This window comes from Enterococcus sp. DIV2453a (assembly GCF_050533535.1).
GTDB lineage: Bacteria > Bacillota > Bacilli > Lactobacillales > Enterococcaceae > Enterococcus > Enterococcus faecalis.
In genome coordinates, this window is record NZ_CP172899.1 from 1,717,401 (window position 1) to 1,832,743 (window position 115,343).

Genomic DNA, 115,343 nt, shown 5'->3' on the forward strand with positions numbered 1-115,343 from the left:
GGATTAAGAATAAGCCAAACCCTGCTGGCTTCACGTATTTCATAGCTTGCTCCATTAATAAATGATGCGCATAACTATGGCCTTCCTCCGCAGCAGCAGCAAATCCCTTTGCTCGCTCATCATTTGGATAATAGCCAATCGGCAAGTCACTTAATGCTAAATCAACTGGATCCAATAACAAATCTTGCAATCCGTCTTGATGGAACAACTGAATATTGGCTTGTGACCAAGCATTGTTCACAGAAGATACCGCCAAAAGTGTTTCATCGATATCCACACCATAACCAGAAACTTTGTAACCAGCTGTTTCAAGGTTCAGCAGAACCGTTAACAGTAAATTTCCCATTCCTGAAGCAGGATCTAAAATTTTTAATGGCTCTGATTTATTTGTTAATTGTTCTACTAAATAAACAAACAAAAAGCCAATACCGTCTGGTGTCAATTGATGATTTGCTTGAAGCTGCTCTTTTCTCGTTCCTTTTAACAAAAGTAATTGGGACAAGCGTCGCACATCTTCAGGAGCTAAATCAATTTTTTTAATCGTATGATACAGCGTTTCTAATTGTTTCACTGTCTCTGGATTAGGTACTCCGTCAAGTACTCGTACTTGAAAATCATCTAAAATATTTTCACCATTTTCAATATACGCATCTAAAAAAGAAGTATCCAATGACTGTTGCAATAACTGGATTGCTTGTTCCATTGGCTCGAAAGCCTCTTCAATTTTTTCTGGGAACAAATTAGCACCTCTATTCTATTCAAAATGTAACAACTTCCATACCTGTTTTATTTTAACGAAAAAAGAAAGAATAATCAATGCCTTTACTGTCTTTCTTCTAAAATCTAATAATTTGTAGAAAAACAACGCTATTCCAGTATTGTTTCCGCTTTTTTTTGATGAGAAACTCTCTCTTGATATTGGTATTTTCGACCAGATTTGTTTAATAAAACAGTTATTCTTAATTGTTCATTTTTGTATGTATAATCGAGGGTCACTTGCGCGTATACGAGCCTTTCTTCTGTTTTTAACTTTCGTCTATTTTGTTTAACATCTGCAAGAAATAAATGAAGGATACTTTTCCCTGCATAGTATTCCTGGGTAGCTTGCGTAAATTTTTGTGTTAACTGACGTTCTTCTAGTAACTGAAGGGTGAGAAAACTCATCAAATAAACAAAGGCCATGGCCGTGAACAATAAGTTTCCTGAATATTTTTGCCTCATTAAAATTCTCCCTTTATTGGAAAAAAACTATCAAATGTTTTTCCAGAAGTAAAAGTAATTTCCAAAGTAAACGATTGTCCTTCATTTTTAAACTGTCCATTTTTGATACCAATTAACAGCGGTTGGTAGCCTTTACCATTGATTCGCTTAATAATTTTATCTTCTTTGATTTGAATTGAAATAGTCTTGTTTGTTTCTGAGTCGAGGAAAGAAATCTCTTGAGCAGAGCCTGTTTGGAAAACGAGCTTTTGACATTCTTTTTCTAATTGAATTAAAAAAATATGCCAGGATTTCGAATCATTGTTTTTCAAATATTGATTTCCGATAAAACTTTGTTGAATCATCAACTGAAACAATTGACACATACAACTTAAAACGACTAGTGCCACTAAACACTCTAACATCGTAAAACCCGCATATTTTTTATTGACCAATCAAAATCGCTCCTCTTGAATCTGTGACTTTTAGTATCCTTCTTCCCTCGTTCTCCATCAAAGAAAATCGGTAAGTTTCTCCTTGATATATCCGCTCTTTGAAACGTAAATCACCCGTCTGCTCTAAAAATAAAATTGCTTCGTATCCTAGACGAGTGCGCGTTAATTCTTGCTCCCGTTGATAATTTTGCTGAATTAATTGTGTAATAGTCAGGGAGAATATCCCTGCTACCACACATACAATACTAAAACTAACGAGACTCTCTAATAAAATAAAACCGCTATAAATAGTTAATTTTCTTCGTATATTTGCCACTCCCCATCTGAAATTCCATAACAATTTAAGGAACAAAAAAATCATACAATACGCATTAAATAGCTGTTTTGTCATTTTTAATAATCTAAGATATGTAAATAATACCGCAAATCTGTGGTAAATTTTGTGGTAAAAATACACCTATGAGTATTTGACATTTTATTGAGTTTAGAATACGGCTAACTGAATTAGTTTGCCTAGAAGGCGACTACGAAAAAAAAGACCTTATTCTTAAAAGAATGGAGGTCTTTTTTGTATTATAATAATAATCACACCAACTGACTTTTAGACTTTTATTTCAATTTTGTAAGTCAATCGTTAGATATATCAATGGATAAGTAGAATATTTCATTCTATTCTCTTTTTGAGGTGAATACAATGAAAAAAATAATTAAACATTTTATGAAACCTGTTGAAGTTTTTGAAACATTAGATGATGATATTGGGATGTTTTTAATCATTTCTATTTGCACAGCTCTGATCTTTACTTTCTTTAGTAAATAAAAAATGTGTTAAATAAATTCTCAGATACTTTCCGCAGTATATCAAATTGGGAAGTCAAAAATATCTAAAAAGAATTGACTTTTCATACAACGTATTTTTATGGACCATACAGGACTCGAACTGCAGTGCAAAAAAATCAAGCTTTTTTAAGCGGCTTATTTCCTAAACTGAACTGGAGATAAGCCGTTTAATTTTTGCTTAATTCTACTATATGCTATACCAGTAAATATATTCGTGCAAACCCTGAATAAATTGTTTAACAAATTCAAACTAAAATAAAAAACTAAAACAAATTACTACAAAGAAATAATGTCCTTTACTAATTTTGCAAATTCAATATCTCCATTAAATGGATGAACATATTTGTAGACTTCCCCGCCATTTTCTAAAAAATAGTTTCTGTTTTCGTGTTCCAATTCTTCTATTGTTTCTAGACAGTCTACAACAAAACCTGGTGCAACAATTAATATATTTTTAATACCTTTTGATGGTAATTTTTTCAAGGTATCATCAGTTGCTGGTTTTAACCATTCAGATGGCCCAAATTTCGATTGATAGGTTTGATAATAACGAATATCTCCTAATTTATCCATTATTAATTTTGTTGTTTTAGTACATTCCTTCGGGTAGTTATCCCCATCTTTTACATAAGACATAGGAATTCCGTGGTATGAAAAAACGATAGCATCTATTGGACTTTCATTCAAAGCTTCATTTATTTTTTTTGAAAAGTAATCTATATACTGTGGATTATTGTAAAATGATCGAATAAATTTAATATCCACTATCCTATCACTTTTTATAAAATAATTCATAACGGAATCAAACACTGATCCTACCGTTGTCCCAGAGTATTGCGGATACATTGGTATGACATTGAGTTCTTCAATCTCTTTTGATAATAATGTATCTAGAGCAGTTTCTATACTCGGTTCACTATATGACATTCCGATTGTAACTTCCACTTCTGGACATATATTTTTCAAATTTTCCATTTGTTTCTCAGTATATTCCAAAAGAGGAAATCCATTTTCAGTACAAATTTTTTGATAGAGTTTTGCTGATTTTTTTGGACGTATATTCAAGATAATACCGTTCAAAATCGGTTTCCAAATTATAGGATGTATTTTTATTACTCTTCTATCTGATAAAAAAGTTTTTAAATACTTCCTTACTTCCGTCTTGGAAGAATCTTTTGGTGTTCCTAAATTCACTAAGAGAATTCCTGTTCTTTTCAAAATAATTCACTACCTGTCTAATTCTATTATCGACCATGATGAATTCGAACCATCGACCGAATAGTCATGAGCCATTTGCTCTAACCAGCTGAGCTAATGGTCCAAGTAATAACTAGCTTATTGGGGATAAAATAGTTCTTACTAGTTATAGCTTAATATATAACAATTTTACTTTACTGATTTTCAATTTTCAACAAAAAAACGACCACCTTATTGAGAAAAGGCGGTCTGCGTGAAAAAATAAGAGTTTAAATATGTATAGATATTTTACAATATCTATTTTTTGAGTTCAATATTTTTATGTAAAAAAAGCCGCCTCATTGGGGTAAGGCGACAAGAGGTAGTAATAAAATGAAAAATAAAATTGTTTGGTAAAGATATTTTACCTCTTTCTTTTTTTAATTTCAAGTTTTCATTTTACAAAACAATTGTATTTTATTTATAATTCAAATATACAACTGTATTAAAAACACCTACTAAACATACACAACTTGGGGAAGTATTGTGCGTCTTAAGTAGGTGTTTTCTATATACACAAGATAATTTCGTTTTAACTACTATGATAAATTCGAACCATCAACCTAATGGTCATGAGCCGTATGCTCTAACTAGCTAAGCTAACAATTTTTAAATAAAAAATAACAGATCCTTTAACATGTAAAGAATCTGTTTAGAAAAAAGAGTATGCCATAAATCCTTGTCTTAAGTTTAACACAAAGACCCTAATCTAAACTAGGGTCTTTTTATTGGTACATCGATAATAGTTTCTCATAACTAATTACTGTTTTTTCTTTTTTGTTTTTTGGCTTAGAACTGTCTATAATATTAATTACTGCTGAATTAATTAATAAAACAGCTATTATACCACTTCTAATTTCTTTTCTGTAAATAAATGATACTTTCTGTCCTTCTTCAAACTGTTTACTTTTATCTGATGGTATAACTTCTTTCCATGTTCCAAATCCCATATGATGATCTCCTTTCGTTTTCAACATTCAGAGCCTATCAATTTAATCTTATAAAAAAAACGTTCCAATTAAATTGGAACGTTTTACCAAAACCTTTATTATGCTTTAAAAATATTAACAGCTTGCATACCGCGCTGTCCTTCTTCAATATCAAAAGTTACTGCTTGTCCTTCTTCTAATGACTTAAAACCATCCGCTTGAATTGCTGAAAAATGAGCAAATACATCATTGCCATCTTCACCTGTAATAAATCCAAAACCTTTGTCTGAGTTAAACCACTTTACTGTACCGTTGTTCATATATGTTTCCTCCTTGTGCATACCCTGTATGCGATTTGTTGCAAAAAATGTTTGATAAGCAAAAGGAGAATTATAGTCTTATGTATAGCGCTCTCGTTACATGTCAAAATTGATTACTTATTTATAATACCATACTATTTCCTATAAAGCAAATGAGTGTATTAAAACATGATGGACCAATACTATAAAAAGGTTATAATCCATCTACTCTAGACATGAAATATAAATATACGATACAAAAACCCCCTTGCACAATTATGATACAAGGGGCCTGTAGTCTTTTACTACAAGTAATTGCTTTATTATTCTAGCAAATTAGTTTTGTTAATTCAACCAATAAAATCATTCACGACTTATTAACAAAATTGTGTTTGGCTTTAAATTAGAACTGGGATATTAAGGAATATCGCTAAAGTAGCTATACTACACTTTTCCACTTATTTAAAAGGAAACTGTTCTCAAGTAATAGTAGCTTAGAAATAGTCTAATTCTATTTTTATTAGGATAAATTCCGTACACATTATCCTTTTCATAAATTCAAGCTTAACCTTGTTATAAAAAAAGAAAATCGGTTATGATTAACAAGTAAAATCTAAAAAAAACACCTACCGCACAGTCAACTGCTTGGGGAAGTACGTGCATCTGTGGTAGGTGTTTTCTTATGTAATACAATAGCTTTAAACTAAGCTACTTATTAGTAAAATTAAAATGCTCCTACCTAAGAACTTGTCATAAGATAGGAGCACCTCTTTTCTAAATCGAAAAGAGTCATAATATGAAAAGGTAACTCTATTGTAAATGAGCTACCTCTAAATTTCAACTGATTTTGCAAAAAATCAATGGCTCAATGTTTGACCAGGATAAATCAAGTTAGGATTTGCTAATCCGTTTAATGCAGCTAAGGTTTGATAAGTCGTACCAAGCTTAGCTGCAATACTTGATAAATTATCACCGTATTGAACTGTGTAAATGTTGCTTACTACTGATCCATTTACTTTCAAAATTTGGCCAGGGTAAATAAGATTTGGATTTGTCAATCCATTTAATGCAGCCAATGTTTGATAGTTTGTTCCGTATTGATAAGCAATGCTTGATAATGTTTCGCCATATTGTACCACATGAGTCGCTTCTGGTTGTTTATCAGGAACAGTTGCCGCATCTGGCAATAATTCAATATCGCCTTTGCTAATCCATGACAAGATACCTTCTAGCAATACTCTGCTTCCAGTTACTTCTTGCACTTTATAGCTGTTTCCTTTTACCCAATCTGGAATAGCTTCGCCAGTTGCCCAAGCATCTACATTAAATTTTACTTTGACGGTATCACCAACTTTTACTGCAGAAGTAGGTGTTTTTTCAACTTCTTTACCTTCTTCAATAGCTGGTGTGTTTGTTTCTGGTTGGTTATTTTTTGTATAACCATTATCGGTAATACCTGTTAAATCAACGTTACCATCTAGCCCTCCTGCAACGTAGGTTGACGTGAACTGAAAAATACCGATATTTTCAAATGAAGGAAAATAATTGTAATTTGGATAAGGTGTCACTTCATAATCTGGATATTCTGCCATCCATAATTGATACTTCTTTGCAATTCGTGATAGATCATAAGCTGAAGTAAGATACCCTTTGTATCCGTAAAGCATCGGTGTATATCCAGCCTCTTTGATGTAGTCTAACGCCCATAGCGTTACATCCGTCGATTGAACGCCGTCTTCCGCATCTAAGGCGACAATTGATCCCTTTGGTGTTTGAACTTTAGGTAAAAAGTAATCTAATACTTGCTTTGCATTTTCATAGGTAAGAACATTTTGCCACCATACATACGTATGCGCTCGTTTACCTTGAGCAATCGTACTAGCTACTTGACTAGAATAAGTAACTTGATCATAAATCCCATAGTTGTTTTGCCCACCAATTTGTGAAATTGAGAATTTATCATGTGCATAACCAAATGTTGCTTGATACCCATTCCAAATAGACAAATCAACGCCTTGGTCTCCTTTTGCAGCAAATGTGCTAACTGGTGATACAAAAAATAAGACTACCAGTAATGTTGCCAATAGTTTCTTTTTCATTTATTTATCTCCTTTCCTATCTGATAATCCAGGTGTTGTGGGATCTGTCACAATACCTAGAATAGTTAGCACAACAAATAATGCATTAACAACATCTAGCAGTTGCTTATTAATCATTTCAATTTGAAATTTATATCCAAAAGGAACGGCTACTACTTGAATTAATAATAGAACTGCTGGAATAATCGAAAGCCAAAATTGTTTGTTCTTTATTCTTGATTTCCAATTAATCATTTTTATTTCCTCCAATCCCTCTAAAGAGGGTTTTATTTTGCTCTTCCAATCGGCTAATGCGTATTTCATGGTTATTTAAACGTTCAACAGCTTCCTTTAGTTCTTTCATGCTATCTTCTAATTGAGAAAAGACATGATAAAATTTCATTAATGCGAAAATAATTCCGCCTAAGAATGTAATCACTGCTAACCATTGTTCTACTGTTAAGTTCATCCTGCACCTACTTTCTACTTACAAGAAAAACCGCTTAGCTTTCGCTAAACGGTTCCCCACAAATTTTTGTGTATTCTTCTTTTGTTAAGCAATTCATATTCACGTAATCTACTAAATCTTGTTTTGTATAACAATTCCAATCATACAACTGTTTAATATTATCGAAACCTGGAAAAGCATTCGTTTTCATCTTATTCCGCTCCTTTCGTAAGTTCAGCGACTTGTTTCATCAATTCGCCAGTCATTCTTTGTGTTTGTTGAATAACTTGATTCTGCTGAGAAACTTGCTTCATTAATTCCGCATTTTGCTTTTGTAAAAGTTCCAATTCCGTAGGTAGCGTTGGCTCTGGTTCTGGCACATTATCAGGATCGTATATTAAGCTTGTTCCGTCCCAGCGATAATTAAAAAAATCTGTTGGCTCTTTTTCTACTTCAAGTTCAATTTTATTCGGTTGTTCCATTGTGGAATATCCGTCTAAATAACCTTGAATATCATCAATCCAAATTTTCATGTTCTCTTTCCTCCTAGTATTCATAAATCGCACTTAACGCAAACATTTTACTGCCTGAACCAGCCGTATCACTAGAAGAGGCATTTAAGTCGTTTCCAGTAATTTTAGTATCCTTAATATATAAATATTTCCGTACTAAATTAGTATAGTATCCATGTAAAAGGAAAATAACTCCCCCAGAACCTGGATTCTGCGCATGCTGTTTAGGCACTAAGAAAAAGTGATAACACGCACCGTTCAAAGCTCCTTCTTTGGTATATTCTTGCCATTGTAAAATCCAACCATTCTCACACTGTGAAAGAGACTTAGAAGGTACTTGCCCATTTCCTGCAGCTCCGCCATACCATGCACCTGTCCACAACGGTTCTTTTTTGGTAATTTTTTGATATGCTTTGTCCGCATCTATTTTTTTTATATAAGATTCAAGCCCATCAATTGCGGCAGTATGTGTTTTAAGATAGACTGGTTTTCCTTTTTCTTTTAATTGAACAATATCTGTTGTCATTACACTTCCCCTACCTTTTCAAACGTAATTGCTGGCAATCCATCTAGCTTTGTTTTATCTTCTTTAGACATCAAGCCATTTTTTATTGAGGTTGCAACGTCTGTCGTTGTTGCATTTTGCCCTGCTGGACCTTGCGGACCAACGTCTCCTTTATCTCCTTTTGGACCTTGTGGACCTGGGTCTCCCTTTTCACCTTTCAATACTTCTGGTTTCCCTTCCACAGCATTCCAATGTGTTTGAGGAAATACCTGTGTTCCTCCTTGTTTTACTTTAACAATATCTGTCATTCAACTTCCCCTACTCTCTCAAACGTAATATCAGGTATTCTGTCAATGGCTTCTTGAACTTTTTGGTCAACATATTGTTGATTCACTCCGCCGCCATCGCCACCACCAGTTGCTGAAATAACACCATCTTCTGAAATAGAAATATTCGCTCCAGCAGTATAACCTTTCAACTCTTCCAGTTTCGATTTTAGTTCAGTGGTGAAATTTTGATCTGTTTGCTTTACCGCAGACAACGTTCCGTCTTCTGTAATTTCTAACAGTTGGCCAACCTTTATTCCGCCCAGTTCATCTGCGGTAGCGATTGGAAGAATGTACACGCCTCCCTCGCCATTTGACAACCGTTGAAACATTTCAGCAGTGATAATACCGTCTGTTTCTTCTGTCGCATAAGGAAGTTCTGTCAGTGCATTTTCTAAGCCTAGATCTGCTTTAGTGATAATTACTGCCCCAGTATATCCATTAACAGATAATACTTTTGATTGACCCGCAATAATTTTTTCTAATCCTCGAACAGCGGATGCATGTGTAATAGGATAAAACTGACGTTCCACGCCATTTTCATCGGTTTCCATCATTCGTTTTGCTTTAACCACTTATTTCACCCACTTTTTCAAACACATAAGCGTTCTGTTTTGTATCATCAACTGTTGCGATAACCAATGCCCCATCGATCGCAGGATAATCAACTGTTCCAACAATTTCTGTTTCATGATTCAGTGAAAAAGCATCATCTTGTAAAATAATCAAGTCACTTATTTCGCCATATTCTAACGTATATAAGCGTTTCTCTAATTTCTGATACAAATATTCCATATCTGCCAATAAACGTTCAGAAATTGAATTATGGCGCACTCCTTGAATGTCTACACGTGCATCCATTAGCTCGGCTAACATCGTACCGCCAGGATCAATCGTTTTTAAAATATCTTTGATTGATTCGAACCATGAAGTGAAATCTGTTTTTTGCGCATCTCGCCACGCTTCGAACTCTTCTTTTCTAGCATTCATCCAATCAGTAAAATCACCCTTATTTTCGTTGATAAAAGCGTTCATGTCCGCGATTAAATCTTCAATGGACTGCCAATAAGAACCCATTTCACCTTCTGTTTTCGAAGCAGCATTCACTACAAAGTAAGAAAAGTTTTGCGTTGCACCAATCAGGTTATCACCTTTATGAATACTGAAATATGCTTCTTGTCTGTGTAACGACTGCATAGAATATTCATCAAAGGTATACTGAATAATCCCTTTTTTGGCATTCACAATTTTTGCTGAACGTTGAATCGGATATTTATTATCAATAACCGATTCAAAAAAAACTTCGCAACCTGTTAAATCAAGTGGCCAAGCATTTTCAACTAGTATGGCTTCTAAGACTTCTGTGTTTCGATTTCCTTGTCGTACATTCTGAATCCCAATGTAATTGTAAGGTTCAGTTGTACTTAGCGTTGCTTGCCATTTAACCATTGAAAAATCCTCCTTTCGTTATTTTGGTGGAATAACAATCGATTGAATAGAATTAGCAAAATATAATCGGTCATATTTTGCGACAATTTGCCCTTGCTCGGCGTTCTGTTCTATGGTTTGGATACGTCCGTTATTTAAGCCGTAAATCACGCCCGTGTGACCATATGTTGGGTCTACTGTCCAACCTGTTCCCCATTGGCCACCTCGTCTAATATTGACGATTGCTCCTACCACTAAATCTTGATACGTTGGATTTTGGATTACTCGCCAACCTACCGCATTCCAATCATATGCTTCACCAATATCTGCAGCAGATGATGTATCACCAATTACATGTGAAAAGCCATAAATTGTTCCTGCACCTAAACCACAGCCGCCCATAAAACCAGAATATTCGGCTGGAACGGCATAACATTGCCCATTACCAAGCCATTTGCCCATTAAGGTCTCCAAATGTTCTATGCCAGCTTTTCCTGTTGCAGTAGAAGCTTTCAAATCTTTGAATTTGTCATACCATACTTGTGCATAGGTTTGTCTTTCTGGATGTGCTGCAGCTGGACGTTCAAAGTTTAATTCAAACGCATAAGCAGCTGTTTTAGGCGAGCTGACAACTTTAAATTCATCAACTGTTAATGGACTTACTTGTCCTAACCATTGCCCATTGAACATACACCAATTAATTAATTGAGCTTGGGCTAATGACGTCCTATAGTCTTGTTTGATACCTGCAGCTGCGATTAAGCGTTGTACATATTCTCGGCCATTCCAAGTTGGTGCACCTACCAATGGATATGCTGAACCGTCCCATTGAACCCATCCGTAAGCTGGACCGCCTATTTGTTCGGTATCTGGGTTCATACTTGGACCAACTTCTCCTTGTACATTTCCAAGGATACCTGCAGCAGCTGCTTTGCTGTATCCGTTAGCTAATAGGTAACTCCATAAGTCCCAAGCAAATTTATCTGCATCGCTTGTAACTTCTGATGGATAACCACCTGTTCCAGCTCCAGAACCGCCACCACCATTTTGACCAGGTATAACTTCTTTGCCGCCCACAATCAATCGATCAACTGTCAGAATTGCTTTACTTCCATTTGGACCAAAAAAGTTAAAATTATTTCCAACAAAAAACTGTGTAGGACCAGTAATTAAATGTCCTGTGCCTGATTGGTTAGACAAACCAATAATTTTTTGGGGATTATCTGCGACTAATAGTAATGAATTCCCATCAGAAACTACAGGATTTCCATTTTTATCTGCTAACCCTGGAAAAGGATTTCCCTTTGTTCCCATCGTGCCAACGTGACTATTACCATTCCAAAACTCCATCCCTTTTTTAGTTAATTCCATGATTTTTTTCTTATTATTCCAAGCTTGTAAAGTACCGTTTACCATACGTAAAATATCTCCACAGCTATTAAATGATGTTTCAAAAATATTAGATTTTATTTTGCCAGCTCCTATAAAGTCCGCATTCAATACTCCATTAATTCCCCACGCATTTTTAAATGTACCTTTCCAGCCAGTTCTTGAGAATCCAATTCCTTTGTTATTAATTGCAATCACATCTTTTGCAGTATCCGTGGATTCCGTATCTAAGTAATAATGGGTATTAGGTCGATTTTTAGGATATTGAAGTATACTTCCACCTTCAACACCGTTAATCAAATTAGTAATATAATCTACAAAATCACTCATATACTCTTTTTTTGTCAATGTTTTTATAGCTTCTTGAAAGTCTTGGCTTTGCTGTTTATAAAAAGCAACTTGGATATCTCCCGCAGTGATTTTTATTGTTTTTTCTGCTAAAGCATCATAGACAATTCCTGTAACTTTCGTTTGAATGTCAATATCATAAAGCTTGTGGTATACAGTGAATGTATCGAATAAATTATAGTTACGCATCTTAGCAAATTCTTTTGCTTCTTCTGAATCTGTAAGTTTCTCAATTTCTAATTCAATAGAAACTTTAGGCTTATCACTTCCTGGATATAATGTAGTGAAGTATTTACTTGCCACTTTATTTAAGCTAGCTATATCTTTTACTCCTTGATCTTCAGTAAACTGAATGTATTGAGCGTAAACATCAGGATACTTACTGATATATTCGCTTTTAACTGCATTTCCATAAATCCGTTGAGAAGTTCCGTCTGCTCCACTTTGAAGCTCTGCAAATGGCAAAACTTTAGTAACAATTGATTGCCAATCAAATTTAATGGTTAATCCTTTTAAATCTTTACCATAACGAACAGTTCCAACGTTATCTCGTCCTCTACGCCTTAGCAAAGATAATTTAAAAGGCTCTCGTTTTATTTCTCCGCCCCAGTATTGAAGTAGAGAACCTTGTTCCCCTGCAATACAATTCAATACATTTCTAGCTTCAAATGTAGTGCTAGAAGCTGTATTTATATCAGAATATAGTTTGATATCACAAGGTTCGTCCATGTTCTGTTCGATTAATTTCATTGCTTCTGCACCATTACGATTATCAACTGTTACTAGCCTCACTTGTCTGTTTCCTAGCTTATAAGTACGAGATTGGGCATAAATAACAATGCTATTAGTAAAAGTATCTTTAAACGTTTGTTTGATCTCAAAAATGTGGTATTCTTCTAAGTCATTTGGCTTTGCTTTAATTTGATAGCCATTTTCGAAATAATCACTAAATCTGCTAATCGCTGGATAGTCCATTTCTAGTTCATATTTTCCGTTTGCTTCTTCAGTGATTTCGCAACGTGTCGCATCAACAAGACGTCCTAATCCATTTGTTGAAAAATCTTTTTCTCCAGGTTTAAAAATAACTGGAATCAAACCTTTCGCCTCCAATTCGGCTGAACCTTAAACTCTGTTACTTTACCAGTCCAGCGAAAATTATTCTCTCCACATTTTAAAATCGGATAATCTTTAAAAAGTGTTTTATGATCCAAGATTTCAAATGCTCCACCTGATTTTCTATAAGCTTCTTGTTTTTCTGAATCTATAATGATGTCACCGTTAATTGCTTTTAATGAATATGATTGATTATTGATAAAAAAAGAAATATCCCCAGACCCCAAAATATGAATAATGGGTTCTGAAGGATATTTTTCTGTATTGATTAACTGATTAGGATTACTTATCCAATATTGGCCAATACGATTTTTCTTAAAAGGTCGGATACTTACAGTAAATTCAAAAGGAATTAAAACCCCGCTTTTTCTTGTTCCTGTAAATTTTGGTGGACTCGTTACAATCGCCTGATAAATATAATGCTCATCAAAATAGACAATAAAATCAGAATAGTTTCCCATATCGAGCCAAAAGGAAATTTCATCTTCTAAAAAAGAAACTTCTTGTAAAGTATTTGCTTTCGCATAGCATGTAATGGTACGTTCTACATTTTTATAATATGCAAAATCAACGGCTATTGAATCATTACCCATTCGCTCCCTAAGCTCTACCACACGTCCTGCAGAAAGTCGTTCAGGTCTTTCTCTCATAAATACATTGAATTCAGAACTATGTTTTCCATTAAGAAAAAACTGTCCTCTTTTAAATTCCACCAAAAGCACCCCCCGTTGCATCACTATCTCTATTTTTAACAATTTGAATATACTTAACGAGGTCTTTAGCCATATCCATTAATTGTTTTTCATTTAATTTTCCCATAGCTTGTATATTGATATTGAAAGTATCACCGCCAATATTAGTCGTAGCATTACCTTTATTTTTAGCTAAGCTTTCTGTTTGAGCTCCTTGTTGGTTGATATATCTGCCAGTAGTAGAAAAATTTGGTAACTCTGTTGGTAAATCAGTCATTTTTTTCACTGATTTGTCAAGCGTTCCTTTTTCTTGGTCAATACCAGCTACAACACCTAATACAATATTTTTACCAATCATATCCCGCATCCATCTTGAAGGTGAATGAATGCCTAAAGCACCTTTGATTTTTTCTTTAATATTACCAGCAACTTCTTTAATTTTTTTATTCACAGCACCAATCATTGAACCAATACCGTTAACTAATCCTTGGATAATATTTTTACCAATTTCAAATAAATCGATATGGCGCATATCATTAAAGGTTTGCTTCACATTTTCAACTGTATCACTAACGCTTCTTTTAAGATTATTCCACGCATTTTTAGCACCTTGTACCAAATTGTTGAAAATATTAACTGTTCCCTGTTTTAAGTTTTCCCAACCGTTAATGATGCCGTCTTTTATACCTGTCACAAGATCAACAATCCACTGTTTAAAATTATTCCAGGTATCTTTTGACCATTGAACAGTTGCGTTAAATGTATCAACTGTGCCTTGTTTTAAGCTATTCCAACCATCAATTACACCATTTTTAATGTTTTCTACTGTTTCAAAGAACCAAGTTTTCAAACTTTCCCATATTCTAATTGCTTCAAATTTAATATTTATCCACGTTTCGATGATAGAATATTTAATTTCAATCCAAACGTTGATTGCTCCATATTTAATGTCAATCCAGAGTAAGGTGAAAAATAACTTCACATCAATCCAAATCTTTTTAATTGTCAACATCAATCCATTGAAAATAGAAGTGACTGAATAGGAAATAGCTGTAACAGTGTTATAAAAGATATTTTTAATCCCGAACCAAATAGTCTGAGCAGCTTCAGCAATATTATCCCAAACGGCAATCATGTTTTCTTTTGCCTCTTCCCATCCACCTGTGATCATTGATGTAATGAAAAGAATTGGAGCTAATAGAACATTTTTTAGAATGGTGACGACATTTTCAGCGATCATTTTGACATTTTCAATGTTCGCTTTCATAGCGTTAACAACCATTTTAAACGCATTTTTGATTCCTGTTACATATGGACCAATATATTTCCAAACAAAATCAAATGCTGTTGTGAAAACATCTGATATTGATTTTCCAACACCCTTAAACCAATCTTTCACATTATCAAAGCCATTTTTAAAACTTTCTCCAACACTTTTAGCACTGTCAGCAGCACTTTGTTTAATATTTTCCCATGTATTTTTTGAGCCTTCTTTTGTTGAATTCCAAAGTCCACTGAAAAATTCCTTGGTACCGTTCCACTTATTTTTAACCCAGTCGGCTGCATTTCCAGGTGCTTCTTTCATCCATGTGCCAGCATTCGAAAAAGCCTCTTTTGTGCCATCCCACATGTTGCTGAAAAATTCCATTGTGGAATTCCAGGCTTTTACAACTACATCAGCAGCGCTTGAGATGACCTCCTGTATATTTTTCCAAATGTTTTTGACAACATCTCTAAAGCCTTCATTAGTTTTCCATAGATAAATAAACGCTGTGACTAACCCTACTACAGCAGTTAAGATTGCGACAAAAGGATTTGATAGCATTGTCTTATTTAAAATTGCTTGAGCTATCGAAAGTGCTTCTGTACCTTCCCTCCAAGCTTTAAATGCTGCATTCACTTTATTCACAAGCATCAACGTTCCAATGCTGCCAGCTAAACCTGCAAGCAATGGTGCATAAGGTTTTAACGTATCATACAATGTTTTGGCTGTTTTTATCATTGGCGGAATCATCTCGGCAAATTTAGATAAAGCTGCTTCCATTTTTGCCCCTTTGTCAGCAATGATTTCACTTATACTTCCAAAACCCGCACTTTTTAAACCTTCGTCAATTTTAGTTACAACGTTGGCCACACCACGGACGATTGCAGTCTTCATGTTAGCTAAACCTGTTTTAATACCAGCGGTAGAATCTTTAGCAATCTGTTCTAATGATTTAAGACCGCCACCGCCTTCTTTATTTAATTTGATTAAAGCATCTTGGAATTCTTCAACTGAAATTGAGCCATCGGAAAGACCTTCTTTCATCTGACCAGCTGTTAATCCCATTTGTTTCGCCAAAGCATTCAACGCTGGACCCAAACCACTGTTAATCATTGAGTTCCAAGTTTGCGCATCTACTTTACCATTAGAAAATGACTGTGAAAGCTGAATAATAGCATTTTCTACCATTTCAGCAGAACCACCAAAACCGAGGATACCGTTATTTAAAGCTGCGAAAATCTGTTCTGACTTCCCTAAATCATTTGTTGATGAAGCGATTAATTGAACACCTTTAATAGCGCTATCTAACGGCGTAGGCAGCCCTTGGATACTTTTCTTTAAGCTATCCATTGTTTTAGATGTTTCACCAGCTGAAAAGCCCATATTTTCAAACACACGATTTGCGTTATTTAACGTATCTACACGATTAATGGCCCCGTCGATGTTGCTGGTAATCAATCCAATACCTTTAGAGATAATTTTAGTTGCTCCGCTAGCTAAAAAGTTACCAACAAAAGACGTCCATATGCTCCCAAGAGATCGGCCGCCTTTTTGTCCTGTTCTATCAACTTCAACATCAAAGCCTTGTAACTTTTTTACTGCTGAATTTAATCCTTGTGAAAAGCCAGATTCATCCAGTATCATTTTTAAGACTAAGTCTTCATTGTTCAAAAAGTACCCCCTCCCTCTTAGAACATAGTATTTTCATCAAGATATTTGATATTTTCAAATTCGTCTACAGCATCTTTAAATGCATAAATTTTCAAAAGCTCGTTTAAATCTGTGTTTTCGATCTCATTTAAAGTCCACCCATTCTCAAGAAGCGAACTTTTTAGTTCTGCTTCTCGATATTGTGGCGTGTACTTAAAATGAGGATGATATAAAAGTTCCGTTACTTTTTTTTCTGTTCAGAATAAATTGCATCATAACCAGAAGTAACAGAACCTAACAATTGAGCTGTAATTTTCAATAATTCACGAGCATCCATACCGTCAATATATTCTTGTCCAGTAAACTGTTTTTCAAAAATAACGTCAGCAATAAAGTCATAGCATTCTCTTAAAATAGGACGAATTGCTTCCATATCATTTGTTTTTGTTGCTTCTTCTAACCTGATTTGTAAATCCGTACCTGTATCCATGACTGAACCTGGTAAAAATTCTGCCGACGTGAATTGTTTTGTAGTATATTTGCTTCCATCTTTAATCATTAATTTAATTTTTTGTTGAAATTTACTTGCCATTTTAATTCCTCCATATAAAATAGGACGACAAGGTCGTCCTAAACTGTTATTTTTAATCTGCTGTTGTTACATTTAATGTACATTTTGCGGTAAAGTTACCATCTTCTGTTGTGACTACGATTTCCGTTGTCCCTTCTCCTACAGCAGTAACCTTCCCTTGAATTGGTGTTACAGTTCCAATAGCCTCACTTTCTGAACGGAACTGATATTTTTTATTTGAGGCGTTATCTGGTGTAATTGTCGGTGTTAAGGTTGCTGTTTGGCCAACTTTTAAATTTAACTCTGTTTGGTCTAAAGTTACACCAGTAACAGCAGTAGTATTTTCTTTACGTGGATCCATTACCTCAGTAAACCAGTTTTTAATCATCTCTAAGTCGACACCTTCATCGTCTTCATCCACGGAATACATATAACCCAACCCTGGAACATCAACGAAAGACCCCGTCCATTCTGGATGAGTATAAGATACTGAACTTCCTTCTAATGTAGATGTTTCATCAGATGTTAAAGCAAATTTTCCTTTATAGAAAATCGTATAGCGATATTTACCGTTCGATTTTCGGCGACGGTAAGCAAATGCTCCATCTGATGCAATATCATCCGCAGACCGCAATACGCCACCCTTTAATTTTTTTCCCCCTGTAATTTCAGCTAAAACTTCATTTTGGTAGCCGTTTGTTTCTAAAGTAACTTCTGCACCACCAAATGCAACATACTGATCTTGAACTACACTATCGCCATAGTCAGGCGTTGTTTCTGTTGTAACATCTGGTTTGATACTGACAGCAGTACCGATTGTAATTGGCGTTCCGTAAACTGGAAAAGCGCCCGTTTCGTCTTTTAGTGGGAACCACGTTGGCTTCTCTACAGAAATGACACTTACATTTTTCATTTTTGCCATCTATTTTTCACTCCATTCAATTAATTGTGGGAACGCAACATTAAAATTGATATGTTGAATTCCGTCTGTTTTAAACGTTTGATAATCTTCTGGAAACAATTCATTTCCGTCCAAATTCAACACATTAAAAAAAGCCCCACAGCTTTCTGTTAGGCTTGTTACTAATTGTTTATCTTTCTTACTATCAACCAGTGCAATATCAACATTGTATGCTTTATTTTGAACGTTTTGACCTACATTATCAGTCAGACTCTCTTCAAGACTTAACACAAAATAAAACGGTTCTGACGATTGCATTACATCATCAAGATAGATAGGCGCATTCGAGAACTGTTTTATTGTGTCAGTAAGCATTTTTAAAATTTTATCGTACATATCTAACCTTTCTTAACAATGATAATCGCCATTTGTTTAAATCGTTTCGGAATATATGTTGCATTAGCTAATTTATTAGATTTTTGCAACATAAATCTGCCTTTAACAAATCCGCCATTTTTTGTTCGGTGGCCATCGTTTACATATCTAAAGTATTTTTCATTATTAATCAATGCTCCCACGATACGACCACTAGACAACTTTCTAGCTTTAATGATTCGATAGCCTCGTCTTAAATCACCCGATTTAATTGGTGTCATAGGTACAATTAACTGATAAATTTTAGCTAACGAATCATTCACCATTGCAGCACCTTCTTTTTCAGCAATGGGTGTCATTTTCTTTAAATTTGCAATAACTTTATCAGCATTTGATTTCATTCTAAGATCGCTTTTACTCATCAATTGAACTTCCTGATAGCACTACTTCTATATGGCTTGGATAATAAAAAGGTTTTTTTGAAAATAACACATGTTTTTGACCTGTACCTTGAGTAATAGTTATTCTATCTCCTTTTTTAACTTTTATATTAGGTTCTAAAAAAAGTTTTTGTTCTTCATAAGAGATATTAAACGCTTCTTTGTTTTCTATTACAGGTAAGTTCCCCATACTTCCTTGAGAGAAAGCACAGGGTAACTTGCCAACATGAATTGGAAAATAAACTTGTTCAGTAATCCCACTTTCCGTATTTTCAATATCGCTCATTCTCTCAATAACACAGGTATCAAAATAAGTAGCTGCTAAAATTTCTGCTTCATTCAATAGAAAAACACCCCGCTATCACAGCCTAAAATACGTTTAATAGCACTGCTATAGTTCTTCATGAGTGATTGTATGTCTTTTGATTCAACTACATAACTAATTGATGTATCACCACGTTTTACACTAGCTACAGACTTATCTATTTCGTTTTTTAAAGCTTTGTAGATAACCTCAATTATAAGTTGTTCAAACTCGTCCCAAGCAATATCAATTTTGCAAGTATTGTAAGAATTGATTTCAAAGATAACAAGGTTTAAAACAGACAAAATCCTATCTTCAGAAGCGTTAGGTAGCATCAATTGAATTTTCTCAACGATTTCTTCTTTTTTTTCATCAACCATAAAGCATCATTACCTAAACTTTAAAAGTATCTGCAGCACGTTCTAATATCTCAATAGCTTCTTTGTCATCTTCTGAAACTACAAATTCATTATTTTCGTTTGCTGTGATAAATTTTTTTGTTTTAGGATGCATAAAGCCCACAAAGTTTTTCTTGTCAAGCACACGATAGGTTACTTCTTTTTTTGCTGTTGCCATTTTTAATTTCCTCCTTCGTTATTATATTTTAGGCTTTCAAGTTCAAGATTGCTCCAGAATTAGAAGCTTTGTATTCAATTGAATACTCACCAACTAATCCAATCCGTCTTGAATCTGTTGTTTTTGCTAATTCTTCCGCACGCCATTCACGTAGTGGACGTAATTTTACATAATTAGTATCAATAGCTGCGATTGTTCCATTAGGTAAATTAGGTTCAATTAACGCAATTCCTGAGCCGTAATTTGAGACAATATTTCCAAGTTGCAATCCAAAAGTAAGTTTATCGCCAAATTGCACAATTTTTGTTGATTTTTCATCCAACTGATCAGTCATTAATTCTTGCATATCAGGTGCTACTAAACATAATTTTTCGCCCATGTATCCTTTTTGGAACATTGTTTTAAATAAGGCATCAATATCTTTTCTTGTTACTGCCCCCGCAGCTGCTGTTTCGACTTTATTCGTTGAGCTAATCAAATTTAAAATTCCGTTCATCTGACGACCTTTAGAACCAGATTCATCAGCCTTTACACCAACAATCAATTTACGATTTAAGTCAATTTTCATTTCTGTAGCACGAAGAGCTACTTGGCTATTCAATTCATTTCCTACACCATCTACATTAATAGCATCTAATGTGCCAGATACAGAAGTTGATTTTCTGAAAATTTCAGTATAGTTGTTAAACCATGTACGATCAGATTCCGCATCTGCGTATTCTCCGCCTTCTAATTGAGCAGATGAATCATCATTATTCATGCCGTATTCTCGCCATTTAATCTCAGTTGACTTGGCAGCTTCAACTTTGCCTGCGCCTAACAAATAGCTTAAAAATGGTGTATTTGGAACTTGTAATGCATTAACTTCCTGTGAAATATCTAAATACTCAAGATTATTTAATGAACTTTTTTTCATTTGTAGTTTCCTCCTAATCGATAAATGCTTGTAATTTTTGTCCTAATGCTGCCTCTGGATTTTCAAACGATTTTGTTTGATTACCAGTTACCATGTTGGTTTGTTGCGATTTATTACCAAAAGCTTTAGTCATTTCTACATTTTTAATAGCTTCTGCATGCTTATCATTTATTGCTTCTAAAAGCTCTGTAAAGCCTTCTACAGCCTTCTTAGTAAATTCAGTATCTGAACTAACAAGATTATTTAACATAAATTGAGAAATAGAATCTTTCAAATCCCCGTCCCAATCTAAGCCAGCAATTTTTTCTGCAACAAAAGCCTTATTATCACTAGTCACACGTAATGCCTTTTCAGCTTCAAATTCAGCCTGTAATTCTTCTAATTTAATTTGTTCAGGAGTTTTATTTTTCTTAGATTCTTCATACTCCTTGATTGTTGTTTCCTTGATTTTTTCAAGATTATTTTGTTTCCAAGCTTCTAATTGTTTATCTGCAGCTGATTGTGACTGTGATTGTACAAATTTTTGTGCTTCCTCATTTGATTCTACAAATGCCTTAAAATCATCGAAAGTGAAGTTTGTACCACCGTCTTCTTCAGCAAACATTTGTAAATTCATTGGTAATAGGTTTGGTTTCATTTTGTTTCTCCTTTCGCTCCACGATTCGACTAATCGCCCCGCATTGCTTTAGATTTATTTATTGCGCCCCACCATTCAATTAAGCCCAGCATTGCGCTAGTTTAACGTCATTTCGGACAAAATAAAAAGCCTAACTTTCGTCAGACTTTAATTGCTTTTCTTCTCTTAGTAAATGCTCTTCATAATCTGCATCTAAGTAATCATAGGGATCCATCTAATCACTTCCAATTCTTATGGACCAGTTCAGCACCTAACATTTGATAATCAGTGACAGCATCTTTTACGTTTTGCAGAGTCCTAGACACAATCGAAATAGTTAATTTACTTTTTTTACCTGGTAACGAATACAAAATATCAACGTGACAATAATTACCACCCCAAACTGATTTAAGCTCATCTTTGACGATATTACCGTTGCCATCTCTCAAAGTGTGTTTGGTTAAGTATCGTTCGTTTTCTTGTTCAAAAGCTTTTTTATAGGCTTTTTCTGTACCATTGGTAACTTCTAGATTTAATACTGCTTCGAATAATCCTTTCATGATCTCACCTCCAATTTAGGGTATAAAAATAGCACTCAAAGTTATCCTTTAAGTGCTTAGTAAAGTCTGCTATGGTAATCTGACGGGACGTGGACCGATTTATTTTCTTTAATATGCTCATCAATGAATTTCGCTAATTTTTTTGCACCTAGAATAGAAAAATCGAAGTCATCACTCTTTGTTACATCGATATATTCATATATTGGAAACTCATCATGGAAATGTTGTTCATACTTTTTAACTGCATCATCAATAATAGACCATGCGCCATCTTCGCAACTAAACACTTATTTCACCGCCTTTAAAATATCATCTACTAATTTTTCCCATTGGCTTACTGCTGTCGGAAAAATCTCTTTCATTAATTCTCTTGACTTATCGTTAGCAACCACTTCTGTCATATGTGCAAAAAATTCCGTTTCTGTGCTACCTGTTGTTTGCCAATAGCGCTTGCCGTGACCAAAACCTAACGGATAGTCTCCTAGAGAACCTATAGATTCAATCATATCTGAAATAGCGGATACTGAGTTAGGATTTTCCCTAACTATTTTTGATAATCGTTCTCTAGTTTTTTGTAAGTTCTCTGTATTTTTTTTATAAATTTCCGCCCTTAAGTCATCATAAGCCTTTTTCTTATCCGCATTTCTAGGTCTATTACCTAAATCATTATAGGATGGCAAATCTCCGTTTACATATTTCCAAAAATCGCGTTCTAGCGCTTCTTTAATGTTATACTCAGAAAGTGACGATGCGTGTGTTATATGCACTTCTATAAAAGTGGTTCGTCTTCCTAGCTTTCTTTTTATCAGTTTTCCTGTCGGCATCGTATTTTTTCCTGTTAATACTTCAAGCCCAAGATGATCCAAAGCATGTCCTATCTCATGATAAACTGTTTGATAAGGATTAACACCCCTATCCCCATCAAATGATTTTTGACTAAGTTGAATTGATTTTCCTTGTGCAAATGCTCTTACTTCTTTGATGTCTTTAAACTCCAACTTATGCCCTATCACATTTATTAAGTTTAGCACCCTTTGGTCAGTTATCCCATCTAAATGATCTAAAAAATTAGAATAATTTTCTTTTCCTAAAGCTTCTTGCATGTTTGTTTTGTCTAATACGGATTTTAAATCGAGTTTAGTTGCACTAACTTTTGGATGATTTAATTTAATACCCCACTGCTTACTTGCGAATTCATCCAATAAATCACCAAACATCTCTTCATACAATTTATCTATGTCATCGCTAATTTCAGGAACAATTGGTATTTCAGTACAACGGCAACGTCCATGATACGGTGGATGCCAATCATCTTTAATCTCTTTTCCATGACGTCCACCACAAATAGAACAAACACGCTCATCTTCTGCCGACCAGCTTTGTGTTTGCTTAACACCTATATCCTTTAGCGATTTTCTTACACCTTCTACCGCAAAATGTGAATATTCCGTTCTAACAAGATTTTCAATCGAACGATTAAACTTTCCTTGTTCCAACTTAAACATACCGCTAATAACACCATCGTTTTTCATCGTTCTAAGAGCTTCCACAACTCCTTCACCACTTGCCAATGAATTAATAATGGAATTGCTCAAACGTTGCTCTAAGGTTGATATATTGCCCCATAAACGAGATGAAAATGTTTTTCCGCTCCACGGATAGTTCATGATGTTTTCTAGTTCATTCTTAGTTAAACCAGGTGCTGAACCGCCTAATAATTGTATCAACGCATTAGAATTAGAATTGTAGATTCGTTTTGTGATATTCTCTAAGTCGTTATTAAATTTACCGTTAACATCACTAGTTATTGCTTCACCTGCAAGGGTAGAAAAAATGTCTGCTCGTAATTGTAACAAGCGATTAACTTTCGCATAGTCAAAGGATGGAAAATATTCATCAATGAATTGTTTATAAGCTTCATCTGATTCCATCAACTTTTCATAGTTTTTTTCGATATACTTGCGGTACTTCTCTTGATCTTGTTTGCTAAAGTCTTCTAGCATTTCACTTTGAGTGATATCGTGTAAATCTGCTTGTGACAACAGCTGTCTTTGAATTTTAACTAAAGCACGTTCGAAAACAGATTCTAGCTCATTAAGAGTTTTCTTTTCCAGTTTCAAACGTGCTTTATCTTCTAATTCACGACGTTTTTCCCAATAACGTTCACTAGCCGTTGTTTTCTTCTTCGTCATTACCTGCACCACCTAGTTCATCATATTCACCGCTAGGATAATCTTGACCTTGTTCTAAATTCATCAAGTCCATTTCATAATCTGGGTCTTTAACAAATGGAATCTGATTAATAATTGTTCGTTTGGATACAAACGGTGAAAGTTTAGGCAATGCATCAGCAAGATAACCGATGTCTGTTGGCAAGCTACGACTGAATGTGAATACAATTTTTGACACATCAACATCTAATTTATCCCTAAATTTAATAAAGGCAGACATCGTCTCAGCTGCTTCTTTCAATCCTTCTTTAAAATACTGTTCTTTAGTATTTGTTTTAGCTTCTAGTGCAATAATTTGCCATTTGCGAGCTTCGCCAGAGCTATTAGACTTAAATACTTCATCATTGAAATCGATTGACTTAGTTACCGTGTAATAAAGCTTTTTCAGCTTATCAAGATGATACTCGTTGAAATCTTTATTAATGTCTTTCGTTACATACCCAACCTTAGCTTGTGGATCTGGCAAATTAATAATACCTAATTGTTCCATCATTCTTTGTGCTTCTTTTTCATCTAATCGTGAGCCACTAATGGCCATATAAGCAAGTTTAAACTGTTCAACTTCGTTTTGTTGGTCTGATAAGCTTCTATCAAATGCATCAGAAAGTTCTTCCGCCACTTCAAAATCGCAATAACGATTCGTGTTATTTTTAAATTCTGATAAGTAAAACGTTTCTAGCGGGTTTTCTACTTCCTCAATCAATTTAAATGTTCCAGATGCACTGACTAAATTAGATTCAACATATCTGCTATATATACATATTCTTTTTTTAGTAATGACTTTCATTTCTTCGAAAAATTTTTTTTGATGTGTATCGTATTTTTCACGAATAAAGATATCTGCATTTTCGTATTTTTCAGCTTTCCATGGTTCGATATTGCTCGCCCATAATTGCCAACCTTCCACGGTTTCAACAGGTTCTAACAAACGAAAAGCAACACCACAAGCTCCTTGAAACCGAGCTGTATCAGAATCAAGCATGGCAAACCGCATATCGTTTACTAACTCTGCTAATTTGTCGAATTCTTCAGGAGTTTTTGTCTCATTTCTGACATTCCCTGAAAACAAGTCTTTTACCTTTGAACCCATTTTTTGCAATATAGATTTGCGTTGTTCGGTAATATCATAATCCCACTTAATTGGAATGCCTGTGAAATGGTCAGCTGCTTGGTCGACAATAGTATTGTATAAACCAGCATGAAGTTTATTATTCACTTTTATAATCTCTGTGTTTGGTTTAGGTCTTCTATCGATCTCATTTTGTTCGCTTGTATAGGCTTTGTACTTACGCTCTCTATCATCAAAAAATGGCTTCATTTCAGTAATAAAATCATTAGGATCGAAAACTTCTTCATTAATTTGTGTAGAATATTTTGTTCGCACTCTTTTATACCGCTTCAAACTTAAATTGTTTTGAAACATTTTCCCACCTCCTAATATTGGATAAATCTCACATTATTTTTATCCATATCTTCACTGAAAGCATATCTTGTCGCATCAATTGTATGGTTGTCTTTATCTTCTAACCTAGGTTTAGGATTACCGTCTTTATCAGTTTGATAATCAATATTCTCAAATTCTTTAGCAATGTTAGGAGTTCTTAATGGATCAATACAAATAAAATCCAAATCGCCTAACCATTCTTCGCCATACTCAACAGAATCAGGACCTTTTTTTACTCCGAAAACTCGTGGCATACCATGTTCACTGTTTAGCTCTGCTATTGATTTAGGCTCTGCTGAATCAGCTGCAATTCTATCTGATATATATCCTTTAGACTTAGCTTTATTAGCAAATTCCCTATTACTAATTTTCACACCATAAATTTCATCAATAGCATAGATGCCATTTTTCTTTTTGTCATAATGCCATCTAACAAATGCTAATGGATCAGTAGCATAACCAAAGTCAAGACCATTTCTGATATTGTCAAAGTTAGCAGCCATTTCATCAGTAATACATCCTTTTATTACTCGTAGATTATCAAAAGGAACAACTCCTGAACCAATAGCTTTGCCGTCATACTCCCACTCAGCACGTTTCGGATTCTTAGCCCTCGTAGCATTAACTTCTTCAATAAATGCTTGAGCTATGAATGGATTATCCTTATATGTTGAATGATGAACGAAAGTATTCTCAGGTTGAAAGCTAGATTCATATTTCTTATTAACCCATGATTGTCGTCGCTTAGGAGGATTGTACGAATAAAAGAATTTATAAAAAAGACCATCTGCTAATTCACCACGTAGCAATGAGTTAGTTATGGTTTTTACATCATCTTCTGTTTTAAACTCGGCTAATTCCTCAATCCAAGCTATAGCAAATGGAAATCTTGAATCCTTTAATGACTTAATTCTTTCTGGATTCTGTGCGCCACGAAAAACAATATAATTCCCCCTAGGCTTATAGGTGATTTTCATAGGACTTTTATTTACTTTAAAATACTTAGACACACCTTGTTCTTCAATTGCCCACTTAATCTGTTCAAAAATAGATAGCTCAATCGTATTATCAACGTATCTAATGGCCACAGCATTTACAGGATATCTCATAATCAATTGAACGATTATGTGCGCTATGCCAGATGATTTACCTGACCCACGGCCACCTTTTTCAACAACATGTAATATATTTGAGTTTAATGCTACCTTCCAAGTAGTATGAAATGCTTTAGGAAGAAATTCAGATAGTTTTTTACTCATATCCATCACCTGATATATCATCAATAAAAACTGGCATATCCATGTCTCCACTTGTAGCACCTAAACTAGCTTTAGCTTTTTCAGTTTGAACTTTCAACAATTGTAATTTGGCATCATTTGCTAGCAAGGCATTCTGTTGCTTAACAGCCTTTGTTAACTGATTGCTAATTCTAGTCAACGCATCTTCAATAGCTAAGATGTCATCTAACTTTCTAAATGTTTTACGAGTTACTTGAACGTCTTGCATAACTTCACGTTTTATTTCTAGCTTTCTACCGTCTTTTTCAATCGGTGTTTTAATTTTCCTTAGCTGTTGTAACCGTTCAACTTCTTCATCATTTAGTCCTTTTTCAGCTTCTTTGATACGTTTCATCATTCTAAACTGCCGTACCTTTAATAAGCGAATCTCATCATTCAAAATAAAAAAAGGATCATCATTCAGATTAGAATAGATGTCCTTTTCTTCATCAGATAACATATCGGCAAATATTATTTCGTATTCGCCAGTTTTAATAGCGTTCTTATTACCAAGTGGTGGCGAGGCTCGGCTATTACCTTTGTTGCCTACTGCGTTCTGATTACCAAAAGGAGCGCCTCCTCGATTAGTAACGTTACCTTTTGCATTGGTAACATTACCTTTCAATTCAGCACTCCATTTATCAATCGATTTCCATTTTCTAATTTGAGAATCTGAAACATTTAACTCAGAAGCAATTTCCTTTAATTGCTTCTCTCCGTTGGATTCTAGCCAAATCTTTTTAGCTTTGTCACGTCTAGGATCACGTTTCCTTGCCATTCAATACACACCACCTCGCATTCTTTTTAAGTTAAGTTTTGTTTTGTTAAATTAGTCTTTTCAGACAATTGAACACAGTTTTTATATAGTATCCATACTCCTTTTCATTGTCGTAAAAATGTTCTATCAATTCAATAAAAACTAAGCTAATTCCCTCCAGTAATAGAATAATAATAAATAATATACAAAATGCTACATATAATGGGTTAAAATCAGCCTTGCTAAGTTCCGATAAAAATTCTTTCTTAACTTCAGCATCAATAAACATATTAATTACTGAAGTTACTGATACTAGAATGCTAAGTAATCCCAATGGAAACATAGTAGCTTTTATAAATTTTTTATGTGCTTTAGTCGTCTTTTTAATTTCTTTTTTCTTATTTTCAAAAGAAAAAACCAAATAGACACTTCCCCAAAATATAGCTAACACAATTACACACTCCACAAACATTCGTAAACTTGAACCTCCCCCATAATTATGTTTAAAAAAATACGTAGTTATTATTTCTTCCAAAATTGCACCTGTCATTGGTAAACTAAAATAAAAAATTAACGGTGTTCGAAATAAACTATAATATCTTTCCAAAACTATTTTTGGAGGGGTCCACTCTTCACTAACTAATTTTTTGATAATTTTACAAAACAAACGAATGTAATAATAAGTCATTATTATTACAAAATAAATTGGCCAACACACAATAAACAAAAGACTACACAATAAAAACATTAATGGTAAAAGTAGAATTAGAGTAAGAATATCCATTATAATACTCCCCTTTTTTAGAAAAAGAATATCTTACTTTGAAATATATTTCAATATTAAATCAGTAACATCTTACAACGTTTATTTGTAATTTAAATATACCTCTCTACATTCTCTTGTATATGCTTATCTTTCCAACTACCATGCCCACAATAAACAAGCTTGCACGCATCAATTTCCTTTGGTGTGGCTTCTCTCGTCATTTCGACAATAGATACATTCTTTTTTATCTGCACAGACATTACAACACGCATTGAACCAGTTGAGCGGTTCGGCTGTGGATATTTATGTGTTAACGATACATACCAATAACTTTTCATGTTCTCTCTCCTAATTGTTTTTATGTATATTTGTTTATTGTAAGACAAACGCTTCAATTCCTGTTATACTCACTGCAAGACAGCAACTCCTTTTTGCTTCATGTAACACTTCCAGTTATTTCAAAACATAATCTGCTGTCTGGCCACTAGATATTTTATCTGGTGGTTTTTCATGCGAAAACAATCCAAATATCCGACAAAACTTGACAGCTGTGTTACACTTGTTTTAGGTAGCACTCTTTCATAATAGCTAAAGTTCATAAACTACAAATGACACGAGATTTTCACTAACGCTACCTAGCCACTAGATCCCATTTCTAGTGGTTTTTTATATAAAAATAAGTTTTGGTGTGAATAAGCACTCTTTTATTCTCTATTCTTATTTGATATAATTCTTTTAGGTAGCAACTCCTTTTTGTAAATAGCAACCAACTAATTTTTCACGAATGCTACCTAGCCACTAGAACCCATAGTCTAGTGGTTTTTTTATGTACGAAAAAAAGACCACTCATTTACGTTGAGTAGCCTGCTTTAATTCTTTTTTCAAACGATTTAGTTTTTTTGCATCTTCTTGCTTAATGATTTCAAATAACTTAAACATAACAATACCTCCAAACAAAAAGAGGCACTTTTAAGCTAGTGCCTCACGTGAATGTAGCAGAAACATCTATTGACGATTCTTTTATTTAAGTAGCAAAGCTACCTATTGGCGTGGCAGGAATCGAACCTGCCTCTTATCTCACAATATGCTCGTTGCATCCCAGATGCTACACGCCAACCGAAAGGATTTTCCCACTATGCCATTTTTGAGATTGTCTACCGTAATCTCAATATCGCTGGCAAGGATTTGCACCTTGCATGAATAATCTTTACCGTTTATCTCCCTTTAGATTTACATCGGATATCACCGAATAATGTTTAAAGCCTCCGCACCAAATGATCACAAGATTATATATTTTATGGAGTATAGGAGGTTCTCTCAAACCGCATTACTCAGCTGTTTACAGGCTCTTGTGATTGTCCTCTTATACTCTTACAGACTAACGCCTATATAAACACCGAACACCAAAGCCGATTATTCTACGTAGTAACGTCTACCTATTCCGCCACAGCAATGATTAAAAACTCAAAAATCAACAGATTTAGGCTTTTCTTCCTGCTTCCTTTGTTTACAGTGTTATTCAGTCACATACCCAAAGAGGCTGAACTATCGGGCGCTACCCAATAGCTTCTCTTTGCTTTTTCTGTATGATCTAGCTCTACTGGCTAATAACTTTCACTTGAACATTCAGCATTTACATAAGAGTCCCATTTTTATTATTTGTCATCTGTAAATAAATTGCTGCATTAAGCTACTCGTACCGACTTCTTTCGTTAAACACTGATTTCTCAGTTTCTCTGCAAAGCGCTTGGTTTGAGTTTTCTAAGGTCTGCCAAGCTTCTCACACTTCCACCTAACTTAGATTATTCTCCACTGGAGCGTCTATTGTCACACTCGAAAGTTTCGTACCTTACACCTGCACAAATTCCACGTAGTACTTTGCGATTAATAGCTTTTACTATTAGTCCTTTTTACATTGCTGTAAAATCCACCACTAAAATCAATCAGTATCCCAATTCATTTTAGTTATCGACTTATCCCATACTACCCTAGCACATTGTTCAAATGCTCTTCACTAGGTTTAAATCTATTGATTTTTCAATTTTTAATAGTAATCACTCACAAACCTGTAGAAAAAAGAGAGAGGAATTACACCCCATTTCTTTTAGTTTGAGAACGTCTGATTTGTGAGTGATCATTGCAACTTAAACTTACATAGCGCTATCTTGACAAGTGCTTTCAGCGTACGTCTACGTGTAAGCTTAATGCCAAGTTTATTGCAATATTTGCTACCTAGACTAAACGAGACAGAAAGAACTGGACTTTCCACATCCTTATTCTTTATTTTTTTGTAGGTAGCCTCCAAAGATAAGCGAAACGGAGCTAAGATAGGTAATGCATGCCTTACCTCGTTTCCTTATCTTTCGACACTACCATAGTAACATCTAAATATTGATAAAAACCGCCAACTTTCCGCCAAAAAACCGCCAAAAATTTTATTTATATGCAATTATTTTTCCATTTCGATACGCTTCGGCAAATTCAATTAAAGCCTCTGATTTCATTCGTTGAATACTTCTTTCGGAATATCCAACTTCCCTAGCTATCTTGTAATTAGAGTAATGATCCTGCACACAGAAACTATAATGCAAAATTTGTCTGCTAGTTAGGCTCAATGCCATAAGCGCAGATAAAATTGCGTCTCTTTCTGCTTCTGCATCTGCTAGTTGTACTAGCGCATCTTCTGCTTTATTCCCGTGACTTTGGCTTTTAGGCATATCTGTAATAATTGGTGATTTTAAATCTATCAAAGAGCGACCAGCTATTCGCTCTAAACGTCTAAAGTTCTTCAACACATTTCTGGCATTCGCTTTTGTTTGTCGAAAATCTACTTCTCTTAGCAATTTAATCAAGTGAAATCGCTCCTTTTGTGGTATAATAATTTATAATAAACATATCATCATTTAAGAGTTGCTTAGCGGAAACTAAGTAGCTTTTTTTATTTATCCAAATATATATAAGTAATGCTTATCCTTTGCTCATCAGCGACTCTATATGATATAAATTATACTAAGAATACTATTCCAATAGCTATTCACTTCTCAGCCAGTCGGCGGAAACCGACTGGCTATTTATTTATCAAAATATTCATCACTCATACATGTTTGTAGTCAACAAATTATTGGTTGACTATAAAGAAAACAATAATAATTCTACAGTATTTTACAATCTTCCATTCGTCATCTTTCACATCATCTTTATTCATTTGATATTTTCCATCTAATAAATATTTTTGGCATAGAAAGTATTTTCAAATCTATTTTTCAATGGTATAATCACTTTAACTTTCTTGGGGATTTTATTTATGAAATAAATTTCCTCCTTTTCTACATTAACTTCTGGTAAACAGTTAATAGTAGTACACGTCTCTACAAGAGATTTATTGTCGATTTTTAATCGGCTATTTAATAGCACTTTATTTGGGGAAAGTGCTAACTCACACCTAAAGAACAACTGGCGGAAAACAGTTGTTTCTACCACATAAGTCAGCTAGTGGTCAGCTGGCTTTTTTTGTTGCCTTAAATTTCATAGTAATGTATTATTAATTGTCTCTATCTGAGATGAAAATGTATCTATAACTAGCTAGCGGAAACTAGTTAGTTTTTTTATACTATTTTTGTTGGTTTTAAAACTACTTAGCCTTTTTATATAAATGTGAACGTCGAATAATTGAATATTAAATTCTTTAAATTTAATCATCTTCTTTACTCGCTTTCTAACCGAATAATTCTCTTTGATCTGTTTACCCGTTTTACCCACTACACTTGTTCCTCCAAACTTGTAATTTCTAGTTCTGTTCGTGGTCGCATACTGTACAACTTTTGGCAAACCATCACAGCAATTTGACCATCGTTTTTATATAAAATACCTTCGGCAGCATCAGTGACTGCTTTGAAATAGTTGTCCAAGTCAGGTTTCTTATCGCAATATTTTCGCTCTAATTCCACTTCTAAGCGTTTCTGTTTATTACTTAAGGCAGATTTAGGCGGATGGATGTAAAACGTCACATGTGCGGAAATTGGCCCTTTTTCAATCAACTTTGCTCTTGATTTACGAAAATAATTCTTTACTTGATTTTTGTATTCTTTCATCGCTCGATCTTCGTAAGTTTTAACATAATTTCCACGCCTTGCAAATCTCGGGCGACTTTGTGGCTTGGGCTCAATCGGTAGAATAATTCGCATCTCTTCCACCTCGAACCTTACAAATCGGCTTCTTTGACGAATACTCCGTTTACCATTTTTCCTTGGCGGTTTTTAATTTCGCTATATGCTTGATTTAAGCATTCGTATAAATCCATGTTATTTTGCATAGCGAGAATAATTAACGTCACAACCATATCCCCGATACCATCTCTTAAGTCGTTTTCGTTGTTTCTTGCCAATGCAGCGCCAACTTCTCCGACTTCCTCAATCACTTTTAGCATTTGCTTTTCAGGTTCCGCTTTATCTAAACGCTTTTCTTTCGCCCATTCTTCCACTAATTTAACTAATTCATTCATCTAAAATTCCTCCCCGAAATCTAATTCACGTTTTAGCTTGCTGTGAATCGATTCTAGCTCTTTTTTGTATTCTTTGACTGTTTGTATTGTTTTACCACTAGAAAGCACATAATCGCGTTCTATTGCGACGAGAGCCTTACTTAAATTGCCATAATAACCAATCAAAGCGAGTGATTCTTTTTGTGTACCGTCTTTATCAGTCAAAATGGTTAACTCTCCGTGTTCGTTTCGTCTCGCTTTATTTACGATTACTTGCTTATCATCACTAGTAATTCGATAATCAAGTACTCTCATTTCAATCATGATTTACTCTCCTCCCAACAATTCTTGCATTTGTCTTTCAAATTCAGCTTGCTCTTCTGGTGATAGCTTTTCTTCTTCACCGTTCGCTTGATTCATCCATTCAGGCACCTTTTCTTGCCGAACAGGTTTATTTTGATATTGCTTATTTTGTGTTTTTTTATCTGCTCGTTCTCTCTCGTTATTTAGATAATCAGCATATGTTTTTAAACCATTTGCTCGCCAATTTTTCAAAATACCAGCAAAATAGCTATATCTTCGTTCATTATTTCTAGCACAGATATTAACAGCCTCTTTCAATAACTCGAGGTCTCCGTCAAAATCAGCAAGATCATATTGTAAATCAGTGATATTAACAGGAGTAGCAGGACTTACATTCTGTGAATAATAGCGGATTAACTCCGTTAGTTTTTCTTCACCTAACGGCTCTTCAAAGAATGCTTTCTCAACCGACGTTTCAGGTGACAACGGATTGATGCAACTTTCTGTTTCTTTTTTGTTTACTTTACTTTTATTTACTTTACTTTCCTTTACTTTACTTTGTGTATTAATGTCAGCATTAACTGTTTCATTTTGAGAGTTACTGTTGACATTAACTATATATTTAGTTGGTTTTGGTGTTTTCCGTCTTTTTGTCGCTTCGAAAAATGTCGCTTGGATATTCTCACTCGTAAGCACCTTGACCGAGTCAAACAGTTCTTTATCAAAAAATCCCCATAAGACTAAGCGGTTCACTATTTGATTGAGCATTTCCTTACTTACTCCAGGCAGGCGTTTTAAAAGAGTTGCTTGCGATAAATCATCCCACAAAATGAAATATCCTTTTTTGTATATCGCACAAAGCAGTTTGATTACCGCAAGTTCTCCTTTAATACCAAATTCCCCAGCAATAGCTTCTATTTTTTCGTCTTCAAAAATTCCAACATCAAGAGGAAAATAATCCAAACCTTCTTTTGCAGGTCTTGCCATTACATCTCCTTCTTTACTCTAATGGTGGATTTTTAGTATCAAATAAATCTGTTTGATTCAATGAATCTGAATCAGCTTCATTAATTACTTCTGCTGTTTTCATCGTAGTATTTTCTTCTACTTCCGTTTCGGAAATAATATTTCCATCTTCTTGCATTTGTTGAACTTTTTCATCTGAAGTTGTCGCTTCTTGCATTTCGATGGACAAAATCCCCCATTTTGATAACATATTTCTTAATACTGTTTTACGAGCCATCGCATTATAATCTGTAGCCCAGACACCGCTCAATTTTGTTTTTTCTTTGTCTTTGCTATTTGCAATTCGATGAGCTTCAATTTCTTGTTTGGTCCAATAAACAGTTTTCTTGAATCCATTTAATAGTTCAAAATATCCAACATATCCGATTACATCGTCTGATTGTCTACCATTTGGATCAAATTCAAATTCTTCCGTTAACCTGTTCCAACTCAGTAACTCTCCTTCGTAGACTTCAATAACATTTAATGCTTTATATTTACCTGACCGTTGAGCCAATTGAATATACCCTTTATATCCTAAAATAAATTGGGCTTTCCTCTCCCATTTGCCAGTCTGCTTATTTTTAGTATTAAATGGTACGAGATAGGCATAACCTAGATTTTTATCTAATCCTAAATTTAATGTAGCAGCTGTTAAAGCCCCGCTTAAAATAGACATTGGCTCGCTTTCTGCCAAGTAGCTATCATTAGAAACTAAGGTCATGACATTTGACATAAAAGCATTAGCATTTTCATGAAGAACTTCCTCAAATTTCCGCTTCATAGTAGGAGTATTCATTAATCCTTTTAAACCTAATTGATTCGCAGGAACTTGTTTTTGATTTTGTTGTGATAATTGATTTTTTAAGGTCTCGTTTGTTGCCATTATTACTTAATCTCCTTTTCTATTAATCTTCGTGGCGTAGTAACCATATATATTTCTTCATCTTCTGCAATTTGAGGATATTTTTCAGCAAACTTTTTACTGTTCAATCTTTTAGTAGGTATTTCCTTCCACTCAACAATATGTTTTTTAGTAATACCAATGCTTGCATTTCTTTTTCCCAATTCGCTTTTTATTTCATTTTCAATTTTTCTAATAGCTACATCCAACTCTTTTTTGGTTTTCTTCATTTCATTTTTTTGGTCTAACAATTCATCAAACGAAGCAGGTAAAGTAGTTTGCGTTTCTTCTATGTCGCTATACTTATCCTTTAAAAAGTCAGCTGTTGCCTTACTTCCGTCAATAATAGGTTCAACGCCTTTGATTACGTTATTTTCCCAAAAATCAACTAATTGCTCGGTCAGTACATCGATTAATTCCTGATCACGTTCTACCCGTTTCCAAATAAATTTCTGACCACCAATTAAAACTGCAATATAACAATAGTCTTTATTCAAAACATTCATATAATGCTGAACTTGGCAAAGATAACTCAATGGCACTTCGTCTCCTGCCCATTCTTTCGCTAAAAATTGATTTGCAGTTTTGCATTCTAGAATGGCATTTTCTCTAACCACTTCTCTATCAATATTTGCTCTTAAAAAAGGATGGAGCGAATGTTCGAAGACTTGATTTCTACGACGAACTTTTTTTCCTGTTCTTTCTTGGAACTCTTTCGCAACAACTTCTTCTAAAACATTTCCCCAATAGGCTGGCTCGCTTTCTGTATCTTTCAGCTCAACTTGACCTGTTTTCTCTAGCCATAATTGATAAGCTGATTTATATTGATTCAAGCCTAAAATTGTTGCAACGTCTGATCCTCCAATTCCTTTACGCCTATCCTCAAGCCATTCTTGATGGCTCATGGATAAAGTAGATTGAATCATCTTTCGTCTTCCTCCTCATCGTATTCCCACGTTAGCTCTAACACTTCTTTTTCTTCAGGTGGCTCTTGTCTTGCCCCTAGCGAATCAAATTCAGGCATTACAATCCCTCCCAAAATAGTTTTATTTTTTCATCTTCCAATTCGATATAATCGACACCTTGCATTTGTAATTGATCTAAAAATGGTTTTGTAGCTCCTTTACTGCTTACCACACAACTTGTATTGCCATAAGATGCAGATGTCCGAACAGATTGAATAATGTTATTCTGTGCGTTTGCTAGCATTAATTCGTAAATGTCGTTACCTAAACCTCTTACTTCAATCATTACAACTCACCTCGTAAAAAATCTTTTAACAATATATCTAGTTTTTCCTCATTATTTTGTTTAGTTGAAGATGATTCTGCACCAATAAATGATTCTTTTATTTGTTTACATTGCGGACAATCACAATCATGAGCAAGTGCTTCCTCTTTAAATTTTTCAAATAATTCACTAAATGCAATTGCTTGTTCAGGCAAAGAACCTGCAAGTAAAACACTGGATGCTTCCATCATTTCTGAATCAACAGTTGACAAAACAATCGTAACTTTTCCTTTCCGACATTCTTTAACAAGTTCCATTAATAAATTTTGAATTTTATCGTTCATTTTGATATACTCTCCTTAGTTAATAAATTTTGAATTTTTTTGTTCAATATTTGCCCTGTTCGTTTGCAGACGTTCGGGGCTCTTTTTGTACTATGCTTAATCTCTCTGGATAAACGTTTTTATCAGCTGAAACATACGGATATTCTTCAAACAACTTTCGCATGACTTCCGCTTGTGTTTCTCCAATCACATATGTTTCTCTACTAGCTTCGCCTATAGCTACATACATTTTTTATCGCCTCCTTTTTTAGAGTATTGATACTTTGCTTCATCCCAGTTAAAAAACCAATGGATAAAGAAAGGTGCACTTAGTGTTGCTAGTATTGGCATTGAAAAGTGGCTTTTCAGCAATACTCCTAGTACAATCATCAATAAAAATGCGCCTACTAATCGTGTTTCTCGGATTGCTTTCATGTTGTTAACCTCCTATATTTTGATATAATTCAATTGAAAGTGAGGTGCAAAAATGTTTTTTGTGATTAAACGAGCTTCTGATAAAAAATACTATTTTTTGATTAAAACTGAAGAAAATGAAATAATCGCATCAAGCAAAACTTACTACTACAAATCTTCTGTTTTAGAAATCATTGAATCCATTAAGAATGATATGAATCCAAAAGCAATCATTGTTGATACTACTTTTAACTGAGGATAAGTTAGGCTTATCCTTTTATTTTTATTTACTGATCTAGCTCACTTCTTTAAACATATCTCCGTTTCCATTAGCCATATCAATTCTTGCTTGTAATTCCAAGTCAGGCTTCCATTTAGGAATTAGAGTTAATGCTTCTTCATATCGAACTTTTGGAATATCTATATAAGAGGCTACATCGAATAATGCTTTCAATTGTTTATAGCAATTACTAAATGCTGATTGCTTAATACTTGAATCCTTATAAGCCGATGTTTTTTTGCCACCTAATACTTTGATAACAGTTGATGAAACTAGGCCTTGTATCTTTCGTTGTTGGCTTCTATTAATTGTTGTTTCTGTTTCTAGCTTATCTAAACGTTGATTTACAAGAGTCAATCCACGTTCATGTTTTAACGCAGCTTCTAATAACAATTCTGTGTTATTCATCGGTAAGTTTGATTGAGTTTTGAGCAGTTCCTCCATTTGGTTGAAAGCTTCAATGTATTTCAGTTTAAACTTAAGAGCTTTTTGACCAGTGAATCCCATTGCTAGCAGTGTGAATCCGTCACGGTTCATAATGATTTGTCTATATTTTTGTTTGTTTTGTGGATGAATATAACTATCTTCGTAAAATAGGTCTGCGTAATTTTCCGCAACCCCCTCTTTTAGATCATCAATCGCTGCTAAAACATCACGATGATTTTTATTAAACGTTTCAGCAACTTGTAAACTAGTTGTTACTGCTTGTTGGTTTTTCATAATTACTAAGTTGTCCATTTTTTCCTCCTTAAATTGTTTCTGTATTGCTCTTTCCTTTAATCCCAATGATTCATGATGTCATTACAAATTTTTATAGCTTCTTTAGCAGGCCAATATCTTTTTCCCTTGCTAGTACCAGGCTTTCTTTTTTCGATTATTTGCATACGTTTGTCTTTTACAAAATTTTGTTCAACTTCAGGAACAGACATTGAATATCTAGACGATAATTGTTTGATGTCTAAATACTCAGCACGTTCATTTAATCCTTGACTAGCTTCATTTATGACTTGTTCAAACATTTTTCTCAGGATTTTTTCAATAATGTTGTATAGAAAGTTTTTTGAAGATGTATCTAAGAAATTTTCCATTTTCATTCCTCCTATCTGATTTTGTAAAAGTCGATAATTGCCAAAAGTGTTTCGTGTGCTTTTTTACTTTTATTTTTTCCGTTCAGATAATCGATCAAATCTTGTCTTGGAATATCAAAATAGGTAGCAACACTAACCAACGAAATTCCCTTACTTTCAAAGTAATCACGAATTTTTTGACGACTTACTGATGTGTCTGGCATTTTTGATGCTCCTTTCTTTAGTATTAAATAAGTTAATTTGATAGAAATAAAAAAATATTGTTGACATTTTTACGCTATAGAGTAAAATGGATACATAAAGAAATAAACCTATAACAAAGCCTTTCATATGCACTTGGTCGCCAAACTCAATGCTAATAAGGTGTGTTTTAGTTTGTTTCTTTTCTATCAAATTAACTTACGAATCAATAATAACTCTATAGAGTAATTTTGTAAAGACTTTTTTACTCTTTTTAGTAAATTATTTTTTCGTGTTGGAAAGGAATACTGATATGACAACATTTGAAAGGATAAAAAATTTAGCAAAACAAAAAGACAAAAGCCTTCAACAAGTTGCTAGAGAGTTAAAATACGGTGAAAATTATTTTTATAGTTTAAATGCAGGAAAACAACCAACCGCAGAAAAACTACAAGAAATTGCCAATTATTTTAATGTTTCTGTAGATTATTTGCTTGGACGAACTGATAATCCAAATTCTGATAACTTAGAAGAAGATGAAATTGCAACTTTCTTCCGTGTAAATACAGAAGATTTAACCGAATCCGAAAAAGATCAGCTCAGAGAAGAGTTAAAAGAGTACTTAGAATTCATGAAATCAAGACTTAAAAACAAATGATTGGATGACCCCTATGTATTTAGACTACGATACTTATTTTGAATATCATGACCAGACATATATTATTATTGAAAAAGTTGCTAATTACTATGGAATTGAATTAAAAGAGTTAAGATGGAAACACTACAAAGATTATATGATTGACGTAGAAAATGTTGACATAATTCCCTATAGTTTCGGTGATGTTTCAAGAAAAATATTTTCAGGAAATATAATAAGATTTCACGATAAATGCGGAATTTCCTATAATTCAACAATGGTTAAAGGAAGGCAAAATTTCTCAATACTTCATGAATCTGCACATTATTTTTTTGATATGAATAAGGAATGCAAGTCTCAAAGTTTTTCAGATTTAATTACTGGAAAAGGATACACTAGCGAAGATGAACCAAAAGAAATAAGAGCTAATATATTTGCATCCCTTGCTTTAATAAACAATGAAGCATTGAAAGAATGTTTACAAAAACAAATGTCTTTCCGTCAAATTTGCGAAGAATTTGAAATGAGTGCTGCAGCACTATACGTAAGGTTATATGATTTTTTAACAAAAATATTCTTATTAAATCCATGCTTAGCTAGATCAGCTATTAATCAATATAGATATAACTATGATTCAACAAAATTAATTAGTTATGTGAAGATGGTTTTATAGATTTTTAGCAATGGTAAAATTAAAACAAAAAAAGTCCGTGCTGGGCACACGGACTTAAACCTCATTTTGAGATTTACTGACAAGTATATTATAACAGAAATGAGGATTAATTTAAAAATGAAAAAAATTGTTACTTTAAGTTTATCATTATTACTGCTGACTGCTTGTTCTAACGAAACTAAACAGGTTTCAAAGCAAAACTCAAGCTCTACCACAATTACATCCGAAAAGAAAGATATTTCTGATTCTAAAAAAATTAATAGCTCAAGTAGTGAGTCATCAACTATACATTATTCAAGTACACAAACAGATGAAACAACTCAAATGGAATTAGGTGGGTCTACCTATTCCCAAATTTTAGAGACTTATACTCAAAAGTTGACTACAACTACACCTATATTGATTGAAGAACTGCGAAATGAAGGAGAACCTATAAAAGGCAATGTTTCAGCATTAGCTGAGGTTTTAAACTCTAAAATAGGAAAATTAGCAGATATTTCAAATGCTGGAATTTCGGAAATGGCAAGCATACAACTTTCTAATAAAGACGACTATTCATTATATGAATCATGGGCAAATAAACTAACAGATGTTTATACTGCTGAAGCAAATAAGTTAACAGACTTGTATACCGAATTAGCTGCTGTTAACACGGAAATTTCTACATCACAACAACCATTGCCATCTACTCAATCATCTTCAGCAATTGAACAACCTCAAAGCTCTGAAGTTGAACAACCCGTATATGACAAAGTACGAAGCGGCGAAGGAGCTCGACAAGTAGCTGAGAGGAATGGATTAACCTTAGAACAACTATTTGCACTAAATCCAGGCATTGACACCTCTGTTTTTTATCCTGGTCAACCACTAAGAATTAAATAAAGGAGAGAACTTTTATGAAAAAGATTAAATATTTTATTTATACACTACTATTGCTTATTGTATTTACTGCATGCGGAACTAAAGAAGTTAAGCCTGATTATACTAGTAAAGAAGCTGAAACAGCACTAAATAACGGCGAAGATTTAACAGGTAAAACTGTGCAATTTACAGTTGATAAATATGTTCCTGATGGCTCATTAGGATATACAATTCAAACTGGAGATCATTTAAACTTTGTTTCAAGCAAAAATCCAGATGTAAGAACAGGGGATAAAGTAATTGCAAAAATAAAGAAAGTTGAAAACCTTATGGGGTCTTGGATAATTACTTTCGATAAAAAATAATTCTCCCCTCTCTGGTGAGTTCTAGCATGTTCGATTCATGTTAGGGGCTTTAAATGAATATTGGAGGTGAAACTATGGCGAAACTAAATTGGTCCAAAAAATACAAATATGTTTTTTCGTACTCAAACAAAAAAGGAACTTTTTGGGGATATCGCTATCCTTATTACAACTCTCTAAAACACCGAAAAGAAGCTAGCAAACGTGGATTTGAAAGTGAAAGAGCGGCGAATAAAGCATTGCTAAAAATCCAATATGATTTAGAAACACAAAATACTTCCTTCATCGAAAATAAACAACTCACCATAGATGAATGGATCAAAGTCTGGATACCTTACGCCCAAGACAATTGGAGTGTTTCAACAAAACAAAATATTGAATCTGCTATCAAATTTCACATATCACCATTAATTGGAAATCAGAAACTATCTTCTTTAAATAAGATTACCTATAAGCGAGAATTTATTGACAAATTAAGACAAGAAAACAAATATACAGAATCCACGATTCAAACGTGGCATAAAATTGTAATGAGGATGATTAACGCTGCGGTACACAATCAAATCATCCCTAGCAACACGCTAACAGGCTTTAAATTTGATTTAAGTAATAATGTTCGTTCATTCTCTAAAAAGGAATTACAGCGATTTATAGCGGTTTTAGAAAACGAAGATATTCAAACGCAAGTTATATTTTTGACTCTGCTAAAATCTGGAATGAGAAAAGGTGAATTGATGGGGCTGCGTTGGAGTGATATTGATTTAAACGAAAAATATTTCGATATCAATTCTACACGTGGCGATTATGGTGAAAATAAGCCGAAAACAAAAACTAGTATTCGTAAAGTTTATTTTGACAACTCATTACTCACTTTAATAAAAAAATACAAAAATCATGAGAAAGAACGGCTTTTTAGAGAAGGGATAATTTTAAGCGATAAGGACTATTTTATTTTAAGTTCTCGAAATTTACCTATCAAACAATCAAGAATTACGTATATGTTTCGCCTGTTATGTGAAAAAGCAGAAGTTCAAAACATAACCGTACACGGCCTAAGACATACCCATGCAACGTTTTTAATTGAAGCAGGAGCAAACATTAAGTACGTTTCAACTCGGTTAGGACACAAGAATATTAATATAACTTTGGATGTTTATAGCGATGTGCTAAAAGAAGAAGAAAAAGAAACAGCTGATATGATGGATAAACTTATTGAGAACTTGTGATTTGTGGTAAATCTGTGGCAAAAACACTCAAAACCATTGATATATAAACGCTCTACCACTCCCCATCTGAAATTGTAAAATAAGTTGCTGTTTCTTTTCAGTCCAAGTAAAAATATATTTCACTAAACGGCCATTGTTCCCTGACGAATGAAGAAAACTGAGCTTGCTTGGACCACTCACTGTCATTTTTTCAGGTACAGCTAGTAAAGTCCTCCGAGCTGATTGGTTCAATTTATCAGGAAATGAAAAGCTTTGTTGTTCTTCAAAAAACCAAACTTCTTGTGTTTCCTCTAAAACAATTGCTTGCTGTTGCGTAAAACGAAGTTGTTTTTCTACCGTAGCAAGAAACTGTTCAATTTTTAACGTTTCTTGCCAGCGGTGAATAGCGAGTGTTGGGAGCATAGTCATAAAGCAAACAATCGTTAAACTAGCAAGTGTTTCCATTAATGTGAATCCTGCTGACTTGTTCATTGCTTTTCTGCTGTATATTTATCTAACTGCTCTTTAGTAATGTAGCCTTCGTTGACTAATTCATTTAAGGAAGGCGTCTTATTTTTTTCTAGTGTGTAGAGCTCGATTTGTGATTCTACAATTTTTACGATTGCTTCATTGCCTTTTTTGTCAACTGTTTCTTTATGTTTCGCTAAGTTAGGGACAAAAAGTAAAATCAATACGGAAATAATCAATAAGACAATCAACATTTCTAATAATGTAAACCCTGCGTATTTTTGTTTCTTTTTCATTATAAAACTCCTTCCATATTGCCATAAATAGGCAGCAACATTGCCCCATAAACACCGATAATTAAACAAGCAATTATGATAAAAATAAGTGGTTGAACGAGAGTAATGACTCGTTCAATTTTTTTGAAAAAACCTTGGAAACAGACATTACTATAAACCATCAACTCCTTGCCTAATTTTCCTTTTACTTCTCCTTGTTGAATCATTAAACCCAATGCTTTTGTAAAAAAAGGATAAGCAGCTAATTGTCTATGTAAGGTTTCACCAACTAGCAGTCCTTCACTAATCGCTCCAGCTAATTCTTTCATTAAGGGGTAATTGGTTGTATGGCGCATCAAATCGATGACCTCTTTCATTTCTAATCCTTGCGCAAGCAACTTCCCCCATTCTAGTGCAAAAAAAGCACTGACGTATTCCCGATAAAGGCCACGGATAATGGGCAGTTTCAGATATACGAAGGCCCGCTGAATAGCAGACTGATGCTTCAAATAACGGTTTAAAATGAAGAAACTAAATGAGAGGATAAAAACTAAGGTAACCAGAATATATGGACTGTAAACAATCAGAAGAATCCCAATATTTTTAGAATAACTATTGGCATCATTTTCCATTAATTGGGGCAATAAAAATTGCCGAATACCAACAATGACGAGAATCAAAAAAACAATCAGGAGCAGCGGATAACTAATTATTTTATAGAACTGTTGCCGATATTTTTCCGTTTGAAAAAAATGTTCGGAAATCGCTTGTAGTGTCCCTACCAAATCCCCGTGTGCGGTAGCAAACGACAATTGTGCCGAGACCATTGTTGAAAATCCTAATTCTTCGACTAAAGCTTGTAAGGCAATGCCTGAGGAAAAGCCTTCAACTAAAAAAGTTATACTGTGCTGAGGTAATGCGTTTGATTTTTTCATGAAGGAAAAACTTTCTTGTATATTAAAACCATTTGCAAGTAAATCCGCTAATAGTTTCAGAAAAAGCTGCTGTTGTTTTTTCGTTAATTTATTCGATGGCTTGAAAATACGTTTTTTCTGTAATAAACCCATACGCCCACGCCTTTCTTAGATTCTTTTGCCAACTACTCTTTATAACGGCTTCCTTAAAGAAGAAATAATCATAAAGAATTCCCGTTGCTTGTTCCTTATTAATCGTGGTTGTCAAAATCTGTTGATAAATGATACCTTGCAAGCATTCAGCCAATTCATGCTCTGGGCCACCTAATTCTATCAAACGCCGTTGCACCCCCAATAAGTTACGGGCGTGAATTGTCGCAAAAATAGTATGACCCGTTAAGGCGGCTCGAATAACTGCTTGAGCCGTCTCGCCATCACGAATTTCACCAATAATCAAAATATCAGGATGATGGCGCAAGCAAACTTTGATCAAGGCTTCGTACGTTAACTGAATTTTTTCATTTGTTTGCAACTGTAAAAACTGCTTTTCCTCAATTTCAACAGGATCCTCAATCGCTATCACTTGTTGTTCGCCACTTCTTTGTTTAGCCACACGATACATGGTTGTTGTTTTCCCAGAACCAACTGGCCCACTGAATAAATAAAGTCCTCGTTTCTGACAAGATGCTTCAATTTCATTTAGCTGGTGGGGAAAGAAAAAATGTTCAGCTTGTTCACCAAATCGGTGCAAAAAACGAATTACCAAGCTCTCTCGATTCTGAAAATCTCCCACAGATGATAAACGCAAGCGTTGCTTCGTCTCGCCAATTAGATAAGTTGTCGCGCCTAATTGCGCTTTTCGTCTTTCTCCGACATCCATACCACCGATAAATTTAAAGTGGAAAATTAACTTTTCGCCTATTTCTGCGGAAACTTGTGTGTAAAGTGTCCGTTGCATCCCTGTCCGAAAAGAGATAGCTATTTCGGTATCATTGGGTAAAAAATAAACGTCTTGCGCCCCATGAAGGACGCCCCATTCAATTAATTGATGAGCTAATTTTTTTACATTTTCAGTCATTCATTTCCTCCTCTCACTAATAAACTACGCATTTATTTTATGATTTCAGCAAAAAAAAGAACCTTCACCAGTAAGATGAAGGTTCTTTTTTTGAAGTTTGCGCTGTCCATCTATCTTCCCCAAAATAGTGGAACTCCTAGACACTTAGTATTATACTAAAAAAATCTTGCGTTTAGTTTTCAAAAATTTCTCTGAATCACAAAATTTTTGAGAAAAACTATGATAATCCGATTGGATCGTTTACGTTTTTGGCTTCGTTTTTTGTTTATTAACTAAATAAACTGGAATTCCTAGAAGCGTAATTCCTATACCAATCAATGCTAGAATAGGCTGTGTAATACTCGTTGTAACCAAGATGAAGATACCACCTAGACTTGCGATAATTGGAATAATTGGATAGCCAGGAACCTTATACGGTCGTTTTAATTCAGGTTCTCGTTTTCTTAAAATAAAAACGGCTAAGAAAATTAATAGATTAAACAGCCACATAACAAAAACTAACATATCCGTCAATAAATCGAAGGTCCCGAAAAACATCATGATAATGGCTACAGCTAACTGGAAAATTCCAGCAACGTAAGGAACAACAAAGCGTTTAGACAACTTTTGAAACTGACGACTAAAAGGCATCAGATTATCTAAGGCTAAGGCATAAGGAATCCGAATCCCTGTCATTGTGTAGCCGTTTAACGCACCATATACAGAGATTAAAATCCCAATAGTTACGATTTTGCCGCCAATTGGTCCAAAAATAGCCACAGAAGCATCCGAAGCTGCATTCAAATTCCCAGCGATTTGCTCAATTGGTAATGTTTTTAGAAATACAAAATTAATTAAAGCATAAATTAAAGTAATCAATAACAAACCAAAAATAATGGCTTTAGGCAAGTCTCTTTCTGGTCGCTTCATTTCACCAGCCACGTTACCCACACCTAGCCAGCCATCATAAGCAAACATGGTGGCAACTAAGGCGCCACTAAAAGCAACTAAAAAGCCAGTATTCGCTGTTGTTTCAATGGGAAAAAGCGAAACAGCTACTTGTCCTGGAGTAAATAACCCCACTAAAGAAATCAAGGCAATTGGAATCAGTTTTACTACCAATGTCGTTGATTGGACCAAAGAAGCAATTTTTGTTCCTAATAAATTAATTACGGTGATACTGGTTCCCGCAAGAATGGCAATTGGAATCAATAAATTTGCCGATAAATGAAACAAATTGATTAGTTGTGTACTAAAAATAATGGATAACGCCGAAATGTTGGCAGGATAATAAATGATACTTTGTGCCCACCCTAAAAGAAAACCAGCTAATTTACCATATGTATATTCAATATACTTCACTGCGCCACCTGTTTCAGGGATTGCTGTAGCAAGTTCGGCGCTGGTTAATCCTGCACAAATGGTTAAGGCACCACCTAACACCCAAGCAAAGATAGCTAAACTAGCTGACTGTGCGTGTCCAACGACACTCGCAGCTTTAAAGAAAACACCAGCGCCAATCACCGTACCCATTACCGTGGATAACGCACCAAACGTTGTTATCTCTCTTTTTAATTGCTTTTTCTCCATAGACTCCCTCATTTCATTTAAACTAAAAAAGCGTAACAAAATTTCACTTTCTTGAAAAGATAACGAAAATAATAGCTGTTTTCATGAAAAATTCTGTGACGATCTCTTTTCAGTATAGCTATTTCTTTTAGAATTTCAAGTTTGAAAACCACAAAAAGAAAATTTGTCATAAAAGTTTTAGAGCATTCATCTTTTGTTTATAAACAAGAATTGAAAAACCGACGATTTTTTATTAAATAAACGAAAAATCGAATCAAAAAGAAACCTTTCTGATCCGATTTTAACTACGTTATTGGTTTTTGACTTTTTCTTTTTTCATTTGTTTGCTGCGTAATTGTCCGCAAGCCGCATCAATATCTGTTCCGTGCTCTTTACGAATAACACAATTGATGCCATTCTTTTTGAGTACATCATAAAATTTTAAAACCGCTTCTTTAGAGCTTCGGCTATATTGATCGTGTTCACTCACTGGGTTATACGGAATCAGATTAACATAAGAAAGTTTTTTCTTATTCCGTAGTAAATCTGCTAATTGTTGAGCATGTTCTGGTCGGTCGTTCACTTGACTCAACATAATATATTCAAATGTAACACGTCGGTTGGTTTTTTCAATGTATTCATCAATTGCTGCCATTAATTTTTCAATTGGAAAACTACGATTAATCCGCATAATTGATGTACGAACTTCGTTGTTAGGAGCATGTAATGAGATTGCTAAGTTTACTTGTAGTCCACTGTCTGCAAATTCACGAATTTTTGGCACTAAACCACTTGTTGAAACTGTAATATGGCGGGCACCAATAGCCAAGCCTTTATCATCATTAATCGTTCGTAAAAAGTTCATGACATTGGCGTAATTATCAAATGGTTCACCAATTCCCATCACAACGACATGGCTAACACGTTCATCCAACCCACGTTCATCGAAATAATGTTGCACCCACATAATTTGGGCAACAATCTCGCCAGCAGTTAAATCTCTTTGTTTTTTTAATAGCCCACTAGCACAAAATGTACACCCAATATTGCAACCAACTTGAGTGGTCACACAAACAGATAATCCATATTCTTGACGCATTAAGACTGTTTCAATCATATTTTTATCTGGTAATTCAAATAAATATTTCACGGTACCATCTTGCGCTTCTTGCACAATGACTTGTTTTAATGGATTTAATGAAAAATTTTCTTCTAATAAAGTCATCAACGATTTAGAAATGTTCGACATTTCACTAAATGAAGCAACACGTTTTGTATACAACCATTCCCACACTTGTGTTGCGCGAAATTTCTTCTCGCCATGGGCTAAAAACCAGTCCACAAGCTGTTCTCTCGTCAGTCCATAAATGGATTCTTTCTGCATTTCTTTTCCTCATTTCTGCTATTACATTCGCTTCATAACTATAACGTATTCTCACTTTGAATGCAATATCACGAAGAGCCTCAAAAAAAAATCGTTAAGCGTGCATGCTTAACGATTTTTTATAATTAATCTTTCACTAAGTGATAAACTTTTTTGAAGTAGAACGTTCTAGCAATTAAATAGTAAACGACCTGAATCAATAAGAAAACACCTAAAACTTCCCAGCCAGCTAATTGCATTGGTTGATCTAACACGGCATACATTGCTTTCAAAGCAACAGCTCCATGAATAAATGAAACAACAATCGGTGTAAAGAATAAAATACCTACTTGTTGGTAAATCATTTTCTTCAATTCTTTTTTCGTCAAACCAAGTTTGTAAATCATCTTGAATTTTTCAACGTCCGTATTCATATCACTGTATAAACGGAAGTATAAGAAACTACCCGCCGAAACAAAGAACACGATACCGATAAATAGTCCGACAAATAGAACTGGCGTATAAAATTGCGTAATGGCTGCCGACATTGCAGCTGTTCCTAGTAACATGGGATACTTGTCACCAATAATATTTTCTGCTTTTATCAATTCTTCACGATCAGTTCCTGCTTTGGGCTGCCAAATGGTATTTATTTCACTTTTAACTCCGTCTAACGGTGTTGTATCAGGAACAACTAAAATCCCTCCAGCTGTTGGCAAAACATTGGTTTTAGAGATTTTATCGACTTTTAAAGTTTGATTGTTAGCTAAACTAACTGTTTTTACGTCCACAAACATATCTGAAGGAACATTTTCTTGTTTTAAATTAACTACGCTATTCCCATCAATCGTTGGTTCGTCAATCATTTTTGCTAACTTATTATATTCTGATGCTTGAATTAAGCGGATACCTTCATTTGTTGTAAATTGTGGATACTCCACTTCATCAAACTGAATATTTTTTTCTTGGAATGTTTTTGTCGCAAATTGTTTCATTTCTTGATTTTCTGGGTTGGTCGAATCAGACAATGTCAGTTCGTACGGTACAGAACTTATTCCTTTAAAAATCATCTCGTTCACGCCGTATAACGTTCCAATGGCAGCAAAAGCAACCGTTGATATCACCGAAACCAAGAAGAACGAACGTGCATTATCTTTCATGCGGAAAGCCAAATCTGATAAAACGACCATATTGGTTTTTTTCCAAAAGATTTTTGGTTGCCGTTTTAAACGTTCAATGACAGAAACACTCAATTGGTCAAATAAAAATTTTGTCCCTAAAATAACTAAGAAAATTACTGGGAACATCACCATTAAAACTAACTGTCCCTTAGCAACTAAAGCAATTCCGTAACCGACAATTAAAAGCAACACGGCTAAGAAAGATTTAACTTTAGAGCTTTTGATTTCACCTTTACCCATTTCCCCTGCTTTTAATAGCTCTTGAAGTGTCGCTTTTGGCAAGCGGAATTGAATAAAGAAAGAAATTACTAAAAACAAGACCGCAAATGAAATGACAGTAATGATAAATGGCATCACTGGCAAATAAAAACCTAAACCTAGATGCATCAATAAATTGCTAATCCATAAAATAAACTGTGAAAATCCAACACCTAAAATGCTACCAAAAATTGTAGCAAAGAAACCAATCACTAAGTTTTCAATAAAAATCATTTTCTTTAACTGTTTTGGACTCATCCCTTGAATCATCAAGGTTCCAAACTCTTTTTTCCGAGATTGGATAAAGACATCCATCGAGTATAAAACGAATAAGAAAGAAAAACCATAGATTATAATTGCCGCAGCCGTCATTCCCATTTGTGCTTTAGGATTTAAACCATTAGCTAAGGCTGGGTGAAAGACAAAACCAGTGAACGTAAAAAAGATCATCACAGAAAACATTGTACTTAGGAAATAAGCCAAGTATAAATGCTTATTTCGAATCGTGTTTCTTATAACAAACTGATTAAAATTCATTATCGACACCTTCAATCTCAGCCAGTTTCACCATGATTAAATCGTAGAACTCTTTTTGATTGCCATTTTGGACAATTTCATCAATTAATTCACCATCTTTAATAAAGACGATGCGCTTGCAATAACTTGCGGCTAGCGGATCATGGGTTACCATTAAAATAGTCGCCGCTTCTTCTTCGTTTAATTGTTGTAACAAGCCCATCACATCCTTAGATGATTTCGTATCTAAGTTTCCTGTTGGTTCATCAGCCAATAATAATTGTGGATGATGAATCATTGCCCGAGCAACGGCGACCCGTTGTGCTTGTCCACCAGAAATTTCTGCAATTCGTTTTTTCAACAGATGATTGATACCTAAACGCTCACTTAATTCTGCTAATTGTCGTTTCATTACAGAGACTTTTTCTCCATCAAGCGTCAATGGCAAAATAATATTTTCTTCAACAGTTAATGTTGGCATTAAATTAAAGCTTTGAAAAACAAATCCTAATTCTGTACGACGGAATTTAGCAATTTGTTCTTGATTCAAATTGTTTGGATTTTTTCCATTTAAAAGTATTTCACCGTCTGTTGGACTATCGATTGTTGCCAATAAATTTAAAAGTGTACTTTTCCCACTTCCAGAAGGTCCCATAATACCAATAAATTCACCATCTTGGACAGTTAAATTAATCCCTTTTAAAGCTTCATATTTAATTTCGTTTCCGTAAACTTTTTTCAAATTTTGTACTTCTAACATATTTTCCACTCCTATTCTTCTCACTCATTTAGTGTATCGAAAACGAAAAAAAACGACAATAGAAAAGAATAACAATGAACTTACATTACTGTAAGTGCACTGTTATTCTTTTAAAAGTTATGCTTCATATTCAATCACATAAGGATGAATCTTCGTATTATAAATAGCTTCTGAATATTCTACGCAACGACCTGTTGGGCTTAACGAACGCCGAATTCTTTTTAAGCCCGTTGTTTCAGTTGTTTGCAACATCTTTTGCTCTGCTTCTGTCAAAGTTGCAACTTCAAAACGGTCTTCAAATTTATAAATTTCAATGGCATGGCGATCCATCAAACGATACAAGGATTCTTCTTTGTATTCAGTCAATGATACGTCTTTCATGGCAGCTGGCAAATAGTAATTAAAATAAATATAGGGTTGTTCATCGATTAGATATAACCGTGAAAGGTGAACCACTTCTTCTCCTAAAAATTGATAAGCCGGCATCTCTTTTGACAACGTCAAGTTTTCAACTTGTAAAACTTTTTTAGTGACTTTCTGACCTGATTCATTCAAAAATTCAGTGAATGTCCCTGCTTTTGATAGTTTATTATAGGGACGATTGCTTAACACAGTTGTGCCTCGGCCACTTTTTTTCTCAACAAATTCTTCTGTTGCTAACATTTCGATTGCCCGCCGAATCGTAATTTTACTAACGTTAAACATCTCTTCCAATTCTGTTTCTGTTGGTAAAAACGTTCCTACTGGATACTTGCCACTCAAAATATCTTCTTTAATCTGATCTGCTACTTCTAAATAAAGCACGCTCTTTCTTCTCATGATACGCTCCCTCCCAACCGCACTATTCCTTTCTATTTTACCAGAAAATAATGATTATAACATGATGCTTTGCTGAAATTATAAAAAAAGAACAAAAATAGATAAATTTATCTATTTTTGTTCTTTTTGTTTATTGTTCTGGCGTCTCAGGTGCTGCCTCTTCTGATTCCGCTTGTAGAAAGACTTTTCTTGGTTTACTACCTTCTGATGGTCCAATAACTCCGTGTGCTTCCAATTCATCCACTAAGCGAGCCGCACGATTATAGCCAATTCTAAAACGTCTTTGTAGCAATGAAATACTAGCTGTTTGCATTTCAACCACCAAGTTTTTCGCTTCTTCAAACAACTCATCTTGAGGAGCTTCGCCACCGCCTGAAGTGGTCGGTTCATCCGTTGGCATCATGCTTTCTTGATATTCAGCTTCTTGTTGGTCCGTTACAAACGCAACCACTCGTTCGACTTCTTGATCAGAGATAAAGGCCCCTTGGATACGAATTGGTTTATTTTCTCCCATTGGTAAGAAGAGCATATCGCCTCGACCTAATAGTTTCTCCGCCCCGTTGGTATCAATAATGGTACGCGAGTCTGTCCCACTTGAGACCGCAAAAGCCATTCGAGAAGGGACATTTGCTTTGATGATTCCTGTAATGACATCCACACTTGGCCGTTGTGTCGCTAAAATCATATGAATACCCGCTGCCCGTGCCATTTGGGCTAAGCGGATAATCGCATCTTCTACTTCGTTACTTGCCACCATCATTAAATCAGCTAACTCATCAACAATGACAACAATAAATGGCAGAATCGGACGATTTTCGCCATCTTCCGCATTTTTCTGTTGAATTAGTTGATTGTAACCAGTAATATTTCGGACGCCTGTTGCTGCAAATTTTTCATAACGAAATTCCATTTCTTGAACTACTTTTTGTAGGGCTTGGGCCGCTTTTCTCGGATTAGTAACCACTGGCGTTAATAAATGAGGAATCCCGTTATACACATTCAATTCCACCATTTTCGGGTCAATCATCATTAATTTTACTTCATGGGGTTTTGCTTGCATCAAAATACCTGTGATGATGCCATTGATAGCAACCGATTTCCCACTCCCTGTCGATCCCGCAATTAATAAATGCGGCATTTTTGATAGATCCGCAGTTTGAACCATCCCTGAAATATCTCGACCTAAAGGTACTTCTAATAGTTTATCTGGATGACTTGGTTGTGCCTCAACAATATCTCTAAAGGATACTGTACTAATTGCACTATTAGGAACTTCAATCCCGATTAGTGATTTCCCAGGAATCGGGGCCTCCATACGAACATCTTTGGCCGCAAGCGCTAAAGCAATGTCATCCGTCAAGTTAACAATTTTGCTAACTTTTACCCCCACAGCGGGTTGAACTTCAAATTTTGTGACAGATGGTCCTAAACTAGCTTTGACCACTTTAGCATCAACGCCAAAGCTCTTGAAGGTTTGTTCTAAGACGCCAATATTTTTTTCGATTTTTTCATATTCACCACTTTGATCCGTTGCTTGAATTGTATCTAACAAATCAGTTGGTGGTAGTTGATAATCACGATCTTCCGCTTCTTCAGAAATCTCAAATTCGAGAACACCAGCTTCATCTGCCGCCTCTTCTTCTTGCTCTCGTTGCGGTTTTGTTGCTGCAATTGGTGGTACAGGCATCGCCTGATTTTGCTGTTGAAACGAATCAATTTGAACAGGCGTTGGTGCAGTCGGTTCTTCCACCATTGGTTGGTGGGTTTCAACTGGTGTTTTTGTTAAGCGCTCGGCTGCCGCTTGTTCCATGCGTTCCCGCTCTTGTAATTTTTGTTGGGCAGCGGCTTCAATTTTTGCTTGGCGTTCTGCAGCTTTGGCTTCTTTCTTCGCTGCTCGCTTCGCCTCTTTTTCTTCTTGTCGCGCCTGTGATTTTGCCGAAACATGACTTAGGCGATCTTGAATACTTTGGAAATGATCAACAATTTGCTGAAAATCCCACATACTCATCAAGAAAATACCCGCTAACAGTAGCAATGTGGCAATTAAATAGCTGCCAAATTGTGCCACCAAAAAGTACGTTCCTTGATAAAGCAGCGCGCCAATCATACCGCCCCCTACGTTTTGCGTCACTTGGTTGGCTTTTAAATCGCTTTGCAAAAATTCCCAAGTGTTACCTAAAATATCAGGTTGACTGCCACTAACATTTCGAAACATAAAGGCATGGAAAAATAACAAAACACTAATATAAATCAGAACAGCCCCAAAAATAGGGCGCCCTCTTTTTAACGGAAAATCTTTCCCATAAATCATGACTAATAAGCCATACAGGATTAGTAAAATCGCTGCAAATGGAAAGGTATTACCTACAACTAAGCGTAAACAATTCGCTAATAACGTGCCTAAAAACCCTAAGCGAAAGAGTCCAAAGACACCGAATAAAATAAAAATCAGGCCAAGAAACATATAATTTAAACGTTCTTGTTGTTGCTGTTGTTTTTTGGTCTTTTTCTTTGTCGTACTTTTTTTCTTATTTGTTGCTCTTTTTTGTGCCATTTAACTTCCCTCTTTCCATCACTTCTCATTATACATAAAAATGGAATCGAACAAAAGTGCCCACCTCATTTTACTTGAAAAATCATGGAAATTTTTTTAAAACTTTCATTTAAGAAAAATGAGCGTGGGACAAAAATCACTTTGGATTTTTGCTCCACGCTCAAAAACTGATAAACGGCGGGAACAGAACCAACTCCTTCGGAAATAAGCCGAAATTCTCCAAAAATTAAAGAGCAATTTTCGGAAATTTCTTCTTATTTCTCGGAGCTAAACGGTTCTGTCCCGACCTCATTATTTCTTATTTTGCTGATTCTTAATGGTATAAGTCGAAACGACCTTTAGCCATCATTTCTTTGGTACCACCTGTTTCAAAGAGCGCTTTGTTCATGATAATTTTTTTCATGAATGAAGCTGGGTATCCTTTAATGTCTGTTTTACCAACAATTCCTAAAGCACGTGTATTTCCGACAGAACAAACAGAACCTTGTGATTTAAAGCTGAAAGGTTTAGTTGCTTCCCCTTTCAATTGTGCTTGAATATTTTTAGCAGCATGAGCGCCCATCTTCAAGGCGATTTGTGCTGTCGTTGGGTAAGGTCGATTAGTTTCTGTATCCATAACTGCTGAGCAGTCACCAATAATATAGACGTTGCTATGGTTCGCATCTGTTAAATCTGGTTGAACCATGACACGACCACGACGAGCTTCAAATCCAGAATCGCCTACAACGTGGCTTCCACTAACACCCGTTGTCCAAATAATTGTTTTAGCAGAAAGTTCTGCCAAGTCGCCTGCTTCGTTATCTTGATAAACAACTGCGCCTGGTTTGATTTCTTTAATCGGTTTACCTAATAATAAATGAATAGCTGAATCTTTTAATAATTGCACACCATAGTTCGCAAGTTTTTCGTTAAACATCGGCAATAGGCGAGTAACTGCTTCGACACAATAAATTTGGATTTGATCTGCTGAGACACCTGCGATTTCAGCAAATTTTGGTTTATTTTCAACAAGAGAACCTAATAATTCAATCCCTGTAAAGCCTGCTCCGCAGACAACAATTTTTAAGAATTCTTCGTTTTGAGTTGCTTTGTATTGACGCATTTGTTCTTGGATATGTTCATACACGTTTAAAGCCGTTTTCACATCTACCATTTGTAGAGCATGTTCTTGCACACCAGGGATACCAAATGATTCTGATTCAAACCCAAGAGAAACAACTAAGTAATCATAATTGATTGTTTGGCCATCTTCTAAAGCAACTGATTGTGTTGCAGCATCAATTGTTTTAACTGTTCCTTGGATAAAGGTTGTCATTTTTTCATCGACAACATCCATAATATTGTATGTGATTTTTTCAGCTGGTTGTGTTCCAGCAGCAACTTCATGCAAGTCCGTTGCTTCGTAGTGATAGTTATTACGATCCACTAAAGTAATTTCGACGTCTTTGGCGCCTTTTTGTAATTCGCGTAATGTTTTTAAGCCTGCGTAACCAGCACCTAAAATAACAACATGTTTCTTATTCATTTTGATTCCCTTCCACTCTATAAAAAATTTACAGCCACCACAAACCTATGGCAAAAAATAGCACTTGTGCAGTTGCTCCCACAGCTAAGATCTTCACAGCACAAACAAATGTTTTACTCTTCACTTGTTCCTTCAGTAAGGCTTGGGTTTGTTTCCGTACAAAAGGTAAAGTTAAAAGCATGAGTAACATTGTTGGCGGGGTTAATCCTAAACCGACAGCTAACAAAATGGCTAACATTGCTATTGTATTTAATCCGACGAATAATTTCAAAGAACTTGCTTTGCCAAGGTAATGAACTAATGTATATCTCTTGTTATTTTCATCTTCCTCTAAGTCACAGATATTATTTGCTAACATTAAGTTAGCAATGTAACAAGTATTAGGTAAAGCGACTAAGAAAATCCCCCATAAATTAGCTGCTGACCAATTGAAAACTTCAAACGTATTAATGTAGACACAAATAAGGGTAATCATGAACCCCATTGTAAATCCTGAGAAAACTTCCCCTAATGGTAGACTGGACAAAGGTTTCGGTCCTGATGAATAAAAAATACCAATTAAGTAACAATACAGACCCATAATTAATAACGGCCAGCCGACAATAAATGACAACCCAATCCCCATTAAAGCAGAAACGAGAATCATCCAAAAAATCATTTTGCGTATTAATGGCAAAGATAAATTTTCTCGACCGATAATATTCGTTTTTTCCTTATAATCATGAACTTCTGTGGCATGATGGTAATCATTATAATTATCTAAAATATCGACCGCCATATTAAAAATAAACATCGCAATGAAAAAAATTAAAACATAACCGACATGGAGCCGCCCATATTGGTACCAACTAAAACAAATTCCTAACAAAAATGGCAAAACACTCGCTGTTTTTGCTTTTAATTCTACTAATTCAAAAAATATTTCTCGATTCAAACTATCCCTCCGCTACTTTTTTACAAACTTTGTTACTTTTAAAACTTAATTACTGTATTTCTGTCGCCAATTCGTATACAATCAAATAGTATTGAACCACTGAAAGGATCGTAGTATATTTATGAACACATTTTGGAAGTCGTTTCCTGACGTTGAACGTTCTTTAACGGAAACATGTGAATTAATTGAACAAACGTTGCATACACGCAACGAAGACATTGAAGAAGCCTTAGTAACTTTGGCTCGTTCTGGCGGCAAATTATTACGCCCCGCTTTTTTCTTTCTTTTTGCTCAACTGGGTGATGAAGAAAAACAAGAGAAACAACAATTATTAAAAATAGCTGCATCTTTGGAAATCCTACATATGGCTACGTTGATTCACGATGACATTATTGACGATTCTCCATTGCGCCGAGGCGCTGTGACTATTCAATCACAATATGGTAAAGACGTGGCTGTTTACACAGGTGATTTACTATTCACTGAATTCTTTACTTTGATTGCAGATGCCATGAATGGCTCTGAATTTATGAAAATCAATGCACAAGGAATGAAACGGTTATTACTTGGTGAACTCGATCAAATGAGTCATCGATTTGACCGCCGCATGTCGATTCCTGCTTATTTAAGAAGTGTCAACGGCAAAACAGCCGAACTTTTTTCACTAAGCTGTCTTGAAGGGGCCTATTTCGGTCATAGTTCAAAAGAAGTCCAACGTTTAGCTAAACGAATTGGCCGTCATATTGGCATTGCTTTTCAAGTCTATGACGATATTTTAGATTATACTGCTGACACGGAAACCTTGAAAAAGCCCGCTTTAGAAGACTTGTCACAAGGTGTTTATACGTTACCCCTTCTCTTCGCTTACCAAGCAGCACCTGACGTATTCAGCCCTTATTTGGATAAAGGACGCGCCATTACCTTAGAAGAAGCAGCTGAAGTTGCGGCGCTAGTCAACGACTATCATGGCGTTACAGAAGCACAAGCTTTTGCTAAAAAAGTAACCAACAAAGCAATCACTGATATTCAACAATTGCCTGATGGCACAGCAAAAGAAACCTTACTTTCCTTAACTGAGCTCTTATTACATCGTTCATTTTAAACGTTTTATGGAAGAATTGCCATTAATTGAAATAGAAAAACGACTGATTGTTTGCTTTAATCAACAACCAGTCGTTTTTTTATTCCTCGAAAGAACTAATGCCACGATCAATTCGGTAAAGTTTTTGATAATGCGCATTGGTTGCAAGTAATTCTTCTGGTGTACCACTCATCTCTAATTGGCCATCTTCAATAAAGATCACTTGATCCATCAAAGTTACGCCTTGCAAATGGTGGGTAATCCAGATGACGGTTTTATCTTTTAATGCCTCAAAAAAGGTTTCCAGCAATTGCTGTTCTGTAATTGGATCTAAACCAGTAGTTGGTTCGTCTAATAACACAATTGGTGTATCTTGCAAAAGAATCCGTGCTAGCGCCAAGCGATGTCGTTCGCCACCAGAGAAACGCAAACCTGCTTCATCCACCATTGTTTGTAAACCTTCTGGTAATTGGGCAACCATTTCTTTTAAGCCAACTTTTTCTAAAACCGCCCAAACTTCTGCTTCGCTCGCTTCTTCTCTACCAATCCGAATATTATTTAAAATGGTTGTTCGAAATAGGTACGGCGCTTGGTGCATAACCCCAATATATTCAGTCATCGTCTCACCAAATGCCTCAGTTGGGATGTTTCCTAAAAGGATTTCTCCCGAAGTAGGTCGTAAATCACCACGAATGAGCGAAGCCAACGTACTCTTTCCGGAACCACTGCGCCCTAAAATCGCTAATTTTTGTTTTTCAGGAATTGTTAACGATAAGTCATTTAATACCTTTTTCTCTTGATTTTCATATGCAAAAGACAAATGTTCTATCGATAAACTGGTGCCATTTGGCTGAACAGGCGCTTCTGTTGAGTCATCTTCCCCTTCAGGAAGCTCATTAAAACGACGAATGGAATCCTTATAAATCGTTGTTTCCTGTGCTGCAGCAGGAAGCGGAGCAAAAGCATCAATTAACGGAAACACGGTTAAAACAAAGGCACCAATCCAATTGGCTGCGCCCCCATGATTACCTGGAAACCGCACACTAGTCCAAGCTAAGACAGCAATCGCAATCACACCGAACAGAAGTTGTAAAACAAAGTCTCGGCCACGGTTAAATTGCTTCATTTTTTCATCTAATGCACGAACGTTTGCTTCATCTGTTTCATAACGAGCAACGAATTCAGAGCCTCGTTGACTAAATACCCAATCAGACACACCTAGAATATTGTCGGTTAGTGTTTGATATAACTCATTTTTGGCATATTTATGTTTTTCTTGACGCGCACCATTCACTAGAACTGAAACAAGTGGTAATAGAAAAACAACCACTCCTAACATCAGTAACATGCATAAAGCAAACCACCAAGAAAAGAAACCTAATGCAATCACTAAAAAGATATACAAAATCCAAGCAATAACGGTTGGGAAAATCGTTCGTAAATACAAGTTTTGGATATGATTAATATCCTCCGAAAGCAAACCTAAGATATCCCCAGTGCGATATTTTGTCTTAAAGAAAATCGCATCTTTTTCTAGCACATTATAAAGTTTCAAGCGCAAATCAGAGGTCATTTTTAACACCCAGTTATGACTCGTTAGACGCTCCACATAACGAAAAACAGGACGGCCAATCCCGAATGCTCTTGTTAAAACAATGGGAATATAAATTAATAAAATATTCTCTGGTAAGGAAGCCGCACGACTGATTAAGTAACCAGACGTAAACATTAATGCCCCTGCGCTAAAGAACGTCAAGAAGCCTAAAAGTAAGGCAAAATACAAGGTTTTTTTATAGCGTTTTAAGAAAGGACGAACCCATTGATCGTTTTTCCAAACGTCTTTCGTTGTCGGCTGTTTTTCCATCATTGGCGTCCTCCTCTCATTTGCTTCATTAATTGAACATAGTAGCCATCTTTTTCAATCAACTCTGCTAGCGTTCCTTGTTCCACTAATTGACCTTTTTCCATCACTAAAATGTAATCCATTTCTTCCATCCAATGCAGACGATGTGTCGCAAAAAAGACAAGATGATTGTTCATTAATGGCAACATGCGCTCTTTCATTTCAACTTCTGTTTCAATATCCAAATGCGCTGTCGGCTCATCAAACAGCAAGACGTGGCGTTTTTGATCGACAAAGGCGCGGGCCAACGCTACTCGTTGCGCTTGTCCCCCACTTAACATTCGACCACTTTCCCCAATCAAGGTATGAATTCCTTCGGGAAGGTCTTTAACCAGCTCTTCTAAGCCAACTAACTGAATCGCTTGCTGAATCGCCTCATCTGTTGCTTCAGGTGTATAAAAGCGAATATTGTTTGCCAAAGTATCTTGAAAAATATATGGTGCTTGCGGAATATAAAGGATTTGTTTTTGCCAGTCTTTTTGTAAAAAATGTGGAATCGTCTGACCATTTATTGCCAATTGACTCGTTTCTTCTGTTGGTAATAAAAAGCCACTTAATAAATTAATTAACGTTGACTTACCAGAACCACTCGCCCCGATAATTCCAATCTTTTTGCGACCATCAACAGAGAATTGCAACGATTGAATTGCTTCTTGCGTTGCATCTTCATAGGAAAAATTTAACGCGGTGACTGACAACTGACTTTCTTGATGCCAATCATCTAACGTGAGCACATCGGTCTGTTCTGCTTCTGGCAATGCTAATACCGCTTGGATCGCTTGAAAAGAGTTTTTTCCATCTAAGGTTGCGTGATAATCACTTGAAAAATCACGAATCGGTAAAAAGAACTCAGGTGCTAAAATTAAAGTAACCAAGGCAGGAAATAATAAAATCGTGCCGTTTAATAAACTTAATCCAAGGAAAACTGCCACAACAGCTACCGATAATGTCGTAAAAAAGTCTAACGCAAAGGTTGATAAAATAGCAATTTTCAATGTACTCATGGTCGCTTTTCTGAATCGTTCACTTGTATGGTAAATACTCCCAGCATATTTTTTACTCAACCCAAACAGTTTCAGTGTGTCAATTCCTCGCAAGGAATCAATAAAATGATTGGAAAGCATTTGAAACGCCGCATATTGCTTGTCCGCTTTACTTTGTGCTGCATAACCTAACACAATCATAAAAATAATAATAATCGGAAAAACAATCAGCAATGTTACGCCTGAACGAATATCTTGTGTAAAAACAAAGGCCAAAATAATCCAAGGAATAATCATCATATTCATCATTTTTGTCAAAATCAATTGTAAATAATTTTCGGTTTGACTGATGCCTTCTAAAGCCATGGTAACCATATTTCCAGTTCCATTTTTTTGAACAACATTTGGCCCCAAACGGAAAATTTTGGTTAATAATTGTTCGCGTAATTCTTTCGAGCGTTCATAACTAAATGTATCGAGCATTCTCTCACGAAAATACGTAATAACATGTCGACCAAGATAAAAAATAAAAAAGAGTAAAATACTCTGTAGTTGTTGGTTAAGATGCCCGCCACTCCAAAGGCCGACAATGGCTTTTGAAAGAAAAAAAGCTTGCCCAATTATAAAGACTGCTTGCAGGAAAGAAAAACCTGCAAGCAAGACAAGAATTTTTTTGATTTTAGGCATCTGTAAGATGTCTTTATCAATCATAGATTTAATACCCCTCTGGTACGGCTGTCTGTGAAATACGTTTTCTGAAAATATAATAGGACCAAGCAGTATAAGCTAACACGAATGGTAAAATGCTTAAAGAAATCCACGTCATAATTTTTAGTGTATATGGTGTGCTTGTTGCATCTTTAATCAACAAATCAAAACCTTCACTACCAATCATAACACGTGGGAACAAGCCACTGAACAAGAGAGCAACTAGTACAACTAATGTTAAACCACTCGCTAGAAAAGCTAACATCTCTTTGCGTTTAAACACCCCAACATTGGCAATGACCGTTAAGACCACAATTGCTAACGTTAAAATTAAAGTGACCGCAAAGTTCTTTTCATAAAAGTCCGTTTTGAAGTACATCAACACTGCAAAAACAACTAAACCGACATATAAAACGCCGTATAAGATTTCTGCATAATTTCGAGCACGTTCGCGAATTGGGCCTTCTGTTTTTAAAGCAATATAGTTCATACCGTGTAAGTAGCAAAGTAATGTTAAGGCTACTCCACCAACAATTGAAAACAGATTAAAATAATCCGTAAATTGCGCATGCATATTGCCGTTTGCATCTAAAGGCATCCCTTGGACTAAGCTGATAAACAAAATACCAAAGAAGAACGGTACAAGGAAACTACCAATTGATAGCGTCCAGTTCCACATCCGACGACGTTTACCTTCCGGCATGTTGTGGCGGAATTCAAAGGAAACTCCGCGAATAATTAAGCCAAATAAAATCGTAAATAGAATTAAATAGTAGCCACTAAATAATGAAGCATACCAATATGGGAAAGAGGCAAACATTGCGCCGCCCGCTGTTAATAGCCAAACTTCATTTCCATCCCAAACAGGTCCAATTGTTGCAACGACTTGATCTTTTTCGTCGTCATTGTGTGCCAACGTTTGAACGGCCATTCCAACACCAAAGTCAAATCCTTCTAAGAAGAAGAAACCTGAGAACAAGACGCCGATAAGGACAAACCATAATAATTGTAGTGTACTCATTCGCCAAATACCCCCTTATCAAATGGATCCAACGCTGGTTCATTTTCTTTCGCTAATTTTTTCGCTTCATAGTCTGGTCCTTTACGTAATTCTAAAATGACCAAGTAAACCATGACACTACCTAAACCAGCAAATAATAAGAAATAAATGACATTTGACGTAATTAATGAAGCAACCGATACATTTGGTGAAACACTTTGTTCAATCGTAAATAATCCATAGACAGTCCACGGATAACGACCTAATTCAGTGACTAACCAACCTGTTGTATTGGCAAGGAATGGTGCGAACGTACATAAAGCAACAATCCACAGCATCCATTTCTTCTCGTACAGCGATGGTTTTTTCTTCCTTGTAAAGAATAGTCCTAAGGCAGCAACCAATAACATTAAGGCACCAAAACCAGCCATGATACGGAAGCTCCAGAATAAAGTGTTAACTGGTGGATAATAATTTTTATCATCCCCATATTTTTCTACCAAACGCTTGTTGACTGTATCCATTCCATCAACCGAACCTGATAATTTGTTATACGATAAAATACTTAACATATATGGAATATCGATACCAAAAACTTGTTTATGTTCTCGTTCATCTGCCCAAGCAATCAATGTCCAAGCAGCAGGATCATCAGAGTCTTCATAGGCCCCTTCCATCGCCGCAAATTTCATTGGTTGTCCTTCAATTAGAGCTTTCATTTGCAAGTCGCCAGCTAATAAAACGCCGATTGAACCGAACAAAGTAACCCATAAGCCAATGCGCATAGATGCTTTGTGGAATGAAATATCCCGTTTTTTCAACAATTGGAAAGCAGCCATACCAGCTACTGCCATGCCGCCCAATGTAAAGGCACCCATGATAACGTGTGAAAATTCATACCAAACTTTTGGATTGCTGATGACAGCTACAAAGTCCACCATTTCAGCACGGCCATTATTGATGACATAACCTACTGGATGTTGCATAAAACTATTGGCAACTAAAATCCAGAAAGCAGACATCATTGAACCGAATACGACTAACCAGATAAACGTTACGTGAACTTTTGGATTCATTTTATCCCAAGTAAAGATCCACAAACCTAAGAATGTTGACTCTAAGAAGAAAGCTAAGAGCGCTTCTACCGCCAACGGTGCCCCAAAAATATCTCCGACGAATCGAGAATAATCAGACCAGTTCATCCCAAACTGAAATTCTTGAATAATCCCGGTTACAACCCCAACAGCGAAGCTTAATAGGAATATATTTCCCCAAAACTTGGCCATTTTACGATAACGTTCCTCTTTTTTCACAACGTACATTGTTTCCATAATTGCTACAACAAGTGCTAATCCTATTGAAAACGGTACGAAGAAAAAGTGGAAAACTGTTGTCATCGCAAATTGGATTCTCGCCAATGTTACAATATCAAACATATTATTTCCTCCCTGATTTGCCTCCACACAAAGAAACAAGCTTACCTGAATTGTTCATTTCCATTAGCGATGACTCCTTTTATCTACGAAACTAAAAGAAAATTCAAGTGAACTTTTCCAAAAAGTGTGAAAATGCATGTAATATAGAATAATTCCAATCTAAGTATACAACTTTCTGAGGCAGAAACCAAACAATACAGAAGCATTTCTCACAATTTTTTTAGGTGCTACCAAGATTTCTTCCCTTTCTTCTATCAATAAAAAAAGCCCTTCCTAAAAAAAGGAAGAACTAATCTCAATCTATCAACATTTTGACTTATCACTTGATTAGTTTTCGAAAATTGAAGCAGCTCGTCTTTGATGATAAAAATTCTAATCTTGTGATGAAAATTACGGATTGCTTGAGGTGATAGTTTGTTTTTTAACAACATGGCTATAAAACAGGCAGCTCATCCGCTCTGAAATCTGGCAGGTTTTGGTACCATTCTAAACAACATGACTCTAAAACCAAAGGAATTTCTCGACTGTCGAAAAATTAAGTTTTGGTACAATTCCAAACAACATGACTCTAAAACGGTAGTAATCCTTCCAAAGATGTAAAAGCAGTTTTGGTACCATTCCAAACAACATGACTCTAAAACGTTACCTCTTTGATCTCTTGCTCTAAACTTGTTTTGGTACCATTCCAAACAACATGACTCTAAAACATCCTAAAACCAATTCAGGAAACGTTTGTTGTTTTGGTACCATTCCAAACAACATGACTCTAAAACTTTTAGTTACTCTAGCTTCAGTCGCTTGATGTTTTGGTACCATTCTAAACAACATGACTCTAAAACTTGCTAATAATGATTATAGCATGCTTTCCAGTTTTGGTACCATTCTAAACAACATGACTCTAAAACAAGTTTTTCATTATAAAGAAGCATCCTCATGTTTTGGTACCATTCTAAACAACATGACTCTAAAACTCAGCGAAGACGATGCAAAACAAAGCAAAGGTTTTGGTACCATTCTTAACAACATGACTCTAAAACGATAATACAGATGGTGAACTAGATTCAGTAGTTTTGGTACCATTCTAAACAACATGACTCTAAAACTCCATTCGCTTTGCGTGCTAAAATTTCTTCGTTTTGGTACCATTCTAAACAACATGACTCTAAAACGGGCTTAATTTTATAAAATTTAACACACTAGTTTTGGTACCATTCTAAACAACATGACTCTAAAACAAGCGGCCAAATATTTTATTTTTTGATATTGTTTTGGTACCATTCTAAACAACATGACTCTAAAACATCGGTATGCGCCGTTCTTTAGTTAATGCTGTTTTGGTACCATTCTAAACAACATGACTCTAAAACTATCCCAATACTCTGTGCCAGATGCTGAACGTTTTGGTACCATTCTAAACAACATGACTCTAAAACAAAGCTATCGTCACAAAACCAAAATTGGAAGTTTTGGTACCATTCTAAACAACATGACTCTAAAACCTCGGAGAAGTATTTTTTCTCCATGATTCCGTATTCGCATCACTTATCCATAGCTAGATTTCAGTTTAGAAGGTCTGATTTTTTTCTTCACGTTTATTATACCAAACTTTCTCCTTCTTGGCGGAAAAACCCACCATTTTTCAATGGTGGTTTTTCTTTATTTAGTAGCTGTAACAGCGAGCCAGATTTCACTATACTTAGCTTCTGCTGGTCCTTGATATTGCGTAAACGAAATTTCTGGTGCTGCAACGACTTGGTAACCAGATGAAGGCAACCATTCAGAGAATATCCTTGCCCAGGTTTCTTGTAAAGTTTGTGGGAAAGGACCTTCATTTGGAAAAACCGCCCATGTATGAGCAGGTACGCTTAGTTGCTCCAAATCTTCATAGGTATTTTCTTGCAAAGTGGCAAAGCCAATCATGTGTGTCATTTCTCCACCTTCTGTTGTTCGTCCCTCTTGAAAGTCAAAAGAAGCATTTACTACTTGATGAGGATATATGTCATCAAATGTATGCATTTCCGCTCGTTGTTGTGGTGTAATGCGCTGTGCTAATTCCATGATTGCTTGATTTTCCCCTTGATACTGCAAGGGAACCTTCTGACTAACTCCGACTATTTGAAACGCTGGTTTTTCAATCAATTTAACATCCATTGATTGTCCTCCTTTAATATCAATATAGAAAGAGAATTTAGGGAACGTTTTTTGGATTTGTGTTTTCATTACTTCAGAAGGGGCTTGTCCTGACCAATCGCGAAAGGCTCTTGAGAATCCTTCAATACTTTGATAACCATATTTAAAAGCTACATCTGTCACTTTTTCACCAGCAAGTAATGCTAAATTTGCTTCCGCCAAACGTCTCTTTTTAATATATTCAGCCAGACTCATCCCCGCAATAAACGAAAAAGTTCGTTTAAAATGGTAAACAGAAATCCCTGTCTTTTTTGCCAATTCATCGAAGGATACTTCTTCCGTTAAATGTTCTTCAATATAATCCATTGCTTGATTTAAATTTGCGAGCATCCGTGTCCCTCTCTTTCTATTTGAAAGTTTACTAAAGACCAACAAGGATGACTTGATTATTTAGAGCCAACATTCGTCAAGTCGCTACTCTTGATTCATAGCGGCTTTTAAGGCCTGCGCTAAAGCACTTTCTTCTGGTTCGTCTGGTTGTGAATATTTTTTCATCAAACGACGTTCTTCATGTTTAGTCATTTTTTGTTTTCGTTCTTTTTTATCGGGAATTTTTTCAGTAATCGAACAGAATTTACATTTGAAAGAACGACCATTTTTTCCTTCTATGATAACCATTTTTTTATGGCATTGTGGGCAACGGTGATTGGATACTTTAGGATCTTTTCGCCGACGATAAGAACATTCTTGGTTTGTACAAACGTAAATCTTCCCATCTTTCGTATTTTTTTCCCGTAAGTTTGAGCCACAATCTGGACATTTTTTTTGCGTAATGGAAAAATCTTGATATTTTTTCTCGCTTTGTTTAATTTCACGGACTAATTTTTTCGTATCCTCTTCAATATCCTTTAAGAAAAGTTGACTCTTTTGTTGACCCGAAGCGATTGCTTCGAGCGACTTTTCCCATTTTTCCGTTAGTTCAGGTGTCACAAGTGATGGATTCACCAAGTCTAATAGTTGCTTTCCTTTGGCAGAGACACTTAAACCGCTATTGGTTCGTTCCATCAATTCTGATTTAATCAGTTTTTCAATGATTTCAGCTCGCGTTGCCGGTGTGCCTAAACTGTGTTTCTCCATTTTTCCTAACAACGTTCCTTCGGTTAATGGTTTTGGCGGCGACGTTAATTCTTTGTTAATGGTAAAGTTTGGCGCAACGGTCATGCCTTTTTGCCATTGGACAGTGGATAGCGGCTGTTCGGCTGTTGTTTTCCAACCAGCAACAACTACTTTATTTTGATGAAAGACAAATGTTTCTTTTCCAAAAGCGACTGTAACTTTTGTTTGTTTGGTTTGATTTGGCTCAGCAAACAAACCTAAGAATCGTTGAACAATCATTTGATAGATTTTTTGTTCATCATTGCTTAGTTTTTCATAACGAGGACGTTGTTCAGTTGGAATCAACCCATGGTGATCCGTGACTTTTGCATTTTGGAAAACTTTTTGTTGTTTAACAACGGCCCCATTTTTAAGGTAGCCTTTCACTTCTGGTGAAAAATCAGCAATAGCTTGAAGGCGCTCTTTCATCGTTCCTTTCATATCCGTCGTTAGATATTTGCTGTCAGTTCGAGGATAGGAAACAATTTTATGGGTTTCGTATAAACTTTGTACAAGAGACAACGTTTTCTTTGCAGAAAATTGGAATCGCTGGTTGGCTTCACGCTGGATTTCGGTTAAATCATACGGTAACGGCGCATTTTCTGTTTTAACTTTTTCTTGGATATCGGTAACTAAGCCCTTTTGTTTTGAGAGTTCTTTGACTAATTGTTCTGCTTCCTGCCGTTCTTTTAAAGCGTATGGATTTTTTTGGGTCATCTTTGCTTTTTCTGATTCAACAGTTAACGAGATAGTAAAATAAGTTTGAGGCTTAAATTGTTCAATCGTTTTTTCTTGTTGGCGTACCATTGCTAAAGTTGGTGTTTGAACACGACCTGCGGATAAGTTATCTTGATATTTCACTGTCAAGGCCCGTGTGACGTTTAGCCCAACTAACCAGTCAGCTTTTGCGCGCGCCAAGGCAGAGTAATACAAATTATCGTAGTCTTTCGCTGGGCGAATTTTCTTAAACCCGTCTTTAATGGCTTTGTCTGTTTGAGATGAAATCCATAAGCGTTTGACTGGTTTGTTAAAACGGACATATTCTAAAATCCAGCGGGCCACTAATTCACCTTCACGACCAGCATCAGTGGCAATCACGGCTTCAGAAACATCTTTACGATTAGCTAATTGTTTAATCGCTTTTAATTGATGTCCCGTTTTCGGTAACGGTTTAATCCCTAAATTCTTAGGAATCATCGGTAAAGTTTCCATTTGCCACGTTTGCCATTCTTTGTTTAAATCTTCTGGCATTTTTAGTCCTAAGAGATGGCCTAAAGCCCAGGTGACAATCACGTTGGGTCCTTCATAATAATTCTTATTTTTTTGATTTGCTCCTAAAACGCGGCTTAAATCTTTTGCTACGCTAGGTTTTTCAGCAATAATTAATTGTTTTGCAACCACTAGTTTCGCTCCTTTTTGAGTGCTATCTTTTCGTATTATACCAAATATTGGTTCGATTTTCTCTAAATTCCGAGAATAGAAAAAGAGTTTAAAGAAAATTCCCTGAGGTTTTTCTTTAAACTCATGCGTTTCAAATAACTTTCCGTTTGCAGAATTTTGTTTTGCCAAAATGATTGGATATTGTGGTAAACTCAGCTTTATTTTCAAAAGTAACTGCATGATGATTTTCTAGTAATGCTAAACCGAAGTATTGTTGTAAATCTTCATCGCATTCTTCACACCAGCGTTCTTCCCCATCATTCCAGAAAGCCGTTAAATAATTAGGCTTTGTGTTGACGTATGTATAATTCTGAGAAAGTTTTTGCCAAACTTCCACATAATATGTCTCTGCATCGGTCAAGTTATCGAAGGTTTTTTCTTGAACAATGTCCTCTTGCCAATCATCAAAAAACCACCAAGGTTCATTGTCGCCATACATTGTAATTACTTGATACATTGAACCGCTCCTTTTTTTGCTACTGTAGGTATCATAGTCACTTTCTGAAAAAGTTGCAAGGATTTGGTTTCGGACTGAGAAATTTTTGAAATTTATTTTATCCTGCCACTTCTAAAGAAACAATAAAATCTTCAATCATGCGACGATAACTTTCTTCTGGCGTGGCTTCTTCGCGTTGAAAATAACCTAAAAAACGTAAGGTAATATAACCATGGATTAAGCTACGTAATTCTCGACTTTTATGCAGTCGTTCTTCATTATTAAATGGATAAAAAGCTAAAAGTTGTAAGATAATTTGATTGGTTTCATGGATGCCTTCAATTAATTGTTGGTTTTGCGTTTTCGGCACACTGATAAGTAATTCATAGACTGCAGAATTTTCAAAAGCAAATTGTTGGTACGTTTCAGCATATATCCGAATTGCTTCTGCGCCACTCTTACCCACTAAGGCTCTTCGCAATGCATCATTTAATTCTTGAATTAACAAGTCCACTAGAGCATTTTTTACTTCAGCAATATTTTTAAAGTGATTATAGAGTGAAGGATACTTGATGCCTAAATCAACGGCTAAATTTTGAAAGGTTAATTGTTGAACGCCCAATTCTTCCGCTAGGTTGCGGGCACTTTCAAGGATTTTGGCTTTCGTTAAATTCCGTTTTTTTGCCATCTTTCTGACGCCTCCAATTCTTAAATTTTGGACAAGTATTAGTTTATCATATCTATTGACTCTTTTTAAACTATAAATTATAGTTTATAATAATAATTTGTAAACATCATTTTTGAAAGAAGGCTGTTTGGCATGCATATTACCAACCGTTCTCATTTGGCCGATCGTTATGGCAAACGAACCAGTGCAGAATTTTTATTACACGAACGTCCTATTTTATCTTTTCCTATTTCTTTAGCGGCCATTCCTAAAGAAGCCCGCTATTTATCCTGGGAATTAATTGATTATGACACGATTCCTCTAATCGGTTTCCCTTTTATTCATTGGTTAGCTGCCAATGTTCCTGTAACCAATGAGATTCCTGAAGACTTTAGTCGAACAGCACTCAAGCCTACCATTCAAGGAAAAAATAGTCTTGCTTCTCCTTTGGGGAAACAGATGATTCCAGCGCTTGCCACTGAAACGTTACCTGAGTTAACCGAACGTTATCTGGGGTTAAGTCCTCGCTCTGGTGTGCACACCTATACGTTATATGTATACGCTACAAAAAATCCACTAAATTTAAAAGAAGGCTTTTTTTCGAATGAATTGCATCAAGCATTGAATGATCAACGACTCGCCAAAGCCAAATTTGAATTTCTTTACTAGAAAGTGAGGAAATAGAATGTATGAATTAATTAAAAGTAAAATTTTCCGTCCAAGACAACCTTGGGAAAAAAATCTGCTTGTTTTATGGTTTGGCACATTTATGGCTGGTATTGGCTTTAGCTTAGTGATGCCATTTATGCCTCTTTATATCAACACATTAGGTACTTTTACCCACCAACAATTGAATTTTTGGAGCGGAATCACGTTCTCCTCCACTTTTTTAGTCACGACCATTGTTTCACCTTGGTGGGGCCGTTTAGCCGACCGAAAAGGACGCAAGTTAATGTTATTACGCGCTTCATTAGGGATGGCTATCGTCATTAGTTTAATGGGCGCAGTCACAAGTGTTTATCAATTGATTGGCTTACGCTTATTACAAGGTGTTTTTTCTGGTTATATCAGTAATGCGACTGCGTTAGTTGCTACAGGCACACCTAAGGAAAAAAGCGGTCAAGTGCTTGGTACTTTAGCCACTGGTTCTGTTACCGGCACGTTGCTTGGTCCTCTTTTGGGCGGTGTCACTGCTTCTATTTTCGGTTATCGGCCAACCTTTTTCATTACTGGTACGATTTTATTACTCGTTTTTGTTTTGAGTCTCGTCTTTGTCCATGAAGAGTTTGTGCCAATTGAAAAAAATCAAGCCGCATCTGGGAAACAAATTTTAAAAAAACTAGAACATCCCCACGTGATTCTTGGAATGTTTATTACGACATTAATCATTCAAGCTTCCAATAATTCAATTAGTCCCATCATCAGTTTATATATTCAACAATTGTTGGGTGGTCACGGAAATGTCACCTTAATTAGCGGAGTCATTGCTTCTATTCCAGGGATTGCAACGTTAATAGCCGCCCCTCGTTTCGGCCGGTTAGGCGATCGTATTGGCAGTGAACGCATCTTGACAATTGGCTTAATTTTAGCCATTTTCGTTTACCTACCAATGGCCTTTGTTCAAAATGTCTGGCAGCTTGCCATGCTTCGTTTCTTAGTTGGGATTTCCGATGCCTGTTTACTACCAGCTGTTCAAACGTTGATCACTCGTTATTCCCCAAGTGACGCTGCAGGTCGTATTTTCAGTTACAATCAATCTTTCCAAGCGACAGGAAATGTGATTGGTCCTATGATTGGTTCAAGCGTATCTGCCGCTTTCGGTTATCGTGGGGTCTTTATTTCCACTTCTTGTCTGGTTCTCATTAACCTTCTATGGGTTCGTCGAAGCACCGCCGAATTAAAAAAAGAGAAAAATGATGACTAAGTTATACACAGAAAAGTTATCCACAATTTGAATTTTTAATTTTTCTCTTTTTCTTATTTTAAAAAAAATAGGCATATAAAACAAAAAAGAAAAGCGGATATTTACTGGTTTTATGACCAGCATATCCGCTTTTCTTTTGGTTAACTCTGCGCTTTTTGTTTCACAACTCGTGAAACTTTTTAGACGTATTGTAGTTCTTTTTCATCTTGGTAGGCGCGATCAATTAAGCCGCCCCCTAAGCATTCCATTCCATCATAAAAAACAACAGCTTGACCTGGAGTGACTGCGCGGGCTGGTTCCTTAAACGTAACGGTTGCTTTTGTGCCATCTTCAGATAAGGAAACATGCACTGGAATATCTGCTTGACGATAACGGAATTTAGCCGTACAGTCAAACTCTTTTGGCATTGGTGTATCAACAGTAAAATGAACCTCACTGGCTTCTAAATGTGTTGCATATAGTTTTTCATGGTGAAATCCTTGTCCCACATATAATGTATTGGTGGTTAAATCTTTCCCAATTACAAACCAGGGTTCTTGTGTTTTACCGCCGCCACCAATTCCTAAGCCTTGGCGTTGACCGATAGTATAATACATCAGACCATCATGTTGTCCTTTGATTTCGCCATCTTCTGTCACCATGTTGCCTTTTTTAGCTGGTAAATAATTACTCAAAAATTCTTTGAAATTCTTTTCACCAATAAAACAAACGCCCGTTGAGTCTTTTTTCTTGGCTGTGGCTAATCCAGCACGTTCAGCAATTGCACGAACTTCTGATTTTTCCATACCACCCAATGGAAACATTGTTTTTGCCAATTGGGCTTGTGATAATTGGCTTAAAAAATAGGTTTGGTCTTTATTATTGTCAATTCCACGTAACATATGCACTACGCCATTTTCATCCGTTTCTACTTGCGCATAGTGGCCAGTTGCAACATAGTCAGCGCCTAGTTGCATAGCATAATCTAGGAATGCTTTAAATTTAATTTCTTTATTACACATGACATCTGGATTTGGTGTCCGTCCTAACCGATATTCTGCTAAAAAATATTCAAACACACGGTCCCAATATTCTTTTTCAAAATTGACCGAATAATACGGAATCCCAATTTGATCCGCTACTTTTGCGACATCTTTATAATCCTCAGTTGCGGTACAGACACCATTTTCGTCTGTATCGTCCCAATTTTTCATAAAGATTCCAATTACATCATAGCCTTGCTCTTTTAAAAGCAACGCTGTGACAGATGAATCGACACCGCCACTCATGCCTACCACGACACGCGTTTTGCTGTTATCTGCCATTTTATCACCATCATTTCAATTAGATTCTGAAATCATCCACGATTTGAAGGTCGTAACTTTTCAGTGCTTTTCATTATACTATTTTTTTGAAATAAGTAAAGCAAGCCGGGCGTATAATGAGAAAATACTGGGAACAAAGACACAGCCAACAAGCTGTTGCTTTCAAAGAAACAGAAAACCTGAAGGAACAAGTTACTTTCACTTGTTTCTTCAGGTTTCTCTAAGTTATTCTACTTTCTCTAATACACCACGGCTAATTAAGCCATCCATTAAGAAAAAGTATTTTTCTTTACTCATTTCATGTTGTTCATTCTTGAAAATATTCATTGGTTTTAAACCATTTGCCGTTGTAATGGACATTTTCAACTCTTTTAGATCAGCAGTGATCGTAATTTTCAATTTGAAGCCTTCATTTCTCTGAGGCGTTGGATCTAAGGAACGAATCAATTGAAAGTTCCCTGATTTTGTTTCAGTAAAGCCGTTATCTTTTAATGTATAGCGTTTTGCACTAGGATGTACTTTGTAAAAAACTGTTGAGCCTTCAACAGCAGCCGTTGTTGTAAATGCCATGGGTTCCACCTCATTATTTTCATTGTTATCTTCATTATAGCGAAAACCTGTAGCTGCCGCAATCAGATTATTTTTTCAATTGTTGAATCACTGCAACTAGTACTTCAGAAAAAGTCGCAATTTCTTCTGGTGTGTTCCCGTAGCCAAAACTAATCCTGATTGATTCTTTAATAGCTGAGGAATTTTCTCCATACATCGCTGTCAACACGTGCGAAGGATCCACAGTTCCCGCTGTACAAGCCGAGCCTGTTGAAATCGCAATACCTCTTAAGTCCAAATGCATTAAGAGTAAATCACTGGGAATTCCTTTTAAATGAAGATTTAAGACATGCGCTAAACGATTGGTTGGTTCACCATTAATTGAAAAATCAATATTGGCTTCTTCTAACGCTTTTAAAATAATCGTTTGAAAACTTTGATAGGCTGTTTTTCTTGCTTGCTTTTCTGCAGAAGTTAGTAATGAAACGGCAGTACCCATGCCAATAATTCCAGCTAAGTTTTCCGTGCCCGCACGTCGTTTTTCTTCTTGTTCCCCACCATGTAAAAGAGGTGGTAATTGGATTGCATCGCTTTTAAATAAAAAACCTACGCCTTTTGGACCATTGATTTTATGAGCGGAAATACTTAATAAGTCGATCCCTAATTCATGAGGTAAAATGACTTCACTTCCATAAGCTTGGACGGCATCTGTATGAAAAATCGCCGAATGATTTTTAAGAATTGCACCAACTTCAGCAATTGGTAATCGATTTCCAATTTCATTATTGCCATACATCATTGAAACCAAGATCGTTTCTTCGCGTAAAGACTTTTTGAATTGCTCCATTGAAATCTGACCATTTTCATTCACAGGTAAGTAAGTCACTTCAAAGCCTAACGTTTCTAAGTATTCCATCGTTCGTAACACAGCGGGATGTTCAATTGCCGTAGTAATAATATGTTTTCCTTCCTTTTGACGAGAAAAAGCAACTGCCAAGATGGCTGTGTTATCCCCTTCTGTGCCACCACTATTAAAAATAATTTCGTGGGGTTTGGCTTGTAAGCTCTCGGCAATCGTTTGACGCACTTCTTCCAGAAGACCGTGTGCCTTTCGTCCAAACTGATGAATACTTGATGGATTGCCAAAAGTCGTTTGCATATTTTCAGTCATCGCTTGAATGACCGTTGGATGAAGCGGTGTTGTTGCCGCATGATCTAAATAAATGGGTTCCAAATGACTCGTCCCTTTCCTTATGTTCTGGCGTTATTCTAGCATAAAAAGCTTAAAACACAAAATCAGAATACTTTCTCTTCTATTTATAAAAGAGATAAGAAAAATAGGCCCAACACTATTAAAGTTGTTAGACCTATTTCTAGTTTAAGGAATCACTTATTCTCCTTTTGGTTCTAAACGGAATAATGGACTCATTGGTTTATTTTCATGAATACGAAGTAACGCTTCCCCCATTAACTCAGCGCAAGAAATAATATTCAAGGTTGATGGTTGGCGGTCTGCTGTCGTATAAACAGAGTCTGTAATACTAATTTCCTTAATTGGCGCATTTTCTAAGGTTGCTTTTGCGCCTTCTGATAACAAACCATGCGAGGCGCAAGCATACACTTCTTGCGCACCATTTTTCATTAAAACTTCCGCCGCTGTGGCTAACGTTTGACCAGTATTCAAAATGTCATCAACAAGAATACATTTTTTTCCAGCGACATTCCCAATAACGTAACCTTCTTGGCGCACCCCATCAATCTCTTCATGGTCGACAATTGCTAAGGTCGCATCTAAGTACTCCGATAAACTACGTGCGCGTTGAACGCCACTGTTTTTAGGCGAAACAATCACAATTTCTTCCCCTACTAATGCTTGTTGACGATAATAATGAGCAAACAAAGGCATTGTAAATAAATTATCTACTGGGATATCAAAAAATCCTTGGACTTGAACAGTATGCAAGTCTAATGTCAACAAACGTGTTGCGCCTGCCTCTACCAACATATTAGCAACTAATTTCGCAGTAATGGGTTCTCTTGGTTTCGCTGTGCGGTCTTGGCGAGCATAACCATAGTAAGGCAAAATAACATTAATTGTTTTTGCGCTAGCACGTTTTAATGCATCAATTAAAATAAGCAATTCCATCAAATGATCATTTACAGGAGCATTCGTTGCTTGGATGATGTAGACATGATCGCCACGAATACTTTCTTCAATATTAATTTGAATTTCGCCATCACTAAATTGGCGCACGGTGCTTTTTCCTAATTCTGTTCCTACTGATGCTGCGATTTTTTCAGCAAGTGGTCGATTTGCATTTAAACTGAAGATGCGTAAGGTGTCATCTTGATAGTTTTCGGTCATGATATCCTCCGTCAATATAAAATAATAGTCGTTTTCATTCATATTCTACCATTTTTTGTCATAAAAATCATGGGATCCTCCTTAATTTATTGAAAGAAACGGTTTTCTTTGTGAAAAAAGCGCTTGTATTTAGGTGCACCTAAAAATTATTTGCATTTTCTTAAACTATCCCTTATACTGATTTTAAGGCAAACCTAAAAAGGAGGAATTTCATGAGAAAAAGCTTTAACTTAGCTGTTCAAGCGTTAACCGTTCAATATCAAGGACGGACCGCTTTAAATAATATCCACGTTACTATTCCCTCCGGTAAAATTACTGGAATTATCGGACCAAATGGTGCTGGAAAGTCAACATTTATTAAAGGGTTATTAGGCTTGATTAAAACAAAGGAACGTGATGTTTTGTTAAATAATCAAGCGATTGACCAACAAAAAACAACCATTTCCTATGTAGAACAACGTAGCGCCTTGGATCTTAGTTTCCCCATTAGCGTTTTTGAAACGGTCTTGCTAGGAACCTATCCAAACTTGGGACTATTAAAACGCCCAGGAAAGAAAGAAAAGCAAGCAGCCATGGCTGCATTAAAAATGGTGCAATTAGAAGACTATGCGCAACGCCAGATTGGCGAACTTTCTGGTGGCCAATTACAACGTGTGTTTATTGCCCGTGTTTTGGCCCAAGGTGCTGAGGTGATTTTTTTAGATGAACCTTTCGTCGGCATTGATATGTCTAGTGAAAAAGTGATTATGGATATTCTCAAATCATTAAAAAATCAAGGTAAAATGATTATCATTGTTCACCATGATTTGCACAAAGTGTCCCACTATTTTGATGAATTAATCGTTTTGAAAAACCGGCTAATTGCTGCGGGTCCTGTTGAACAAACATTTACTGCAGAAACGCTCCAAGAAGCATACGGTGATTTGTTAGGTGATTTATTAATACAGGGGGTTGCAAAATGATTGCTGCATTTATTGATGGTTTATTCCGTTATCAATTTTTACAAAATGCCCTTTTGACGTCTATAATTGTCGGACTCATTTCAGGGGTAATTGGTTCATTCATTATTTTACGTGGGATGTCTTTGATGGGTGATGCGATTTCACATGCTGTTTTACCAGGGGTCGCTGTTTCTTATATGTTTGGTTTCAATTATATTTTTGGCGCTTCTATTTTTGGCTTACTAGCTGCATTATCGATCGGCTTTATTACCCAAAAAAGTCCACTAAAAAATGATACTGCCATTGGTGTTGTCTTTAGTTCTTTTTTTGCTTTAGGGATTATTTTTATCTCTTTTGCAAAAAGTTCCACCGATTTATATCATATTCTGTTTGGAAATGTATTAGCGGTCGCAGATACCGATATTTTAATTACTTGTGTCGTCGGCGTGATTGTTTTGATTTTTGTGGCATTGTTTTATAAAGAGTTGCAACTCACTTCTTTTGATCCCACAATGGCTCAGGCCTATGGTTTAAATATTCAATTTTTCCACTATGCATTGATGTTTTTACTAACATTAGTCGCTGTTTCTTCTTTGCAAACCGTCGGAACTATTTTAGTCATTGCCATGCTGATTACGCCAGCAGCAACAGCTTATCTATTAACAAATCACTTACCGACAATGATTGGCTTAGCCTCTACTTTTGGGATTTTAAGTTCAGTGATTGGCCTATTCTTCAGTTATTCTTATAACTTAGCTTCTGGTGCGACGATTGTTTTAACCGCCGCCTTATTCTTTTTATTGGCTTTCTTTTTCTCACCAAAGAAAGGCCTAGTATTTGTAAACCGTGAGAAAGAAATGGAGGAATCAACGAATGAAAAAATTTAGTTTATTTTTTTTAACACTTTTAGCAGGGTTAACGTTAGCTGCTTGCGGGAATCAAGCCGCTGAAAAGAAAGAAAAATTAGCAATTGTGACAACAAACTCGATCTTATCCGATTTAGTGAAAAATGTTGGGCAAGACAAAATTGAGCTGCATAGTATTGTGCCAATTGGGACAGACCCTCACGAATATGAACCGTTACCAGAAGACATTGCGAAAGCTTCTGAAGCGGACATTTTATTCTTTAACGGCTTGAACTTAGAAACAGGCGGAAATGGCTGGTTTAACAAATTAATGAAAACGGCCAAAAAAGTTGAGAATAAAGATTACTTTTCTACAAGCAAAAATGTTACGCCACAATATTTAACAAGTGCCGGTCAAGAACAAACAGAAGATCCGCATGCTTGGTTAGACATTGAAAATGGCATTAAATATGTAGAAAACATTCGTGACGTGTTAGTAGAAAAAGATCCAAAAAATAAAGATTTCTATACAGAAAACGCGAAAAATTATACCGAAAAACTTAGCAAACTACATGAGGAAGCCAAAGCTAAATTTGCTGATATTCCTGATGATAAAAAATTATTAGTTACAAGTGAAGGTGCCTTTAAATATTTCTCCAAAGCTTATGATTTAAATGCCGCTTATATTTGGGAAATTAACACAGAAAGTCAAGGAACACCTGAACAAATGACCACGATTATTGATACCATTAAGAAATCAAAAGCACCTGTGTTATTTGTTGAAACCAGTGTCGATAAACGTAGTATGGAACGGGTCTCAAAAGAAGTGAAACGACCAATTTACGATACACTTTTCACAGACTCTCTTGCCAAAGAAGGAACAGAAGGCGATACGTACTACAGCATGATGAACTGGAATTTAACAAAAATCCATGATGGCTTAATGAGTAAATAAATAATAAAGAAGAAAGAACCAAGTTGACTCCCCCTCAACTTGGTTCTTTCTTCTTTATTTAACTAATTCCTCAATATCTATTACTCGATCCACAATTTCTTCATAAAAATCTGCTTCATGGGAAACCAGAAAAACCGTTCCTGGGTAAACGTGAATTGCTTCTTGTAAACTTTTTTTGGCCGCTTCATCAATATGATTGGTTGGCTCATCTAAAAATAACAAATTACTTGTTTGCATCATTAGTTCCGCTAGTTTTACTTTTGTTTGCTCACCACCACTTAACAGGGCTAACGACTGCATTGCTAACTTATCTGGTAAACCTGCCCTAGCCAAATGACTTCTTCGCTCTTTAATCGTTGTATCTGGAAAACGATCTGATAAATAATCTAGCGGCGTTAACTGCTCATTAGGCCACGCTAAGTCTTGGGTAAAATAAGCAATTTTTGTATTCAGCGGATAATGAAATTCTCCATCTAATGAAGGAATCCCTTTCGTCAACGTTTTAATTAATGTTGATTTGCCAATCCCATTAAAGCCTTTCAATGCGACTTTTTCACCGACATGAACCATTAAATCTAACGGTTCTAACAAAGGTTCCCGATAGCCGACAACTAACTTCTGGGTCGTTAGTGCTTGCGTTGCAACTAACCCTTGGTAAGGAAATTCAATCGCTGGCTTAGTCAAGGAACCTGGCGGAGTCAATCGTTCTAAGCGGTCCAATTGTTTTTGTCGACTTTTAGCCATCGTTGCTCGATTTCCAGCTTTGTATTTACGAATATAGGCTTCCATTTTTTCAATTTTTTCTTGTTGGGCCTGATACTGTTTCAAATAGGTTTGTTTATTCTGCTCTTTTTGTGCAAAAGATTTTTCTACATTTCCAGTATATTTGGTTAACTTGCCAAACTCAATGTCTGCGATGCAATTCGTCACTTCATTTAAAAATTGATAATCATGGGAGACTAATAGAAAGCTTCCTTCAAAATTATTCAGATAGCGAACAAGCCATTGAATATGTGTATCATCTAAATAGTTGGTGGGTTCATCTAAAAGTAACACATCAGGGGCCTCTAACAATAATTTTGCTAAAATCACTTTTGAACGTTGACCACCGCTTAGCTCCCCTAACTTTTTATCCAAACCAATTGCTTGTAGTCCTAACCCATTGGCTAAATCCTGAATAATCGTGTCGATTTGGTAAAAATTACTTTCATCTAAATCTGTTTGCAACTTGCCTGCTTGTTCTAAAAGTTTTTCCGAAGCCGTTTGACTGTATTCTTCATAAAGTTTTGTCAGTTTCGCTTCTTTATCAAAAAGTTCTTGAAAGGCTTGTTTCAAAAAATCAACCATCGTTAGTGATTGTTCTACAGAAACGTGCTGATCCAAGTACCCAATCTTACAATTTTTTTGCCACTGAATCGTTCCTTCGTCTGGCAATACTTCCCCCGTTAAAATTTTAATTAAGGTGGATTTGCCGACACCATTTTGGCCAGTTAAGCCTAAATGATCCCCTTTATTCACTTGCAATGAAGCCTCTTCATACAAGACCTTTTCGCCAAATCGATGCGTTAAATGTTCAATAGTTAAAATACTCATTTTCATCACTTCTTTCTTGTTAACTGATTATTTTGGGACAACAAAAAAAGAACCACGTCTGCACGTCGTCCATCCTGACAGAAATCCCGACAACCGCTTGTACGTACACTCAAATAAGACTAGCTTTTCTAGTCAAAAAATGTCCTATCAAGCGATGAAGAAATTAATTGCTCGGCTCCACAACAGTGCTTCATCTGTTCTTAAACTATCGGGAGCTACTTTTCTTGTTAATTTATCAGTTAAAACAAAAAACATGTGAATCACCTTTCTTATGCTTGTATTCTACCATAGTATGACAAGAAAGCAAGCCACGTTGGTTTATAACGAAAGGAGCCCACAAACCATCATTTTGTCGGCTCCCTATCCCTGTTATTCTGATAAATAATTTAATGCATAGCGTACGTGGTACTCTGCTGCTAAAAGTAAGGCACGTTCATCAATATCAAATTGTTCATGATGGTGTCCAAAATGAGTAGCAGGATTTTCAGGGTTTCGTGAACCGACCCGTCCATAGATACCAGGAATTACCGCTAAGTAATCAGCAAAATCATCCGCCCCTAAACTTTTAGGATGATCGGTCACAACATTTTCAAAACCAACAATTTCACTGGCTACCTGCTGCGCACGGTTGGTTGCTTGTTCTTCATTAATTAATGGATTCGCTGCCGCATAAACAGAAAAATCAGCAATTTCTGTGCGATGAGACTGGGCAATTTCATGGGCAATTTCTTCGACTCGTTGTAAAACAAATTGGCGCGTTTCCTGACTAAATGTTCGAACAGTACCTTCAATGGTTGCCTGGTTTGCTACAATATTATAGCGTGTTCCTGCTTGTAAAACGCCAATTCCTACTACGACAGAATCTAAAGGATCAATCTCGCGCGCTACAATTTTTTGTAATTCCACAACGATACTGGCCGCTGCTAAAACAGCATCTCGGCCATTCTGTGGTTGGGCGACGTGACTACTTTGACCACTGACTTCAATTTTAAAAATATCACAAGAGGCGTTGGTGGCGCCTTTGGTAGCGACTAATTTCCCGACCGGCACACTAGAATCTAAATGAATCCCAAACACTTGGTCGATTGCTTCTAAATAATTTCCTTCCACAAATTGTCGCGCGCCTGCACCAATTTCTTCCGCTGGCTGGAAGGCCAGTTTAATCGTTCCTGAAAAGGTATCCTGATGTTTTTTGAGCACTTTAGCTGCACCTAGCAATGCTGCCGCATGACCATCGTGTCCACAAGCATGATTGAGTCCTGGATTTTTAGAAGCATAGGCAGTACCTGTTGCATCTGGCAATTCCAACGCATCAATATCTGCACGTAACAAAATCGTTTTGCCAGCGCCAAGACCTCCTTCAATGGTTGCTAAAACACCCGTTTCCCCTACTTCTACAAAAGGAATAGCTAAGGCTAGTAGTTCTTCTTTAATTCGCTTAATCGTTTCATATTCTTTTAAACTTGCTTCAGGGTATTGATGAAAATGACGTCTTAAATGGATTATCCATTCCTTTTCTGTAGCAATAGCTTCTTGGATTGTTTGAATCGTTGTTGTACTCATTATAAATGCCTCCTTTATTTTTTACCAAATGTTTCCCAGGCTGGAACATTGGCGCCTTTTGATGTTTCTGCAATGACCTTTTTCGTTTCTTCTTGTTGATATTCTTCTACAACTTTTTGATAAAGTTTATTCTCTTGATCTTCTTCTCGGGCCACGACAATGTTCACATAAGGTTTCGCTTTTTCGTTTACAGGTTCTAAGAAAATAGCATCTTTATCTGGTGTATACCCAGCATCGACAGCCATGCCGCTATTAATCACTGAAGCATCGACATCTTGTAAAGCGCGCGCTGTTTGCGTAGCATCTAATTCAGTTATTTTCAATTGGCGTTTATTTTCAGTAATATCACTGACAGTCGGTAGTTGCTGTTTCGCAGGATCTACTTTTATCAGTCCTGCAGTTTGTAATAAAATTAACGCCCGCCCACCATTCGTTGGGTCATTAGGAATAGCAATTTCTCCGCCGTCTTTAATTTTCGTGATATCTTTCAATTTATTAGCGTAAATTCCCAATGGTGCATTGACTGTATTGCCAATTGATACTAATTTCGTTCCATGCTCTTTATTGTAATTGTCTAAAAAGATTTGATGCTGAAAGGCATTTAAATCAATTTCTTTTTCTGCTAATGCTGCATTTGGTTGCGTATAGTCTGTAAATTCTACCAATTGTAGATCAATATTTTTCTTTTTCAAACGGTCTTTGACCGATTCCCATTCATCATTTTTTGTTCCTACAACCCCTAGTTTAACGGTTTCTGTCTTAGTATCCTTCGCAGACCCCGATGCACAACCTGCAATCGTAAAAGCTAATACCCCAATAAGTCCAATTAATTTACTAAATTTTTTCATTTGTCATTTCTCCTTTTTTCTAATGTGATGTTTTTTTGATTAATTGATTACTAATGGCTTGACTGATAAATACCATAATTAAAATAATTAACGTGGCCATAAATGTCACATCGGTTTGAAACCGATTGTATCCTCGAGTAATCGCTAAGTTGCCCAGACCACCGGCTCCAATCGCTCCTGCCATGGCTGTTAATCCAATCAAATTAATAATTGTCACCGCTGAAACACGAATAATACTTGGTAACCCTTCAATTAGATAAACCCGAAAAATAATCCCTAAGGGACTCGTCCCCATGGCTTCTGCCGCTTCAATAACGCCAGGATCCACTTCTAATAACGCATTTTCAATTTGGCGCGCGAAGAACGGAATTACGCCAATAACTAATGGGACTAACGCTGCGGTTGTACCAATTGTCGTTCCTGCCAAAATTCGTGTTAATGGTTGAATCAGTGCAAGCATAATAATGAAAGGAATAGAGCGGCAAACATTAATAATTTTTTCTAAGACACTATACAGGGGTGGATTTTTCAAAACACCACTGGGGCCAGTACTGACAAGCACGACACCCAACAAGACTCCTAACACACCAGCAATCAAGGCTGTCCAAAAAACCATGTATACTGTTTCCCATGTACTTTGAAGAAACTCTTGTTTTAATTGGACAACATTCGGAAAATATTTCTCAAATAATTGATACATTCTCAGTTCACTCCTTTTTTAAATCACCTGTAAATTCTGCTTTTGCTTCGTTTGCTGATAGGTTTTCAAAACATTGGTTCGCACGCCTTGTTTCGCTAAATAAGCAAGGGCTTGTTGACGCTGGGCCTCATCACCAGAAAGCACCACAATTAAATGGCCAATAGGAACATTTTGAACAATTTCGACATTGCCATAAAGGATATTCGTATACACCTGATATTGGCTATACAATTGTGCAATTAATGGCTCGTTCGTTTGATCTCCCACATAAGAAAACTCAATTAATTCTTGATTTTTATCTAAGTCAGCTAATTTAGGATGTTCAAGAATCGTGGTTAATGCTTGATCAATATGAGTTGCTGTCCGAATAAAATCTTTGGTTAAAGGTTGTTGGGGTTGACTAAAAATCGAAACAATATCGTTTGATTCGACAACGCAGCCATTTTCCATCACCGCGACTTTATTACAAATTTCTTTAACCACTTGCATTTCATGGGTGATTAAGACAATCGTCAAGTTCAGTTCTTGATTTAACTTTTTTAACAAGGCTAAAATCTGTCCCGTTGTTTTTGGATCTAACGCACTCGTCGCTTCATCACAAAGTAAAATTTCAGGATCATTTGCTAAAGCGCGGGCAATCGCAACTCGCTGTTTTTGCCCTCCTGATAGTTGACTGGGATAAGCATCCCTTTTTTCACTTAGTCCAACTAGCTCTAATAAATGGCTGATTTTTTGACGCCGCTCAGTTTTACTTAGCCCAGAATATTTTAATGAAAAATCGATATTACTAAATATGGTCCGCTCTTTCATCAAATTAAAATGTTGAAAAATCATTCCAATCTTTTTTCGTTGTTGTCGTAATTCCTTTTTAGAAAAAGTTAAAATATTTTCTTTGTTAATAATAACGGTGCCCGCTGTTGGTCGTTGCAATAAATTAATTACCCGTACTAACGTACTTTTTCCAGCACCGGAATACCCAACGATTCCGTAGATATCCCCTTTATCAATCGTCAAAGAAACATCTTGGACAGCCTGAATTTCTTGTTTTTTTTGTTGAAATGTCACACTGATATTTTTTAGTTCAATCATTCTTTATCCCCCTTCATTCTTACCAACCTGCATTTTTTCACAAAAAAGAAAAAAGCATCCTCAACGACACAACTCGAGTTGTATCGTTGAGGACGCTTTTTTGCGTGTTACCACCTCATGTTCAGAATTTGCTCACACAAATTCCCTTTTCAAGTACGGAACAATATGTTCGATACCCTAGCTCGATAACGGGAGCACCCGTCGCCGCCTTGTGTTTAACACTCGGAGCGCTTGCTCAATAGCCATTTTCCAAAACGTCTTTGTCACCTATTCTCAGCTACCTAGGCTCTCTGTTAGACAAATCAAGTCTTGTACTTACTATATCACTGCTTTTTTATTTCTATTCATTTTAAACTGATTTTCGTTTATTTTCAAAATCAAACAGACTAGAGTTCCTACCCCTTCAAGCATCTTGTACTGTTCATCACTTACAAAGGCCATACTGTGTCGAGTAACCGCAGACAGCATCTACTTTGTCGCTTCGCGCCAGTCGTAGTGCTCAACAGGATTTGACTGTGACGAGAATCACAGCCTTGGCGAGAATCGTAGGAACACTTTCGTGCAAATGACACAACCTGCCCTCCGGTCATCTTGTACTGTTCATCACTTACAAAGGCCATACTGCGTCGAGTAATCGCAGACAGCATCTACTCTGTCGCTTCGCGCCAGTCGTAGTGATTCACAGCAAAAAGCCCTTCACTAGCGTTTTGCTAGTAAAGGGCGAATGATTCGCGGTACCACCTTTTTTCGAAATATAACTGATTCTTTATATCTCATCTCTTATCCAAGTCTTTATTAACTTGGTGCACATGGTAACGGGTGCTTAGCCGAAATTGCTTACTTATCAGCAATTTATTCTCAGAGGCCATCTTCAACTTTTCTGAACCTTGTCCCTTTTCACCAATCAGGACTCTCTTTTGAAGGTCATCAAAATTTACTCTTCTCTTCAACGAATGAATAGTTATCTGTGATGTTGATTTACACTTTACTAGAGAAAAAAGAGATTGTCAACAGTTTTTCTTAGAAAAAAATCATTTTTCTTTTTTTACGAAAGAGCAATTGACAAACTTTCGTCTATACGTTATTCTATTTCTTGTGCACGAGATTTGTACGATTTTTCAAAAGGAACTTTGACGATTACTCGTCGCAGTGTAGCCTTTGAAAATGAACTCTATGGGTTTCACTTCGTTGCAATCCTCGAGTTAGTTTAGCCTTTGAAAGTGCCGCCTTAGCTCAGTTGGTAGAGCACCACCATGGTAAGGTGGGGGTCGCCGGTTCAAGCCCGGCAGGTGGCTTTTTGGTAAAATCCCAACTCTTTAATAAAGAGTTGGGATTTTTTTGTTTTGCCTACCCTTAGTGTTCTGTCAAGATGAGAAAATAACAAAAGCAATTTCTTCATTCCACTCGTTATGGTATATTTTAATTGTTAAATAATTATTGGAGTGGAGTACAATGATGAAACAATTACCTACAGAATCAAAAAAATTTGATTTAAAGAATTGGTGTATTGAAAATAAAGCCTATCTTCTATTGATCATTTTAATTTATCAAGTGGCAGTTTTATCCATCGGCATTATCAATTTCCCTTACTTAGATGATAATGCTCGCCAAGTCGCTGGAATGACAGATTTTGGTACGACTTACGCACGTTGGGGCAGTGAATTTCTCTCATGGTTTGTTCAAGGAAGTCGTCATTTGACAGATCTGGGCTTGACCACACCGATTCTAACAGGTCTTATCTTATCTCTCACAAGCATACTGGCAATTTATATCATCAATGACCAAAAAATTAGCTGGGGTTCCTCTTTAGTAGCTACTTTAATTGGCCTCAATCCTTGGTTCCTCCAATGTCTTAGTTTCAGGTTTGATAGTCCCTATATGGCATTGAGTATTTTTTGTTCGTTTCTTCCTTTTTATTGGTGGCAGCGTAATTCTTTTACGTTTTTCTTGGTTTCTGTCTTTTCACTGTTTGTTATGTTTAATACTTACCAAGCCTCGTCAGGAATTTATATAGTTATCGTCTTATTCCTTACTTTCAAGCAGTTACTTGCTGGAGAAAATTTCATTGCTCTTTGTAAAAAAGTCGCACTTGCTGCTATCGCTTATCTACTTTCTATAGTCAGCTACCTTATCGAGTTAAAATTTGTACCTTCCGCAACAAACAACATTGGGGGCAGTCAGGCCTTACCAAGTTTCCACGATATTCCCAGTGTGGCTTATCAAAATAGTTACCATTATTTTTCAGAGCTATTGAACCAGAGTAATCGTTTATGGCTTTTATTACTGCTCCTACTGCTTGTTTTATTTTTTATTAGTCATCTATCAAATAGCAAAATCAACTTAGGCTTAAGTTTCCTTTATTGTATCTTGTATTTAGGACTTGCTTCTCTCTTAAGTTTTGGTATTTTTATTGTCTATTCAAGAAATATCGCAGGTGATGCGCCTCGCTATATTTACGGATTTGCTGTTTTCGTTACAATCAGCATGTTAAGTTTATTTAACAATCGACAAGTGAAAGCAATTTATCTAACTTCGTTACTTGTGGCCAGCTTGTTATCTTATTATATTTTATCATTTGTTTTGGTGTATTCTTCCACATTAAACTATCAAAAAGAAGCATTCAACCGCCAAGCAGCTGTTTTAACAGATGATTTAAAAAATGTTGTAACAAACGAACGAAAAAAAGTTTATTTAAATACGTTTTTCAAAAATTCAACTGTTTATGCTAATACAAGTCGAAACTACCCAATTCTTTCAAAAATCGTGCCACCAAATGACGGTCTATACTTCCCTAATTACGTTTGGTTCAATACTTCATCGAATTTAGGAGTAGAGATGGCACCACTGAAAGATACGGATATGTCTAAAAATCAAAAAGTAGTAAGTAATCACTTTTATGACATTTATACAAACAACAAAGAAATATTTGTGTTTATGAAATAATTTGTTCCATCCAAAAACACTTCTTTTGCAATAAACGTGACTGTATGGTTTGATTAAGATGGATTAAGTATTCTTTTCGGGTACATTTATTACTTCCTGAAACTTGTTTCTTTCCCATTTTTCTTATGAAGTAACAAAATTTTTGAGAAAAAACAGCTCGTTTTCTATGTTATGATAGAGAAGTGAAAATCACCAGAAAGGTTGTTGCGGACTATGAGAACTCGTCAGAAAAAATTATTTTTATTTTCAATGATTTTATGGTTAGTTGAATTTTTAATTACACGGATTTCTGATTCTTTTCCAGGAGCAACGCCATTGTTCGTTGTGATTTGCTTGATTCAAGGAATTCTTTTTACTTATTTCTGTCTTGCTTTTTTCTATTATCCGCAATAATCAGTCAAGAAAAGCAATTAGAGCAGATTCAGCAAATTTCTGAAACCGAAAAAATGGCACGTCCTCGCTTTTAGGACGTGCCATTTTTTAAAGCATTATTTGTGTAAATGCCGTTCGTATCGCCTGTTGAACATTTTGAACAGCATCGATTTGATGGCCTTTTGCTTCAGTCAATTCTTTTTCAATATATTCAGGATAATAGGTTGCCAAATAACCCCAGATCCAGATAGTTGAATCTGAAATAACCGTCTCTGCTAATGGATACAAATAGGCAAGATGCAACCGAATTTCTTCTTCCAAATGCTGCAGCATAATTGGATCATCATTTTCTAAGTGATTCCTAAGTTCAGTACAAATTTCGGAATAGATCGGCGTATTTAACGGTCCAGTTTTTCCTTCTAGTAAGACTGTCTGAGACTGATTGTCATACCAAAGAAAAGTCAGTGGTTCTGAAAATTGCAACAGTGCTAATTCTTCAATGAACCATTCCCGAGCAAAATAACTAAGTGCTTGGTTCATAACTAAATCTTTTGCGACTTCCACAAATACTGGTTTAGGCAAATATAAACTGGTTTTAATGTTCGCTAATTGTTGATAAACGGGCAATTGATCGCTTACTAACAAGTTCCTTTTAATTGCTTGAATTTGCTGCGTTTCTAATTGTTGATACGCCTCTTCCACTTGCATTAATTGCTGTTCTAACGTTTTTTGTTGTGCTAGCGTTATTTTTTTAGTTTGAAGTAATTGCTTCAATAAAATATACCCTTCAATAAAGCGACGACTTTGACTATAAATTTGCATATAAATTGCCGCTGTTTCAAGGTTCTCAAAATAAGACTCTTGGAACGCTTCTGCCAATGCTAGTGCTTCGTCAGCTTCACCCATTTCCAACAATAATTGGACAATTTTTTGATTTACTGGCGGCGTTTGTTGTAGCTGATAGGCTTGTTGAAAATTTTCTAAAGCGGCGATCTGATTATGTTCTACAAGTGCTTCTTCTCCTTGTGCAATAAAACGTTCATAGTTTTTTGGAAATTCATGAATGGTACTCATATCTAACCTCCTTTATTTCTTATTTAAAGCAGATGAGCCTGGGACAAAAATCACTTTGGATTTTTGCTCCAGGCTCAAAACCTGATAACCGGCGGGAACAGAACCAACACTACGCGTTGCTCGGAGCTAAACGGTTCTGTCCCGACCTCGATTTTAACTATTCAAACGGACTTTTTTAGTAAAGATTACGAATAATAATTGCCGTTTCTAGGTCGCCCTCAGTGTTCATCTTCTCCGCCTTTTCCTCTAAACTATACCCAGCAAAACTTTCGTTTGTTAAAACATCTGCTACTGTAAATTTAGCAACTTTTTCAATACTGACCGCATCTGGGGCTACTTCTTGCACGCTATCCCAGCCTGTATCAATAAAGACCTTTGTATCTTCTGTAATCGCTTCGTTTGCTTCTAACGCCTGCATAATTTCTTTTAACTGTGCATACGTCATAACCTCGACTTGATTTTCCATTTAAACGCCTCACTTTGCCATTCCTTTTTAAGGATTGGGTTTTAATTTTAGACTTTTTCTTTAATTGTTTTTAATGCGTGATATAAGGCATATTTCATTGGTTTGGCTTTCCATTGGAAATTGCCCATTAATTCTTCGACATGACCGCCAAAGGATTGTTTGAATTTAAGAACCCCATCACTTCCATCAAAGACACCGTCAACGCCATAAAAATTATATTTGGGAATGTTATTTTCTACTGTGTAAGTTAACATTTTATGTTGAATTAAATACGGTGCATAGTATTGTTTATATTTTTCATACGTACCACTAAACAAGTAAACAACTTCTTGTGGATGAACAATGAATAAGGCACCTGCTAAAATTTCAGGTTCATCTGATGTTTTCATTTCTTTAGCCTCGTCAATCCGTTTGCGCACGGTACGAACTTCATCTTCAAATTCACGTTTCTGGTTATTTTTTTTACGGCTTTTAGGATTGGCAATTAACGCTTCATTGACTTCGTTGAGCGTCTCTTGTAATTTGCGTAATTTCTCATGAAGATTTTCTAAATAAGTAGCAAAGTTTAGTTCCGCCACCATAAATTTTGCTCGTTCGCCAAACTCTTCATAAACAGCTTGGTAATAAGCTAAATCCTTATCTTCAAAATTACGCCGTGCACTTGTTTCTTCCGTTAATTTCTTAAAGAGAGGTAGCTCTTCGTAACGAAGTTCTCGGGTTGTTACTCCGTATTCCCATGTTTTCTTGATATCATATTTAGCATCTTTTCCATAAGATTTCCAAAGCTCTTCTTCTGTTAATCCAGCCATATCTTTGACAAACAGCCAACGTGGCGCGCCATCAAAATTGTGCACATCAAATCCTTGGTGTTCAAAACCAATTGATGTGAAATAGTCAAATGTTTCTTGATTGACCTTTTCAACTTCACCGCCATTAAAATCACGTAAACAAATTTGTTTATTTGGAGTAAAGGTTAAATAAAGGCCATCATTTTTTTTCACATATTTTTTTAAGCCTGTGAAAAAGGCTTCTACACATTTTTTATCTGTATAATCCATCAAAATTCCGCCGTCAATGTCGAAAGCATAACCAATTTTGACTTTTTTCTTGCTTAGGATACACGCAGCAATTAGTTGGCCTTCTCGTTTGACGCCAACGTATTCACAATGCCAGCCACGTCGTTCCAATAAATGTTTCATTTCGGGTGTTTCTAAAAAGTTACCTGCAGGATGTGTCATTGCAAAGGTAGTAAATTCTTGTTCAGTTAATGTACTAAACTGATCCATATCAAACAACTCACAATCTTTTTTTGTTAAATAAATTAGCACTTTTCAGCTTAACCTACTTTTTGCTTTCTTTCAAACAAAGTTACCTCACTGGCTAATTCTTATTTTTCGGTTCTTATTAATTATATCTAATTTTGCTAAAATGCAAACAGTTTTCAACGGAAAAAAAGAATTTCTTTGGAATCTTTCATTTTTGACTGAATATCTTTCTTTTATAAAAAATATCTGAGACAAAAATCTAAAGTGATTTTTGTCTCAGATATTAAAACTTATGAAAACCCGTTGAACATCTTTCTCTCAGGTTCTTGATTTACTCAACAGTTACACTTTTGGCTAAGTTCCTTGGTTTATCAACATCGTAGCCTCTTTGTAAGGTTGCATAGTACGCTAATAATTGGCCTGGAACAATGCTAACTAAGGCAGAAAGTAACGGATGCACATCTGGAATAATCAGTTGGTCCTGTGGTTTTGCCAAGGATTCCAAGGCAATCACAATATTTCTTGCTCCACGACTTTCGACTTCCTTTAAATTGCCTCTTGTATGGGCTGCGACTTTTGCATCTGTCACAATCCCAATCACAGGTGTTCCTTCTTCAATTAAGGCAATCGTTCCATGCTTCAATTCACCTGCCGCAAAGCCTTCTGCTTGAATGTAGGAAATTTCTTTCAACTTCAAGGCCGCTTCCATCGACACATAATAGTCGACTCCTCGCCCGATATAGAAGGCATTTCGAGTATACGTCAGATAATCTTCCACCAAGGCTTTCATTTGTTGTTTTTCATCAATCAAGGTTTCCATGACAGCTGCTACCACGCTCAATTCGTGAGCCACATCAAATGAGACGGCTGCTAATGTTTGGCGTTCTTCGCCAATTGCTTTTGCTAAAATAGCTAAGACAGCGATTTGAGCAGTATAAGCTTTGGTGGAAGCGACAGCAATTTCTGGTCCTGCGTGTAATAACAAGGTATCGTCCGCTTCACGTGATAATGTTGAGCCAGCAACATTTGTTAATGTAAGTGATGGATGCCCTAATTCATTAACCTGTACCAGTACTTGACGACTATCCGCCGTTTCACCACTTTGACTTAAGAAAATGAAGAACGGTTTTTCAGATAAAATAGGCATGTTGTAGCCAAATTCGCTTGATAAATGAACTTCCACAGGAATACTGGCAATCGTTTCAATTAAAGATTTTCCGACCCAACCTGCATTATAACTTGTCCCACAAGCAATAATGTAAATTCGGTCACATTGATTAATTTTTTCAAGTAACGCCTCATCTAAAGTCACTTTTTCACCTTGAGTATACGCTTGAACAATTTTGCGCATCACTGCAGGTTGTTCATCAATTTCTTTGAGCATATAAAACGGATATGTTCCTTTTTCAATGTCATTTAAATCTAATTGCGCTTCAAAAGGTTCTCGGTTGATTACTTGTCCTTCTGGCGTTTCGATTACTACTTTGTCCGCTGTAACAGTTACAATTTCACCATCAACAATCTCAACAAATTGATTGGTTTCTTTAATCATCGCCATCGCATCACTACAAATAACATTAAAGCCTTCACCTAGACCGATAAGTAACGGGCTTTTATTTTTCGCTACGTAGATAGTATTGGGGTCCATTTTATCCATTAATGCAAAAGCGTATGAACCTTTAATTTCGGCTAAAGCCGCTTTAAAAGCATCTTTTGTTGAAAAACCATTTTCAGCAAAATGAGCAATTAATTGAACGACGATTTCAGTATCTGTATCACCAATTAAGTGAGCACCACTTAAAAATTGTTCTTTTAATTCTTCAAAGTTTTCAATGACACCATTATGCACTAATGCAAAGCGTTGATCGCTTGAAACATGGGGATGTGCATTGGCGACAGTTGGTTCGCCATGAGTGGCCCAACGAGTATGACCAATACCAACTGTTCCATCGATTTCTGGCGTTAATTTTGCTGCTAAATCGGCAATGCCCCCAACTGCCTTAACTACATGGGGCTGTTGGCTTTGATCATTCACACAAATCCCAGCAGAATCATAACCTCTATATTCCAATTTTGTTAATCCTTGAATCAAACTTTCCGTGACATTTTCTTTTCCAATCATTCCGACAATTCCACACATAATGCTAATTCCTACTTTCCAATTGAAATTCTGTATTTACTAGGTCCTGTTTAACTAGCAAATCCCATTATATGTTTCTACCTGCGTGATAACCGCTTTGTTCTAACTTCACAATTAGTTTTTCTTTGTTATCTGTAGAGTGCAGTCCCTAGAGCCACCCGCCGAATCTTCGATAAGCTCTCTCCTCGTCACCTGAACGTTCAGGTCTGGCGCTATCCGATATTGGTCTATATACCTCCTTTGTAAACATATTCCGTAGAAACATAAACAATCATACAATTAAAAGTAGGTACTTGTCAACAAAAATCTAAAAAACTAAAATTGGTCTAGTTCTTTAAAGTTGTAAAAAAAGAATCTAGTACACTCATAGTAAGAGAAAGTACTAGATTCTTAATAATAAAAAAATATCCGTTCTATTTATAGAACCTTATCAATTTGTTATTTATTGGAATGGATTATAAAAACGACCACCATTCACATGGAATAACCAGAAACTGATTCCTAATAAGCATAAGGCAAGTATCATTACCGAAAAATCACGCAGATGAAAAGGTTGTTGCGCATACCACGTTCGATTTTTCTTTTGACCAAAACGCCTTAATTCCATAGCGGTACTCACAGTTTCAATTCGATCTAAACTAGATAGGATTAAGGGTAAAACGATTTGTGCTACGCCTTTGATTCGTTGGCCTAACCGTCCCTTTTTAGACATCTCATACCCTCGCGCTTGTTGTGCTAAAGAAATATTAAAAAAATCTTCTTGGATATCGGGAATATAACGAATAGCCAGCGCTACTGCATAACTAATCCGATAACTCACACCAATTCGATTCAAGCTGGAGGCAAATTCACTAGGATTTGTTGTTAATAAAAAGATTAATGCCAACGGAATCGTACAGAAATATTTTAAAACTAAATTAAATTCATAAAATAATTCTTCTTGTGTCAAAGTAAACCGTCCGATTCCTTCCCAAATCACGGTACGTGATTGATATAAATCAACCCCATATTCAGGTGCAAAAAGGTAAACCGTTAAAATATTTAACAAAGAAAAAATAGCAATAAATTTAATAACAAAAGATATTTGATGCCATTTAATATTTGATAATTTTAACAAAACAAGCGAAACCACAGACATTCCTAACAGATAACGAGTATCATACGTGGTCATACAAGCCACAGAGACAACGATTAAAAAGACTAATTTGCTTGTGCCGTTTAAGCGATGAATCCAGGTTGAATCAGGATGATAGCCTAACATTTGTCGTTCACTCATCCAAAACGCACCTCACGATCGTAAGCAACAAATTTTTCCGTAAATAGCAAGGGATTTTCCAAGCCTAACGCTTTAGCAAAGGTAAACAAGCTCGTTTCTTTTAAAGAAGCTGCTTGAATTAATTTTTCATCTGTTAAAACAGCAACTGGAGTCGCATCTGCTAGTAAACGTCCATCACAAACTACTAACGCACGTGTTGTATATTCCAACATTAAGTGCATATCGTGAGTGATCATTAAAATAGTCACACCTAAGCGGTTCAATTCTTCTAAAAATGTCATCATTTCTGTATAATGTTTAAAATCTTGTCCAGCTGTTGGTTCATCTAAAATTAATAATTCAGGTTCTAAAACTAAGATCGATGCAATAGTTACCCGTTTTTTCTGCCCAAAACTCAACGCAGAAATCGGCCAGTTCCGGAAGGGATACAGCCCACAAATATGTAAAATATTCGTCACACGTTCCTCAATTTCTGCTTGTGGCACATCTCGTAAAACTAATCCTAAAGCTACTTCTTCAAAAATCATTTTTTTAGAAATCATTTGATTGGGATTTTGCATCACATAACCAATTTTATCTGCACGTTCTTTGATTGAATAATTGGAAAAATCCTGGCCTTCCCATAAAATTTTGCCCGATTGAGGCGTGATGAACCCGCAAATTATTTTAGAAAGTGTAGACTTCCCGGCACCATTTTTTCCTACAATGCTGATCATTTCTCCATGATGAATAGTTACTGAGAAGTCATCTAACACTTTTTCACCGTGACGATCATATTGATAGGACACTTGTTCCAAACGTAATAGTTCAGCTCCTTTGACTGCACTAACTGAACTAGGTTGGACAGACCACTGTGTCATTTTGGGCAAAACTGTTTCGCCTGATACTTCGGCTAATTTGTCTAAATGACTAACTTGTGTTAAATCAATCCCAGCATATTTCATGGCTGTAACGTACAAAGGTTCACGAATCCCTTGTTGGGTCAACGTATCTTGACGTAACAATTCATCTGGTGTTGTGTCAGAAATAATTGCGCCCTCATTCATGACAATAATTCGATCAACTGATTCGCAAAGAACGTCCTCTAAGCGATGTTCTATTATTAAAACAGTCGCTTTTGTTTCTTGTTGAATGGTGTCAATCAAAGTCATTGTTTCTTGTCCCGCTCGTGGGTCAAGATTAGCCAAAGGTTCATCAAAAAGTAAAATTTTTGATTGGTTAATTAGAACGCCCGCCATAGATACACGTTGTTTTTGACCACCTGACAAATCTTGTGGACGGTGTTGCAATAACTGATTCAGCTCAACAATCTCGGACCATTTGTGGACCGCTTTTTTCATTTCTGCTTGTTCAACTGCATCGTTTTCTAAAGCAAAAGCAATATCCTCAGCAACCGTTAAACCGATAAACTGCCCATCGGTATCTTGCAAAACAGTTCCTACATCAAAAGACAAATCAAATAGACTTGTTTCTTGGATATTTTTACCAGCAACCGTAGCTGTTCCTTGAATCTCACCTTCATAAATATTGGGAATTAACCCGTTGATACATTGCGCCAATGTTGATTTACCACTACCACTAGGCCCAACGATTAAAACCTTTTCTCCTTCATAGATGGTTAATTGAATCCCCTTTAATGTTGGTTCAGATTGGCTATGATATTGAAAGGAAAAATTATTAAAAGTAATGATTGGTTTTTTCATTCGGCCTCACCTCAGTTTCTCCATAAAAGAAAGGGTCTGAGCATTAGCAAAGTAATTACTAGGGCAGACCCTTAACCATTTAAATTATTTCGACAGTTTCTTAATCTTTTGATAAACTGCCTTTCTTTGTTCTTGTTGATGCATAAGCTTTCATCAACAATGTTCCAATAATCCCCACAGCGACAATATTTGAAACAGTCGCGAATACGCCTTGTGTAAACACTTTACTTGCGGGTTCACTATAAATCAAAATATCCAAACTAGGCGCGATTAAGCCCCAAACGACGATATTGCCAAAGGCTTGGAAAATATTGAAACGCACCATGTCATTTGTTGTAAATTCACCATGTTGAAGATCCATTTTACGACCAGCGAAGCCAAAAATAATACCAATAATTCCTGAACAAATAATCCAGCTCCACCAAGCGCTACCATACGTGGTAAAATCTTTTAACGTGTGACCGATCAAACCAATTAGCCCTCCAGCTACTGGTCCAAAAACAACTGACATTAAAGCAAGAAATGGATACGACGTTTCTAAGTTCGTATTAGGAATCCCAGTTGGAATTACAACGAATCGACCTAAAATAACAAAAACTGCAGAGCCAATTCCAATTGCTACAATTGTCTTGACGGACATTTTTTCTTTCATTTCGCTCCTCCATTCTATAACTCCATTGATTTACAGCCGCTCCCTTCTTGATTTTATCAAATAAAAAAAGAAGATACGCGGTGCATCTTACTTCTAAAATAGTACCCTTTTAACCGCTCTATGTCAATGATAGACGGAGCTTATTAGCTATTTTCTTTTTTTGATTTCCAACAAAGAAACCAGACACTTAACGCAAGCTAGCATTAAGTGTCTGGTTTCTAATTGGTTCTTATTCAACGCCGATTTCTGCACGTACTACTTCGGCAATTTTATCAACGTAATAATCAACTTTTTCTTGTGTCGGCGCTTCAGCCATCACACGTAACAATGGTTCTGTTCCAGAAGGACGAACTAAAATACGACCTTCGCCATTCATTTCTGCTTCTGCTTGTTCGACAACTGCTTTGATTGCTGGAACTTCCATTGCACCATTTTTATCTGTGACACGAATATTGACTAATTTTTGTGGATAAATCGTCACTTCATCCGCTAATTCAGATAATTTTTTTCCCGTTTGCTTCATAACATTCAACAATTGAATCCCTGAAAGCATACCATCACCTGTTGTGTTGTAATCTAAAAAGATCATGTGACCAGATTGTTCGCCACCAAAATTGTAATCATTTTTACGCATTTCTTCTACAACATAACGATCACCCACTTGCGTTACCACATCTTTTAAGCCAATTTCTTCTACAGCTTTATGGAAACCTAGATTACTCATCACTGTTGTAACGATTGTATCTTTTTTCAAACGTTTTTTCTCAGCTAAATATTTAGCACAAATATACATGATTTTATCACCATCGATAATTCGTCCTAATTCATCGACTGCAATAATTCTATCACCGTCGCCATCGAAAGCCAAACCAGCATCCGCGCCTTTTTCAACAACCATTTCTGCCAAAGCTTCAGGATGAGTGGAACCCACACCATCATTGATATTCAATCCATTAGGACTTGTTCCCATTGTATAGAAATCTGTCTCTAAATCCGCGAAGACACGATTGACTGCTGTTGCAGTTGCTCCGTTGGCAGCATCTAAACAAACAGTCATATCTGCTAAATCGCCAGGAATACTTTGAACTAAAAATTGCGAATATTTTAGTAAGCCTTCTGGAAATTCATCTAATGAGCCTAAGCCTTCTGCAGAAGGTCTTGGTAAGGTGTCTTCTTCTGCATCTAACAATGCTTCAATTTCTGCTTCCTGATCGTCTACTAATTTGAAGCCATCTGCCCCAAAAAACTTAATCCCATTGTCTTCCGCAGGATTATGTGAAGCTGAAATCATTACGCCAGCGGATGCTTTTTGTAAACGAGTAAGATATGCTACACCAGGTGTTGAAATCACCCCTAATTGGAAAACTTCAATTCCGACTGATAATAGTCCAGCAATCAATGCTTGTTCCAACATCTCACCTGAAATACGTGTATCGCGGCCTACTAGAACACGAGGTTTTCTTGAACTATCTTCATGTTGACTCAACACATAACCACCGTAACGTCCTAATTTAAAAGCTAATTCAGGTGTTAACTCCTTATTTGCAATTCCTCTTACACCATCTGTTCCAAAATATTTACCCATTTTGATTCTCCTTAGTCACTTGATTCTCTGTATTTTCAGTTGAACCAGCAGTTGTACTTTCTACTGTTGATCCCTCACTTGTTGTTTCAGAAGTATTTGATTCTACTTGACTGGATGTACTTGGTTGTACTGCTTGGCTACCTGAGCCAACCGTTGTTGAACTTGCAGGTTCCCCTGAAGTTTCATTTGTATTTGATGACTGTTGTTGATTGTACACGGGGCTCAAAGAAACGTCAACCTCATCTGGTGTAACTACGTATTCTCCATTAACGGGAATAGTCACTGATTGTTTTGTTTCTTTGCGAATATCAGAAATATCTACCGGTACCTCAATTGATTCTAGCGTATCTAAAATTGATTGCGGGCCACTGACCCTAACTTGGTACGTTGATAAACTATAATTGTAATGAGCGATCCCAGCAGGTGGCGTACCTGTCATACTAACATTCAGTGGTACATCTTTCGTTGGCGCAGTTAAGCCTACTGTTACTTTGACTTGTGGTGCTGGATTTTCGATACTTAGGACTTGACCTTTGGCATCTAGCGCTTGGACATTTACCGTTTGTTTAATCGTATCAATTGTTTGTTTGGCACTTGAGACTGGCGCAATCACTTTGTCAATTGCTTTCGCTGTTTCTTCTCCAGTTGTTACTTCTACAGTTTTTGGATCTACAGAAATATTTTTTACTTTGTAGCCTTCTTTTTCAATGTTATCAGAAAGTTGTGCTTCTACATCGAATTTTTTTGTTACTCTCTTTTCAATCGTTACAGTCACTGTTTTCGGTTCAATTTCAGCTGTAACAGCTGAACTTAGTCCCCGAACTGTCAAAGGCACTTCCGAAGTCCCTAATGGCAATTTGGTTAAGTCTGCGACCACTTGGAAATTTCGTGTGTCAGCATTTGATTCCATATTTAATTGAATGCGGTTCGCACTACGTAAATGAACATTTACACTCTCTTCAAATCCAGAGACATAATATTTGTCTTTATCGTATTGGACTTGGACCGGAATATTATTCAGTGTTTCACTATACGTTTGGCTTGAACCTGAATTGGAGGGATTATTGCCTGTTGCATTGGCATTAAAAAATAACAACAATGCAAACAGCAATGAAAGCAAACCATTAAACCAGCTTTTTTGGGAGGCTTTTCTCATTTGCGTTTAACCCCCTTTGTTACATCATCGATAAAATGCTGCAAAGCACTTTTTTTATCTTCCGATGATTCCGAAATTAACTCCTTACGCAAAATTGTTAAATACTCTTCTTGCGTTAGACCAGGAATTAATTCATTGTTCAACGTCAAACTAACGTCACCAGTTTCTTCAGAAACAACAATCGTAATGGCATCACTGACTTCACTGATACCGACTGCGGCTCTATGGCGCGTTCCAAATTCTTTTGGAATTAAATTGCTTTCTGATAGCGGTAAATACGCACTAGCAACAGCAATTTTTTCATTTTTGATAATCACTGCACCATCATGTAGTGGTGTATTTGGAATGAAAATATTAATCAGTAATTCACCAGTAATATCGGCATCCAAATCAATACCTGTCTCAATGTATTCATCTAAACCAGTATTGCGTTCAATGGTTATCAAAGCACCAATTTTCCGTTTTGACATGTACTGAATGGCTTTGTCAAAGGCCTGAATAATACGCTCATCTTCTTGTTGCGCACCTTTATTCGGGCGGAAAAACGAACTTCTCCCTAGATGTTCCAGCCCTCTTCGCACTTCTGGTTGAAAAATAACAACCGCGGCGATTACACCATACATGATGACTTGATTCATTAACCAAGATAATGTATGTAGACCAATTATCTCACTTAGAATGCGGATAATGATAAAAACAGCGACACCTTTTAATAGTTGGACTGCTTTTGTTCCACGAACAAGCATGATTAATTTGTAAACGAGGTACCATACGACTAGGATATCTATGATATTGATAACAAAATCCTTAGATAAGAAATCCGTTGAGATGACTTGCTGCCAATAATTCAAATCTAATAATTGATTCAATTGAAACGACATCATACCCCTCACTTCTCTCTCAAGATTTCCTAACAAGTATACCACATTATTTTCTTTCATCACAGAACGCAAGCGGAAACATCAAAAAAATTTAGGAACTTTTTCAAATAACTTGAAATTTTTCATCAAAAAATCGCATTTCTAACTAAAAAACGTGTCCAAGCAAAAAGCTCAGACACGTTTTTTTGATTTCTATTTAATCTTGCTCACGTTGTTTTCTCTTGGCTGCTCGTTCTGCGCGGCGGGCAGCCCTTCTTGCTTCCGCTTCCGGATCAACTACGCGTTCTTTTTTCACTCGTGGCTTCTCGTTCTCTAGCGCAGTTATTTCTGGTTCACTTTGTTTTTCTAGTTTTGCTCGAATTTTTTCTTCTTGACCAGCTAAACGAGCATAATTATAGAACCGTCTCTTAGCATCATTAATTGTTTTATTAAATAACAATTCCGCTGTATCTGGTTGACTAGATTCTAAGGATGCAAAGCGAACTTGTTGGCGCATAAACTCTTTCATTAATGAAAAATCTGGTTTTTTGAAATCCAATGTCATTGGTTCTTTGCCTTTTTCTCGCAATAATGGATTATAGCGATATAAAGACCAGTAACCTGAATGAACTGCGTCTTTCGCTTCTTTCAACGTTTGACTCATCCCACCTGCTAAACCATGTGTAATACATGGTGTATAAGCAATAATAATCGATGGTCCAGGGAATTTTTCCGCTTCTTCAAAAGCTTTAATCGTCTGCATTTGGTTTGCACCTGAGGCAATTTGAGCGACATAGACATTTTCATAAGTCATTGCCATCATCCCTAAATCTTTTTTAGAGGCATATTTCCCACTGGCAGCAAATTTCGCAATCGCTGATGCAGGAGTTGCTTTGGAAGTTTGGCCACCTGTATTGGAATAGACTTCATTATCTAAAACTAACATATTTACATCCGCGCCACTAGCTAACACGTGGTCAATACCGCCGTAGCCAATATCGTAAGCCCAGCCGTCCCCACCAATCATCCACTGACTTGGTTTAACAAAAAGATCTTGATCGTCATAAATTGCTTCCAATAAAGGTTGATTCGTTTTTTCTTCAAGCAAAGCTGCACGTAATTTAGCTGCACGTTGTTGCGTACCTTCACTTTCGGACAGATGTGCTATCCAATCTTCCATCAATAAACGTAAAGAATCACTGGCTACAGAAAAAGCTTTGGTCATTTTACTAGCTAAACGTTCGCGACGCGCTTGCGTTGCTAACAACATGCCGTAACCAAACTCGGCATTATCCTCTAAAAGAGAATTTGACCAAGCTGGACCTTGTCCTTGTTCATTAGTAGTGTAAGGTGTCACACCCGCTGCAGCACCCCAAATCGATGAGCAACCTGTTGCATTAGCAATCAGCATTCGGTCACCAAACATTTGCGTCAATAATTTAACATAAGGCGTTTCGCCGCAACCAGAACAAGCACCAGAAAACTCTAATAAAGGTTTATTAAATTGCGAACCTAAAACAGTATTCGGTTTTGCTGGGTTTTCCTTTTGACGTAACGTCATAGCAAACGCCCAATTCATAGCCTGTTCTTTTTCTTCTTCATAAGGTTTCATTACTAAAGCTTTGCCTTTAGCTGGACAGGCTTCAACACAAAGACCACAGCCAGTACAATCTTTGACTGAGACTTGGATACGATACTTCAAGCCGTCGGCACCACGTAGATCACGCACAATGAATCCTTCTGGCGCTTCAGTCATTTCTTCTTCATCTGCTAAGAATGGTCGTATCGCCGCATGAGGACATACAAAGGCACACTCATTACACATAGTACATCGATCGCTAATCCACTCGGGTACTTCTAATGCAACTCCACGTTTTTCAACTGCCGCAGTTCCCAAAGGCATCCGCCCATCTGTCATCCCATTTTTCGCTAGTGTCGCAACAGATAACGCATTCCCTTCTTGACGATTAATCGGTTCAACAATTTCATGAACAAAATCACTAACATTTTCTGAACGTTTTCGCGGTTGAACTTCAAGCGTTCTCCACTCTGCTGGAACAGTTACCTGATGCAACAATTCAACGGTCTTATCGATTGCTTGAATATTTTTTTCGACAACTTTCATAGACTTATGACCATAACTTTTCAGTGCTTCTTCTTTTAAAATTGGTAACACTTGCTCAAAAGGCATAATTTCCGCTAATTTGAAGAAAGCTGTTTCCATCGCGGTATTAATTCGCCCGCCTAGTCCGACTTCACTAGCTAATTTCACTGCATTGATTGTATAAAACTGAATCTCATTTTCAGCTAGATACCGTTTTAATTGATTGGGTAAAAATCGTGCTAGTTGTTCATCATTCCAAATGGTATTTAAGAGGAAAGTACCGCCTTTTTTTAACCCTTTTACTAAATCATAAGTATGCAAATAAGCGGCTGTATGACAAGCCACAAAATCAGAATGTTCAATGAGGTACGTTGAACGAATAGGCGTCTCGCCAAAACGTAAATGAGAAACGGTCAACCCGCCTGATTTTTTTGAATCATAATAGAAAAAGCCTTGTGCATACTTGTCTGTATGATCACCGATAATCTTAATTGCTGACTTGTTCGCCCCTACTGTCCCATCAGAACCAAAGCCCCAAAATTTAGCTTGATAGGTTTTCGGATTCGTCAAATCAAGTGGTTTGCCAACTTCTAATGAAGTATAAGTTAAATCATCATCAATCCCAATTGTAAAACGCTTCTTCATGGCAGAACGTTCTTTCATTAATTCATCAAAAACCGCAACAATTTGATTTGGCAGCACATCTTTAGAACCTAAACCATAGCGCCCACCAATAATTGTTGGGCGAATGTCCGCTTCATACATCGCACTTTGGACATCCAATAATAACGGTTCGCCACCAGCACCGGGCTCTTTCGTCCGATCCAAGACAGCAATTGCTTTAACTGATTGTGGTATTTTTTCAAGAAATGTTTCAACTGGAAATGGCCGATAAAGATGGACATTAAGAAAACCAACTTTTCTTCCTTGTTCTTGTAAATAATCAACCGTCTGTTCAATTGTTTGTGCAACTGAACCCATTGTGACAATCACTTCTTCTGCATCTTCTGCGCCATAATACGTCACCAAATCATAATTGGTTCCCCGTAACCGGTTAATTTCTGTCATATATTTTTGAACAATACCAGGTAATTTTTCATAATAAGGATTTATTGTTTCTCGTTGTTGAAAGTGAATATCTGGATTTTGGTTCATTCCACTAACGGAAGGGTGATTCGGATTCATGCTCCGACGACGGAATTCGGCTAATTTTTCTTGGTTTACTAAGGGTGCTAATTCTTCATAGTCAAGAACTGCCACTTTTTGAATTTCATGACTTGTTCTAAAGCCATCAAAAAAGTTCATAAATGGAACACTCGCTTCAATCGAAGCCAAGTGAGCCACTGGTGCCAAATCCATCACTTCTTGCACACTGCTTTCTGACAACATAGCAAAGCCTGTTTGGCGTGCGGCCATTACGTCTCCTTGATCACCAAAAATATTTAAAGCATTCGTGGTTAAAGCTCGGCTCGCCACATGAAAAACAGATGGTAATAGTTCTCCAGCTATTTTGTACATATTAGGAATCATTAAAAGTAACCCTTGTGAAGCCGTATAGGTCGTGGTAAGCGCGCCTGTTTTTAAAGAGCCATGGACCACGCCGGCAGCACCAGCTTCCGATTGCATTTCGACTACTTTCACAGGTTGACCAAAGATATTTTTCTTACCTTCGGCCGACCACTGATCAACAAGTTCAGCCATTGTTGAACTTGGTGTTATTGGATAAATGGCTGCTAATTCTGTAAAGGCGTAGGAAATATAAGCTGCTGCAGCATTCCCATCCATTGTTTTCATTTTCCGCATGTTTTTCTCATCCTTTATATCTAAAAAATAGAATAGTTGCACGCATATTCTTGTTTATTATAGCGGAATTTCACAAATTATGAAAGATTTTGTCAATTTTTTTGCTTAAAAATAAAAGAGAAATTGAGAAAAAACCACTTTATCCCCTATAAACAAACTATTTAACTGAATTAAAATTACTTTATTTTGTGAAATAGAAATTATCCATTCGTTCACAAACTAAAGAATGAAAGAGGGAGATAAGCGTTTCGACTTATCTCCCTCTTTCTAAACATTAAGATTATTAAAAGTAACAGCTTTTAGTACAACTCCAAATATTGTTCTCTTTCCCATTCAGAAACGGTTTGACGGAAGGCTGCCCATTCCATTCGTTTTGCTTCTACAAAATTGGCAAAAATGTGACGACCTAATGCATCAATCATTACTTGATCTTTACGTAATTCTTTGATGGCATTGTGTAAGGTTGATGGCAAATCTTCAATTTGTGCATGTTGACGTTCTTCCTCATTCATCACATAAATGTTACGATCAACCGCTGGCGGTGGCGTAAGTTCATTACGAATACCATCCAAACCTGCTTGTAATAAGACTGCCATTGTTAAATACGGATTCGCTGAAGGATCGACAGAACGTAACTCTAAACGAGTCGATAAACCACGAGACTCAGGAACTCGAATGAGTGGTGAACGATTTCTGCCGCTCCAAGCTACATAAACAGGTGCTTCATAACCTGGTACCAAGCGTTTATAAGAGTTCACTGTTGGGTTACATACCGCAGTATAGGCACGGGCATGTTTTAATAAACCACCTAAGAAATGATACGCAGTTTGGCTTAAGCCCATCTCTCCTGACTCGTCATAAAAAACATTACCTTCTTCATTAAATAATGACATATTGCAGTGCATACCAGAACCATTAATTCCAAACAAAGGTTTTGGCATAAATGTTGCATGCAAGCCATGTTTGCGCGCAATAGTTTTCACAACTAATTTGAACGTTTGAATATTGTCACAAGCATCAACTACATCAGCATATTTAAAGTCAATTTCATGTTGACCTGGTGCTACTTCATGATGCGAAGCTTCCACTTCAAAGCCTAAACTTTCTAACTCTAAAACAATATCACGGCGACAATTTTCACCTAAATCGGTTGGCGCAAAATCAAAATAGCCACCTTTATCATTCAAGTCAGTGGTAATTTCACCATTCTCATCTAATTTAAATAGGAAAAATTCTGGTTCTGGTCCTAAGTTAAAAGAAGTAAAGCCTAATTCTTTCATATCTGCTAAGGCGCGTTTTAAATTACCGCGGGGATCTCCGGCAAAAGGGGTACCATCAGGATTGTAAATATCACAAATTAAGCGCGCAACTTTTCCATGGTCGCTTTCCCACGGAAAAATCATCCATGTAGATAGATCAGGGTATAAATACATGTCACTTTCTTCGATACGAACGAATCCTTCAATGGATGACCCATCAAACATCATTTTATTATCTAATACTTTATCTAGCTGACTCACAGGAACTTCAACATTTTTAATTGTTCCCATAATGTCGGTAAACATTAGTCGTAAAAAACGTACGTTTTCTTCTTCTGCAATATGTTTAATCTCTTCTGCCGTTTTGGCTTTTCTTGTCATCGGTCTGATCCCCATCCTTCATTTTTATTGGCTGCTGAAACGTTAAAGCCTTGGTACATTCGATTGGAACGGATTTTGCTGAGTAAGTCCTCCTTGCGAAAGGATTTCGTCGTATAAAATCTGACGAACATCTGCATCGGTTAACGGACGAGTTGCCTCGGCGGTGTTTTTTTGTTCTTCTAATTTCATTTCATACACACGCTTAATCCCTGCCATGTTCAATCCATCAGATAAATAATCTTTAATTTCTAACAAAACATCAATATCATTTAAAGAATACATGCGTCGGTTGCCCTCACTACGTTCTGGATGAATCAATCCCTGTTCTTCATAGTAGCGAATTTGTCGAGCGGTCAAATCCGTTAGTTTCATAACTGTACCAATTGGAAAAACTGACATGGAACGGCGTAACTCTTTTTCTCTCATCTCCATCCTCCTCTCTTAGTTATTTCTTAGAATAACAATAGAATGACAAATTGTCAAGAACTTATGTTAGATTTTCTAACATAAAACAAAAAACCTGATAAATATGGACTTTTCCATCTTTTCACGGCTGATTTTCTCCTACTAATCAAAAAAATAGAAATGATTTGTTTTTACAAATCATTTCTAATCAACTTACCATTTTTTATTCTTTTTCGGATTCAGCCAACCATTTAGACTTTTTTTTCGCAAAGCCTTTCACGATATACCGATTTTCATTTTCAGCATATTCTTCTGAAATCATTAGTGTCATCCGGCGAAGTTCACTTAATAGTTGTCCGTCAGTTGGGCTAATTTCTAATTGATAAGGCTCGAGTAATTCCATCATTTGGGCACGGATAGCTTGAACCAGTCGTTCTTTATCTTCAGAAATTTTAGTTGAGATCAATACATTGGGAAATAAGGTTGGGACAAATTCTTTGCTGTCCACTTGATCTCTTTTATTATAAACCGTCAAGCACGGAATATTTTCCAACGCTAATTCTTTCATCAATGTTTGAACTGTGCGTTCATGTTGTAACCGATCTGGCGCACTTGCATCCACCACATGGAGCAGTAAATCCATCGTCCGACTTTCTTCCAATGTCGACTGAAAGGCTTCAATCAGTTGTGTTGGTAAATCTTGAATGAAGCCAACCGTATCGGTCAGCGTAACTTCCATGCCTTGAGGCAATTGCCATTTTTTAGTTAAAGGATCTAACGTTGCAAACAATTGATCCTCTGAATAAGTTCCTGCTGTCGTCAACATGTTGAGAATGGTTGATTTGCCAGCATTGGTATAACCAATCAAGCCAATTTGAAATAGTTCTGAATTTTGTCTTTTTTGGCGGCTTCGTTCACGATGAGCAGTGACTTCTTTTAACTCACGACGGATGCCTAAGATTTTATTCCGAATGTGTCGGCGGTCCGACTCTAATTTCGTTTCACCAGGTCCACGTGTCCCAATACCTCCTCCAAGTCGGGACAACTGTTTTCCTTGACCAGCCAAGCGAGGCAATAAATAATCCAATTGTGCTAATTCAACTTGTAACTTTCCTTCTTTGGAGCGCGCACGCAAAGCAAAGATATCCAAAATTAATTGTACACGATCAATTACTCGCACAGCTAACGCTTCAGATAACAGTTGATTTTGACGCGGTGTGAGCTCATGATTAAAAATCACAAGATCCGCTTCATAGGCATCTGTTAATTGAATTAATTCTTCCAATTTCCCCTTACCGATTACGGTTTGTCGATCGACTTGTGGTCGTTTTTGCGTTAAAACAAACACCACTTCGCCATTAGCGGTTTCCGTTAAATTCGCCAGTTCTTCCATTGATGCAGAAAATGTCTGATAATTTTTTTCCGTCTCAACTCCTACTAGAATCACTTTTTCATGAGTGGTCATCGCCTACTCACTCTCCTTCTGTTGTAGCCATTCCGCTACTTCTTTTTCCAACTTGGGCAAATCTGTTGGCTGCTGAACCAAATCCCACCAATGCGCAGCCATTCGATTTCTAAACCAAGTCAATTGACGTTTGGCATATCGCCTCGATTGCTGTTTGACTGTTTCAACCGCCATCTCTAATGATTGTTCACCGGAAAAATACGGGAAAAATTCTTTATAGCCAATACCTTGAGCTGCTTGTGCATGTGGTTGCTGAAACATCTGTTTTGCTTCTTCCAACAGTCCTTTTGTCATCATTTGATCCACCCGCTGATTAATACGCTCATACAATAAAGCGCGATCTGTTTCCAAACCTAATAAATAATAATCATAGAGACGAGCTGGTTTTTCCTTCGGGGTCAAAATACTATAACCGGTTTTATCAAAGACCTCTAACGCACGAATCACTTTTTTACGATTATTAAAATGAATGCTGTTAGCCGCTAGAGGATCCTTTTGTTGTAATAACTGCCATAAGGCTTGATTCCCTTTTTCTTCCGCAAATAAATTGTACGTTTCTCTAATTTCAGGCGAGTCATCTATCTCACGACTTCCTAGTTGAAAATCATAAAGGAGTGATTGAATATACAAACCTGTTCCTCCAACGATAATTGGTAGTTTCCCTTTTTCAGTAATTTCTTTGATTTTTTGACGACCCTCTTTCTGAAAATCAGCGGCAGAATATGTTTCGCTGACTTCACGGCAATCAATTAAATAGTGAGGAATTCCTTCTTTTTCTGTTTCTGTGACTTTAGCGGTGCCAATGTCTAACGAGCGATAAACTTGCATGGAGTCACCGCTAATAATTTCACCATTAAATTTTTTTGCTAAAGCAATACTTAATGCTGTTTTCCCCACCGCAGTGGGTCCTACAATAACTAATACTTTCTCCAATTATGTTTCTCCTTCTTCTTGCCAATTTTGACGAGCAAATTTTGCTTCTTCAGGAAAATCCGTATGAACACCCGCCAATTTTAGCTGAAAACAATTTTCCGTTTCTTCCATCCGATTAACAGTCCACGGCCTCAGCGGTTTGCCAATTGTGATAAGTTCTTTTTCATGAGCCAACACCCAAGACATTTTTGGATGTAAACTATCGACAAGCGCGAATGCCGGTCCCGCTTGACTTAAATCCTCTGCAGATTCATAAATAAAGGCAATTTCTGTCTTAGGATCAGCTTTTTTTAATTTAACTAAACTCGGAAAATAAAAACTAGAATATAAATAACGAAACGGCCAGTTTTTTTGCTTCATTTGTTGGACGACTTTTTTCTCAATTCCTTCATAATGGATAATGTCCGTTTTAAGTTCAATATTCAAAAAACCATTGAATTGTTCTTCTACAAGACAATTTAAAACATCTTCCAATGTTGGAACACATTGAACAGAAGGATTTTTCTGAAACCAGCTTCCAGCATCTAGTTGTTTTAATTCGTTTAATGTTAACTGTTGGATTTCACCATGACCATCTGTCGTACGATCCACCGTTTCATCATGCATAACGATTAAATAACCATCTTTAGATAAGTGAACGTCTAATTCAATTCCTTCAGCACCAACACGAACAGCCTCTCTGAAAGCAATACACGTATTTTCAGGATGGGTGCCTTTACTTCCTCGATGTGCAATAATATCTGTCATGCTCTCACTCCAATCTTGTTTATTGTACCATTGGAGTGAGGTGGGTTCAAATATAGGAAAAAGAAAAGAAAGAGCAAGACATCAATCAAAGCGACTGATGATGTCCCACTCTCTAAGTCTTATAAACAATTTAGTCTCAAATCCGTCTTTTATTCTCTTAATCTTTTAGTTCATACTTAACATATTTATCCAAACCGGATTGAATACTATATTTCGGTTCATAACCAATGGCACGTAATTTAGATATATCCGCTAAGGAATCTTTGATGTCCCCAGCTCGCGCTTCTTTGTATTCAACTGGCAAAGTGACTTTCATAATATCATTTAAAGAAGAAATTAACTCATTTAAATCGGTTGCTTTTCCAGTCCCGACATTATACACTTCCCCAAGTGATTGGTCAGAATGAGCGACAAGATTCAATGCTTGAACCACGTCCTCAACAAAGACAAAATCACGGGATTGTTTTCCATCGCCAAAGATATTGAATGTCACTTCTTGATTGGCCAATAAGCGTTTGTAAGAGTCCATCACAATCGAAATAACGCCAGAATAAGGCGAATTAGGGTTTTGGTTTGGCCCATAAACGTTAAAGAAGCGAACAGCGCTTGTTGGAACATCATATAAATGACAATAGTTTAAAACATATTTTTCAGAAGCAAATTTATCGACTGCATAAGGCGTTAATGGACGAATTACTGATTCTTCCTGTTTTGGTAAAGTTGGCTCATCACCATAAACCGCTGCAGAAGAAGCAAACACCAAACGTTTTAAATCTTTCTGGTATTTCCGAATTAATTCCAGTAATTGTAACACACTCTCAAAATTCACTTGGTGTGTTTCCACTGGACGTGCTACTGAATCTGCTACACTAGCAATCGCTGCTAAGTGAAAAATGTAATCGAACTGATACTCTTGTAGTACTTTTTCCATTAATTGTTGATCAATCACGCTACCTTCAATGAACGTGATATTTTCAGATGTGTTTAAATTTTCAGTTTGGCCCATTGATAAATCATCAATGACCACAACTTGATTGTCTTTACTATAATAATTTGCTAAGGTTGAGCCTATAAAGCCGGCACCGCCTGTGATTAAAAAGTTCCTCAAGTTTCCCACTCCAATTAAAATAATACATTAATTTTACCATTTTTAGGTGTCAAAGACTACAGTTTGTTTTTTTCAATAAAAAAGGAGAGAAAATAACTTTCTCAACCTTTTACTAAATATTTTAAATTCTTTGCGTTATTTACAAAGCTCTTATGAATGAATAAGAAATAGATAATATACACAATTCCATAAGAAATGAAACTATAAATACTACCGCCAAACCAAAGATTACTAAAGATAAACAATAATGTAACCAACGTTTCCAATACCGTGCTATTACCTATTTTAACGTTCATATCTTTGCATAGAAAAATTTCTGCTAAATTACAACGAAATGCTAAACTTACTAATATCAACCCAACAGTTAAATTCAAGTTCCCAACAACGAAAATCACAAACAGCGATAGGATTAACGACAAGGCAAGTGTCAATACGTTAACAAATAAAATTGTTTTTTCTTTTCTCAACGTTTTTAAATACGTATTAATTAGTAAAGACATCCGACCTTCATAAATAACTATAGGAAATAGAATTCCCATAAATTTCAAACTCTCGCTATATTCGGGTAACCACATACCTAAAACAAATTTGACGGGTACATATAACAGCAGAATTGCATACGTCAACGGAACAAAAACACCTCTTAATGTGACAAATAAAGACGGCAATCGCTCTTTATTTGTCCGTCTTAACAACGGAAACATTACAATTCCAACAGCATTAATAAAAGTTAAAAACATATTTGATAAACTTAAAGTAAAGGACAATTTACCAAAGGTTTCGATAGTCCAACGCTGTTGAACAAAAAAGCGAATGGTTCCCATTATTAGCATACTTGCTATACTACTGAGCATTAGTTTACTACCTATGTTAATATTATCAACTATTTCAGGAGTAACTTCCTTCAAACTCATCATGTTCACACGCAACATGTCTTTAACTCTAAACATTCCCCAAACCGTAATAATCAGTTTAGAAAGTATATCCATAATGATTAGCCAATAAAAATCTCGTCCTCCTAATGCAAAGTAAATTGCAATGAACAGGACATATAAATAGCGATCATTTCTGGATAATTGAGCATATTCCTTAATACGATTTGTTGACTGAAAAACATACAGAATAAACGTTTTTGCAATTGTAATTACTGAAACAATGGCCGTCAATATCAAAATAATCCCTTGATATTCTTTCGGCATGAAAAAGTAAGCCCAAAGAATGACAAAAGCAGAAATACAACATTCAAAAATCGCTAAATACCAGAATTGAGAACCGAGATTTCTTTTATCTAAATTTTCGTATTCTTCTCCCCCGATTTTTAAATAGATACCATCAATCCAGCCTAAGTGAAAAAAACCAACATAGGAAGCATAGAAAACATATAATTGCCAATAACTATATTCTCTAATCCCCAGCAATTTTGGAACAAATAAGTTTAATAAAACGGATATCCCCAGGGTAGCAAAATTAGCAGCGACTGTATAGTATAGATTTTTTACAACTGATTTAGCTTTCTCATTCATTTATTGTACCTCTTATTCTTTTATAAGTTTAAATCAAAAAAATATTCATCAAAGATTTTCATTTTTCGTACTTTAAATAAAAAAATTATTTAACCAACCTTTGAATGAATACTTCTCTTTAACAGTTTCAGCAACTGGTTTCATAGGTACCTTTAAAAACGTTAATATCTCAGACATATTTTGTTTATTTAGTAAGAATATATTTTCTTTTTCATAGAAATCCATGTTTAAAACTGTGCGATTATTCGTAATTAACTTTTTATTAAGAAATAATGCCTCTAAAGGTCTTAATGATATTCCATGTTGATTTTCCTGTACAACATCTAGAATAGCCGATGTATTTGCTTCATACTTAATGAGTTCACTATAAGAGATAGGCTTCTTATAGTCATAGTTTGAATAAGAATTTTTCGAAGAATCTACTACATAGATAAAAGGATTCAAATTACACTCTACAAAGTACGCTTCTAACTCTAATAAATAAGAGAGACGCTGTTTATCTACACCAATAAAACAAACATCAGATTGATACTTTGGATCTTCCTGACTAGCAACAACCTTTGTCTCGTCTATAAATTGGTTATTAAAATGCATTTGGTATTTTTCACAATCACCTATATCAAAGGACCAAAGCTCACAGTTTAAATCAGCGTAATAAGAAACCGGTGTATCTTTTTCAACAGGATTACTATACCATATAGCAATCCTGATATGCGGATATTTACGATTTAAATATTTAATTACCGGTCGTGAAAAGTAATGAGAATTCAACAAAATAAAATCTATTTCAGAGAGATTATTTTTCCACTCTCCATAAAAAAATCTTGCAAATGTAGTGTCTATTCTTTTATCTAATTGATTTAATAATTTAACAATAAAAGGACGTTTAGAAAAATATTTTTCTACATGTACACCTAATTTTTGCGCATCAGTTGAAAACAGAACTGATTTTTCATCTAAAGTAATAATCATCATGCGATTATAATCCATTATTTTTCCTACCTTTTTTACTTTATTTCCAATAAAAAGTATACGGATGGTGCGTTACTTGTTCAGACATAGGTGGTAATTCCATATAATTTCCATAACGTAATGATAAAAATAGTTTTCTGTCTTTGATTGCTCGAACTTTATTGCCAGCAAATAACACATCTTCATAATGATCAAACCATTCTTTTGGAAAAACACCCCATTCTTCGTTGATAAATTCAATATAACCACATTCGATAGATGATTCAATCGGATAAGTAGTTACTTTATCCATAAATTTACGTTTCCAAAAATCATAATCTCCCTGTTTAAGTAATTTTCGGTACCTTGGATATAGAAGTACTCGTTTTAAGTATGCTTTCCATCGAGATTTAGAAATGGCATAAGAATTATTTAAGGTAGCTAACATATTTTCTCTATATGACTCGCATTGACGACCAAAATCTAAACGTTCAGAAGATGTGGTTGGAAAACCATCAATCGGAAAAATATCGACAAACACACCTAATTCTGGGTCCTCACTATTATAAAATTGCTTCGATTTAACACATGTTCTAGTATCAACTAATTTTGCAAACGTATAGCGATAGTTCTTTCTTGTTTCCAAGCTCAATAATAGATAATTTTTATCTTTAGATAATATATTAATTAGACGATCATAATTAGGTCTCGTTAAGACAATATCCAAGTCATCATCCCAAGGGATGTATCCTTGGTGCCTTTCAACACCAATTAAACTACCGTAGTAAATAGAATATTCAATATTATTTTGACGACATATATTATCAATATATACTAATATTTCTGTGCTCGTTTCTTGTATTTCTTTAATCGTTAATGGTTTCATTTTTATCTCCAAAATAAGAATTTATTATTGTTTTTTACTAATTGACTAGATACAGAACCTAAATATAGCCAAAATAAAAAGGTACCAATTTTATTAACTAAAATTAATTCTGTTAGAAACATTGCCGAAACTAAAATAGTCAGTACAATTAAGACATTTCTCAAAAAATTATCATTAAAAATATTGATTTTTTTTGAAAATAAAACTTGCAATGTTGTTAGGATTTTATTAATTAAAAACAGAATTAACGGAATAGTCCCTGCCAGCCCCGTTGTCGCTAAGGTATAAAAGAAAAAATTATGCGAAGTTTGTTGTTTAACCGCGATCAAAGTATTAGGTAAATAGTGTTGGGCATATGTTACCAAATTTCTAGGAGAGGTACCAAACCAGATATTTGACTGAAATATCTCAAACGAACTTTTCCAAAGTCCAAAACGATTATTAGAAATATCTGTCTTGTTTTCTACGTCTGGTCTATCCAAAGAAACATCTGGTCGATTTTTTGAAACGTTCGTTGTAGATTTGTATTCTACGTTATTCCACAAATCTAAAATAGCTAACATTCCTCTTTCAATTAGCTTCGTTGCTATATAGGCAAAAAAGACCATACCAATACTTGTAATAATAGAATATAAAAGTTGTAAACCTAATTTTTTTTCAGTCGTTTTTTGATACACCACAAAAAACGAACCCACAAAAATAATTACCATTAGCTCTACAAAAGCCGTCCTTGATCCAGATAAAGTTATATATATCCATTGTATCAAAGTATTCATTATCAATAACCATTTCCACTTTTTCAAAGTAGTTTGAAAAAGCAATGACACCGATAAAATTATTGAAACAACAGAAATGGTAGCTGCAAAGTTAGGGTCGGCAAATACCCCATATAAACGATTTTCAAAAAAGCCAATTCTTAAGCCATTATAAATTTTATCCAAAGGCGCTGTATATGAATACTGTATAAAAAACATACAAATAGCGATAACTACTAACAATCCCCAAACTATTAAAAGAATTTTTTCTAATACTTTAAATGTTTTTTTATCTTGTTCTTTACCAATTTGATAAATAACTAATAAAAAAATAGCCTGCCATATAACTAATTTTAGGTTAGCTATAAAATACGTTTGGTAATGAATGAGTGTTACAAAAAAAAGCATGACTATAAAAATGACTAACATCGGATCAAATTGTTTAAATCTTTTATTTTTTAGAATAAAAAACATCTGATTTAGAATATAAACCATCGCCCAAATTGATATCAACCCAAACACCAGAGTATCTACCTTACTTGGTAACAAGCTATAAAGACTAATTGTTCTTAATAAAAGCATAAATTCAAAAATTATTAAAAACGGTAATTTCGTTTTTTCCAAAAAGTTATTTACCCACATAATACTACTCCTAATTTATTCATTTTTTGTTTTCCTATGTTTTTCTTCCAATATAGCAATCATCTTATAATATGGTACTCCGATTTGAAGTGCGATTGCTCCGACTTTTCTAGGCATAGTAAAATATTGATTTTTCATTATAAATTTAAAATTTTTTCGTAAAAAAGTAACAATTTCTTTTTGAACTTTTTTTTCTTCATTATTTAACTTACTATTCATCATTTTATCTAATACTATAAAATTTGCCCAACATACACGTGTATGAACAACATTAGATAATTCAGGATACCAGTCTAAGATATAATTTTCATTTTCTTTCCAAACATTGATTGTATCTAAATCTTTCTTAGAAAAAAGATTGCTTGAAATACTATTGGCACGGTGAAAATAATAATATTTTTGTTGCGTATCAATAACAATTTTCTCTGTATGCTCTAGGATAGATAAAATAACTGCACCGTCTTCTGTAATCATGCCTACAGGGTATCGGATATCTTCAAAAATTTCTTTTTTATATAACTTATTCACAGCATGAACAGATACAACTTTAGCTTCTAAAATCATTTTCATTGCTGCTACTTTATCTAGTACTATATATTGCTGTTGTTTTTCTACAGGTTCTTTTCCCTCATAAACATCATAAATACCACAGATTGATAAATCGGCATCTTCTTTTACGATATTTGTATA

General features: G+C 35.8%; 116 protein-coding genes, 3 tRNA genes, 1 CRISPR repeat array and 2 other annotated features (2 of these 122 cut by a window edge). Of the genes, 16 read left to right on the top strand and 103 right to left on the bottom strand.

Annotation, left to right across the window (positions count from 1 at the left end; genetic code table 11):
- The 4 genes from IGK03_RS08465 to IGK03_RS08480 all read right to left on the bottom strand — a co-directional run.
- A protein-coding gene (locus tag IGK03_RS08465; RefSeq protein WP_002357063.1) for a class I SAM-dependent methyltransferase crosses the window boundary here: on the bottom strand, nucleotides 1-739 show its 5' portion. 269 nt of this gene lie to the left of the window's left edge; 739 of the gene's 1,008 nt are visible here — the first part of the coding sequence; it begins with the start codon at nucleotides 737-739; its stop codon lies off the left edge, out of view.
- Nucleotides 740-867: 128 nt separating this feature from the next.
- Complete coding sequence (gene comGG, locus IGK03_RS08470; protein ID WP_010707382.1) at nucleotides 868-1,221, bottom strand: competence type IV pilus minor pilin ComGG; 354 nt, start codon at nucleotides 1,219-1,221, stop codon at nucleotides 868-870.
- The gene (comGF, locus tag IGK03_RS08475) at nucleotides 1,221-1,655 is read right to left on the bottom strand and encodes a competence type IV pilus minor pilin ComGF (protein WP_010823776.1); all 435 of its coding nucleotides are present in this window, start codon (nucleotides 1,653-1,655) and stop codon (nucleotides 1,221-1,223) included. Before comGF ends, comGG begins: the two co-directional genes overlap by 1 nt.
- The gene (locus IGK03_RS08480; RefSeq protein ID WP_173962365.1) at nucleotides 1,645-2,016 is read right to left on the bottom strand and encodes a type II secretion system protein; all 372 of its coding nucleotides are present in this window, start codon (nucleotides 2,014-2,016) and stop codon (nucleotides 1,645-1,647) included. Before IGK03_RS08480 ends, comGF begins: the two co-directional genes overlap by 11 nt.
- Nucleotides 2,017-2,349: 333 nt before the next feature.
- Between IGK03_RS08480 and IGK03_RS08485 the strand changes: the two genes are divergently transcribed.
- Nucleotides 2,350-2,475 carry a hypothetical protein gene (locus tag IGK03_RS08485; protein WP_002364184.1) on the top strand — a complete coding sequence of 42 codons (126 nt, stop codon included), beginning with the start codon at nucleotides 2,350-2,352 and terminating at the stop codon, nucleotides 2,473-2,475.
- Between the two features lie 296 nt (nucleotides 2,476-2,771).
- On the opposite strand, the gene hemH is transcribed toward IGK03_RS08485, so the two are convergent.
- The 45 genes from hemH to IGK03_RS08710 form a co-directional block, all read right to left on the bottom strand.
- Complete coding sequence (gene hemH / locus IGK03_RS08490) at nucleotides 2,772-3,713, bottom strand: ferrochelatase (protein WP_002364185.1); 942 nt, start codon at nucleotides 3,711-3,713, stop codon at nucleotides 2,772-2,774.
- 29 nt (nucleotides 3,714-3,742) lie between these two features.
- Nucleotides 3,743-3,816, bottom strand: a tRNA-Ile gene (locus IGK03_RS08495).
- 640 nt (nucleotides 3,817-4,456) lie between these two features.
- Nucleotides 4,457-4,708 carry a hypothetical protein gene (locus tag IGK03_RS08500; protein WP_002364188.1) on the bottom strand — a complete coding sequence of 84 codons (252 nt, stop codon included), beginning with the start codon at nucleotides 4,706-4,708 and terminating at the stop codon, nucleotides 4,457-4,459.
- A 71-nt stretch (nucleotides 4,709-4,779) separates the two neighbouring features.
- Nucleotides 4,780-4,980, bottom strand: a complete 201-nt coding sequence (locus IGK03_RS08505; RefSeq protein ID WP_002357053.1) for a cold-shock protein — start codon at nucleotides 4,978-4,980, stop codon at nucleotides 4,780-4,782.
- A gap of 836 nt (nucleotides 4,981-5,816) precedes the next feature.
- Nucleotides 5,817-7,058 carry a LysM peptidoglycan-binding domain-containing protein gene (locus IGK03_RS08510; protein ID WP_002394567.1) on the bottom strand — a complete coding sequence of 414 codons (1,242 nt, stop codon included), beginning with the start codon at nucleotides 7,056-7,058 and terminating at the stop codon, nucleotides 5,817-5,819.
- Entirely contained in the window at nucleotides 7,059-7,292 is a 234-nt protein-coding gene (locus tag IGK03_RS08515; RefSeq protein ID WP_002384371.1) for a phage holin, read from the bottom strand.
- Complete coding sequence (locus IGK03_RS08520) at nucleotides 7,285-7,506, bottom strand: hypothetical protein (RefSeq protein ID WP_002364191.1); 222 nt, start codon at nucleotides 7,504-7,506, stop codon at nucleotides 7,285-7,287. The genes IGK03_RS08515 and IGK03_RS08520 overlap by 8 nt, the downstream gene beginning before the upstream one ends.
- Before the next feature lie 34 nt (nucleotides 7,507-7,540).
- On the bottom strand, nucleotides 7,541-7,696 hold the full coding sequence (locus IGK03_RS08525; RefSeq protein WP_002364192.1) for an XkdX family protein: 156 nt from the start codon (nucleotides 7,694-7,696) through the stop codon (nucleotides 7,541-7,543).
- A 1-nt stretch (nucleotide 7,697) separates the two neighbouring features.
- Entirely contained in the window at nucleotides 7,698-8,018 is a 321-nt protein-coding gene (locus IGK03_RS08530; RefSeq protein ID WP_173962364.1) for a hypothetical protein, read from the bottom strand.
- 13 nt (nucleotides 8,019-8,031) lie between these two features.
- A complete protein-coding gene (locus IGK03_RS08535; protein WP_002364194.1) occupies nucleotides 8,032-8,523 on the bottom strand; it encodes a hypothetical protein in 492 nt (163 codons plus the stop codon).
- Entirely contained in the window at nucleotides 8,523-8,810 is a 288-nt protein-coding gene (locus tag IGK03_RS08540) for a collagen-like protein (RefSeq protein ID WP_002357046.1), read from the bottom strand. The genes IGK03_RS08535 and IGK03_RS08540 overlap by 1 nt, the downstream gene beginning before the upstream one ends.
- The gene (locus IGK03_RS08545) at nucleotides 8,807-9,403 is read right to left on the bottom strand and encodes a hypothetical protein (RefSeq protein WP_002357045.1); all 597 of its coding nucleotides are present in this window, start codon (nucleotides 9,401-9,403) and stop codon (nucleotides 8,807-8,809) included. Before IGK03_RS08545 ends, IGK03_RS08540 begins: the two co-directional genes overlap by 4 nt.
- Nucleotides 9,396-10,277 (bottom strand): phage baseplate upper protein, encoded by an 882-nt coding sequence (locus tag IGK03_RS08550; protein WP_002357044.1) that lies wholly within the window; start codon nucleotides 10,275-10,277, stop codon nucleotides 9,396-9,398. Before IGK03_RS08550 ends, IGK03_RS08545 begins: the two co-directional genes overlap by 8 nt.
- Nucleotides 10,278-10,295: 18 nt before the next feature.
- Nucleotides 10,296-13,103, bottom strand: coding sequence for a phage tail spike protein (locus tag IGK03_RS08555; protein ID WP_173962363.1), 2,808 nt, complete (start codon nucleotides 13,101-13,103; stop codon nucleotides 10,296-10,298).
- Nucleotides 13,085-13,819 (bottom strand): hypothetical protein, encoded by a 735-nt coding sequence (locus tag IGK03_RS08560; protein WP_002380434.1) that lies wholly within the window; start codon nucleotides 13,817-13,819, stop codon nucleotides 13,085-13,087. Before IGK03_RS08560 ends, IGK03_RS08555 begins: the two co-directional genes overlap by 19 nt.
- Complete coding sequence (locus IGK03_RS08565) at nucleotides 13,809-16,706, bottom strand: tape measure protein (RefSeq protein WP_025192830.1); 2,898 nt, start codon at nucleotides 16,704-16,706, stop codon at nucleotides 13,809-13,811. Before IGK03_RS08565 ends, IGK03_RS08560 begins: the two co-directional genes overlap by 11 nt.
- 247 nt (nucleotides 16,707-16,953) lie before the next feature.
- Nucleotides 16,954-17,304: a phage tail assembly chaperone G gene (gene gpG, locus IGK03_RS08570; RefSeq protein WP_002357039.1), complete on the bottom strand. Its 351-nt coding sequence runs from the start codon at nucleotides 17,302-17,304 to the stop codon at nucleotides 16,954-16,956.
- Nucleotides 17,305-17,356: 52 nt separating this feature from the next.
- Nucleotides 17,357-18,205 (bottom strand): major tail protein, encoded by an 849-nt coding sequence (locus IGK03_RS08575; protein ID WP_002384363.1) that lies wholly within the window; start codon nucleotides 18,203-18,205, stop codon nucleotides 17,357-17,359.
- A complete protein-coding gene (locus tag IGK03_RS08580; protein ID WP_002357037.1) occupies nucleotides 18,206-18,580 on the bottom strand; it encodes a phage tail terminator family protein in 375 nt (124 codons plus the stop codon).
- Nucleotides 18,581-18,582: 2 nt separating this feature from the next.
- Nucleotides 18,583-18,981 (bottom strand): HK97 gp10 family phage protein, encoded by a 399-nt coding sequence (locus tag IGK03_RS08585; RefSeq protein ID WP_002357036.1) that lies wholly within the window; start codon nucleotides 18,979-18,981, stop codon nucleotides 18,583-18,585.
- Entirely contained in the window at nucleotides 18,974-19,342 is a 369-nt protein-coding gene (locus IGK03_RS08590; protein WP_002357034.1) for a hypothetical protein, read from the bottom strand. Before IGK03_RS08590 ends, IGK03_RS08585 begins: the two co-directional genes overlap by 8 nt.
- Nucleotides 19,339-19,683, bottom strand: coding sequence for a hypothetical protein (locus IGK03_RS08595; protein WP_002357033.1), 345 nt, complete (start codon nucleotides 19,681-19,683; stop codon nucleotides 19,339-19,341). The genes IGK03_RS08590 and IGK03_RS08595 overlap by 4 nt, the downstream gene beginning before the upstream one ends.
- A 13-nt stretch (nucleotides 19,684-19,696) precedes the next feature.
- Nucleotides 19,697-19,879 (bottom strand): hypothetical protein, encoded by a 183-nt coding sequence (locus IGK03_RS08600; RefSeq protein WP_002357032.1) that lies wholly within the window; start codon nucleotides 19,877-19,879, stop codon nucleotides 19,697-19,699.
- Between the two features lie 28 nt (nucleotides 19,880-19,907).
- Complete coding sequence (locus IGK03_RS08605) at nucleotides 19,908-20,795, bottom strand: DUF5309 domain-containing protein (RefSeq protein ID WP_002357030.1); 888 nt, start codon at nucleotides 20,793-20,795, stop codon at nucleotides 19,908-19,910.
- A gap of 13 nt (nucleotides 20,796-20,808) precedes the next feature.
- The gene (locus tag IGK03_RS08610) at nucleotides 20,809-21,432 is read right to left on the bottom strand and encodes a capsid assembly scaffolding protein Gp46 family protein (RefSeq protein WP_002393977.1); all 624 of its coding nucleotides are present in this window, start codon (nucleotides 21,430-21,432) and stop codon (nucleotides 20,809-20,811) included.
- 218 nt (nucleotides 21,433-21,650) lie between these two features.
- The gene (locus tag IGK03_RS08615) at nucleotides 21,651-21,971 is read right to left on the bottom strand and encodes a hypothetical protein (RefSeq protein ID WP_002380436.1); all 321 of its coding nucleotides are present in this window, start codon (nucleotides 21,969-21,971) and stop codon (nucleotides 21,651-21,653) included.
- Nucleotides 21,972-22,027: 56 nt separating this feature from the next.
- On the bottom strand, nucleotides 22,028-22,258 hold the full coding sequence (locus IGK03_RS08620; RefSeq protein ID WP_002380437.1) for a hypothetical protein: 231 nt from the start codon (nucleotides 22,256-22,258) through the stop codon (nucleotides 22,028-22,030).
- Nucleotides 22,259-24,163 (bottom strand): hypothetical protein, encoded by a 1,905-nt coding sequence (locus IGK03_RS08625; protein WP_002393613.1) that lies wholly within the window; start codon nucleotides 24,161-24,163, stop codon nucleotides 22,259-22,261. It lies immediately after the preceding gene.
- On the bottom strand, nucleotides 24,138-25,625 hold the full coding sequence (locus IGK03_RS08630) for a phage portal protein (protein WP_002393614.1): 1,488 nt from the start codon (nucleotides 25,623-25,625) through the stop codon (nucleotides 24,138-24,140). Before IGK03_RS08630 ends, IGK03_RS08625 begins: the two co-directional genes overlap by 26 nt.
- Nucleotides 25,626-25,636: 11 nt before the next feature.
- Nucleotides 25,637-26,926, bottom strand: a complete 1,290-nt coding sequence (locus IGK03_RS08635; protein ID WP_002393615.1) for a PBSX family phage terminase large subunit — start codon at nucleotides 26,924-26,926, stop codon at nucleotides 25,637-25,639.
- Nucleotides 26,898-27,701, bottom strand: coding sequence for a phage terminase small subunit (gene terS, locus IGK03_RS08640; protein ID WP_002372038.1), 804 nt, complete (start codon nucleotides 27,699-27,701; stop codon nucleotides 26,898-26,900). Before terS ends, IGK03_RS08635 begins: the two co-directional genes overlap by 29 nt.
- Before the next feature lie 46 nt (nucleotides 27,702-27,747).
- Nucleotides 27,748-28,464 carry a hypothetical protein gene (locus IGK03_RS08645; protein ID WP_002372040.1) on the bottom strand — a complete coding sequence of 239 codons (717 nt, stop codon included), beginning with the start codon at nucleotides 28,462-28,464 and terminating at the stop codon, nucleotides 27,748-27,750.
- A gap of 92 nt (nucleotides 28,465-28,556) precedes the next feature.
- Nucleotides 28,557-28,784, bottom strand: coding sequence for a hypothetical protein (locus IGK03_RS08650; RefSeq protein ID WP_002372042.1), 228 nt, complete (start codon nucleotides 28,782-28,784; stop codon nucleotides 28,557-28,559).
- Nucleotides 28,785-29,490: 706 nt separating this feature from the next.
- Nucleotides 29,491-29,561 (bottom strand) — tRNA-OTHER (locus IGK03_RS08655).
- A gap of 1,320 nt (nucleotides 29,562-30,881) precedes the next feature.
- Nucleotides 30,882-31,298: an ArpU family phage packaging/lysis transcriptional regulator gene (locus IGK03_RS08660; RefSeq protein WP_002372045.1), complete on the bottom strand. Its 417-nt coding sequence runs from the start codon at nucleotides 31,296-31,298 to the stop codon at nucleotides 30,882-30,884.
- Between the two features lie 906 nt (nucleotides 31,299-32,204).
- On the bottom strand, nucleotides 32,205-32,639 hold the full coding sequence (locus IGK03_RS08665) for a RusA family crossover junction endodeoxyribonuclease (protein WP_002372046.1): 435 nt from the start codon (nucleotides 32,637-32,639) through the stop codon (nucleotides 32,205-32,207).
- Between the two features lie 8 nt (nucleotides 32,640-32,647).
- Nucleotides 32,648-32,947 carry a MazG-like family protein gene (locus IGK03_RS08670; RefSeq protein WP_002372047.1) on the bottom strand — a complete coding sequence of 100 codons (300 nt, stop codon included), beginning with the start codon at nucleotides 32,945-32,947 and terminating at the stop codon, nucleotides 32,648-32,650.
- Nucleotides 32,948-33,250, bottom strand: coding sequence for a hypothetical protein (locus IGK03_RS08675; protein WP_002368214.1), 303 nt, complete (start codon nucleotides 33,248-33,250; stop codon nucleotides 32,948-32,950). It lies immediately after the preceding gene.
- A gap of 3 nt (nucleotides 33,251-33,253) precedes the next feature.
- The gene (locus IGK03_RS08680) at nucleotides 33,254-34,216 is read right to left on the bottom strand and encodes a Lin1244/Lin1753 domain-containing protein (protein ID WP_173962321.1); all 963 of its coding nucleotides are present in this window, start codon (nucleotides 34,214-34,216) and stop codon (nucleotides 33,254-33,256) included.
- Nucleotides 34,217-34,229: 13 nt separating this feature from the next.
- On the bottom strand, nucleotides 34,230-35,120 hold the full coding sequence (locus IGK03_RS08685; RefSeq protein WP_002364218.1) for a recombinase RecT: 891 nt from the start codon (nucleotides 35,118-35,120) through the stop codon (nucleotides 34,230-34,232).
- A 2-nt stretch (nucleotides 35,121-35,122) separates the two neighbouring features.
- Complete coding sequence (locus IGK03_RS08690; protein ID WP_002364219.1) at nucleotides 35,123-36,064, bottom strand: YqaJ viral recombinase family protein; 942 nt, start codon at nucleotides 36,062-36,064, stop codon at nucleotides 35,123-35,125.
- A gap of 97 nt (nucleotides 36,065-36,161) precedes the next feature.
- Complete coding sequence (locus tag IGK03_RS08695; protein WP_002364220.1) at nucleotides 36,162-36,389, bottom strand: hypothetical protein; 228 nt, start codon at nucleotides 36,387-36,389, stop codon at nucleotides 36,162-36,164.
- Nucleotides 36,389-36,712, bottom strand: a complete 324-nt coding sequence (locus IGK03_RS08700) for a hypothetical protein (protein ID WP_002380444.1) — start codon at nucleotides 36,710-36,712, stop codon at nucleotides 36,389-36,391. The genes IGK03_RS08695 and IGK03_RS08700 overlap by 1 nt, the downstream gene beginning before the upstream one ends.
- 43 nt (nucleotides 36,713-36,755) lie before the next feature.
- Nucleotides 36,756-36,941 carry a hypothetical protein gene (locus IGK03_RS08705; protein WP_002364222.1) on the bottom strand — a complete coding sequence of 62 codons (186 nt, stop codon included), beginning with the start codon at nucleotides 36,939-36,941 and terminating at the stop codon, nucleotides 36,756-36,758.
- A complete protein-coding gene (locus IGK03_RS08710; RefSeq protein WP_002364223.1) occupies nucleotides 36,932-37,126 on the bottom strand; it encodes a hypothetical protein in 195 nt (64 codons plus the stop codon). The genes IGK03_RS08705 and IGK03_RS08710 overlap by 10 nt, the downstream gene beginning before the upstream one ends.
- Nucleotides 37,127-37,178: 52 nt before the next feature.
- Between IGK03_RS08710 and IGK03_RS08715 the strand changes: the two genes are divergently transcribed.
- A complete protein-coding gene (locus tag IGK03_RS08715) occupies nucleotides 37,179-37,361 on the top strand; it encodes a YegP family protein (RefSeq protein WP_002364224.1) in 183 nt (60 codons plus the stop codon).
- A gap of 39 nt (nucleotides 37,362-37,400) precedes the next feature.
- On the opposite strand, the gene IGK03_RS08720 is transcribed toward IGK03_RS08715, so the two are convergent.
- The 3 genes from IGK03_RS08720 to IGK03_RS08730 are packed head-to-tail and all read right to left on the bottom strand — an operon-like array spanning nucleotide 37,401 to nucleotide 38,676.
- Nucleotides 37,401-38,123: a Rha family transcriptional regulator gene (locus IGK03_RS08720; RefSeq protein WP_002364225.1), complete on the bottom strand. Its 723-nt coding sequence runs from the start codon at nucleotides 38,121-38,123 to the stop codon at nucleotides 37,401-37,403.
- A gap of 38 nt (nucleotides 38,124-38,161) precedes the next feature.
- Nucleotides 38,162-38,479, bottom strand: coding sequence for a hypothetical protein (locus IGK03_RS08725; protein ID WP_002364228.1), 318 nt, complete (start codon nucleotides 38,477-38,479; stop codon nucleotides 38,162-38,164).
- 5 nt (nucleotides 38,480-38,484) lie between these two features.
- Nucleotides 38,485-38,676 (bottom strand): hypothetical protein, encoded by a 192-nt coding sequence (locus tag IGK03_RS08730; RefSeq protein WP_002356998.1) that lies wholly within the window; start codon nucleotides 38,674-38,676, stop codon nucleotides 38,485-38,487.
- A 290-nt stretch (nucleotides 38,677-38,966) separates the two neighbouring features.
- Here IGK03_RS08730 and IGK03_RS08735 point away from each other — a divergent pair, with 290 nt between their 5' ends.
- The 5 genes from IGK03_RS08735 to IGK03_RS08755 all read left to right on the top strand — a co-directional run bounded on the left by IGK03_RS08735 (nucleotide 38,967) and on the right by IGK03_RS08755 (nucleotide 42,412).
- A complete protein-coding gene (locus tag IGK03_RS08735) occupies nucleotides 38,967-39,311 on the top strand; it encodes a helix-turn-helix domain-containing protein (protein ID WP_002385819.1) in 345 nt (114 codons plus the stop codon).
- Nucleotides 39,312-39,315: 4 nt separating this feature from the next.
- Nucleotides 39,316-39,963 carry an ImmA/IrrE family metallo-endopeptidase gene (locus IGK03_RS08740; protein WP_002372050.1) on the top strand — a complete coding sequence of 216 codons (648 nt, stop codon included), beginning with the start codon at nucleotides 39,316-39,318 and terminating at the stop codon, nucleotides 39,961-39,963.
- Between the two features lie 117 nt (nucleotides 39,964-40,080).
- Nucleotides 40,081-40,845: a LysM peptidoglycan-binding domain-containing protein gene (locus tag IGK03_RS08745; RefSeq protein ID WP_002389030.1), complete on the top strand. Its 765-nt coding sequence runs from the start codon at nucleotides 40,081-40,083 to the stop codon at nucleotides 40,843-40,845.
- 14 nt (nucleotides 40,846-40,859) lie between these two features.
- The gene (locus tag IGK03_RS08750; RefSeq protein WP_002369911.1) at nucleotides 40,860-41,189 is read left to right on the top strand and encodes a hypothetical protein; all 330 of its coding nucleotides are present in this window, start codon (nucleotides 40,860-40,862) and stop codon (nucleotides 41,187-41,189) included.
- A gap of 74 nt (nucleotides 41,190-41,263) precedes the next feature.
- Nucleotides 41,264-42,412, top strand: coding sequence for a tyrosine-type recombinase/integrase (locus IGK03_RS08755; RefSeq protein WP_002389015.1), 1,149 nt, complete (start codon nucleotides 41,264-41,266; stop codon nucleotides 42,410-42,412).
- Nucleotides 42,413-42,439: 27 nt separating this feature from the next.
- Here IGK03_RS08755 and comGD read toward each other — a convergent pair whose 3' ends face one another.
- The 12 genes from comGD to IGK03_RS08815 all read right to left on the bottom strand — a co-directional run bounded on the left by comGD (nucleotide 42,440) and on the right by IGK03_RS08815 (nucleotide 56,584).
- Entirely contained in the window at nucleotides 42,440-42,883 is a 444-nt protein-coding gene (gene comGD, locus IGK03_RS08760; protein WP_025190557.1) for a competence type IV pilus minor pilin ComGD, read from the bottom strand.
- Nucleotides 42,880-43,155: a competence type IV pilus major pilin ComGC gene (gene comGC / locus IGK03_RS08765; protein WP_002356991.1), complete on the bottom strand. Its 276-nt coding sequence runs from the start codon at nucleotides 43,153-43,155 to the stop codon at nucleotides 42,880-42,882. The genes comGD and comGC overlap by 4 nt, the downstream gene beginning before the upstream one ends.
- A complete protein-coding gene (comGB, locus tag IGK03_RS08770) occupies nucleotides 43,155-44,201 on the bottom strand; it encodes a competence type IV pilus assembly protein ComGB (protein WP_202334862.1) in 1,047 nt (348 codons plus the stop codon). Before comGB ends, comGC begins: the two co-directional genes overlap by 1 nt.
- The gene (gene comGA, locus IGK03_RS08775) at nucleotides 44,158-45,126 is read right to left on the bottom strand and encodes a competence type IV pilus ATPase ComGA (RefSeq protein WP_202334863.1); all 969 of its coding nucleotides are present in this window, start codon (nucleotides 45,124-45,126) and stop codon (nucleotides 44,158-44,160) included. Before comGA ends, comGB begins: the two co-directional genes overlap by 44 nt.
- Before the next feature lie 240 nt (nucleotides 45,127-45,366).
- Complete coding sequence (locus IGK03_RS08780) at nucleotides 45,367-46,695, bottom strand: APC family permease (RefSeq protein WP_002396609.1); 1,329 nt, start codon at nucleotides 46,693-46,695, stop codon at nucleotides 45,367-45,369.
- 289 nt (nucleotides 46,696-46,984) lie between these two features.
- Nucleotides 46,985-48,058 carry a 23S rRNA (adenine(2503)-C(2))-methyltransferase RlmN gene (gene rlmN / locus IGK03_RS08785; RefSeq protein ID WP_002356987.1) on the bottom strand — a complete coding sequence of 358 codons (1,074 nt, stop codon included), beginning with the start codon at nucleotides 48,056-48,058 and terminating at the stop codon, nucleotides 46,985-46,987.
- Between the two features lie 125 nt (nucleotides 48,059-48,183).
- A complete protein-coding gene (locus tag IGK03_RS08790) occupies nucleotides 48,184-50,013 on the bottom strand; it encodes an ABC transporter permease (protein WP_202334864.1) in 1,830 nt (609 codons plus the stop codon).
- A complete protein-coding gene (locus tag IGK03_RS08795; protein WP_002381711.1) occupies nucleotides 50,003-50,752 on the bottom strand; it encodes an ABC transporter ATP-binding protein in 750 nt (249 codons plus the stop codon). The genes IGK03_RS08790 and IGK03_RS08795 overlap by 11 nt, the downstream gene beginning before the upstream one ends.
- 117 nt (nucleotides 50,753-50,869) lie before the next feature.
- Nucleotides 50,870-51,571 carry a GntR family transcriptional regulator gene (locus IGK03_RS08800; protein ID WP_002356983.1) on the bottom strand — a complete coding sequence of 234 codons (702 nt, stop codon included), beginning with the start codon at nucleotides 51,569-51,571 and terminating at the stop codon, nucleotides 50,870-50,872.
- A gap of 130 nt (nucleotides 51,572-51,701) precedes the next feature.
- Nucleotides 51,702-54,125 (bottom strand): DNA translocase FtsK, encoded by a 2,424-nt coding sequence (locus IGK03_RS08805; protein WP_010823794.1) that lies wholly within the window; start codon nucleotides 54,123-54,125, stop codon nucleotides 51,702-51,704.
- 313 nt (nucleotides 54,126-54,438) lie between these two features.
- Nucleotides 54,439-55,650, bottom strand: a complete 1,212-nt coding sequence (locus tag IGK03_RS08810) for an NAD(P)/FAD-dependent oxidoreductase (RefSeq protein ID WP_033625041.1) — start codon at nucleotides 55,648-55,650, stop codon at nucleotides 54,439-54,441.
- A 28-nt stretch (nucleotides 55,651-55,678) separates the two neighbouring features.
- Nucleotides 55,679-56,584 carry a prenyltransferase gene (locus IGK03_RS08815; protein ID WP_002360016.1) on the bottom strand — a complete coding sequence of 302 codons (906 nt, stop codon included), beginning with the start codon at nucleotides 56,582-56,584 and terminating at the stop codon, nucleotides 55,679-55,681.
- Nucleotides 56,585-56,705: 121 nt separating this feature from the next.
- Between IGK03_RS08815 and IGK03_RS08820 the strand changes: the two genes are divergently transcribed.
- Nucleotides 56,706-57,686, top strand: a complete 981-nt coding sequence (locus IGK03_RS08820) for a polyprenyl synthetase family protein (protein WP_002360015.1) — start codon at nucleotides 56,706-56,708, stop codon at nucleotides 57,684-57,686.
- A gap of 79 nt (nucleotides 57,687-57,765) precedes the next feature.
- On the opposite strand, the gene cydC is transcribed toward IGK03_RS08820, so the two are convergent.
- The 8 genes from cydC to IGK03_RS08860 all read right to left on the bottom strand — a co-directional run bounded on the left by cydC (nucleotide 57,766) and on the right by IGK03_RS08860 (nucleotide 69,544).
- The gene (cydC, locus tag IGK03_RS08825) at nucleotides 57,766-59,532 is read right to left on the bottom strand and encodes a thiol reductant ABC exporter subunit CydC (protein ID WP_002364246.1); all 1,767 of its coding nucleotides are present in this window, start codon (nucleotides 59,530-59,532) and stop codon (nucleotides 57,766-57,768) included.
- Complete coding sequence (gene cydD / locus IGK03_RS08830) at nucleotides 59,529-61,262, bottom strand: thiol reductant ABC exporter subunit CydD (RefSeq protein WP_010775957.1); 1,734 nt, start codon at nucleotides 61,260-61,262, stop codon at nucleotides 59,529-59,531. The genes cydC and cydD overlap by 4 nt, the downstream gene beginning before the upstream one ends.
- Before the next feature lie 4 nt (nucleotides 61,263-61,266).
- Nucleotides 61,267-62,280, bottom strand: coding sequence for a cytochrome d ubiquinol oxidase subunit II (cydB, locus tag IGK03_RS08835; RefSeq protein ID WP_002356976.1), 1,014 nt, complete (start codon nucleotides 62,278-62,280; stop codon nucleotides 61,267-61,269).
- The gene (locus IGK03_RS08840) at nucleotides 62,277-63,695 is read right to left on the bottom strand and encodes a cytochrome ubiquinol oxidase subunit I (RefSeq protein ID WP_002356974.1); all 1,419 of its coding nucleotides are present in this window, start codon (nucleotides 63,693-63,695) and stop codon (nucleotides 62,277-62,279) included. The genes cydB and IGK03_RS08840 overlap by 4 nt, the downstream gene beginning before the upstream one ends.
- Before the next feature lie 472 nt (nucleotides 63,696-64,167).
- A CRISPR array of direct repeats spans nucleotides 64,168-65,194; the repeat unit is 36 nt; unit sequence GTTTTGGTACCATTCTAAACAACATGACTCTAAAAC.
- Between the two features lie 157 nt (nucleotides 65,195-65,351).
- On the bottom strand, nucleotides 65,352-66,215 hold the full coding sequence (locus IGK03_RS08845) for an AraC family transcriptional regulator (RefSeq protein WP_010775958.1): 864 nt from the start codon (nucleotides 66,213-66,215) through the stop codon (nucleotides 65,352-65,354).
- 84 nt (nucleotides 66,216-66,299) lie between these two features.
- Entirely contained in the window at nucleotides 66,300-68,381 is a 2,082-nt protein-coding gene (locus IGK03_RS08850) for a DNA topoisomerase III (protein WP_002388224.1), read from the bottom strand.
- Between the two features lie 130 nt (nucleotides 68,382-68,511).
- Entirely contained in the window at nucleotides 68,512-68,877 is a 366-nt protein-coding gene (locus tag IGK03_RS08855) for a DUF1033 family protein (RefSeq protein ID WP_002356966.1), read from the bottom strand.
- Between the two features lie 97 nt (nucleotides 68,878-68,974).
- Nucleotides 68,975-69,544 (bottom strand): TetR/AcrR family transcriptional regulator, encoded by a 570-nt coding sequence (locus tag IGK03_RS08860; RefSeq protein ID WP_002379584.1) that lies wholly within the window; start codon nucleotides 69,542-69,544, stop codon nucleotides 68,975-68,977.
- Nucleotides 69,545-69,676: 132 nt separating this feature from the next.
- Between IGK03_RS08860 and IGK03_RS08865 the strand changes: the two genes are divergently transcribed.
- Nucleotides 69,677-70,192 (top strand): YbhB/YbcL family Raf kinase inhibitor-like protein, encoded by a 516-nt coding sequence (locus IGK03_RS08865; protein WP_010775959.1) that lies wholly within the window; start codon nucleotides 69,677-69,679, stop codon nucleotides 70,190-70,192.
- A 16-nt stretch (nucleotides 70,193-70,208) separates the two neighbouring features.
- Entirely contained in the window at nucleotides 70,209-71,447 is a 1,239-nt protein-coding gene (locus IGK03_RS08870) for a multidrug efflux MFS transporter (protein ID WP_002356962.1), read from the top strand.
- 179 nt (nucleotides 71,448-71,626) lie between these two features.
- Here the strand turns inward: IGK03_RS08870 and mnmA are convergent, their stop codons facing one another.
- The 4 genes from mnmA to IGK03_RS08890 all read right to left on the bottom strand — a co-directional run bounded on the left by mnmA (nucleotide 71,627) and on the right by IGK03_RS08890 (nucleotide 75,665).
- Entirely contained in the window at nucleotides 71,627-72,751 is a 1,125-nt protein-coding gene (gene mnmA, locus IGK03_RS08875; RefSeq protein WP_002362075.1) for a tRNA 2-thiouridine(34) synthase MnmA, read from the bottom strand.
- 225 nt (nucleotides 72,752-72,976) lie between these two features.
- Complete coding sequence (locus IGK03_RS08880; RefSeq protein WP_002356959.1) at nucleotides 72,977-73,321, bottom strand: DUF1831 domain-containing protein; 345 nt, start codon at nucleotides 73,319-73,321, stop codon at nucleotides 72,977-72,979.
- 67 nt (nucleotides 73,322-73,388) lie between these two features.
- On the bottom strand, nucleotides 73,389-74,534 hold the full coding sequence (locus tag IGK03_RS08885) for a cysteine desulfurase family protein (RefSeq protein ID WP_033625042.1): 1,146 nt from the start codon (nucleotides 74,532-74,534) through the stop codon (nucleotides 73,389-73,391).
- A gap of 156 nt (nucleotides 74,535-74,690) precedes the next feature.
- A complete protein-coding gene (locus IGK03_RS08890; RefSeq protein ID WP_033625290.1) occupies nucleotides 74,691-75,665 on the bottom strand; it encodes a ribose-phosphate diphosphokinase in 975 nt (324 codons plus the stop codon).
- Between the two features lie 212 nt (nucleotides 75,666-75,877).
- On the opposite strand from IGK03_RS08890, the gene IGK03_RS08895 reads away from it, so the two are divergent.
- Genes IGK03_RS08895 through IGK03_RS08905 form a run of 3 tightly spaced genes read left to right on the top strand, consistent with a single transcriptional unit; the run spans nucleotide 75,878 to nucleotide 78,406 of the window.
- Entirely contained in the window at nucleotides 75,878-76,627 is a 750-nt protein-coding gene (locus IGK03_RS08895) for a metal ABC transporter ATP-binding protein (protein WP_033625043.1), read from the top strand.
- On the top strand, nucleotides 76,624-77,493 hold the full coding sequence (locus IGK03_RS08900; RefSeq protein WP_002364373.1) for a metal ABC transporter permease: 870 nt from the start codon (nucleotides 76,624-76,626) through the stop codon (nucleotides 77,491-77,493). The genes IGK03_RS08895 and IGK03_RS08900 overlap by 4 nt, the downstream gene beginning before the upstream one ends.
- Nucleotides 77,480-78,406, top strand: a complete 927-nt coding sequence (locus tag IGK03_RS08905) for a metal ABC transporter substrate-binding protein (protein ID WP_002356954.1) — start codon at nucleotides 77,480-77,482, stop codon at nucleotides 78,404-78,406. The genes IGK03_RS08900 and IGK03_RS08905 overlap by 14 nt, the downstream gene beginning before the upstream one ends.
- A 54-nt stretch (nucleotides 78,407-78,460) precedes the next feature.
- On the opposite strand, the gene IGK03_RS08910 is transcribed toward IGK03_RS08905, so the two are convergent.
- The 5 genes from IGK03_RS08910 to IGK03_RS08930 all read right to left on the bottom strand — a co-directional run bounded on the left by IGK03_RS08910 (nucleotide 78,461) and on the right by IGK03_RS08930 (nucleotide 84,199).
- A complete protein-coding gene (locus IGK03_RS08910) occupies nucleotides 78,461-79,999 on the bottom strand; it encodes an ABC-F family ATP-binding cassette domain-containing protein (protein WP_430602243.1) in 1,539 nt (512 codons plus the stop codon).
- Nucleotides 80,000-80,368: 369 nt separating this feature from the next.
- Nucleotides 80,369-81,562 carry an amidohydrolase gene (locus tag IGK03_RS08915; RefSeq protein ID WP_002410522.1) on the bottom strand — a complete coding sequence of 398 codons (1,194 nt, stop codon included), beginning with the start codon at nucleotides 81,560-81,562 and terminating at the stop codon, nucleotides 80,369-80,371.
- Nucleotides 81,563-81,576: 14 nt separating this feature from the next.
- Nucleotides 81,577-82,410 carry a MetQ/NlpA family ABC transporter substrate-binding protein gene (locus IGK03_RS08920; RefSeq protein ID WP_002366917.1) on the bottom strand — a complete coding sequence of 278 codons (834 nt, stop codon included), beginning with the start codon at nucleotides 82,408-82,410 and terminating at the stop codon, nucleotides 81,577-81,579.
- A gap of 19 nt (nucleotides 82,411-82,429) precedes the next feature.
- The gene (locus tag IGK03_RS08925) at nucleotides 82,430-83,110 is read right to left on the bottom strand and encodes a methionine ABC transporter permease (RefSeq protein WP_002366918.1); all 681 of its coding nucleotides are present in this window, start codon (nucleotides 83,108-83,110) and stop codon (nucleotides 82,430-82,432) included.
- An 18-nt stretch (nucleotides 83,111-83,128) separates the two neighbouring features.
- Nucleotides 83,129-84,199 (bottom strand): methionine ABC transporter ATP-binding protein, encoded by a 1,071-nt coding sequence (locus IGK03_RS08930; RefSeq protein WP_033625045.1) that lies wholly within the window; start codon nucleotides 84,197-84,199, stop codon nucleotides 83,129-83,131.
- An 85-nt stretch (nucleotides 84,200-84,284) separates the two neighbouring features.
- Nucleotides 84,285-84,535: a binding site (T-box leader), on the bottom strand.
- 377 nt (nucleotides 84,536-84,912) lie between these two features.
- Nucleotides 84,913-85,158: a binding site (T-box leader), on the bottom strand.
- Nucleotides 85,159-85,421: 263 nt separating this feature from the next.
- On the opposite strand from IGK03_RS08930, the gene IGK03_RS08935 reads away from it, so the two are divergent.
- The 3 genes from IGK03_RS08935 to IGK03_RS08945 all read left to right on the top strand — a co-directional run bounded on the left by IGK03_RS08935 (nucleotide 85,422) and on the right by IGK03_RS08945 (nucleotide 87,535).
- Nucleotides 85,422-85,494 (top strand) — tRNA-Thr (locus IGK03_RS08935).
- A gap of 157 nt (nucleotides 85,495-85,651) precedes the next feature.
- Nucleotides 85,652-87,142: a glucosyltransferase domain-containing protein gene (locus IGK03_RS08940; RefSeq protein WP_010775961.1), complete on the top strand. Its 1,491-nt coding sequence runs from the start codon at nucleotides 85,652-85,654 to the stop codon at nucleotides 87,140-87,142.
- A 213-nt stretch (nucleotides 87,143-87,355) separates the two neighbouring features.
- Complete coding sequence (locus tag IGK03_RS08945) at nucleotides 87,356-87,535, top strand: hypothetical protein (RefSeq protein WP_002383739.1); 180 nt, start codon at nucleotides 87,356-87,358, stop codon at nucleotides 87,533-87,535.
- An 87-nt stretch (nucleotides 87,536-87,622) separates the two neighbouring features.
- Here the strand turns inward: IGK03_RS08945 and IGK03_RS08950 are convergent, their stop codons facing one another.
- From IGK03_RS08950 to IGK03_RS09055, 22 genes are all read right to left on the bottom strand, one after another.
- Nucleotides 87,623-88,588 carry a hypothetical protein gene (locus tag IGK03_RS08950; RefSeq protein ID WP_430602244.1) on the bottom strand — a complete coding sequence of 322 codons (966 nt, stop codon included), beginning with the start codon at nucleotides 88,586-88,588 and terminating at the stop codon, nucleotides 87,623-87,625.
- 175 nt (nucleotides 88,589-88,763) lie between these two features.
- Complete coding sequence (locus IGK03_RS08955) at nucleotides 88,764-89,054, bottom strand: hypothetical protein (RefSeq protein WP_010713265.1); 291 nt, start codon at nucleotides 89,052-89,054, stop codon at nucleotides 88,764-88,766.
- 47 nt (nucleotides 89,055-89,101) lie between these two features.
- Nucleotides 89,102-90,340: an aminoacyltransferase gene (locus IGK03_RS08960; RefSeq protein WP_002362084.1), complete on the bottom strand. Its 1,239-nt coding sequence runs from the start codon at nucleotides 90,338-90,340 to the stop codon at nucleotides 89,102-89,104.
- Between the two features lie 310 nt (nucleotides 90,341-90,650).
- On the bottom strand, nucleotides 90,651-92,459 hold the full coding sequence (glmS, locus tag IGK03_RS08965) for a glutamine--fructose-6-phosphate transaminase (isomerizing) (RefSeq protein WP_002356940.1): 1,809 nt from the start codon (nucleotides 92,457-92,459) through the stop codon (nucleotides 90,651-90,653).
- 442 nt (nucleotides 92,460-92,901) lie between these two features.
- Nucleotides 92,902-93,735: an energy-coupling factor transporter transmembrane component T family protein gene (locus tag IGK03_RS08970; RefSeq protein ID WP_002356939.1), complete on the bottom strand. Its 834-nt coding sequence runs from the start codon at nucleotides 93,733-93,735 to the stop codon at nucleotides 92,902-92,904.
- A complete protein-coding gene (locus IGK03_RS08975) occupies nucleotides 93,732-95,438 on the bottom strand; it encodes an ABC transporter ATP-binding protein (protein WP_002356938.1) in 1,707 nt (568 codons plus the stop codon). The genes IGK03_RS08970 and IGK03_RS08975 overlap by 4 nt, the downstream gene beginning before the upstream one ends.
- A 100-nt stretch (nucleotides 95,439-95,538) precedes the next feature.
- A complete protein-coding gene (locus tag IGK03_RS08980) occupies nucleotides 95,539-96,090 on the bottom strand; it encodes an ECF-type riboflavin transporter substrate-binding protein (protein WP_002356937.1) in 552 nt (183 codons plus the stop codon).
- Nucleotides 96,091-96,319: 229 nt separating this feature from the next.
- On the bottom strand, nucleotides 96,320-97,675 hold the full coding sequence (gene glmM / locus IGK03_RS08985; RefSeq protein WP_002356936.1) for a phosphoglucosamine mutase: 1,356 nt from the start codon (nucleotides 97,673-97,675) through the stop codon (nucleotides 96,320-96,322).
- The gene (locus IGK03_RS08990; protein ID WP_002374494.1) at nucleotides 97,668-98,831 is read right to left on the bottom strand and encodes a CdaR family protein; all 1,164 of its coding nucleotides are present in this window, start codon (nucleotides 98,829-98,831) and stop codon (nucleotides 97,668-97,670) included. The genes glmM and IGK03_RS08990 overlap by 8 nt, the downstream gene beginning before the upstream one ends.
- Nucleotides 98,828-99,712, bottom strand: coding sequence for a diadenylate cyclase CdaA (gene cdaA / locus IGK03_RS08995; RefSeq protein WP_002389035.1), 885 nt, complete (start codon nucleotides 99,710-99,712; stop codon nucleotides 98,828-98,830). Before cdaA ends, IGK03_RS08990 begins: the two co-directional genes overlap by 4 nt.
- 196 nt (nucleotides 99,713-99,908) lie before the next feature.
- Nucleotides 99,909-103,640, bottom strand: a complete 3,732-nt coding sequence (gene nifJ / locus IGK03_RS09000) for a pyruvate:ferredoxin (flavodoxin) oxidoreductase (protein WP_202256205.1) — start codon at nucleotides 103,638-103,640, stop codon at nucleotides 99,909-99,911.
- A 257-nt stretch (nucleotides 103,641-103,897) separates the two neighbouring features.
- Nucleotides 103,898-105,238 carry a type I glutamate--ammonia ligase gene (gene glnA, locus IGK03_RS09005; RefSeq protein ID WP_002356929.1) on the bottom strand — a complete coding sequence of 447 codons (1,341 nt, stop codon included), beginning with the start codon at nucleotides 105,236-105,238 and terminating at the stop codon, nucleotides 103,898-103,900.
- Nucleotides 105,239-105,280: 42 nt separating this feature from the next.
- Nucleotides 105,281-105,664, bottom strand: coding sequence for a MerR family transcriptional regulator (locus tag IGK03_RS09010; RefSeq protein ID WP_002388239.1), 384 nt, complete (start codon nucleotides 105,662-105,664; stop codon nucleotides 105,281-105,283).
- Between the two features lie 202 nt (nucleotides 105,665-105,866).
- Nucleotides 105,867-107,108: a GTPase HflX gene (gene hflX / locus IGK03_RS09015; RefSeq protein ID WP_002379600.1), complete on the bottom strand. Its 1,242-nt coding sequence runs from the start codon at nucleotides 107,106-107,108 to the stop codon at nucleotides 105,867-105,869.
- Nucleotides 107,109-107,111: 3 nt separating this feature from the next.
- Nucleotides 107,112-108,041, bottom strand: coding sequence for a tRNA (adenosine(37)-N6)-dimethylallyltransferase MiaA (gene miaA, locus IGK03_RS09020; RefSeq protein ID WP_002374488.1), 930 nt, complete (start codon nucleotides 108,039-108,041; stop codon nucleotides 107,112-107,114).
- Nucleotides 108,042-108,788 (bottom strand): glycerophosphodiester phosphodiesterase, encoded by a 747-nt coding sequence (locus IGK03_RS09025; protein ID WP_049095708.1) that lies wholly within the window; start codon nucleotides 108,786-108,788, stop codon nucleotides 108,042-108,044.
- Nucleotides 108,789-108,945: 157 nt separating this feature from the next.
- Nucleotides 108,946-109,905, bottom strand: a complete 960-nt coding sequence (locus tag IGK03_RS09030) for a GDP-mannose 4,6-dehydratase (RefSeq protein ID WP_029656611.1) — start codon at nucleotides 109,903-109,905, stop codon at nucleotides 108,946-108,948.
- A gap of 92 nt (nucleotides 109,906-109,997) precedes the next feature.
- Nucleotides 109,998-111,419: a lipopolysaccharide biosynthesis protein gene (locus IGK03_RS09035; protein WP_049095710.1), complete on the bottom strand. Its 1,422-nt coding sequence runs from the start codon at nucleotides 111,417-111,419 to the stop codon at nucleotides 109,998-110,000.
- A 72-nt stretch (nucleotides 111,420-111,491) separates the two neighbouring features.
- Nucleotides 111,492-112,409 (bottom strand): hypothetical protein, encoded by a 918-nt coding sequence (locus tag IGK03_RS09040; protein ID WP_010707341.1) that lies wholly within the window; start codon nucleotides 112,407-112,409, stop codon nucleotides 111,492-111,494.
- A 22-nt stretch (nucleotides 112,410-112,431) separates the two neighbouring features.
- Nucleotides 112,432-113,256 carry a LicD family protein gene (locus tag IGK03_RS09045; RefSeq protein ID WP_010707340.1) on the bottom strand — a complete coding sequence of 275 codons (825 nt, stop codon included), beginning with the start codon at nucleotides 113,254-113,256 and terminating at the stop codon, nucleotides 112,432-112,434.
- Between the two features lie 2 nt (nucleotides 113,257-113,258).
- Nucleotides 113,259-114,653, bottom strand: a complete 1,395-nt coding sequence (locus IGK03_RS09050) for an O-antigen ligase family protein (protein WP_002401289.1) — start codon at nucleotides 114,651-114,653, stop codon at nucleotides 113,259-113,261.
- A gap of 15 nt (nucleotides 114,654-114,668) precedes the next feature.
- Nucleotides 114,669-115,343, bottom strand: partial view of a glycosyltransferase family 2 protein gene (locus IGK03_RS09055; protein ID WP_010713260.1) — the 3' portion only. It continues 306 nt past the right edge of the window; only the last 675 of its 981 coding nucleotides appear in the window; its start codon lies beyond the right edge, outside the window — the gene reads right to left on this strand; its stop codon occupies nucleotides 114,669-114,671.

What these genes read in the sequence shown, in the direction of transcription:
- IGK03_RS08955 (WP_010713265.1), bottom strand. Translation starts at nt 89,054, where the DNA reads ATGGAAAATCAAGTCGAGGTTATGACGTATGCACAGTTAAAAGAAATT.
- IGK03_RS09045 (WP_010707340.1), bottom strand. Translation starts at nt 113,256, where the DNA reads ATGAAACCATTAACGATTAAAGAAATACAAGAAACGAGCACAGAAATA.
- IGK03_RS08780 (WP_002396609.1), bottom strand. Translation starts at nt 46,695, where the DNA reads ATGGAGAAAAAGCAATTAAAAAGAGAGATAACAACGTTTGGTGCGTTA.
- IGK03_RS08840 (WP_002356974.1), bottom strand. Translation starts at nt 63,695, where the DNA reads ATGTTTGATATTGTAACATTGGCGAGAATCCAATTTGCGATGACAACA.
- IGK03_RS08750 (WP_002369911.1), top strand. Translation starts at nt 40,860, where the DNA reads ATGAAAAAGATTAAATATTTTATTTATACACTACTATTGCTTATTGTA.
- IGK03_RS08940 (WP_010775961.1), top strand. Translation starts at nt 85,652, where the DNA reads ATGATGAAACAATTACCTACAGAATCAAAAAAATTTGATTTAAAGAAT.
- IGK03_RS08805 (WP_010823794.1), bottom strand. Translation starts at nt 54,125, where the DNA reads ATGGCACAAAAAAGAGCAACAAATAAGAAAAAAAGTACGACAAAGAAA.
- IGK03_RS08800 (WP_002356983.1), bottom strand. Translation starts at nt 51,571, where the DNA reads ATGAGAAGAAAGAGCGTGCTTTATTTAGAAGTAGCAGATCAGATTAAA.
- IGK03_RS08890 (WP_033625290.1), bottom strand. Translation starts at nt 75,665, where the DNA reads ATGACCGAAAACTATCAAGATGACACCTTACGCATCTTCAGTTTAAAT.
- IGK03_RS08870 (WP_002356962.1), top strand. Translation starts at nt 70,209, where the DNA reads ATGTATGAATTAATTAAAAGTAAAATTTTCCGTCCAAGACAACCTTGG.
- IGK03_RS08900 (WP_002364373.1), top strand. Translation starts at nt 76,624, where the DNA reads ATGATTGCTGCATTTATTGATGGTTTATTCCGTTATCAATTTTTACAA.
- IGK03_RS08720 (WP_002364225.1), bottom strand. Translation starts at nt 38,123, where the DNA reads ATGGACAACTTAGTAATTATGAAAAACCAACAAGCAGTAACAACTAGT.
- IGK03_RS08510 (WP_002394567.1), bottom strand. Translation starts at nt 7,058, where the DNA reads ATGAAAAAGAAACTATTGGCAACATTACTGGTAGTCTTATTTTTTGTA.
- IGK03_RS08810 (WP_033625041.1), bottom strand. Translation starts at nt 55,650, where the DNA reads ATGAATAAGAAACATGTTGTTATTTTAGGTGCTGGTTACGCAGGCTTA.
- IGK03_RS08880 (WP_002356959.1), bottom strand. Translation starts at nt 73,321, where the DNA reads ATGGCATTTACAACAACGGCTGCTGTTGAAGGCTCAACAGTTTTTTAC.
- comGA (WP_202334863.1), bottom strand. Translation starts at nt 45,126, where the DNA reads ATGACTGAAAATGTAAAAAAATTAGCTCATCAATTAATTGAATGGGGC.
- IGK03_RS08715 (WP_002364224.1), top strand. Translation starts at nt 37,179, where the DNA reads ATGTTTTTTGTGATTAAACGAGCTTCTGATAAAAAATACTATTTTTTG.
- IGK03_RS08725 (WP_002364228.1), bottom strand. Translation starts at nt 38,479, where the DNA reads ATGAAAATGGAAAATTTCTTAGATACATCTTCAAAAAACTTTCTATAC.
- IGK03_RS08700 (WP_002380444.1), bottom strand. Translation starts at nt 36,712, where the DNA reads ATGAACGATAAAATTCAAAATTTATTAATGGAACTTGTTAAAGAATGT.
- IGK03_RS08680 (WP_173962321.1), bottom strand. Translation starts at nt 34,216, where the DNA reads ATGGCAAGACCTGCAAAAGAAGGTTTGGATTATTTTCCTCTTGATGTT.
- IGK03_RS08860 (WP_002379584.1), bottom strand. Translation starts at nt 69,544, where the DNA reads ATGGCAAAAAAACGGAATTTAACGAAAGCCAAAATCCTTGAAAGTGCC.
- rlmN (WP_002356987.1), bottom strand. Translation starts at nt 48,058, where the DNA reads ATGCAGAAAGAATCCATTTATGGACTGACGAGAGAACAGCTTGTGGAC.
- IGK03_RS08535 (WP_002364194.1), bottom strand. Translation starts at nt 8,523, where the DNA reads ATGACAACAGATATTGTTCAATTAAAAGAAAAAGGAAAACCAGTCTAT.
- IGK03_RS09040 (WP_010707341.1), bottom strand. Translation starts at nt 112,409, where the DNA reads ATGGATTATAATCGCATGATGATTATTACTTTAGATGAAAAATCAGTT.
- IGK03_RS09025 (WP_049095708.1), bottom strand. Translation starts at nt 108,788, where the DNA reads ATGACAGATATTATTGCACATCGAGGAAGTAAAGGCACCCATCCTGAA.
- comGB (WP_202334862.1), bottom strand. Translation starts at nt 44,201, where the DNA reads ATGGGTTTATTACAGAAAAAACGTATTTTCAAGCCATCGAATAAATTA.
- IGK03_RS08595 (WP_002357033.1), bottom strand. Translation starts at nt 19,683, where the DNA reads ATGGTTGATGAAAAAAAAGAAGAAATCGTTGAGAAAATTCAATTGATG.
- IGK03_RS08690 (WP_002364219.1), bottom strand. Translation starts at nt 36,064, where the DNA reads ATGATTCAATCTACTTTATCCATGAGCCATCAAGAATGGCTTGAGGAT.
- IGK03_RS08695 (WP_002364220.1), bottom strand. Translation starts at nt 36,389, where the DNA reads ATGATTGAAGTAAGAGGTTTAGGTAACGACATTTACGAATTAATGCTA.
- IGK03_RS08895 (WP_033625043.1), top strand. Translation starts at nt 75,878, where the DNA reads ATGAGAAAAAGCTTTAACTTAGCTGTTCAAGCGTTAACCGTTCAATAT.
- IGK03_RS08930 (WP_033625045.1), bottom strand. Translation starts at nt 84,199, where the DNA reads ATGATTGAACTAAAAAATATCAGTGTGACATTTCAACAAAAAAAACAA.
- IGK03_RS08865 (WP_010775959.1), top strand. Translation starts at nt 69,677, where the DNA reads ATGCATATTACCAACCGTTCTCATTTGGCCGATCGTTATGGCAAACGA.
- IGK03_RS08980 (WP_002356937.1), bottom strand. Translation starts at nt 96,090, where the DNA reads ATGAAAGAAAAAATGTCCGTCAAGACAATTGTAGCAATTGGAATTGGC.
- IGK03_RS08990 (WP_002374494.1), bottom strand. Translation starts at nt 98,831, where the DNA reads ATGAGAAAAGCCTCCCAAAAAAGCTGGTTTAATGGTTTGCTTTCATTG.
- IGK03_RS08745 (WP_002389030.1), top strand. Translation starts at nt 40,081, where the DNA reads ATGAAAAAAATTGTTACTTTAAGTTTATCATTATTACTGCTGACTGCT.
- IGK03_RS08635 (WP_002393615.1), bottom strand. Translation starts at nt 26,926, where the DNA reads ATGATATATCAGGTGATGGATATGAGTAAAAAACTATCTGAATTTCTT.
- terS (WP_002372038.1), bottom strand. Translation starts at nt 27,701, where the DNA reads ATGGCAAGGAAACGTGATCCTAGACGTGACAAAGCTAAAAAGATTTGG.
- IGK03_RS08845 (WP_010775958.1), bottom strand. Translation starts at nt 66,215, where the DNA reads ATGCTCGCAAATTTAAATCAAGCAATGGATTATATTGAAGAACATTTA.
- gpG (WP_002357039.1), bottom strand. Translation starts at nt 17,304, where the DNA reads ATGGCAAGTAAATTTCAACAAAAAATTAAATTAATGATTAAAGATGGA.
- IGK03_RS08705 (WP_002364222.1), bottom strand. Translation starts at nt 36,941, where the DNA reads ATGTATGTAGCTATAGGCGAAGCTAGTAGAGAAACATATGTGATTGGA.
- IGK03_RS08920 (WP_002366917.1), bottom strand. Translation starts at nt 82,410, where the DNA reads ATGAAAAAATTTAGTAAATTAATTGGACTTATTGGGGTATTAGCTTTT.
- IGK03_RS08605 (WP_002357030.1), bottom strand. Translation starts at nt 20,795, where the DNA reads ATGAAAAAAAGTTCATTAAATAATCTTGAGTATTTAGATATTTCACAG.
- IGK03_RS08710 (WP_002364223.1), bottom strand. Translation starts at nt 37,126, where the DNA reads ATGAAAGCAATCCGAGAAACACGATTAGTAGGCGCATTTTTATTGATG.
- IGK03_RS08855 (WP_002356966.1), bottom strand. Translation starts at nt 68,877, where the DNA reads ATGTATCAAGTAATTACAATGTATGGCGACAATGAACCTTGGTGGTTT.
- IGK03_RS08480 (WP_173962365.1), bottom strand. Translation starts at nt 2,016, where the DNA reads ATGATTTTTTTGTTCCTTAAATTGTTATGGAATTTCAGATGGGGAGTG.
- IGK03_RS08950 (WP_430602244.1), bottom strand. Translation starts at nt 88,588, where the DNA reads ATGAGTACCATTCATGAATTTCCAAAAAACTATGAACGTTTTATTGCA.
- IGK03_RS08500 (WP_002364188.1), bottom strand. Translation starts at nt 4,708, where the DNA reads ATGTTGAAAACGAAAGGAGATCATCATATGGGATTTGGAACATGGAAA.
- IGK03_RS08790 (WP_202334864.1), bottom strand. Translation starts at nt 50,013, where the DNA reads ATGAATTTTAATCAGTTTGTTATAAGAAACACGATTCGAAATAAGCAT.
- mnmA (WP_002362075.1), bottom strand. Translation starts at nt 72,751, where the DNA reads ATGGCAGATAACAGCAAAACGCGTGTCGTGGTAGGCATGAGTGGCGGT.
- IGK03_RS08755 (WP_002389015.1), top strand. Translation starts at nt 41,264, where the DNA reads ATGGCGAAACTAAATTGGTCCAAAAAATACAAATATGTTTTTTCGTAC.
- IGK03_RS08550 (WP_002357044.1), bottom strand. Translation starts at nt 10,277, where the DNA reads ATGGTTAAATGGCAAGCAACGCTAAGTACAACTGAACCTTACAATTAC.
- IGK03_RS08820 (WP_002360015.1), top strand. Translation starts at nt 56,706, where the DNA reads ATGAACACATTTTGGAAGTCGTTTCCTGACGTTGAACGTTCTTTAACG.
- IGK03_RS08925 (WP_002366918.1), bottom strand. Translation starts at nt 83,110, where the DNA reads ATGTATCAATTATTTGAGAAATATTTTCCGAATGTTGTCCAATTAAAA.
- comGG (WP_010707382.1), bottom strand. Translation starts at nt 1,221, where the DNA reads ATGAGGCAAAAATATTCAGGAAACTTATTGTTCACGGCCATGGCCTTT.
- glmM (WP_002356936.1), bottom strand. Translation starts at nt 97,675, where the DNA reads ATGGGTAAATATTTTGGAACAGATGGTGTAAGAGGAATTGCAAATAAG.
- IGK03_RS08565 (WP_025192830.1), bottom strand. Translation starts at nt 16,706, where the DNA reads ATGATACTGGATGAATCTGGCTTTTCACAAGGATTAAATTCAGCAGTA.
- IGK03_RS08515 (WP_002384371.1), bottom strand. Translation starts at nt 7,292, where the DNA reads ATGATTAATTGGAAATCAAGAATAAAGAACAAACAATTTTGGCTTTCG.
- IGK03_RS08675 (WP_002368214.1), bottom strand. Translation starts at nt 33,250, where the DNA reads ATGATTGAAATGAGAGTACTTGATTATCGAATTACTAGTGATGATAAG.
- IGK03_RS08910 (WP_430602243.1), bottom strand. Translation starts at nt 79,999, where the DNA reads ATGAGTATTTTAACTATTGAACATTTAACGCATCGATTTGGCGAAAAG.
- comGD (WP_025190557.1), bottom strand. Translation starts at nt 42,883, where the DNA reads ATGAACAAGTCAGCAGGATTCACATTAATGGAAACACTTGCTAGTTTA.
- IGK03_RS08530 (WP_173962364.1), bottom strand. Translation starts at nt 8,018, where the DNA reads ATGAAAATTTGGATTGATGATATTCAAGGTTATTTAGACGGATATTCC.
- IGK03_RS09050 (WP_002401289.1), bottom strand. Translation starts at nt 114,653, where the DNA reads ATGTGGGTAAATAACTTTTTGGAAAAAACGAAATTACCGTTTTTAATA.
- cydC (WP_002364246.1), bottom strand. Translation starts at nt 59,532, where the DNA reads ATGATGGAAAAACAGCCGACAACGAAAGACGTTTGGAAAAACGATCAA.
- IGK03_RS09010 (WP_002388239.1), bottom strand. Translation starts at nt 105,664, where the DNA reads ATGAGAGAAAAAGAGTTACGCCGTTCCATGTCAGTTTTTCCAATTGGT.
- glnA (WP_002356929.1), bottom strand. Translation starts at nt 105,238, where the DNA reads ATGACAAGAAAAGCCAAAACGGCAGAAGAGATTAAACATATTGCAGAA.
- IGK03_RS08630 (WP_002393614.1), bottom strand. Translation starts at nt 25,625, where the DNA reads ATGTTTCAAAACAATTTAAGTTTGAAGCGGTATAAAAGAGTGCGAACA.
- IGK03_RS08905 (WP_002356954.1), top strand. Translation starts at nt 77,480, where the DNA reads ATGAAAAAATTTAGTTTATTTTTTTTAACACTTTTAGCAGGGTTAACG.
- glmS (WP_002356940.1), bottom strand. Translation starts at nt 92,459, where the DNA reads ATGTGTGGAATTGTCGGAATGATTGGAAAAGAAAATGTCACGGAAAGT.
- cydB (WP_002356976.1), bottom strand. Translation starts at nt 62,280, where the DNA reads ATGAGTACACTACAATTATTATGGTTTGTCCTTATCGGCGTCTTGTTC.
- IGK03_RS08645 (WP_002372040.1), bottom strand. Translation starts at nt 28,464, where the DNA reads ATGGATATTCTTACTCTAATTCTACTTTTACCATTAATGTTTTTATTG.
- IGK03_RS08585 (WP_002357036.1), bottom strand. Translation starts at nt 18,981, where the DNA reads ATGAGTAAAAGCGATCTTAGAATGAAATCAAATGCTGATAAAGTTATT.
- IGK03_RS08650 (WP_002372042.1), bottom strand. Translation starts at nt 28,784, where the DNA reads ATGAAAAGTTATTGGTATGTATCGTTAACACATAAATATCCACAGCCG.
- IGK03_RS08795 (WP_002381711.1), bottom strand. Translation starts at nt 50,752, where the DNA reads ATGTTAGAAGTACAAAATTTGAAAAAAGTTTACGGAAACGAAATTAAA.
- IGK03_RS08610 (WP_002393977.1), bottom strand. Translation starts at nt 21,432, where the DNA reads ATGAAACCAAACCTATTACCAATGAATTTACAAATGTTTGCTGAAGAA.
- IGK03_RS08485 (WP_002364184.1), top strand. Translation starts at nt 2,350, where the DNA reads ATGAAAAAAATAATTAAACATTTTATGAAACCTGTTGAAGTTTTTGAA.
- comGC (WP_002356991.1), bottom strand. Translation starts at nt 43,155, where the DNA reads ATGAAAAAGAAACAAAAATACGCAGGGTTTACATTATTAGAAATGTTG.
- cdaA (WP_002389035.1), bottom strand. Translation starts at nt 99,712, where the DNA reads ATGTCGTTTCAATTGAATCAATTATTAGATTTGAATTATTGGCAGCAA.
- IGK03_RS08970 (WP_002356939.1), bottom strand. Translation starts at nt 93,735, where the DNA reads ATGAGTGAACGACAAATGTTAGGCTATCATCCTGATTCAACCTGGATT.
- IGK03_RS08735 (WP_002385819.1), top strand. Translation starts at nt 38,967, where the DNA reads ATGACAACATTTGAAAGGATAAAAAATTTAGCAAAACAAAAAGACAAA.
- IGK03_RS08575 (WP_002384363.1), bottom strand. Translation starts at nt 18,205, where the DNA reads ATGGCAAAAATGAAAAATGTAAGTGTCATTTCTGTAGAGAAGCCAACG.
- IGK03_RS08960 (WP_002362084.1), bottom strand. Translation starts at nt 90,340, where the DNA reads ATGGATCAGTTTAGTACATTAACTGAACAAGAATTTACTACCTTTGCA.
- IGK03_RS08740 (WP_002372050.1), top strand. Translation starts at nt 39,316, where the DNA reads ATGACCCCTATGTATTTAGACTACGATACTTATTTTGAATATCATGAC.
- IGK03_RS08945 (WP_002383739.1), top strand. Translation starts at nt 87,356, where the DNA reads ATGAGAACTCGTCAGAAAAAATTATTTTTATTTTCAATGATTTTATGG.
- IGK03_RS08670 (WP_002372047.1), bottom strand. Translation starts at nt 32,947, where the DNA reads ATGAATGAATTAGTTAAATTAGTGGAAGAATGGGCGAAAGAAAAGCGT.
- IGK03_RS08540 (WP_002357046.1), bottom strand. Translation starts at nt 8,810, where the DNA reads ATGACAGATATTGTTAAAGTAAAACAAGGAGGAACACAGGTATTTCCT.
- cydD (WP_010775957.1), bottom strand. Translation starts at nt 61,262, where the DNA reads ATGATTGATAAAGACATCTTACAGATGCCTAAAATCAAAAAAATTCTT.
- IGK03_RS08615 (WP_002380436.1), bottom strand. Translation starts at nt 21,971, where the DNA reads ATGAAAGGATTATTCGAAGCAGTATTAAATCTAGAAGTTACCAATGGT.
- IGK03_RS08730 (WP_002356998.1), bottom strand. Translation starts at nt 38,676, where the DNA reads ATGCCAGACACATCAGTAAGTCGTCAAAAAATTCGTGATTACTTTGAA.
- IGK03_RS08520 (WP_002364191.1), bottom strand. Translation starts at nt 7,506, where the DNA reads ATGAACTTAACAGTAGAACAATGGTTAGCAGTGATTACATTCTTAGGC.
- IGK03_RS08580 (WP_002357037.1), bottom strand. Translation starts at nt 18,580, where the DNA reads ATGTACGATAAAATTTTAAAAATGCTTACTGACACAATAAAACAGTTC.
- IGK03_RS08525 (WP_002364192.1), bottom strand. Translation starts at nt 7,696, where the DNA reads ATGAAAACGAATGCTTTTCCAGGTTTCGATAATATTAAACAGTTGTAT.
- IGK03_RS08600 (WP_002357032.1), bottom strand. Translation starts at nt 19,879, where the DNA reads ATGGCAACAGCAAAAAAAGAAGTAACCTATCGTGTGCTTGACAAGAAA.
- IGK03_RS08915 (WP_002410522.1), bottom strand. Translation starts at nt 81,562, where the DNA reads ATGAGTACAACAACGATTCAAACAATCCAAGAAGCTATTGCTACAGAA.
- IGK03_RS09035 (WP_049095710.1), bottom strand. Translation starts at nt 111,419, where the DNA reads ATGAATGAGAAAGCTAAATCAGTTGTAAAAAATCTATACTATACAGTC.
- hflX (WP_002379600.1), bottom strand. Translation starts at nt 107,108, where the DNA reads ATGACCACTCATGAAAAAGTGATTCTAGTAGGAGTTGAGACGGAAAAA.
- IGK03_RS08625 (WP_002393613.1), bottom strand. Translation starts at nt 24,163, where the DNA reads ATGACGAAGAAGAAAACAACGGCTAGTGAACGTTATTGGGAAAAACGT.
- IGK03_RS08505 (WP_002357053.1), bottom strand. Translation starts at nt 4,980, where the DNA reads ATGAACAACGGTACAGTAAAGTGGTTTAACTCAGACAAAGGTTTTGGA.
- IGK03_RS08685 (WP_002364218.1), bottom strand. Translation starts at nt 35,120, where the DNA reads ATGGCAACAAACGAGACCTTAAAAAATCAATTATCACAACAAAATCAA.
- IGK03_RS08975 (WP_002356938.1), bottom strand. Translation starts at nt 95,438, where the DNA reads ATGAAAAAACCAATCATTACTTTTAATAATTTTTCCTTTCAATATCAT.